Below are 115343 nucleotides of genomic sequence, written 5' to 3'. Positions count from 1 at the left end.
ATGCTTCATAAACTAAACCTGGAGAACATCCTTTTCCTGGATATCGAAACAGTGCCTGAATTCAGGAATTATTCTGAACTGGATGATGTAAAAAAGTCCTTATGGGAAGAAAAATCAAAATATCAACGGAAAGATGAATTCACAGCGGAAGAGTTCTATAACAGGGCTGGTATTTGGAGTGAATTCGGAAAGATCGTTTGCATCTCTGCTGGATTCTTCAGTTTCCGGGATGGAAGCCGACATTTTCGAATTACCAGTTTTAAAGGGGATGAAAAGGAATTACTGAACGATTTCAACAGGCTACTGGATAAATACTTTTTTCAACCATATAACCTTCTTTGCGCACACAATGGAAAGGAATTCGATTTTCCGTATATCGCAAGACGAATGCTTATTCACAATATGAGACTGCCAGCAAAGCTTGATCTTTTTGGGAAGAAACCCTGGGAAGTGCCTCACCTTGATACACTGGAACTTTGGAAATTCGGAGATTACAAGCATTACACTTCCTTGAAACTGCTTACCCACGTGCTTGGGATTCCTTCGCCAAAAGAAGATATTGATGGTTCTATGGTAAGAGATGTTTATTATGACAACGGCGAGTTAGACCGTATTGTCGAATACTGCGAACGCGATGTGGTAGCCATAGCACAAGTGATACTAAGATTAAGACAGGAAGTATTACTGGGCGATTCTGAAATTATCGCAATAGAATAACATTGACAGGAAAAACATACAAGGAAAAATAGTTTCAGCTAACAGATTTCATTTAACATTAAGTCGTTAATTATTAACACTTTATAGAATTGTTTTTAGGTTTTTTTGATTTATGAATGTTACCTTTATGTAGTGATTGAACATTTTTCTAATTAAAAACTCGATATTATGTATTTATATATTGAAATGTGGAACGTTACTACCAAATGGATGAAATTAAGCCGTGAAAAAAGAAAGGAACTCATGGATAATATGCATCAACGTGTAAGTAACATGAAAGCCAGCGGTGTAGAAAACCTTGGTTGGGCCCGTAATGATGAACATACTCCATATCGCAGTGATTACCGCTATATGACAGTTTGGAAAATGCCATCTATAGAAGAGGTCAAGGTTCTTGAAAGCAACCTAGAAAAAGTCGGCTGGTATAACTATTTTTCTCAGGCAAATTCAAGGGGTCAGCTTATAAACCAGGATGAAGCTATAAATTTTCTAATAGATATCCAGGAAAACTCAACTTCAGTAGTATAAAAAAAGCCGGATTTAATCCGGCTTTTTTCTTTTGGCAATTCAAATTTAAAGCTTGATAAACTTCTTAACGATCTCTTTTTGCCCATCGCTAAACCTGATAATATAGGTTCCACTGGTTAATTTAGACACGTTAATGGATTTATTCACTTCACCTGAAGCTACTTCATATCCTACAGAATTGAAGATCTTATAATCCAGTTTTCTATTGTCTGGAATAGCTACGTTCAAACGATTTCCACTTATTACTGGATTTGGGTAAAGGCTGGCATCAAAAATATTTGGCTCATTACCCAGAGCTTTTGAATTTCCAACAGCATTTCCACTAGCAGCAATTGTTGCAGCAGCCTGCCCAACATTTACCGTATAGTCTTCTATCTCTCCATAAGAAAAGGTTTCACATGCAGTTTGTGCCGAATTATACTTCATAGAAACTCTCATTCTGGTTGGACCTGCAGTTGCTGTGCTAGGAACTGTGAAAGATGCAGATAATGTTCCACTGCTGGAAGAGGAACCACTTACCGCTAGTTCTGAAGTTTCAAAAACACCATCTTTATCATAATCTATCCATATCTTCCAGTATTCAGTATAAGCGGTTCCAGAAAAACCGGTGCTTATATAAATAGTGTTGGAACCGTACGGAAGATTTGCACTTAAAGAAGTGAAATCCTGATAACCACCATTATTCCCGGTTGGATTGTTCAAATTATTTAATTGAACCAGGTCTATCCATTCGTAGTTGGAGTCGTTTCCTTTTGAAGAACAATAAGAAACTGAACTACCCAGGGTAGTTACAGAGATCGCATTGGAGCTTGCTGAAATATTTTCGGCCTCATCCTTCGCTTTTACGTAAAAGTCATAGGTGCTTGAAGAAGTAAGGCCGGTAATGTTCGAACTTGTAGAAGTTGTTGAACCTAATAGACTTCCGTCCATATAAACATCATATCCTGTAACTCCAACATTATCTGAAGATGCATTCCAATATAGGGTGGTACTGGTTTCAGTAGTCCCACTAGCCGTAAGGTTGGATGGCGCAGAAGGCGCTTCATTATCAGCAGTACCGGCACCGATCGATACCGTGTAATCCTCTACTTCTCCATAATTGAACGTTTCACAGGCTGTAGGTATTCCATTATATTTCATGGAAACTCTCATCCTGGTCTCTCCACTAGCAGCGCTGGAAGGAACTATAAACGATCCTGAAACCGGTGTGGTCTTGGAAGCGGCCTTGCTCCATACCAATTCTCCAGAATCTCCAAAATCACCATTTTGATTATAATCGATCCAAACAGCATATCCTTCGCTATAAGTGGTTCCTGTCCAGGTTGGAGTGATCGTAATCGTATTCGAATTTCCTTTGGAAAGATTTGTAGAAACAGAAGTAAAATCTGTATACCCGCTACCGGCAGAAGAGGTATTATCTATATCACCTAACTGAACTCTACTAATATATTCGTCTGCAACACTATTTCCTTTAGAAGTACAATAACTTACATCTCCATATTCGGCTCCTACTCCAACGGCATAAAAAGCGTTGGTTACGGCTATCTCCTCTGGAGAACCTGCACCGTAAAGGTCGATTGCAGACTGAATTCCGTAAGTTCTTGCATTAGCAAAAGTTGCGTTGGCAGAAAGATAAACGCTTTCCAGTCTATAGGCTATTCTTGCAGCCTTATCTATGCTAATCCCGTTTACATTGAACGAGTTTCCAATATCATTGGTACCAGATTTACCAACTGCCAGTATATAGAACCAATGGTTTAAAACACCACTATTGGTATGAACCCCGCAATAATCATTTTGATCTGTTGGCGTACAATTCACATTTTTCCAGTAGGTTCCTCCATAAGTATCGGGTTGACCTTCTGAGTTAGGGTCACTCATTGATCTTAAGGCAGCGCTTCCAGTTCGTCTTTCAATATCTTCCCCGATTAACCAGGTAGATTTTGAAGGTGCTGCGTAATATTCAACACAAGCTGCCCAAATATCAGAAAAACCTTCATTCATAGCACCCGATTCCTTTTGATAGGCCAGGTTAGCGGTTTTTTCGCAAACGGCATGACCAATCTCATGAGCAGCAACATCTAATGAAGTAAGTATATCAAAATATGTCCCACTACCATCACCGTAGGTCATCACGCTGCCATTCCAGTAAGCATTGTCATAGGCATTATCGTAATGAACGTAACTACGAATAGTCGCACCCTGGTTGTCGAAACTATTACGGTTATGAACACTGGAAAAATAATCATAGGTTCTTTCTGCTCCCCAATGAGCATCTAAAGCACCATTATCTTTTGCAGCATTATCGTGCTCTGCTGCCGTCCAGTTATTATCATTATCGGTGAAATTAACGGCATTACTGTAGTTGGTGCCGGTATTCATATCATAGGTCTGTATACCGTTTCCTCTGGTAACATCAGAAAGGATGTAAGATGAGCCGCTGATTGAAGTTTGAATACTTTTGGTACCGCTGTACCTGGTTGCAGCCGTTCCGGTAGCGAAAAAATCGTCTTCCAGCATTGACCCTTTTGATACTTTTATATTTCCAGAGCTTGCATGACTGAATTTACCAATATGCTTTATAGTCGCATCATATAATAGTACCTGCCCATTCTTTGCATCTATATAAAGATTCCCTCGGCTTACGGGAGCTGTGGCATAGATATCAAATTTGTAAGCTAGACGAACCTCTTCTTTAAAGCTCTTCTCATTTACGGCTTCAAATTCCATGGTTGGTAATAATATTAGTTCGCCTTCAGGTTTTTCATAACCTATCTTAGCCGCACTGGCTGGATCATCCCACATATAGGATTTTGCACCTATGTGCTGAACTGCCTTTCTAAAAGCTACCTGTGCCGAGATCTTTGGGGTGACCTCAACATCTTCTATATTGTAATATTCGCCGCTCATAGACTGGAGATCTTCACCTGCAGAATGAATAGTATAAGTAGCGAATTCTACCTTTATATCCTTATAGAACATCTGAAATTTGTCGTGCTTAAAACCTGAATTATCTCTTTCAGATTTTATCTTTTCAAATCTAGATAGCTCGTTCAATTTTAACTGCTCCTTGAACAGTTTTCGATCATCACTGGATTTATAACTGGAATTCTCTTTGAATACGATGAGGGTAGGTTTCCCTCTTTCGTCATTGATCCGTTTTTTTACATCCTTGTCGGAATCCTGAGCATTCGCCTGGAATGTAAATAGGGTTAATCCCGCCAATAATGCGGAATTAAGGAGTAATTTTTTTTTCACGTTAATAGGGTTTTGTTTGGTTTTTACTGCCCTAATGTAGGAGATTATAACATATTAATAAAGTTTTAACTCCTTTTAACGATTTATTCTGCATTTCATCGATGATAGAAAACCTTGTTAGCCCAGACTATAAAAGGATGTAGTAGATGATGTTAAAGTTTTGAGTATCATTCAAAACCGTCATCTAGCACATCCTTTTTGGATATAAAAAATTTTTCTTCTAGTTCAGGACCATTTCAGGGATGTCACCTTCTACTACTAGTTTTCCCTCTGTAGCTTTTTGAATTTCCTCTACGCTAACACCTGGTGCTCTTTCCAGTAGTTTAAAGCCCTCATCAGTCACCTCGATAACAGCAAGATTTGTTACGATCTTAGTTACACAACCTACTCCGGTTAGGGGTAAAGAACATTTTTTAAGCAATTTAGAATCACCGGCTTTATTGGTATGCATCATGGCAACAATGATATTTTCTGCAGAGGCTACAAGATCCATAGCGCCGCCCATACCTTTAACCATTTTACCGGGAATCTTCCAGTTAGCAATATCTCCGTTTTCAGCGACTTCCATTGCGCCTAGAATGGTAAGATCTACATGTTGACCTCGTATCATTCCAAAGCTCGTGGCAGAATCAAAAAAACTTGCTCCTGGTAAGGCCGTTATTGTTTGTTTACCTGCGTTGATAAGATCTGCGTCTTCCTCGCCATCAAAAGGAAAAGGTCCCATACCAAGGATGCCGTTCTCACTCTGAAATTCTACCTGTATATCGTCTCTTACAAAATTCGCCACCAGAGTTGGAATCCCTATTCCGAGGTTTACATAATACCCATCTTTCACCTCTTTGGCTATTCTTTGTGCTATTCCGTTTTTATCAAGTGCCATAATTATGCTTTTTGTCTTACCGTGCGTTGCTCAATTCTTTTCTCATAGTTCTTACCTTCAAAGATCCTTTGTACAAAGATTCCGGGTATATGAATTTGATTAGGATCAAGTTCACCCGGCTCCACAAGCTCTTCCACCTCTGCTACGGTGATCGTAGCCGATCCGCACATTACAGGATTGAAATTTCTTGCTGTCCCCTTGAAAATAAGATTCCCGGCCTTGTCGCCTTTCCAGGCTTTTACAAAAGCGAAGTCTGCTTTAAACGCTTTTTCCAGCACATACATTTTGCCATCGAATTCACGTGTTTCCTTTCCCTGGGCAACTTCGGTTCCGTAGCCAGCCGGAGTATAAACGGCGGGAAATCCCTGTTGTGCAGCCTGGCATCTGGCCGCTAGAGTTCCCTGCGGAATTAATTCCACCTCAAGTTCTCCACTAAGCATTTGTTTTTCGAAGATCGCATTCTCCCCAACGTAGGAAGAAACCATTTTATCGATCTGTTTTTTATGAAGCAATTGTCCCAGACCAAAGTCATCGACTCCGGCATTATTTGAGATACAGGTAAGATTTTGCACATTTAAGCGAACAAGCTCAGAAATGGCATTTTCGGGAATTCCGCATAGTCCGAAACCTCCCAGCATAAACGTCATTCCGTCCTTTACACCTTTCACGGCCTCCTGCACGTTATCAACAGTTTTTATGATCATTTTTTCAGTATTTTAACCGAAAATACAAAAATAAAAATGTGGTTACAACGCTAAATAGCGACTTCCTTGATTTATATGGAAATAATCGTAGATATTTTTGAGAAAATTCTAAAAATCAAGCTCATCTGGAACCGAATTATCAGTTTTTCGTGCTGCACCGTAATTATCACAGTTCACTTCAATACTTAAATTCTCAGGTTTTTCAAAAGCTTCTTTTGAAACGTCCAATTCTGGATCTGCATATACATCTTTCATATACATTCCCCAAATTGGAAGCGCCATTGCCGCACCCTGACCATAAGTGATCGAAGGGAAATGTACCGCCCTGTCTTCTGCTCCTACCCATACACCGGTAGCAAGGTTTGGCACCATTCCAATAAACCATCCATCACTCTGGTTCTGGGTGGTTCCGGTTTTACCCGCAATTGGATTAGTGAAATCGTAAGGATAACCAGTCATGGCGCGCTTATAATCTATTCTGTTAGTTCCCCAGGATCCCCTTAACCTGGTACCAGAACCAGATTGGGTAACTCCTTCCAGTAAGTTAACGGTTACATACGCAGCTTCTTTACTCAAAACATCTCTGGTCTCAGGAACGTGCTGATATAATACGGTTCCGTTCTTATCTTCAATCCTATTCACCACAACAGGTTTTACGTAAACCCCCTGGTTAGCAAATGTGCTGAAGGCAGAAACCATCTCGAATAGACTAAGATCTGCAACCCCTAAAGCGATAGATGGTACCTTAGGAATATTGGAAACATCTACCCCTAACTTTTCAGCAAGATCTATTACCGGTCCCGGGCCCGTTTTATCTATAAGCCTTGCCGTTACCGTGTTAACTGACTGCGCAAGGGCGTCTTTCAAAGTAAGCATTCCTTCGTAATCACCATTACCCGCGTTCTTAGGAGACCAATCATTCTGGTTTCCGTGCTTACCGGCCTCGATAGTAAATCGAGCTTTTGGCAAGGTATCACAAGGAGAGAATTTTAACTGATCTATCGCGGTAGCATAAACGAAAGGCTTAAATGTAGAACCAACCTGTCTTTTTCCCTGCTTTACGTGATCGTATTTAAAATGCTTGAAATTTGTTCCTCCTACCCAGGCTTTCACTTCCCCGGTCTGTGGTGCCATAGACATCATTCCTGCCTGAAGGAATGATTTATAATACAGGATAGAATCCCTTGGAGTCATTACTGTATCTATAGTTCCTTTCCAGCTGAAAACACGCATCTCTGCATCTTCAGTAAAGGATTTTCGTATTTCTTCTTCAGATTTGTCCTGAGCCTTCATTTTTCTCCAGCGCTCAGATCTTTTCATAGCGCTTTCCACGATGCCATCCACTTCACTTTTATCTATATCCCTGAATGGAGCCGTTGGGTTACTTTCATTTTGACGGTCAAATTCCTGTTGAATATGCGCAATATGTTTTGTTACTGCGTTCTCTGCGTATTCCTGCATTTTTGAGTCGATACTGGTATAAATCTTTAGACCATCTCTGTAAAGACTATATTCACTGCCATCTGGCTTTGGATTTTCTTCGATCCAGTTTTTCATGAATCCTTGAAGATATACCCTGAAATAAGTTGCCATTCCTTCATCATGACCTTCAGGAGTGAACTCAATTTTCATTGGTAACTTCTGAAGAGAATCCATTTCGGTCTCAGAAATAAATCCGTTCCTGTTCATTTGTTCAAAGACCTGGTTTCTTCTGGATTTTACCAGTTCCGGTCTTCTCATTGGATTATATAAAGCTGAGTTCTTCAACATACCAACAAGCACTGCAGATTCTTCAATCTTTAGCTCTCTAGGCTCTTTATCAAAGTAGATCTTTGAAGCAGATCGTATTCCGACTGCCTGGTAAACAAAATCATACTTATTGAAATACATGGTAATAATTTCCTCCTTGGTATATTGTCTTTCAAGCCTTGTGGAGATAACCCATTCTTTCACCTTCTGGAAAACCCTTTGCAGATCATTCTGAGCAACATCTGCGGTGAATAATTGTTTAGCCAGCTGCTGAGTAATAGTACTCGCACCACCCCGTGTACCAAGGAATACCGCCGCACGAACCGTACCTTTGGCATCGATACCTGCATGCTGGTAATATCTTTCATCTTCGGTTGCCACAAGTGCCTGCACTAAATGCTCGGGAAGATCTTCATATTTAATTGGAGTCCTGTTTTCGCTATAATATTTTCCCAGGGTTTTACCATCTGAAGAAAATATTTCGGTGGCAAGATTGGTTTCAGGATTTTCAAGCTCTTCAAAGGTTGGCATTTTTCCAAATGCTCCCCAACCTGCCAGAAGAAAAATAAGAATGGCTGAAAGTATTCCAATTCCGAAAAGCGTCCAGAAGCCAATTATATATTTTCGATTGCTATGAGCAGGTTTTTTAGTTTTTTTAGTTGTGCGGGCCATTATTTATATCACAAAAATTAATTATCGCTGTTTTCGATCCTGAATCCGACATGGGTGATGCCTTCCAGTTCCTGGATTCCATCTACTTCACCATTCTTGCGCATTGCCTGTTGAATGGTCACTTTATACTGTCCGGGTTCATCAAATCTAACATCCTCTTTATACCAGAGCTTACTTTCTTTTACATCACCAAATCCCGTGCCGAGCCATTCACCACTGGGTTTCGTCATTTCGTATTCCAGGGTATCACTGATAACTTTTCCCTGAGGAAATTTGATTTCGGTGATTAAAAAAAGGTTACTGTATTCGTATTCATTGTTATTCCTGATGTTTATGAAAAGGTCATAAACCTTGCTGGAATCTATATTGTTAAGTTCAAAAGTAACTACCGAATCCTTATTCCAGCCACTTAGAGATTTATACTCGTCATACACCCTATTCCGGTCACATGAGGAAAAAGCAACGATCATAAAAGCTAAAAAAGACACAATAAAAGCACTACGCATTCTTAGATCTTGAGGAATTACCTTTACGTTTTTTTCTCTTTTTATTATTGCGCTTTTTGCGCTGTTGTTTAGGCTTATCAAATCGCGTTAAACTGTCTTCTCCAACGGCATTATTAAAGCTCTTGGTTTCGGTTTCTTCCATTTGCAGGTCCAGAGCATATTCTTCCAGGCTGCCTACAGGCTCATCTTTTTTATTCTTGGCAATTATCTTATTCGCCTGTTCTGGCGTTAAAGTATGCCAGTTCATCCATTCCCCTTCATATGCATACCATAAAAGCCCTTTGAATATGTCGATCTTCTGACATACCGCAGTTCCTTTTTTGGTCTTTAATTTAACGTCGGTTTTTGGAAAAGATTTTAATGCTTCCAGATAAGTATCCAGTTCGTAGTTCAAACAGCATTTAAGTTTACCACACTGTCCCGCTAATTTCTGCGGATTCAGGGATAATTGCTGATATCTCGCCGCTGAAGTACTTACAGATCTGAAATCTGTTAACCAGGTAGAACAACAAAGTTCACGACCACAGGAACCAATTCCTCCTAATCGCGCTGCTTCCTGACGCAGACCGATCTGCTTCATTTCTATACGGGTATTGAACTCACGGGCAAACTCCTTGATCAACTGACGGAAATCTACACGATCTTCAGCGGTATAATAAAAAGTACATTTTGAACCGTCTCCCTGGAACTCGATATCACTGATTTTCATGCTCAAATTAAGCCTGATAGCGATCTGCCTGGAACGTTGTTTTATCTTTTCTTCCCGGTCCCGGGCTTCCTGCCATACATCGATATCCTTTTGGGATGCCTTTCTATATATTTTAAGGATCTCGCCAGAATCTGGATCTTCCTTCTTCTTTTTCATCTGAACCCTAACCAGTTCCCCGGTAAGAGTTACAATTCCAACATCATGACCTGGACTTGCCTCTGTAGCCACCACGTCGCCGATACTCAGACTTAATTTTTCGGTATTTTTAAAGAAATGTTTGCGGCCGTTCTTAAAGCGAACTTCAACAAAATCGAACGGTTCTACACCCCCGGGAAGGGACATATTAGAAAGCCAATCGAAAACGGTAAGTTTATTACATCCGTCGGTTCCACAGGTTCCATTGTTCTTACATCCTTTCGGCTGACCGTCTTTGCCGGTCGAGCAACTTGTGCAAGCCATATATTATATATATTGAGGAAGTTACTTTAAGGCGTTTCGATTTATTCATCATTCTGTCCTACCATTCAGGTAATTATCGCAGAATCTCCTTCATCTTCAACAGGCTAAATTTTAGCCAAACACGCTATATAAAGCACCTCCTTGAGGTTCATAAAAATTTTCAACAGTAAATATACCAATATTAATTGGCACCACCATTTTAGAAAACAACCCTATTGCTTAAATCGCAAAACTTCAGATCTTCCTTTTTTAAAGATCTTATTACTGGCTCCCTTACCTTTTCGCAAAGCTTTTTGCTCTTCGTATGGCAGCGAAGCTATCTCCTTACAATCGTCTGAACAGCAATTGTTCATTTTTTCAGCGCATTCTTCACACTGAATAAATAGTAAATGACAGGCTTCATTAGCGCAATTTACATGAGTATCACAAGGTTTTCCGCATTGATGACACTGTGCAATTACATCTTCTGAAATTCGCTCGGCACGTCTGTGATCAAAAACGAAGTTCTTACCAATGAATTTATTTTCAAGCTTCTGCTGCTCAACCTGACGGGTGTATTCAATAATACCACCTTCAAGCTGATAAACATTCTTGAATCCGCGATGTTTATAATATGCACTGGCTTTTTCACAACGAATACCACCGGTACAATACATCACCAGGTTTTTATCTTCCTTGTAATCTTTAAGGTCTTCTTCTATGATAGGCAATGAATCCCTGAAAGTATCCACATCTGGAGTGATAGCTCCCTGAAAATGACCAATTTCACTTTCGTAATGGTTTCTCATATCCACCAGAACCGTATTAGGATCGCTAATAAGTTCATTGAACTTAGCAGCATCAACATGTACTCCTTTATTGGTGACATCAAAAGTATCGTCATTCAATCCATCGGCCACGATCTTGGTTCTAACCTTTACTTTTAATTTAAGGAAAGATTTGATGTCGTGTTCAATAGCAATATTCAAACGAACATTTTCCAGGAAATAGATATCATCTATAAAGGCCTTGAATTCTCCAAAGCGTTTCGCAGGAACTGAAAGCTGGGCATTAATACCTTCATGGGCCACGTAAATTCTACCAAGAACATCCATCTGGTCCCAGGCAATGAATAAATGATTTCTGAACAGTTCGGGATTTCCGATCTTTGCGTAAGCATAGAAAGAGAGCGTAAGCCTGTCTTCTCCGGCTTCTTCTAAAAGGGCTTCTCTTTCTTTAGCGCTCAATTTATTGTACAGTTGCATGCTATACTAATATTTTAAGTGTTAAAGAAAATTTTTGCAAAGATACATTTTTCCCTTAATAAGCCATAGCCGAATGTTCGCATTACAACTTGTCCAAATTTTTGGAATAATTCCATAAATCATGAATAATAAATATTGTATTGCAGCAAAACTTATCTTATTTTAGCAGACCTTATTTCAAATTCATAAAACACATAAATGAGCAACGATAAAGAAAAAGACGCGAAATTAAAGGCACTAAAGCTTACCCTTGATAAAATGGATAAAACCTACGGGAAAGGGACCGTGATGAAGATGAGCGACCAGGTCGTAGTAGATGTAGATGCGATCTCTACAGGTTCTTTAGGTCTTGATCTTGCCTTAGGCGTTGGAGGATATCCAAGAGGAAGAGTGATCGAAATTTACGGACCTGAATCTTCAGGTAAAACCACACTTACTCTACACGCCATTGCTGAAGCCCAGAAAAAAGGTGGAATTGCAGCCTTTATTGATGCGGAACACGCTTTTGACAGATTTTATGCTGAAAAACTGGATGTAGATATTGATAACCTTATCATTTCTCAACCAGATAACGGGGAACAGGCCCTTGAAATTACCGATAACCTGATTCGTTCTGGTGCGATAGATATTATTGTGATCGACTCGGTTGCCGCCCTTACTCCAAAAAGTGAGATCGAAGGTGAAATGGGAGATTCTAAGATGGGGCTTCACGCGAGATTAATGTCTCAGGCCCTTAGAAAACTTACTTCATCTATCAGCAAAACCAACTGTACGGTTATCTTCATTAACCAGTTAAGAGAGAAGATCGGGGTAATGTTCGGGAATCCTGAAACAACTACCGGTGGTAATGCCCTTAAATTCTATGCTTCGGTTAGACTGGACATTAGAAGGTCTACCCAAATAAAAGACAGCGCCAATAACGTGATGGGTAACAAGACCCGCGTGAAAGTTGTTAAGAACAAAGTAGCTCCACCATTTAAAACTGCAGAATTCGACATCATGTATGGCGAGGGAGTTTCCAAGATAGGTGAGATCATAGATATTGGCGTGGATTATGAAATCATAAAGAAAAGCGGATCGTGGTTCAGCTATGAAGATACTAAATTAGGTCAGGGACGTGATGCAGTAAAAACACTGCTAAAAGACAATCCAGACCTTATGGAGGAACTTGAAGAGAAGATCAAAAATGCGATCAAGATCGCTAAAGAATAAATTAAAGTCCCCGAAAGGGGATTTTTTTTGCTTTACACGCAACCTTTTTACTTTCATTTCATCTATAACATAGAAATAATGAATAGTAAATATGAAAAAGTTAATGTTATTTATCCTCCTGGGGATATTTGTTTCAAGTTGTTCAACCGATGATGACGTTCCGAACATTGAGTATGGATTAGCATCCATCACAAATTCAGAATTTCCTGGATACTTTGAAGCTGGTAAGAGTTATGATATTAAATTAACTTACAAGCTGCCTTCCTCCTGCCACACTTTTCTTGGCTTTGACGGAGGAAGAGAAGATGACAGTACGCAGGAATTCTTTATTTATGCGCTCACTTCCCGCAATCTCGATCTCACAGATTGTAACACAGACGATGCTAGTCTTACAAAACAAGGTACCATTCGAAATTTTATGATTAGTGAAAATGTTTCTGATGATGAAGTTTTTATTTTTAAACTTTGGACGGGGAACGATAGTGAAGACAATCCAATCTATGAAACTATAGAAGTTCCTGTTGGAGAACCGGATATTGAGCCGGCAAGCTAAAGTTTGATATAATCAAAATAAAATATTGGTTAAGATTAAGAATCTCATCCTAAACTGCAAAAAACAGGATAGAAAGGCACAGGAACAGCTTTATCGCATCTATGCGGGAAAGCTGTTCGGTGTTTGCCTTAAATATTCCGATAACTATCAGCAGGCTGAAGATAATCTTCAGGATGGGTTCATCACCATTTTTGAAAAAATATCACAGTACAAGGATCAGGGATCTTTTGAAGGATGGATGAAAAGGATCCTAATCAATACAGCGCTTCAGAAACATCGCCAGCAAAAGGTATACGAAATTAGAAATGAAGAGCATCTGGAACAGGAAGAGGTCGAGATCGAAACTGAAGATCTTTCGGTAGATTTTCTTCTGGAGTGTGTACAAAGTTTGCCAGACAGGTACAGACAGGTATTTAACCTTTATGTTATGGATGGCTTTTCGCATAAAGAAATTGCAGAGTTCCTAAATATTTCAGAAGGAACCTCTAAGTCTAACCTTGCCAGGGCAAGGAAGTCTTTAAAAGATAAGATTGAAAAAAATCAGAATATTCAAAATTCGGCTCAATCGATATGAAGGAAAAAAAGAACATAGACCGGATTTATCAAGAGAAATTCAAGGATTTCGAGAGAGAACCCAGCGATAAGGTATGGGAAAATATCTCTGACAGACTTGATAAGAAGGATAAGAAAAGGCCTTTTATCATCCCACTTTGGATGAAAATAGGCAGTGTAGCTGCGGTATTAGCTCTTATCGTGACCAGCCTTATTTTTGTGGACAACGAAAATCAGGTAAGCAGAGAACCTGAAGTCGTTTTTGAGAATCCTGATGAAACAACCGAAGGCGAGACTGACATTAACACTGAAGTTTCTGAATCCAACAACAATTCAAACGATTCTTCCGAAGAAATAACTTTCGATAATAACACCAACAAAGAAGAAGGTAAAGAAAATGGAAGTTCTAATAACCGGTCATCCTCTACAGGATCTTCAGCAATTTCTTCAGTTGCAGATACTAATATAGCACAGGAAAAAGAAAAAACGAATTCCTCCATTTCTAAAAAAGAAAATAAGAATAATAGCTCTCAGGAAAAAAGTAAAGCAATAGCAAATTCAGAAGCTGATCCTTCTAAACCGATTTATGAAAAGGAAAAGAGTGCAATTCAACCGGAAGCAGATGTAAATAAAGCTTCCGGTAACATTGCGCAGGTAGAGGAAACGCAGATCGACACCACAAAATCTATCCTGGAAGAAAATGCACTCGCAGAGGTAGAGAAGGAAAAACAAGCCAGGGAGGAAGAGGAAAAAGCATTAGCAGAAAATTCTAAAAAAATGCGACTCTCTACTTTTGCCGCTCCCATTTTTTACAATAATGTTGGTAGTGGGAATGAATTATCCAATCAATTTTCAGAGAACGCGTCCTCTTCAGAGGTTACATTGTCTTACGGCGTGAAAGTTGCCTATCAGGTATCCAAAAAACTGAGCATCAGGACAGGAATAAGCAAGGTAAACATCAGCAATAATATTCAGAACATTAGCTATTCTCCTGCGGCCAGATCGATAGGTTTTGAAAATATTAGTCCGGTGGAAGATAACCTGGAAATTATGGGGAATCAACCTGCTGGAAATGGCCTGCCAATTTTTAGCGGAGATTTCAGCAATTCGGTTTCAGCAATGTCTGCTACGCCGGGTGAAATAAACCAGCAATTTGGATATATCGAAGTGCCTTTAGAACTGGAGTTTGCTCTGATCGATAGAAAGTTTGGCCTTAATATAATTGGAGGTGCCAGCAGTTTATTTTTAGATAACAATAAGGTTGATCTAATCTCTGCAAATAACAAAACTAACCTGGGAGAAGCCACAAATATCAATAACACCAGTTTCAGTACTAACATTGGTCTGGGTATGGATTATGATCTCAGTGATAAGTTCAGTATCAGTGTTGAGCCCATTTTCAAATATCAGCTAAATGCGTTCAATAGTGTGAACGATGTTCAGCCAACTAACTTCGGAATTTATTCAGGACTTAACTTCAAGTTCTAGTTTAAACTGGGATTTTTAAGTTCTTCCAGAATGATCTTATGAGTCCTTTCTTTGAGATCTTTCCTGCAGGTGAGGTTAAGCTTCTTGGTATCTATGAAATTATGGATCTTTACTCTTAATTTGCCAGGTTCACCGGTAACGGTATTATAGGAAAACCGCTTTTTATTATCGTGGAAGGTAATGGGTACAATAGGGATTTGATGTTCTATAGCCAGCCTGAAAGCACCATCTTTAAATTGGTCCAGAATGATTGATTGATCATCTGGTACACCACCTTCAGGAAAGATACATACACTGTTCTTTTGTTTCAGTCTTCGTTGAGCCTGTTCAAATGCTTCCATTCCACTTCTCTGGTTACTTCTGTCAACCAGTATACAGGTACGCCGGTAAAAGAAGCCGAAAACCGGTATTCTGCCCAATTCCATTTTCCCGATAAAAACAAATGGCTGTTTTATCACGCTTAGCATTAACATAATATCCAGCATAGAAGCATGATTTGCTACCAGCATATAGCTTTTATTCTTTTCCGGTATCTCGTCGGCTTCAACTTTTATACTGAAACCCATCCCAAAAATGATCACTTTCGCCCATATACGTGCACATATGAAGAACTGCGGATAAAACTTTTCAGAAGAAGTGAAAATTATTAAAAAAGGTAGCATGATAACAATCGGGACGATCATCAGAATATAGAACCAGATTCGCCATAACAGGATTGCCGCCGATTTAATAAAACTCATAGTCTCCAAAAGTAGTAAAATGAACCGAGTGAATTCTATAAAAAAATTACCTTTGCAACAAAATTCAAGAAGTCAATGTCCAGAATACTTACAGGAGTACAAAGTACAGGAACCCCTCATTTAGGGAATCTTTTAGGAGCGATCATGCCGGCGATAGAAATGGCCAACCAGCCAGATAATGATTCTTTTATTTTTATCGCAGACCTGCATTCTCTTACTCAGATCAAAGATGCCAAAACTCTTAGGCAGAACACCTATTCTGTAGCTGCAACCTGGCTTGCCTGTGGACTGGACATTGAAAGAAGTGTTTTTTACCGCCAGAGTGATATCCCTCAGGTTACTGAACTATCCTGGTATTTAAGCTGCTTTTTTCCATATCAGCGACTAACTCTTGCCCATTCTTTTAAAGATAAAGCAGACAGGTTGGAAGATGTAAACAGCGGACTTTTTAGTTATCCTATGCTGATGGCAGCAGATATACTTTTATATGATGCTGAAATTGTACCTGTAGGGAAAGATCAGTTACAGCATTTGGAAATGACGCGAGACGTTGCCTCCAGATTTCATGCTAAAATGGGAGAAGTATTTGTTATACCTGAAGCAAACGTTCAAAAAGACACTATGTATGTTCCGGGAACCGATGGTGAAAAGATGAGCAAATCTAAAGGCAATACCATCAATATTTTCCAGACAGATAAAAAACTCAGGAAACAGATCATGGGTATAGAGACTGATAGTACTCCGCTGGAGGAACCTAAGGATCCCGACACCTGTAATGTTTTTGCCCTTTACAAACTTATGGCTACCGAAGATCAAACGGCTGAAATGCGCAGGAATTATGAAGGAGGAAATTACGGTTACGGTCATGCCAAGCAGGCGCTTTTTGAACTTGTGAAGGATAAATTCGAACAGCCTCGTGAGAAGTATGAATACTATATCAATAATCTAGAAGAGGTTGATAAGGCCTTGGAAAAAGGAGCCGAGAAAGCCAGACTGGTGGCTAATAAAGTTCTTAAAAAAGTGAGAACCAAATCAGGGTATTAGATAACCTCGAACATTTTTCCGGGAAGGGGTCTTATCGCCCCTTTCAATTCCATATTCAATAATAGGGAAGCAGCTTTAAAAGTAGGAACCTTGCAATTAAGGGCGAGAAGGTCCAGTTCGGTTTTACCACTGGATTTCAGGAATTCGTAAAGTACCTGTTCCTCTTCCTCCAGGTCTATGAATAATTGTTTCTGAACCGGTTCTTGTCTACTTTCTATTTCCCAATTGAGAATATAGGCCAGGTCTGCAGCAGAGGTCAGAACGTGTGCTTTTTGAGCCTTGATCAGGTTATTACAACCTAAACTGTATTTATCTGAAGGTCTGCCCGGAACTGCAAATACTTCCCGGTCATATGAATTTGCGATATCTGCAGTTACTAACGCCCCACCCTTTTCAGCACTTTCTATGACAATGGTAGCTTCACTGATTCCTGCGATGATACGGTTTCGCTTCAAAAAATTGTTCCTGTCAAACTTATCTGTGCTCCAGAAATCAGTAAAGAAGCCTCCGTTCTCTTCGATTTCTTTCATATACTTTTTATGGGATTTCGGGTAGATCTGATTTAAACCATGAGCCAGACATCCTATGGTTTGCAGGCCATTTTTCACCGCAGCTTTCTGGGCGATGATATCAACGCCATAGGCAAATCCTGAAACTATCACGGGATCCAGAATCGCCAAATTTTCAATTAATTCTTCACAAAAAGAGGTCCCGTGAGAAGTGACTCTACGCGTTCCAACAACACTAATTACCCGTTTACGGGAAAGATCTATATTCCCTCTGGAGAATAAAATTATTGGGCCATCCAGGCAATGCTTTAATTTTTCAGGGTAATCACTGTCTTGAAAATAATGAACCTTGATTTTATTAGATTCGATAAAATTCAATTCTTCTTCGGCGGCCTTTAAATGAATAGAGTTATTTAATTCCTGTATCCTTATCTGTCCAACGCCCCCAATTTTTAGAAGATTTGATCTTTTTTCTTGGAAGATGTTTTTCGCATTCCCGAACTTACTCAATAATTTTTTGGCCGTTGTATCTCCCAGATTTGGAATATGTTGCAGAGCTAAAGCAAATAATAAGTCATCAGAATTCATCCAGGCCAATTTGAATAAATTTACAGAAAAAAACATTTGTTAATAAAAATTCTTTGGGTAACTTTAACCCACTACCAATAACCTATATTTTTGCGACCAATGAATATTTCCAGCCACATCCAGGATTTGCTTTACAGATACGAATGCGTAGTCTTGCCCGGTTTCGGTGCGTTTCTTTCGCAAAAGCAGTCAGCATATATAGACGAGAATTCCAACGAATTTTATCCACCTAATAAAGTGATCTCTTTCAACAGGCAGTTGATCAAGAATGATGGTTTATTAGCGAACTATATCGCCGAGGTGGAATCTGTGAAATATAATTCTGCAAACAACATGATCCAGGAATTCGTTTACGACCTGGAAAATTCCCTGCAGAACGACGCAAAGGCAGAATTGGCAAATATTGGAAAGTTCTACCTGGATGCTGAAGACAAACTACAGTTTGAGCCTTTCAGCGACATCAATTTCCTTACACAATCTTTCGGGCTTGCTTCTTATAAAGCATTACCTGTACAAAGAGAAGTGTACAAGAAACAGGTTGAAGAACTGGAAGAAAAAACTCCGCTATTATTCACTCCGGAAAGAAGAAGATCTTCTATACTTAAATATGCCGCAATTGGCCTTATCGCCCTTGGGGTTTCAAGTTTCGCCGGACTCAATATTTACAGCAGCCAGGTTTCCAAGCACAATATCGCGGAACAACAGGAAGCTGAAAGTCAGTTGCAGGAACAGATTCAGCAGGCAACTTTTGTTATTGACAATCCTTTACCGGCAGTTACTTTTGAAGTAGAAAAACAATCCGGGAATTACCATATCGTGGCTGGAGCCTTTAGAGTAGAAGAAAATGCCCATACGAAAGTTGATGAACTAAGAGATGCCGGTTTTAAAGCCAGGTATATTGGCGCTAACAAATATGGTCTACATCAAGTAGTATATTCAAGTCACCAGTCAAGAAGAGAAGCCATTAATAAGTTATACGAAGTAAAAAGAACTAACGAGGCCGCCTGGTTACTCGTTCAGGACCTTTAATTTAATACTTTGTTAACGGCTAAACCTCCTAAATCCTCCTTACTTTTGCAAAAAAATTATATATGGAGGCTAAAGGACCTAGTGAATCACGTACTACATTAACAGACCTTGTATTACCAAGCGAAACTAATCCCTTAAATAATCTTTTTGGAGGTGAATTACTTGCACGTATGGATCGTGCTGCGAGTATCGCCGCAAGAAGACATAGCCGAAGAATTGTAGTTACCGCTTCTGTAAACCACGTTGCCTTTAATAAAGCGATTCCGTTAGGAAGCGTAGTAACCGTAGAGGCTGCCGTTTCCAGAGCTTTTAAGAGCTCCATGGAGATCTTTATTGACGTTTGGGTGGAAGACAGAGAAAGTGGCCGCAGAACCAAAGCAAATGAAGCTATCTACACTTTTGTGGCAGTAGACGAAACCGGTGCTCCAATCCAGGTACCCGCATTAGAACCAGAAACCAAGATCGAAAAAGAGCGTTTTGAAGCTGCCTTAAGAAGGAAACAGCTTAGCCTTGTGCTTGCCGGAAAAATGAAGCCGAACGAAGCCACAGAACTAAAAGCTCTATTTGAACAATAATTATCCTCCGGGATTCTGAAAATTTATTCTGATACCTGCTCCAACCGTGAATAGAAAGTTACGGTTGAAGTAATTATCCTTTTCAGAAGAAGTTTCAATAGTATTAAAATCATAATCCAGCCCAGCCTTTAGGAAGAATCCGAAAGTGCGGTCTAATCTCTTGGCAACCTCAGCAGAGAGCCAGACTTTACCGCCGTCTTCACTGAATGTGTCTTCTTTGGCCTTATAGACATTACTGGTAAGCCCGATTCCCGCTTTATAATGCAGGTTCCAGTCCTTTTCCAGCGGAAAATAATATCCCAGATCTGCACCAAAAAGATGAAAGGTGCTGCGGGTTAGATTCCCGGTTTTCGAAATATCCTCCGGGTATCCCCGGTGAACGGCAAATCTGGCACCTAGTGTAAATTCAGGTCTAAAGAACCAGTTGAAATCTATGGCATAACCAGGATCAAATTTATAATCTGAATAAGTTGAATTTCCAAGGCTTACCGGATAGTACAATTCAAAATTAAAAAATACAGTTTCCGGATCTTCAGAATATTGATTAGGAAGCATCTCCTGTTCCTGGGCCTTAATAAAACCCGTAAATAACAGAGCAATAAAAAATAGCCTAGTATTCAAAATCATAGGAAGTATTTTCTGTATTTATGGGAATAGCAACCTGTTGCAGCGGATCATCGCCAAGGCTATAAGAGAAAATAAGCTCTGTAGCCCCCATAATAGGGAAATTAAGAGTTAAAGCTTCACTTTCCGGCAAATGGCGCCTGATTGAAATAAAGTTGTCGTTATCTGGCTGCTCTGTAAAATTTCCATTTTCATAAATGAATCTTCTAACCGGTTTTTGATAATCCAGAACATAGCGCAAAGTATCCTGAGACTGGGAAGTTCTTTCAATATTTAAATTAAACTCTACCTTTTTTGCCAATTGAAGGTCCCCGAGGTCATACATTTGGGCATGCTCTCCCCTGGGATCGAAAAAATAAAGTGAGGAATATTCCGCATTATGATCAATTCCTTCAGGATTTACGGCAAAAAGCAGATCATGAGAATAAGTGTCCAGGGAAATAAAATCGAAACTGCCATTTTCCGCGGAAACAGTTCTGCCAAGAATTTTGTCTGTATTAGGGCCAAGTGTATTTTCAAAAGTTCCGGCCGAAAAAATATGGATCCCGGAAACGGAAGAGTTCTGAGGGGAACTTAAAGTCCCTTTAACCTGGATACGACTGTTTTCTTCAATAAGCACCTCTTCACAACTTACAAGTGAAAAAAGAAACGCAAGAAGAATCAGTTTTTTCATATTTATTGAATCACATTTATTAGATGCTAAAATACAATAAAGGTTGCGTTGCCATCTTACATCCTATAGATCCAGGCAGCAGGATCCATTTTCTGGTCATTCTTATAAAGAAGAAAGTGTAGAGTTGTCTTCCCGGTAGCCCTGCTAGTCGCAACTTCTCCAATTTCCTGTTCAGTAACAACCTTATCCCCTCTCTTTACATATACTTTTTGCAGGTTGTTATAGATCGTAATATAATCACCATGTCTTACCATTACAGCCTGATTAGCTCCTTTCACCGCCTGAACTTCACTAACGGTTCCGTTAAAAACTGCGCGTGCTTTTCCACCTTTGTCGGTATCTATTCTAACCCCATTGTTATTTACCATTACAGATTTAACCACTGGATGTGGTTGCTGTCCAAATCTCATGGTCACCACTCCAGATTCTACCGGCCAGGGTAATTTCCCCTTGTTATTATTAAAGTCGGCAGCCAGTGCTTTCGCCGCCGGAGTAAGATTATAAGTACTTCTTGAGGTTGAACCGCTTTCTTTATTGGCCTTGGCAATAGACTCACGTATCATTTTATCTATCGCGCGGTCTATCTCATCGATTTCATTCTGCTTTTTCTTGATCTGTGAAGCAAACTGCCCCTCCTTCTGCCTGATCGTGGCCATAAGTGTTTGTTGCGACTTACGGTTCTTTTCTAATTCTGCCCTGGTTTTCCTGTTTTCAGCGATAAGTTTTTCCTTCTCCTCCTTTTGTCTTACCAGCCTCGCATTAAGTTCCTGTAATTCCTGTGTATTGGCCTTAATTTCCTCTCCCTGCTCCTTTCTGTAGTTTGTATACTGTTTCATATACTGAAGCCGCTTATAAGCCTGTAAAAAGCTCTTGGAAGACAACAGGAACATCACCCTGCTCTGCTGGGATTTGCTTTTATAGGATTTCTCGATCATCCTCGCGTAATCTTCCTTAAGCTTCTCCAGCTCCTTTCTTAACTGACCAATTTTATTGGTATTGGTATTGATCTCCCGGGTTAAAAGGTTTGCCTGCTGATTGGTAAGCTTAATAAGATCTTCTGTACTTTTTATTTGCTGATTAAGATCTTCAACCTGAACCAATACCGATCGCTGTTTCTTCTGATTAGAGATCCTAAGCTCATTGATCCTGGTGATCTCATTGCGCAGCTCGATACGCCTTTTTTCAAGCTCTTCCCGATCGGTCTGAGCATTAGTAACGTTCAGGCCAAAAATTAGTAATAGTAAACAGAGTAGGGTTTTTGGGGACTTTAATCCAATCATTTTAAACTGATTTCTTCATAACCTGAGGGAATATCGAATGGGAAACTTACCTGCTCATTAAATGTAAGAGACCTGTAGGTAAGATCTATATTCGTACTCGAACCGCCTTCGTTTGCAATGATCCTTATATTTTCTGGAAATACAAGACCATTTATACTCTGATATTCATCATAAGTGACCGTTAATCCGCGATTGTCTTTATCCTGGATCAACTGCTGCGCTTCTGCCTTAAAACTTGAAGGATTAAGCAGGAACATCTTTTTCATGAGCATGGCATCATCTTTCACGAACTGGAAACCTCTTGGAGATTGTACAAAATCATATTCCTCGGTACGCAGATCATAAATCGCCTGGCCTATCAATAAGTTCTGAAGTTTTTGAAAATCCAGGGGAGTTCCCAGAAATTCGCTTACCAGACTAAAATCACCTTCGAAATAAGTTTGTGATACTTTTTCATAATAGCTCACACTGGTTGGAGTAATATAGGCCTTTGCTACAGGGAACCCCAATATACTTGCGCTCATCCAGATCGCTTTATCCTTTTCCATCCTGAAACTAAGGTTCACAGACTGCGTCTTTTCTTCATCCTGATAAACAGCACGTAATTTTCCCGAAACCGTATTAAACTTTGTTTCGCTAGAATAATGTTTCTTAATAACCGAAACAGCTTCAGCATTCTTCGTTGCTATCTTTCCGGTCGATTTTCTGCTACCACAGGATACAACAAAGGTGGTTAGCAAAATCAGGGCAAATATTTTCTTTAACATCAGTTAATTTCTTTTTTTAAATTTTCCGCCATATGGCGATACTCTTCAGCTTTAGTAGCATTATTCATACCATTGTAGCTTAGGGCGAGCTGAGAATAAAAATCATACTCCATCCTTTTGTCATCTATTAGATAATCCAGCCCTTCCATCAGAGATTCTTCAGCTGCTTCAAAATCGTTAAGATTATTCAGCGCAACAGCCTTAAACAAATAAAGCATGGGTTGTGATGGAAAACTTTCCAGAGCCAGATCGCTAAGATCTCTGGCAGATTCAAATTTCTGGTACTCCAGTTGTAGCAATAAAGTGTTCCTGATAAGTTCAAAATTCCCGGGATCTTCGTTCAAACCTAATTCAAAGAATTTAAGTGCATCCTCCCGGTTATTCTTTTTGAGATAATATTTACCAAGCTGTTCAAAAAGTCTTGGAGCATTTTCCCATTCCGTCAGTTTTCCGGCAACTTCGATAAGCTCATCTTCATAATCTGGATTATCCTGAACAAAACTCAAAAAATCATTGAGGACTTTAAATTTTGATTCAGCATCTATTTCCTCGCTTTCAAAAACAATTTTCATAGAAGCCACTGCAGCGTCTGTATCGTTCTTGTCGAGGTAAAACTTATACAGCGCAAGGTGAGCCAGGGAAGAGCCGGGATTCGTCTCTAAAAGCTTCCGGGCGACGCGAAAAGCTTCCTCATCTTCCCCCTGCTCGCTATAAATGTATATTAGATTAAGGTAATTTTGTTCTACCTCGGGATTTGCAGAAATGCTTTCCTGAAGATTATTTATCTGTGCTCCTGTATTATTGGTGCGTGCAAAAACCTGTCTCCTCAGCGAATTCCTGTAAGTAGTGGCTCCCTGTTCCTCGTCGAGCTCATCCAATAATTTAAGGGCCTCATCGTAGTTTTCATTCAGGAAATACAAATTCGCAAGATCTTCTTTATAAGCCTCATCCAATGGGATTAGTTGCTTTACCGTAGCTATAGCTCCTTCATAATCCTTGGTCATTCCATAGGTCTGGAATAAATACACCAGTATAGCTTCTTCCTTAGGCGCCAGTTCCTGGGCTTTTTTAAGATTTACTATGGAATTTTCGAACTGTTCAAGTTCGCGGTAATTTCTTCCTAATTCAAAATAAACCACCGCCTTTTCGGCTTCCAGTTCAAGACATTTTTCTAAAGCGGTAATGGCTTTTTCATAATTCTCGATGCCCTTCTGTTTTAAAGCTTCAAAGAAATACTCCTGAAATTCATCGCTTACATTCCCAAGATCATCCTGATTAACATCCAGAAAAAGGCGTGGTAATTCCTGGCTTTTAGCCGGAATCACCAAAAACACCGCGATCAGGATGATAATCAGGTTTTTCATATAAAATGTTTATTCCAGAACAGAGAAATCTCCTATGCTTATTTGAGTGAAGTCCCCATCAAATTTAACATGATTCCCGATCATAGCATTATCCAAATTTGCATTTTTTATTTCTGCAAAAGTTTGAATAAGGCTATTTTTTATAGTTGAATTTACAACTTTAGTTCCGTCGCCAATAGAAACGTTTGGTCCTATTTTGGCATTTATTAATTCTACGTTTTCACCGATATAACAAGGCTCTGTAATTTCAGAATCCTTGATCTTTACTGAATCTGAAATTAGCTTTTCTCCATCACTATGAAGGAAATTCAGCATTCTTCCATTCGTTTCTACGGTCACATTCTTATTTCCGCAATCCATCCATTCGTCAACCTTGCCCGGAACAAATCTTAATCCGCTTTTACGCATCGCTTCGATCCCGTCATTGATCTGATATTCACCACCGCGAGTAAGTTTCGCATCAAGCACGTTCTGAAGTTCGTTCTTTAATACTTCCACATCTTTGAAATAATAGATTCCAATAACCGCAAGATCTGAAACGAATTCCTCTGGCTTCTCAACAAGATCTGTGATCTCATTGTTCTCATTTAGCTTTACCACTCCATAAGCGGATGGATTTTCTACTTTCTTTACCCACATCACGGCATCTGCAGATTTATCCAGGTTAAAATCTGCTTTAAAAAGCGTATCTGCATAAGCCACCACCGCTGGCCCTGTTAGGGATTCCTTGGCACACATGATCGCGTGACCAGTCCCAAGAGGTTTATCCTGGTAATAGATAGTTCCTTTAGCTCCAAGGCTATTGGCGATCTTCATAAGATCCTGTTCTACCTGCTCCCCAAAATCCTCACCTATGATAAAGGCAACTTCATCAATTTTCTCGTCCAGAACCTTTGCAATATCTTCTACCAGACGATGAACAATAGGTTTTCCAGCTATAGGAATTAACGGTTTTGGTACGGTTAAAGTATGTGGACGAAGTCGTGAACCACGACCTGCCATTGGTACAATAATTTTCATTCTAAGTATTTAAATTAATTTTTATTCGTGTCCTGTACTTCCGAATCCTCCAACTCCACGGGAAGTTTCACCAAGGATATCTACCTCTTTCCAGGAAATATGTTCGTGTTTTGCAATGACCATTTGGGCTATGCGTTCTCCGTTGTTCACCACAAAATTTTCATTGGACAAATTTACAAGTATCACGCCTATTTCACCGCGATAATCGGCATCAATTGTGCCAGGAGAATTAAGAACGGTAATGCCTTTTTTTGCGGCTAGCCCACTTCTGGGTCTAACCTGGGCTTCAAATCCCAAAGGAAGCTCCATGAAAAGTCCTGTTTTCACAATAGCTCTTTCTAATGGCTTTAAGGTAATTGGTTCATCTATATTGGCCCGAAGGTCCATTCCCGCTGAAAAATCTGTTTCGTAATGCGGCAATTTATGAGCCGACTTGTTTATAATTTTTACATCCATAAATTAAGATTGTATGATTTTTAGAATTTGATCCTTTTCAGAAAAATAGACTATCCCGATAAATAGTAATAATAACGGTATTCCAACGAAATAATTTCCCGGGAATACATAAAATGAGATCGCGCCAATTAAGACTGAAAGTGATATATAACCAGTGATTTTTTTAATGTCGTAAGGCACTGGATAGTATTTCTTTCCTAGGAAATAGGAAACCAGCATCATGCTACCATAAGCGAAAAGTGTAGCCCAGGCAGCGGCGATAAACCCCAGTACCGGGATCAGAGCCAGGTTTAGTACAATAGTGATAATAGCACCGAGGATAGAAATATACATTCCTGTTCTGGTCCTGTCGGTAAGTTTGTACCAGACAGACAGGTTATGATAGATCCCCAGAAAAAGATTGGCCAGCAAAATGATGGGAACTATACTTATGGCCATCCAGTATTCAGGATCACGAATTACCAGTGCTTTGAAAAAATCGATAAAACAAACCAGCACTAGAAAAATTATGCTCCCAGAAATCACGAAATATTTTAATATATCGGCATAAGTTTCCTTTGCGTTGTCTTTATCTGCATGATTGAAGAAAAAAGGTTCTGCTCCCATTTTAAAAGCCTGGACAAAAATGGTCATGAAAACCGCCAATTTATAACAACCTGAATAGGCACCCATGATCTCATCTGAGATCATATCCTTGATTAGCAATTTATCCAGATTTTCGTTGATCACAAAGGCGATCCCGGCAACCATAATAGGCCAGCCGTATTTCCACATCTGTTTGAAAACAGCGGTATCAAAACTGATCTTAGTCCTGAAAAAATAAGGTAAAAGCAAAAGAAAGGTCACCGCACTGGCAGCAAGGTTGGCAATGAAAATATAGCCTACAATATCTGTAGGACCGTAATTATCTAAAACCCACTGCGGAGCGAATTGGGGATAATCCCTAACGAACCACAAGAAATAAAAGTTCAGGATGACCACCACCAGAATATTCAGGACTTTGATACTCGCAAACTTCAAAGATCTGCCTGTGGCCCTTAAATAAGCAAATGGAACTACCACTAGCGTGTCCAGGACAAGCACACTAAAAAGCAACCTGAAATAAAAAGGATCCAGGTCCATTAAGGCTATAAGTTCTTCCTGAAAAATAAACACCCCGGTGGCAAATAAAACCGTAGTAATCGTGAGTGCTATAAAGGCCGTAGAAAAAACACTGGAACTTTCTTTTGCCCGGCTAAAAAACCTGAAAAAAGAGGTTTCCATCCCATAGGTAAGCAAAACATTAAAAAATGCCGCCCAGACATAAAAAACAGTATTAACCGAGTATTCCTCTGCAGGTAAAACATCAGTATGCAACGGTACCAGGACAAAATTCATTAGTCTCGGGAATACCGTTGCAAAACCGTAAATAAGAGTGTCTTGGAAAAATCTTTTTAAAGTACTCAACAGGAGCGGGTTGGTTTACTACAAATATCTGAATAAATCAGGATTATAAAAGCTTTCGCCTTTATTCCTTTTCCACAATTCCCGTTAGTTTATAATATTTAATTTTATCTTCCTGAGTAAACACCAGGATAGCCTCATCGTCATCTATAGAAAACGGGCTTTCTTCTGGCAATTGAGGTGGTTTATTCCCATACTCTTTAGCGGGATCTTCGTCCATTACCATTTCACCAGTCCCCATGCGGAAATTTGCAACATATAGATTAGGCTGGTCATCGCTCTTTTTAAGATCAGACTTCATTCCGTGAAAATAAACGGCATCAAGACTCACCAGTTCATCCTGGATAGAAATTACAGGAATATTTAGTTCTATTCCATTGGAGTTGTAGGTGTAGTAAACCTCATTGAATTGAGCGGGTGCTCTTTCCTGAAGGTCTTTATTGCTTCCGCAGGAAGCAAAGAGTACTACCATTAATACTCCGGCCATAAAGAATAATATTTTAGTCATAACTACTGGTTTTAGAAGTTGAAGTTATTAAAACAAAACATGTACCAAATAAAAAAAGCCCTCTAAATTGAGGGCTTTTAAATTATTCGTCGAACTGTATTATCCGTTAAGAGCTTCTGCTCCACCAACGATCTCAAGTATCTCGTTAGTAATAGAAGCCTGTCGTGCTTTGTTATAAGAAAGTTTAAGATCATCCCGAAGCTCTGTGGCATTCTCAGTCGCCTTGTGCATAGCCGTCATACGTGCGCCATGTTCTGAGGCAAAAGAATCTCGTAGCGCCTTAAATAATTGCATTTTTAGCGACTTAGGAATAAGATCTTTAACGATCTCAAGTTTAGAAGGTTCAAAAATATAATCCAACTGTTTGTTCTCCTCAGAATCAAATCGCTCAATAGGCAAAAATTGTTCATGTTGGACAATTTGTGTAGCTGCATTTTTAAATTGATTGTATACAAGAACGATCTTATCATACTTCTCGTCAAGGAAAAGTTGCATCAATTCCTCAGCTATCGCTGAAGAATTTTCAAAGCTTAAATCGTCGTAGATCTCGTTATTGTTCTTATATACATCATACTCCTTCTTCAGAATATCGTTGGCCTTTTTTCCAAGGGTATAGACATCTACATTTTTGGCATTGTAATCATTCTTGGCCTTATACTTCACCGCTTTAATAATATTGGTGTTAAAAGCGCCGGCCAGTCCCTTATTAGATGAAATAGCAACGATTAAAACATTTTTCACTTCGCGTTCCTCGGCATATTTACTTCCCGCATCATCATTTAATGTAGCACTTAAATCCTGTAGCAACTGAGTCAGTTTTTCAGAATAGGGACGCATTTGAGTAATTGCATCCTGGGCCTTGTTCAATTTTGCAGCCGATACCATTTTCATGGCTTTGGTAATCTGCATCGTTGAGGAAACCGAAGTGATCCTGCTACGTAATTCTTTTAAGTTTGCCATTTTTATTTAGTATTGAGTATTGAGCAATTAAATATTAATTACTCAATACCTTTATAATTTTCAAATTAAATACTGCAATCTGAGATCTAATATCTCAAATCCCTGTACTCAATACTAGCTTTTATATTTAGATGAAATTTCTTTAGCAGTCTGAGTTAAAGTATCGATAACTTCATCAGTTAATTTTCCTGCTTTAAGAGTATCTAAAGTATCTCTATGCTTAGCATCAAGATATTCCAGATAGTCTCTTTCAAACTCTTTTACCTTATCTACCGGTACATCCCTTAATAAGTTCTTAGAACCTGCGTAAATGATCGCAATCTGGTTTTCTACTGGGTAAGGATCATTTTGTCCCTGCTTAAGGATTTCCACGTTTCGCTTACCTTTAGAGATAACGTTCATTGTAGCGGCATCAAGGTCTGATCCAAACTTAGCAAATGCTTCAAGTTCACGATACTGAGCCTGGTCAAGTTTTAAAGTACCAGCAACTTTTTTCATAGACTTGATCTGAGCGTTACCACCCACACGAGATACAGAGATACCTACGTCGATCGCAGGACGAACCCCTGAGTTAAATAAGTCTGAAGTTAAGAATATCTGTCCATCTGTAATCGAAATTACGTTGGTTGGGATATATGCTGATACGTCACCTGCCTGAGTTTCGATAATTGGAAGAGCGGTAAGTGATCCGCCTCCTTTTACCTTGTCCTTAAGAACATCTGGAAGGTCATTCATTTGTTTTGCAATATCATCATCGGCAATAACCTTCGCAGCACGCTCAAGAAGTCTTGAGTGAAGGAAAAATACATCCCCTGGATATGCCTCACGTCCTGGTGGACGACGAAGTAAAAGAGATACCTCACGATAAGCAACCGCCTGCTTGGAAAGATCATCATAAACGATCAATGCAGGACGACCAGTATCTCTAAAGTACTCACCAATTGCAGCACCTGCAAATGGAGCATACACCTGCATTGGAGCAGGATCTGATGCGTTTGCAGCAACAATTGTAGTATAAGCTAAAGCTCCCTTGTCTTCAAGAACCTTTGCGATCCCTGCTACAGTAGAGGCTTTCTGCCCAATAGCTACATATATACAGAATACCGGCTCACCGGCATCATAAAATTCTTTCTGGTTAAGGATGGTATCGATACAAACAGTAGTCTTACCTGTTTGACGGTCACCAATTACAAGCTCACGCTGTCCTCTTCCTACCGGTACCATAGCATCGATAGATTTAATACCAGTTTGTAACGGCTCGGTTACGGGCTCACGGTAAATTACCCCAGGAGCTTTACGCTCAAGTGGCATTTCATAAGTTTCACCTTCAATAGGTCCTTTACCATCGATTGGATTCCCCAGAGTATCAACCACACGGCCAACAATTCCTTCTCCTACTTTGATAGAAGCGATACGCTGAGTTCTTTTTACAGTAGAACCTTCTTTGATCTCTTTTGCAGGACCTAAAAGTACTACCCCAACGTTGTCTTCTTCAAGGTTAAGAACAATCCCTTCCAGACCGCTTTCAAACTGTACTAATTCTCCATACTGAGCATTAGCCAATCCATAAACGTTAGCAATACCGTCACCTACGGTTAGAACGGTACCTACTTCATCTAAAGAGGCCTTGGATTCAAAACCTGATAATTGTTGTTTTAATATTGCTGATACTTCAGCAGGATTTACTTCTGCCATAATTATTCAAGATAAAATGGAACGCCATAGGCGTACCGGTTTTAATTAAATTTTTGAAACGTATGTATTGTTTTTCAATTCTCTTTTTAGCCTGGTCAGGTTACGAGAGACACTTGCATCATACTGCAAATCTCCTACTCTCAACACAAAACCACCAATGATGCTTTCATCAACGATGCTTTTAAGACTGGCTTCAGAACCTGTTAATTCCTTAACCTTAGCAAGGATCACAGCTTCAAGTTCTTTATCTAAAGGTACCGCAGTAGTAACAATCGCCTGCCGTACGTTATTCATTTCATTAAACTGAATGAAATATTGCTTGGCAACAAGATGAAGAATATTAATTCTTCCGTTTTCCAGCAATATATCTATAGCACCTTTGGTTACTGCATTAAGATCCTTGAAAATTTCAAGCAAGGCGCTCCTCTTAATACTATCTTTTACTACAGGACTGGTAAGCATATTCTCAAGATCCCTGCTGTTAAGAACAGTTTTGGAAATAGTGAGCATATCCTTATTTACAGCTTCCGCCGAATTTTTATCCTTTGCTAAAGAAAGGATCGCCTTTGCATATCGTTGTGCGGCTCTGGTTCCTCTCATAACTTAGTTTAGCTTAGCATCACCAATCATCTTCTCGATCATCTGATGTTGTTCATTTTTTCCTGAAAGTTCTTTACGAACGATCTTTTCAGCAATCTCTACTGAAAGTTCGGCTACTTGATTTTTCAATTCAGCCATTGCAGATTGCTTTTCAAGCTCAATGCTTCTTTTAGCGTCTGCAACAATTTTATCAGCTTTTACTTTAGCTTCATCTGAAGCATCTGCAATCACCTTTTCTTTTAACTCACGGGCTTCTCTAAGGATAGCATCTCTTTCAGCACGAGCTTCTTTCATTAACTGCTCATTGTCTGATCTAAGATTCTGCATTTCCTTACGTGCATTTTCAGCTGAAGCCAACGCATCATTGATAGACTGTTCTCTATTTCTTACTGAATTAAGAATAGGTTTCCAGGCGAATTTCGCCATAAGGAAAAGTAGTACTAAGAAAACGATGGTTTGCCAGAAGAACAAGCCAATTTCGGGAGTTATTAAATCCATAGTTTTAAATAATAATAGTTAAAAACATCATTTAAAGAAGTCCTTTCGCAACCAACCGTTGCGAAGGGACTCTTTGAAATTAATTATCTTAATACACCTAGTAAAGAGGCAACCACTCCAAAAAGAGCAACACCTTCTACAAGTGCAGCAGCGATAATCATAGCTGTCTGGATTTTTCCAGAAGCTTCTGGCTGACGTGCGATAGCATCCATGGCAGAACCACCGATTTTACCAACACCTACTCCGGCTCCAAGAACCGCTAGTCCAGCTCCTAAAGCTGCAAGACCTACATACAATAATTCCATAGTTGAAAAAATTAAAAATTAAAATTAATGATGTTCATGTTCCTCAACTGCCATCCCGATAAACAGGGCAGACAGAATCGTAAAAATAAACGCTTGAAGGAATGCTACTAACAATTCCAATACTGTTATAAATAAGGCAAACGGAACCGAAACTCCGGCTATACCCGCATTTTCTAAAATAAAGATCAACCCGATCAAACTCAGGATGATAATGTGACCTGCTGTGATGTTCGCAAATAAACGAATCATAAGTGCAGCAGGCTTAATAAGCAACCCAAGTCCCTCAACAACTGCAAGAATTGGCTTTACCCATGTTGGAATACCTGGCATCCAGAAGGTATGCTTATAAAAATCTTTGTTCCCGTTAAAGATCATGATCAACATTGTGAAAAGACCTAAAGAAACTGTTACCGCTATATTTCCGGTCACGTTAGCCGCCCCTGGAAGTAATCCCATTAAATTGGTGATCCAGATAAAGAAGAATACCGTTAACAGGAAAGGCATGAATTTCATATACTTCTTCTCACCGATCTGTGGAATTGCGATATCATCTCTAACGAACAATACTAATGTTTCAAGAGCATTGTTAAATCCTTTTGGCGCATGAGTATTCTTCTTGTGGTGTCTGGCTAGACTGGTAAAGAATAATAGCATTAAAATCACCGTAAGAAACATTGCAGCAACGTTCTTCGTGATAGAAAGATCCCATGGTTTAGAAGCGTTCACAGGATGATGATCTGCATCAAACTCAACAGTCTCAGCTCCTGCATCTAACCTATAAATATCTTCATGAAGATTAACGAAACGCATTCCATCTTTCTCTACCACATGATGTCCTTCTGTATCATGATGAAATTCACTGGACATGAAAGTAACCAATCCGTTATCTGTATAGAGGATCACAGGTAAAGGCAGCGTAACAGCGCTATCACCTTCTCCAAAGAAGTGCCAGCCATGAGCATCACCAATATGGTGCATGATCATTTCTGTAGCGTTAAACTCTTCTTCAGCCTCCTGAAGTGACTTATGCTCCTGCTCGTGCTCCTGAGCGAAGGTAAACAAAGGGAAAATGGCAAATGCTAATGCAAAGTACAAGCTAATCACTAAAGATTTCTGTGCTGTCATAGTACCTGTTCTACTTAAAATTATGGGCTCTAAATTTCCGTGCAAAGGTATACTTTTAATTTTTATCTGAAAGTCCGCCGTATAATTTTTTAGCAGTTTCGGAAATTTTAACGATTTTACTGAAATACAGTCAGTTATTTAGTATTGATAAGCCTTACCGCGTAAATAGTTTCGAAAATCAGAAATAAAAAATAAGGGATAAAAAAGGCAACGATATCCTGAAATGGATTAGGAGTATCATTGAGCATTACCGGTAAAAGGAATAGAACTGCAGCTAACATCTTCAAAAGACTGCAAGCCATAAAGGCAAATCCTGTCTTATCGCTAAAGGTCTTGTTTACAAAGACCAGGAAAAGGAAGATCAAAAATGTAGCTATAAAATGAAAAGCATATATCGCCAGCGTGGAATAATACAGTTCAATTTTCAATAAATATTTGACCAGTGCAAACTGTATTAAGAACAAAAGGACCGAAAAGGGAATAAATAATTTTAGAAAGGAAAAAAGTCTTGTTTGCATTTATTCGTCTTCGTTAAGATCTTTAACTGCTCGAAATACCTGGTAAAGGGCTATAAAAACTCCTAAAAGTGACAAGGAGATGGTATAAGCTGAGTATTTATTAGGGAATTTCCCGTCAAGCCAGATTCCGGCAAAAACACCTGCAGCAATGATAATGCCCATCTGAAGGGCGATATTTACAAAAGCAAGATATTTATTACGCGGATCTTTTTTCATTTTCTTTTTTTAGAGGCTTCACTCCTCCATTCATTTCGCAGGTCGCATTAAATACTGCACCAGGCTCAACCGCCAGTTTTCCGGCTATTACCTCACCTTCAATATTGGCAGGACTTCTTAGGGTTAAAACTCCTTTTACAAGAAGCTTTCCTTTAAATTTCCCTTCAATGTCTGCATTATCACACTCCAGTGTTCCATTGATCAATCCTCCTTCACTGATCACAACCTTACCCGGCGTCTTTAAACTGCCTTCGAGGGTGCCTTCGATCCTGAAACAACCTTTTCCTGAGATCTCTCCGGTAATAAGTGTCCCGGCTGCTATTCTATTTTGTTCATTCTGATTACTTGCAGGTTTGGTCTTTTTTGCTTCTGAAAACATGATAGGGCGGTTTTAGTAATTGTCCAGATAACTTCTTAAAGTTTTCTTAATTTGTACAATTCTATAATTTTCCGCCGACATAACAAAAGCCTGTCTGGCTATTTTGTAGTTTTTATTTTCTTTCAATAACTCCTGAAAGCCCAGAGATCTGGATTTTTCACTTAATCCATGAACTACCACAAATGTCTGGTCAACATCATAAACATCTATAGAAACAGATAATTTGTTGTAGTCCAATTCTGACAAAGCCTTTTCTATAGTATTCTTCAATTCTTCAGCTTCTTCCTTCGCAGGATTGTCCAAGGGGAAGATAAGTTTATAGCTGGAAGGTATGCTATCATTGCTAAATTCCAATCCTTTTAATTCCGGGATCGTCGTATTGATTATGTCCTGAGCCTTTTTGCCTTCGCTGGTTTGCGGATAGGTGACTGCCACATAATTTAAAGCCTGCTCATAGGCATCGATTCCCATTAACCTTGCCGCAGCACGTGCTTTCAGCAATTCAAATTTTGGCACAATTGGATCTCCGGTAAACTGTGAAACATAATCGTTTGCCTTTTCTATCACCTCTTGATATTCCTGATTCTCATATTGCCTGAATAGTTTATTGTAAAGCAGATCAGGGCTGTTCTCATCTTGCTGCATACTTTTTGGGTCTCTAATAAATGCAGCATATCTGGAATCTGAATAGTTCTGAAGAATATCATTCTTTAACCTTTCCTGGTCCTCAAGCCTGCCCTGGGCACCGTAGATATTATAAAGATTATATTTTGCCGGTAGGATCAAACGTTCTTGGGGATTATTTTCCAAAAGAAACTCAAGCCTTTCCGCAGCAAGGTCATATTCCCTATAATTCTCGTTATAGATCACTCCTAGCTGGAAATATGCCAAATTTCTCTGGGTAGCAAGGCTATCGAGTACAGATTGTTCACCGGGAATCTGACTCACATAAGCCATAGGATCGTATAAAGGATCATTGTCCAGATTTATATCCATAAGTCTTTCCTGGGCATTCACCGAACTCTGATTCATCGCAGTAGAACCCCATCGCCAGTTATCTTTAAGTTCTCTGGTTCCCCAGGTTCTAAGAAATTCCTGTGCACCCCGCGAAACCCGCAAAGGATTATAAAAATAGAAAGTATTTCCCTCCCCTGCCGGTGGTACACTGGCCGAAGGAAAATTATTTTGTGGTCCTATGCTCGCCGTGTAGACAGGCAATTCCCCTGCCTCCATTTCTTTAACGGCTTTTTCCTTTAGATCATCTGTATACTGCTTAAAAAATGCCAGTCTCTCATCCTCAGATAATCCGGCTAATCTTAAAATACTATCGGTCTCTTCAGCAATTCTCTCATACTTAATAACATCATCAAGATTGGTCCTTTTCTTCTTAATGGTCCTGAATTCAAGTAATTGAGGAGACATATTTATCAGCGTGCTATCATAATATTTCCCGGCATCCTGATAATTCGCCCTGTCGAAATTGATATTAGCAAGAATCTCGTAATTGACAGATTTCAGGTAGATATCACTGGACCTGGACCTTAAGGATTTATTATAATATTCAATCGCTTTTTCTGTTGAATCCAGCCTGGTGTAATATTCACCTAATTGAAAATAAATCTTATCAAGATACGGCCGGTTCTCCCTGTCTTCTTCAAGTTCGGTAAGAATGTCCAGTAAAAACTGCTCATCACGGGCATCAAAATCAAAATTCCTGGCTTTTTCAACAAATGCATTTACGTAATAGATTCTTGGAGATTTTCTATGCAGTTCAATCACCTCATCAAAAGCGGCATTTGCAGCAGCAGTTTCTCCCAACCTATCGTGCAATTGCCCCAGGATAAAATAAAAGCGTCCTTTTTCAGCATTGATCTCTGTAAACTCCGCCGCATTCTGAAGCGGCACCACAGCCGAATCTATCTGGTTTAGATTAATATAGGCCTGAGCAAGGCTTGAGCTGGCATCTGCCAGATCCTGATCTTCCAATCTTTCTGATTCCAGGATCTTCTTGAGGTTTTTAATGGCCAGTTTCTCATTTCCGATCCTAACATTGGTCTTTTCTCGCCAGATGCGGGCATGATTTATATTATTACTGGCAGGATATCGGTAAAGTATATAGTTAAAGGCATCCAATGCCGGGATGAATCTTTGATCGAAATACCTTGCTTTTCCAAGTAGAAGATAAGCCTCATCCATTTCAGGATTTCGCTCTTTCCCACCTATTTGCATGGAATGCTTCTGAATTGCTTTTACAGCTTTCTCCTCTGCCCTCCCAAAATTCTGATTTCTAACACTGTCTGGAAGAAGGATCTTGTCGTCTACATCCAGCCTTTCAACTGGAAGAATATCCCAATAATTATCGGCATAATTCTGATTGATCTCCTCTCTTCCCTGCTCAAAAGCCATTTCCCCGTTAAAAAGGGTGTTATATTCGGCAGTAATGGCGTGGTAATTCCTGTTTATAAAAGTATCTTTCTTTCGAGAACAGCTAAAAATGGCTGTCGAAAGCAATAGAAAAAGAGTAAGACGGGTAAACGTATTCAAAATGAACCTTTTGTGGTATCATGAATAACTTTGATACAACTTATTTAGTATGTAAAAGTAAACTTCTTTTTCTAAAGTCCAATAGGTGCTGCCTACTCACTCCCGGCGATCTCAGCTGAAAAATAGGCCTCTAGTTCATTGAGGGTAGCTTCAGACGTTTCCATATCCCGTACAATAACTCCTTTATCCAGAACCACGATACGTTCACAAACTTCTGTCACATGAATTAGATCATGACTGGAAATCAGGACCGTAGTCCCGGAGATCTGGGAAAGTTCTTTCAGCAATTTTTTTAGTCTTATCTGGGTGGTTGGATCGAGGTTAGCAAATGGTTCATCCAGGATCACCACTTCAGGATCACCGATCAAAGCGGCCACAATTCCTACTTTTTTCTGGTTTCCTTTAGAAAGATCTCTTAAATATTTCTTTCGGCCAATGATCTCTCCGTTGAAAAAATCCTCAAACTGCGTTAGGAAGCTATCAATATCTGCCTTATTCCGGTTTCTAAGATCACCTATGAAATAAAAATATTCTTCAGGAGTGAGATACCCAATAAGGAAACTTTCATCTATAAAAGAAGACGTGAAGGGCTTCCAATCCTCACTTTCGCTCACGGTTATATCTTTATTGAATATATTTCCCGTGGTAGGCTGTATAAGATCCAGAAGCAGACTGAAAAATGTAGTCTTCCCTGCACCATTGTTTCCAACAAGGCCAAAATTTTGTCCTGAAGGAATATCCAAATGTTCTATATCTAGCACTTTCGTGCCATTATACATTTTTGAAAGATTGGTTGCTGTAATCATAATTTAAATTTTATTCTCCTTTTTGTTTGAATCCCTGTATCATCACATATTTTCTACTTCGGTATCGATGAGTTAAAAAGGTTAGCAGGTTAGGTCTTAAGATAAGCCCAATGACTCCAAGAACTGCAAGTATTACAATCGCAGCATCGTAGTTAATATATTTATTAGTGATCCAGAAAAGAAATATTGGAATAAAGATAAGCGGTATACCTACAAGCCATTGTGAGGCACCGGTTCCCTGATAATTCATAAACGGGCTCTTATCCAGGTCTATTCTTTTTTTATTGAAAGATCCCGCATATAACAAGATTGGAACGTTCACCCCGATATTATATAGCGCGCAGGCTAAATTCAGAAATAAGATATTCCAGCCAAAATAAACGTAAGGTGTAGACAAAATGGCCAGGGCGATAACGCTAAAGGTTATTAATCCCATTTTGGAGGCCAGGTATTGCCTCATGGGTATATTCTGAGCCATGATCATCTGGTAATAAGATGCATCCCATGAAGGAACAAATTGGCCGAAATTGATCATGAAGATCCCTGTTATAAAAATCCCTGCAAATACGAAGAATGTAGGCATTCCCTGGTAGGTTTCATTCGGATAAAAAATAAGCCCATAAGCCAAAAACATCAGGGATAAATAGATCGTGGTCTTTGGTCTTTTATTCCTCCAAATTAATTTTAGATCCTGCTGAAGAAAAGGCGCTAGACTTCCAAATTTCCTGGTCCAGCCAAATTCCTGAGTACTGGCCGACTTATTTTTACCTTTAAGATCTGCATCCAGATAAAATTTATCTCTAAGATTTTGAAAGTTCCACCAGTATAAAGCAATAACGAACATTACCGGGACCAAAGCCAGATATGGTTTTAAAACCAAATAATCCAGTAATTTTCCAAAGTAGGCGGTAATATCAAATATTCCCAGATAATCAAGCAAAGCGATTATAACTCCTGCTCCTACAATTGGGATAAGAGCCTTAAGATTATCTGTGAATCTTTTCTTTATAATAAAATTGAGGAAATTCATACACAGGGTTACCGCATACATCCCAATGATCCAGCCCCACATTCCCGAAGAACTATAATTTTCTTTAACCAGGCAATACAATCCGAACGGAACGATCCATAAGATTGGAAGGAAATTATAAAAGGAGTACAGCGATTTAAACAGTACAAAATTCACCACTTTCTTCCTTTTAATGGGTAGGACCATCAATGGCTTTATATCCATCACCGGCAAGGTTTGCAGCATGAACCTGAAGATAAGTTCAAAAGTGAAATAGGCCAGAGCAAAGCTGTTTACCACTTTTAAGGGATCCTCTTCTGGATAGATATTATTTATTAACGGGAATAATGAAATTCCTAAAAGAAGGAACATTCCAGAAAAATATAACGCCAGGAATGCCATAAGGATCTTTAGCCCTAAACTCTTTCCAAAACTGGCAGATCTCAGAAAAGATTTCCATTCCAGCCAGGCAAATTTTTTGAACATAAACACCGTATTTGATTAATTGGTATTGAAATTTAAACTTTTGTTACATTTCTAAAACCGGCATACTTTGTATTTTTGCGCACAAATAAAAAATAATGAGCAAGTTCTATCCGCTAAAAATAAAGGAAATAATTCGCGAAACGTCACAGGCGGTAAGTTTATCTTTTGAGATCCCAGAAAACTTAAAAGAGGAATTCAGTTTCTCTGCTGGACAGTATATTACTATAAGAACCAAAGCTGATGGGGAGGAGATCCGCCGGGCTTATTCACTTTGTTCTGCGCCAAATTCAGATGAATTCAAAGTTACGGTTAAGGAAGTAAAAGGCGGTCGTTTTTCTGTAATTGCCAATAATAAACTTGTTGCCGGTGATATCTTAGAAGTTCATCCTCCAGAAGGAAAGTTTGTTTTTGAACCTGGTGACAAAAGACAAAATTACGCAGCTTTTGCTGCCGGAAGTGGGATAACTCCTGTACTTTCAATTATTAAATCTGTTCTTAGAGATGAAGCACATAGTAAATTTGTGCTTACCTACGGAAATAAATCTATAGACGATACGATCTTCTTTAAAGAGCTGCTTGAGCTCCAGGCTGAATTCCCACATAGATTATTCGTAGAGTTCATTTACAGCAGAACCAGAGAAGATGATGCTCATTTTGGAAGGATCGAGACCAGTACAGTAAACTATGTCTTAAAGAACAAGTTCAAAGACCATCCATTTGATAAATTTTACCTGTGTGGACCAGAAGCTATGATCAACCACGTATCTGAGGTTCTTCTAAATAATGGAGTAAAAAAGGAACAGATCCTGTTCGAGCTTTTCACCACTACAGACGAGGAAAAAGAAATTCAAGGAGATACAGATGGAGCGACCGCAGTAACTATCACGGTTGATGACGAAGAATTTACTTTTTCTATGGATAGAAAATCTGTGGTTCTTGATGTGGCTCTTGAAAATGACATCGATGTTCCTTATTCCTGCCAGGGTGGGATTTGCAGTAGTTGTATGGCCAGAATTACTGAAGGTAAGGCCGAAATGAGTAAAAACCAGATCTTAACAGATGAGGAGATCGAAGAAGGTTTTGTTCTAACCTGCCAGGCACATCCAACCACACCTACGCTGAAGGTGGATTTTGATGATGTATAAATTATAGATTCTCTAAAACTGTTTGAATAACTTTCTCCGGAGGTATACTACGCATCACATCCTCGTAGCCCTCCGGAACTTTATTTCCATATACTGAAGTCGGGATCTTGGGATATTTTTCCAGGTCGGGAAGAATACAGTTCTCTATGGGCTGATTAAATGCCTTAAAACCGATGAAAGGATGGGTTACTCCCCAGATACTTACTACAGGAATTCCAAAAATAGCCGCCAGGTGAGCATTTCCACTATCCATGGATAGCATCGCATCAAGATTGGATATCAGACTTAATTCTTCAGCAAAACTAAGTTTCCCAACCACACTGGTACAATTTTCGAATTTCTGCTCCCATTCCTCCAATTGTGCTTTTTCGGTATCACCGCCACCAAACATGATAAGTTTGATATTTCCTTTAGAAGATAGCTCAGCGATCACTTCTTCCATAAGGTCTTTAGGGTAACACTTTGAATCATGCTGGGCGAAAGGGGCAATCCCAAGCCATTTTTTGGATCGCTTTCCTATAAGATCATAAACCTTCGGTAATAATTCTCTTTTTGGAGGAGGGCTATATTCTGAAAGGTCTATTGTAAAACCAAGCTCTGCAAATACATCTGCATATCTTTGATGGGTAGATTTAAGTTGCCTGAAATCCTTTTTATTACTGGAAAGCGCGTTCTTTTCTGAACGTCCTTTATCAATCTGCTTAAAAGGTATTCCATAGAAATAAAACAGGGACCTTAAAACATTAGTTCTAAGCACATCATGAAGATCTGCAACCGCATCTATCTCCTCTTCCCGTAACTCCCTGGCCAGCGTCCCCAGTCCCAGCACTCCGTCATGAACACCTTTAAGATCAGCTTCATAAATCCTTACATTGGGTAAATGACTAAAAAGAGGAGCAAAGAATTGTCTGGTAAGAACAGTGATAGTAAGTTCCGGGTATTTTTTAACCAGAACACTCAGAACAGGTACAATCATAGCAATATCGCCCATCGCAGAGAAGCGAATTACCAGAATATGCATGCTCTTTCCCTTTTTTGCCGACAGAGAATTGCGGTCTTGGTCCATAAATTACTTATTGCCTCGTAGAACCGGGTTTAACTCATCATCATTATACATCTTCATTTGCTTGTAAACCTTCATGTATTTCTCGCCTTTGGCGATATCTTCAAGCAATTGATTGATCGCAGTAGAAAGGTCTACTCTTTGCTCTAAAAGCACGTCCAGTTTGGCCTTACATTTCATTTGATGCTCCTGTGAAGCATCTTCACGATTCGCCTCTTCATTCATATGATAAATCTTCAAAGCCAGAATAGAAAGTCTGTCTATGGCCCAGGCCGGGCTTTCTGAATTTATCGTCGCATCGGTATTAGGCTGTACGTCCTTATATTTTTCGAGGAAGTAACTGTCTATATACTCAACAGTATCTGTACGGTCCTGGTTTGAGGCATCAATTTTTCTCTTTAACTCCAGTGCTTCTACCGGATCTATGTTCTGATCCCTAATAATATCTTCATAATGCCACTGAACGGTATCTATCCAACATTTTCTATAAAGGAGGTGTTCTATCAGGTTATTTTCAGCATCATAAGGGTTTTTGAACTCCTGGTCCACGCTGTCTATTTCGTGATATTTTTTGATTACTTCCCTAAAAATCGTGTTGGCCTTATCTGAAAACATAATGTTTAATTTCTTCTTGTTCTATTTTAATTCTAAGCTGCTTTGTTCAATATTAAAAGCATTTGCAAAGATATTATTTTTAAAAAGAGTAGGGCTTACAGAGCGCTTAAACATTCAGGTCTAAACGAAAAAAGCTACTATGAAAGGCACCAACAAAAGCGTGACGAGAATGATCTCTTTAAATATCTTATCTTTTTTATCATCGAAGTAATTTGAAGCTATAATACTTAATGGCACAAAAAAGAAGATAAGCTCACTCCCATTTTTGGTTGGAGAAAATATCGCGACTGCAGCTGAAGTCGCTAGACTAAACAAGATCATGCTCAATACCGGCCTTCTGGTAATACTGGCCTTTTGGATGGCAGCAAAATATTGAAATAAGGTCCAGATGAGCAATCCCAGGAAAATACTCAGAGGAATAAGCATTTTCAGTTCTCCATACTTTGAAAAGTCGAATTTAGTTGGCTGGAACCAGTCGGCAAATAAATAAAACTCATCGTAGGCCAGCAGATGAAAGCAAATAGTAAGCGAAGCAACAGCTAGAAATGCTACAAAAGGTATTAACCAGTTCTTGAATGAAGACGCGAAATTAAGAATCGCAAAAAATACCACCGCGATAAAAAGTATAGACCAGAAATGATAAAGTGAGGCTATACTTATCCAGAATGTAGCGTCAAATATCTTTTTCTGAACCGAAATATGAGATTTCAGACTAATGATTCTCCTTAATGCAAATAGTACGCATAGATTTGAAATGATTATGGATTCATTGCGTAAAAGGCTAAAAAAAGAAATAGAGAATATTGCGAAAAGCAAGGTCTTATAGGCACTACGTTTGGTAAGCTCATTTTTTTTCGCGATAAAATTCAGTACCAGAAGGCTTAATACCAAAAGCAGCAGCACTCCAATTTTTTCAAAAAATTCCAGCCAGTTAAAACCATTGTCCCAGTCAGTGAAACTAGCACCTATGTAAAAAAGACCCATCAATAGAATGATGACAGCGAGGTTAAATGGCTTGGATTTGCTAAAAAAGCTTGTTAGCATTAGGGTTTTTTATATTTTTGTAATCTCAATTAAAGTTCAGAAAATGAAAGATTTTTTTTACGGGATACAGTGGGTTTTTGAAAATATACTTTTTTATCCTCTTGATTTACTTAGAGAGCTTGAGCTTGATTCTTGGTTTCTTGCGAACATCCTTAACTGGATCTTTGTGATCGTTGGTTTTGTTGCCTTCCTTTACTGGATGAAGCAATTAAAGAAATTCAACGATAGAAATGAAGAAAACAGAGAATCTACTTCTCACTCGTTCTTAGGATAGATCAAAACCAATATCCTTTCTAAAATACATCTTATCAAATTGCAGCATTCCTGCACTTTGGTAAGATTTTTTTAGTGCCTTTTTGTAATCTTCTCCAAAGGAAGTTAAAGCGATCACACGACCTCCACTAGTTAAGATCTCCCCTTCCTCATTTGTTGTTCCTGCATGGAAAACGATCGAATCTTTTATTTCGTCTAAACCACTAATAACTTTTCCTTTTTGATAAGATTCTGGATAACCTCCGGAAACCAGCATTACTGTTGTTGCTGATCTTTCATCAATTTCGAGGTCTATTTTGTCAAGATCTCCGCTCCAGGTCTTTTCCAGTAATTCAACCAGGTCTGTTTTAATTCTTGGTAAAACAACTTCTGTCTCGGGATCTCCCATCCTCACATTATATTCGATCACATAAGGCTCATTATCTACTTTAATAAGACCAATGAATATAAATCCTTTATAATCTATTTCTTCTTCCTGAAGCCCGCTTACTGTAGGTTTTACAATACGTTCTTCAATTTTATTCATCAGTGTCTCATCGACAAACGGAACCGGGGAAACTGCTCCCATACCTCCTGTATTCAAACCAGTATCTCCTTCACCGATTCTTTTATAATCTTTTGCCGTAGGCAGGATCTTATAATTTTTCCCATCGGTAAGCACAAATACACTTAACTCTATACCGTCCAGAAATTCTTCGATCACCACTTTTTCACTGGCAGCACCAAATTTTCCAGATAACATATTCTCGAGTTCTTTTTTTGCCTCTTCAAGGTCATCTATGATCAAGACACCTTTCCCGGCGGCCAGTCCATCTGCTTTTAAAACGTATGGCGGCTTTAGGGTTTCAAGGAAATTCTTACCCGCTCCAAGGCTTTCAAAACTGAAACTTTCATAAGCAGCGGTTGGAATTTTATGCATCGCCATAAATTCCTTCGCTCTTTCCTTACTTCCTTCCAGCAAGGCACCACGGCCTGAAGGTCCTATGATCTGAATATTCTTAAGCTGGTCGTCATTTGCAAAGAAATCAACGATTCCCTTGACTAAGGGATCTTCCGGTCCAACCACGATCATATCGATATCCTTTTCTAGGGCAGTATTTGCTACCGCGGCGAAATCTATAGGATTAAGCTGTAGATTCTCGGCAATCTGCGCTGTTCCTGCATTTCCAGGGGCAACATATAATTTGCTGCATTTGCTGCTTTGTGAAATCTTATAGGCAAAAGTATGTTCACGGCCACCAGAGCCAAGGATAAGAATATTCATTAGTTGTGGTTTTAAATATTGCTTCAAAAATAATTGTTTGTAAATTGAAGCACGAATAAAATCGTTAAAAAAGCTTCTCTGCCCTTGGATTGGTTTAAACTTTCGTTACAGCTTAATAAATTCCCGATCAAAAGGGCGCAAAGTACTCTGGAAAAGATTCAAAATATTCCAGAGGAACATTATGCTGAATTCCAGAGAAAACGACGCAATTCTATTATCGATTATCATATACAGCATAATAATTTTTACCGGGAATTCTTTAAATGGGAGGGATTTGATGACTGGGAACAAGTGCCCATCATGAAAAAAGCCGATCTCCAGCAACCTTTAAAGGAAAGACTGAGTTCGACTTATAATACCAAAACGGCCTATATCGGGAAAACTTCAGGCAGCAGTGGTCATCCTTTCATATTTGCCAAGAACAGGTTTGCACATGCTCTTAGCTGGGCAGGATTTCAGGACAGGTATAACTGGTATGACATAGACCTCAACAAATCTCTACAAGCCCGATTCTATGGTATCCCGTTGGATTTTTATGGTAATATACAGGAGCGCCTAAAAGACAGGATAAGTCTTAGGCGTCGTTTTAATATTTTTGACCTCAGCGAGCAGAAAATGGAGATTTTCCTGGAGCGTTTTAAAAAATCAGATTTTAATTATCTTAATGGATATACCAGCGCCATTGTTCTCTTCGCCCGGTTTCTGAAGGATAAGGGCATTGTTCTGAAAGAATTATGTCCCAGCCTAAATATCTGCATAGTTACTTCTGAAAGACTTTTTGAAAAAGACAAACAACTCATTGAAAAAGCTTTGGGAGTCCCTGTCATTAATGAATATGGTGCCAGCGAGGTAGGACTCATCGCTTTTGAAGATTCAGAAAATCAATGGATAGTTAATTCTGAAGATCTTTATATAGAGATTTTGGACGAAAACGACAACGTTCTGCCATATGGCGAGGAAGGCCGGGTGGTGATCACTTCGCTTTATAATAAAGCTCATCCCATGATCCGCTATGATATTGGAGATATTGGTAGCCTTTCAAAAAAAAGCACTCTAAAAAAACCTATTCTTGAAAAGCTTATTGGTAGAACTAATGATATTGCAAGACTTCCAGATGGGAAAGTAGTTCCCGGACTTACATTTTATTATGTTACTAAAACCATTATTGAAGATAATGGGAATATCAAAGAGTTCGTCATCATTCAAACCGAAATTGATGAATTTAAGATAGAATACGTAAGTGAGCAGGAACTTTCACAGGAGCAAAAAAGTAAGATCCTTGACTCGGTAGGCATTTACGTTGGAAAGAATTTGAAGATAGGTTTTGAAAGAAAAGAAATCCTTAAACGCAGCCAAAGTGGCAAATTGAAGCAATTTACTTCTCAGTTATCATAGTTTTTGTTTGCCTTGACTTCACGAAGAACTGTTCGTTTAAAAACACAAACATTTTAGAAAGACTGCTGAAATAGCTATATCCAAGGACTTCGTGATAGACCTTGAAATTGTACTTCAGCATCTCCAGTTTATTTCTGGAAATCGAATTTTTACGCACCCGGTAAATGGCCAGCGATTCCTCTATTCCTTTCATGGGACCTCCTTTCTCTATCACTTTTAGCCATAAAGCCCAGTCCTGCCTTTTGGAAATTTCAGGGCAATAGATCTTCCCGATCTTTTGTGCATCGTAAATCCCAGTAAGGTTACCCACGTAATTTGCTTTCAATAATTTCTCATAGGAAAGTATCGGCAGGGCTTCGATCTTTTTATTCAAAGGCTCTCCATTTTCTGAAATGAGTTCGTAGCTGGAAAAACATGCGGCGACATTTCCCTTCTGAAGGATTTTTACCTGTGTATAAAGCTTGCTAGGCTTCCATTGGTCATCTGCGTCCAGAAAAGCTATAAGATGGCCCTGAGCGGCTTTAATTCCCCTATTCCGGCTATGATGGGTTCCCAGGTTAGAATCATTTTCGAGAAGTTTGATCCTTTTATCTTTTTCAGAAAATCCTTTTACTATTTCCTTCATATTATCTGTAGATGCATCGTCGATCACCAGAAGTTCCCAGTTTGGGTAGGTTTGAGCTATGACCGACTGGATGGAATCAGCAATAAAAGCCTCAGCATTGTAGGCGGGCATGATAACTGAAACCATTCTGTTAAGCTCCATGATTATCTCCTGATGTGTTCTGAAAAATCTTTATGTTCTCTTTTCTGCAATTCTTCCTGGCTCAGGCTTTTGAAATAATCATAAGTTATCTTCATACCTTCTTCCCTGCTCACTTTTGGTTCCCAGCCAAGAATCTCCCTGGCCCTGGTGATATCGGGCTTTCTTTGTAATGGATCGTCTTGCGGAAGTTCCTTATAAACGATCTTTTGATCTGTACCCGTAAGCTTAATGATCTCATCTGCGAAATCAAGAATGCTAATTTCATTAGGGTTTCCAATATTTACAGGTTCAGAATAATCACTTAAAAGCAACCTGTAAATACCTTCCACCTGGTCATCTACATAGCAGAAAGACCTTGTCTGTGACCCATCTCCAAAAACTGTAAGGTCCTCCCCCCTTAGCGCCTGACCAATAAAAGCCGGAATTACACGACCATCATTAAGTCGCATTCGAGGTCCATAAGTATTAAATATCCTGGCAATCCTTGTTTCCAATCCATGAAACCTGTGATAAGCCATAGTAATTGATTCCTGGAAACGCTTGGCTTCATCGTATACTCCACGAGGGCCTATGGCGTTCACATTGCCGTAATATTCTTCATTCTGCGGATGAACCAGGGGATCTCCATAAACTTCAGAAGTAGAAGCAATAAGAATTCTGGCATTTTTCTCCTTTGCCAACCCAAGGCAATGCATTGTCCCAATAGAACCCACCTTCAGCGTTTGAATAGGAATTTTAAGATAATCTATAGGGCTGGCCGGGGAAGCAAAATGTAGTATATAATTCAGATCGCCTGGAACATGAACGAACTTGGTGATATCGTGATGATGAAATTCAAAATTCTTGTTTCCCATCAAATGCTCGATATTCCTGAGATCTCCGGTTATAAGATTATCCATCCCAATTACTTCGAAACCCTCTTTAATAAATCGGTCGCAAAGGTGAGAACCCAAAAATCCAGCTGCACCGGTGATCAATATTCTTTTTGCCATAATTGTATACTTGGTCAAAAATTAGTCAATTTTCATCAATTAGCTGATGAAGACTTATTTTCCAGTCCTTGATTGGTCCAAAATTCTTTATTGCCTTTTCCTTTGAAAGTACGCTATATTCAGGTCTTTCCGCCAAAGTTTTAAAAAAACCGGTCTTGTTTAAAGTAACCTCATCCATTTTATTAGAGTAATTGAGGATCTCCTTTGCAAAATCATACCAGGTGGCCTCCCCTTCGTTACTAAAATGATAGATACCATATTTCTTAGAGCCTGCCGCAATGATACAAAGAACATAATCTGCCAGATCATTTGCATTGGTAGGAGTACCCAGCTGCGTGGTGGTAATATTCAGTTCTGCTTTTTCATCAGCTTTTCTGAGAATAGTTCTGAAAAAATTATGCCCGAATTCTGAATACAACCAGGAAGTTCTGAATATGAAATATTCCTGCATCAATTCTTTGATTATCTCCTCCCCTTTTAGCTTGGAAGCACCGTATATATTGATAGGATCAACCTCATCTGATTCTTTATATGGTACTCGAGATTGGCCATTGAATACATAATCTGTCGAAAAATGGAATAAAGTAACGCCAAATTCATTACACAGTTCAGCTATATTCTTTGCTCCTTCGGCATTGACCAGAAAGGCTTTTTCATGCTCATTTTCAGCTTGCTCAACATTGGTATATGCCGCACAATTGATGCAGTAATCAAAATTGTGCTTTTTAAACAGCGCTCTCAAAGACTCCTTTGAGGTAATATCAAGTTCAGCCGAAGAGCAAAAAAGAAAATTAAAATTTGTAAATTTTTTACTCTGTTTTTGAAAACATTGTCCTAACTGACCAGTAGCACCTGTTACTAAAATAGTTTTCATCCAAATACCTCCTTAAAAGTTGGAAGGTCCCTATCTTTATCTGATAGGACCATTTCTTTGAAAGGAAAATCCCAGTCGATATTAAGATCTGGATCGTTAAAGATAATACCTCCTTCAGAACCCGGAGTATAATAATTATCGCATTTGTATCCGAAAACAGATTTAGTTGAAAGGGTTAAAAATCCATGACCAAAACCTTTAGGAACATATAACTGGTGAAGGTTCTGATCGTCGAGAATGGCAGAATAGGTCTGTTTAAAAGTGGGCGAATCTGGTCTTAGATCCACTACCACATCCAATACTTTACCATAGACCACTCTTACTATTTTGGTTTGGGCGAACTCACCCTTTTGGAAATGCATTCCCCGAAGTACACCGTAAGAAGATACCGATTGGTTATCCTGAACAAACTCGGTATCTATCCCGGTAAGTTCAGCAAAACGCTTTCTGTGGTAGGTCTCCAGGAAGATACCACGATGATCTTTAAATATATTCGGTTTTACAAGAAAACAGTCTTTTAAGGGTGTCTCTTCTACCTGCATTCTGTTTGGTTATGAATTAAAAATTTGTTCAAGAATCTTTTCTGTGATCAGGTACGTTGGTTTAACTCCTGATGTTCCCAATCCTCCTGAGGCCAGCGTACTTCCTGTTTCTAAAGGATTATCTGATGCGTAATAAGCATATCTTACCTTAACGTCTTCAGAAATACTTCTTCTAAGTCTCGAAGCGGCCTGAATTGCTTTTTGATAGTGTGCTCCTTCCATCTCCAGTCCGCAAACGTTCCATGTTGAATCATGGAAAAACCTTAAAATATCCTTGTTCTGAAGGGAGGTTCCCAATACCGTGATCATCGCTCCATCAACCACATTGATTCCATGGCCTTCAAGATCGGATTTTCTTAGCTGATTTTCAAACGGATAATTATCTGCTGTTCCTTCGAAAAGGTGAGCATCCGGTATCATAATATCTCCTTTTCCTCCTTCAAGAATCCCCGCTTTCCCCATGATAGAGATAGATTTCACGTTCATTTTTAACTCTTCATCCTTCAGATTATATGGCTTAAGCAGCTCATCCATAGTTTCATAAGCCTGCTCTCCAAAGGCATAATCCATCACTATGATGACCGGCTTTTCTTCAGGTTTTAGGTTTTCAAGTTTCTTTCCATTAAAACCATCCTCAAGTTTAGCGGTATCAAAGATCTGAACATCGATGTTGGTCCCGCTCTTATCCTCAAGAAAAAACATTCCCTTATCTAAAGCAGCTTTATTCACCTTATTTCTAAGAGAACCATTCCCGCTATCACTTAATTCCTCATAAATATCGAGGGTCTTTTTCTTCTTCAGCTCGGTTTTTAGCGCATAGGGAGTATACAGCGTATTCATTACACTATGCATATTGGCACTAATGATATGCAAAGGACGTTTCATCAGCCCATTTTCCATAAGGCAATGCTTAATGTCATTAGCCCAGATCTCTCCATGAATGTGATGGCCAAGGCGTTCTCTAAGCACAGGACTAAAAGTAATGATCCTTTTTTCGTTCTTAACCCCTTCTCTTATGGCCATATTACCAAGAGACCAGATAAGCCTAAGAAAACGATCAGGATTGCCTGGAACTGAAAATTTAGGGTATAAACTCGAAATTTCATGGAAGGTCCTGCCCAGAATACTTGCGGTATGTGTCAAAGCAACCTCCCGTTGCGCCTGAGTTAAATCTCCCTGTTGCTTTACGGCAAATTCAAGCTTTTCCCAGTCACGGTTCACACTTCCGTCTTCATCAATAAGTACTCTTTTCATGATCTTATGAGATTCAATAAAAAGAAAAGTCAGGTGAGTTAGAATATCATAGATCTCAGATCTTCCCCTGGTGATCTCGATATTCATTTGTTCATCATCTATACGATAACAATTCCTTCTTCTTTTAGGAGGAACTATTGGTTTAAAATGTGAATTTCCATAACCCTCATCACTGGTGAGGTTGATAAAGCGACATTCTTCTATTCCGTGCGGAAGACGGTCTATAACATATAAAAGTCCTTCCAGCTCTGCCTTATCATTGGCAATGGAGCCGTAGATCTCTGGTCTGAGCGTGAAAAGTGATTCTCTCAGGGTATCACCCGAAACTCCCATTGGCTTATAGAAACCTCTGTTAAAAAGGTGTCTCATGGTGATATACATACGTTCTATAGCTCCCGAACTCTCTTGTGCTCTCGTGCGTCCCTGTAATTTTAATATCGACATAGTAGTTTTTTAAATAATATCTTTGAGTTTATCTGCGATCTGGCGATCGTTAGATAATCTTGGAAGCTTGTTCTGCCCTCCAAGTTTCCCGATAGATCTCATATAATCCTGAAATCCGTTTCTGGGTATTTTTGTGATCTTAAGTCGCTGCAAAATATTTCCCTTGATAAGGTCCAGATAGTAGGAATTCTGCCGCTGTAAAGATTTATCAATAATATTGGCAAATCTATTTAAATCTTCCGGTTCCTGCTCAAATTCTATAAACCATTCATGATAGGGAAGTTCATCATCATCAGGGTTTATCTGCGGAGCCACTGTAAATTCACTGATTTCTGCCCCGGTTTCGGCCACTGCATCCTGCATGGCTTCTTCAACTTCTTTAGCAATAACATGCTCTCCAAAAGCTGAAATAAAATGCTTTATCCGGCCAGAAACGATCACCCTGTATGGTTTTAAAGAGGTAAACTGAATAGTGTCCCCTATATTATATGCCCACAATCCGGCAGTAGAAGAAATTATCATCACATAATTCACACCTTCCTCAACATCTTTTAGAAGCAGTCGTTCCGGATTCTTTGAATAGAACTCATCTGCTTTTATGAATTCATAGAACATTCCTGAATCCAGTTGAAGCAACATTCCCTTTACATCCTGCTTATCCTGAAAGGCGAAAAACCCTTCTGAAGCAGGATAAAGTTCAATACTATCTACTTTTCTTCCTATAAGGGTTTCAAATTTGGTGCGATATGGCTCGTAATTTACCCCTCCATAGATGAATAGTTCGAAATTAGGGAAAATATCACCTACCTTATTTCCGGTTTTTTCTATAAGCCTTTCAAAATACATCTGTACCCAGGAAGGAATTCCGCTAATGATAGACATATCTTCAGGTAAGGTTTCTTCTACAATAGCATCTACCTTTTTCTCCCAGTCATCTATGCAATTAGTTTCCCAGCTTGGCATTCGGTTCTTCTGTAAATATCCCGGTACATAATGCGCCACAATTCCTGAAAGCCTTCCCAGTTTCACGCCATTTTTCTCGTCGAGTTCCGGACTTCCCTGCAGAAATATCATTTTCCCATCTACAAATTTAGACTTCCCAGTATCGGCGATGTAGCATAGAATAGCATTCCTGGCCGCATTTATATGCGTGGGCATCGACTCCTTGGTAAGCGGTATATATTTTGCGCCACTGGTAGTTCCAGAGGTTTTTGCATAATATAGCGGCTTTCCCGGCCAGAGAATATCTTCCCTGCCTTCAACCATCAAATCGACATAACTCTTAAGTTCCTCATAATCTCTTACCGGAACATTTTTTACAAAATCTGAATGGGAATTTATATTGCTGAAATCATGATCCTGCCCAAATTTAGTATTTCTGGCTTTCCGAATTAATTCCTCAAAAATTTTTTGCTGAGTTTCATGGGGATTCGCGGCCCATTTATCGATCTTTTTCCTTATTCGTGCGGCAAAAATTTTAGCTGTAAATGACTTTATAGACATATTTTAATTGAAATCAATATATTCTGAAGGGTCTACCGGGTTACCTTCATTCCATAGCTCAAAGTGTACGTGCGGTCCGGTAGTTAATTCGCCGGTATTTCCGGCTGTTGCAATAACCTCTCCTGCCCTTACCATATCACCTTGGGATTTAGATATGGAAGCATTATGCTTATAGGCCGAAATTAGGCCATAACTGTGTTTTATGATAATAACATAACCCGTCTCTGCAGTCCATTCCGCAAAGATAACCCTGCCGTCTGCAATAGATTTGATTGGTGCATTACGAGATGTGACCACATCCACGGCATAATGTTTATTCTCCAGGCTGTAAGGATCTGATATTGTTCCTTTCACCGGTGGGAATAGAGAGAAGTTTATATCATCTGTCGCCGTAGGCAGAATATTATATTTATCCTCCTGGGCAACTTCTTCTCTAAGCAGAGAATCTGCCTTGATCCGGTTAATTTCTTCATATTCAGCGTCTGTAATCGGCTGACTTAATATAGAATCCCGATTTAATTTTTCGGTATCAAAATCACCTGTTAATGCGTTCTTTATGGAATTAAGGTATTGGTCGTTAAGTCTTATCACATTTTGAAGTGAATCTGAAACATAAGCCAGGTTAGCTGCTTCTTCCTTTAGTTTCGCGGAAGAATATCCAGGTATATATTCCCGTAGGGGAGTAAAAGCAATTAGAATTGTGGTTATGGCCACTAGAAAAATTGCAGATAGACCAACGGTTACAAATACATTTAGCCGGGTAAGTCTGAAGGAAAAACGCTCTTCAAAGGTATCCTCATTAAGCACGACCATGCGATACTTGTGAAGCAATTTCTTCGCAAACTTCTTTTTTGTTTTTTTATTTTGAGCCATAGCCTTAATTAGGTTATACAAAGATAAATTAAATAAATTCCTCTTTAATATTGCCGGTTGGGTAATTATAGGAGATAGGTATGAGAATCAATTTATTGACTTCTTAACGTTTAGATTGCTGAATTCTTGTTAAGTTTGTAAAACTAAATTAAAAGACATGAATGCATTTATTTTGCCTTTAGCTATAGGAGCTCCACAAATCATTCTAATTGTGGTAGTAATATTGCTGCTCTTTGGAGGCCGTAAGATTCCTGAATTGATGAGAGGACTGGGTAGTGGAATTAAAGAATTTAAGGACGCTTCTAAGGACGATGAAAAAGGACCAACTTCAGACGAAAATAAGGTTTCTGAAGAGAAAAAGTAAAACCCGCTTTTATATAAAAAATCAAAACCCAACTTTTCAGTTGGGTTTTTTATTTATTCAAATTCTGCAGATTGCAGTATCGCATCCAGCTCGAATATATTATCCCGTTTCCCTCTAGATGGAGAGAATACAAAACCTTCCAGGATAACAAAACGGTTATTCTCTTTGTCCTTCACCGCGTAGTTTACAAAAGGACCAGCCATAAAATCATTGGCTACTTCCCAGGTTCCACGGGTTTCGTAGGCAAATTTACCGTCTATTTCCGTTTCAAAAAGATAAGGAGCATAAGCCTTTTCAGTAATCATATAAGACCCCTTCAAACGGCCCGGAATCTGAGCTTCTCCAATAGAATCTCTCATCTCAATAATATTTGCAATGACACTTGAATCATTCTCGATCTGGTTGATTGGAACTTCATAAACTAGGATCTCCATACTTCCTTTTGGGATCTCTTTACGTATCCAGGAAAAATTTTCAGCCTCCTTAGCATATCTGTAAGCTGAAGGGAATTTTAATGTAAGGCCAAATTTCTCACTTAGCGCTTCATCTTTCTTAAGAGACTTACGGATTCTGCGCTGTTTTTCGGTCAATTCAGTCTTTTTAAGAAGCTTTACGATAGAATCTGACTTTTCATTTATCACTTCTACAAGCTCTTCAGAATTGTCTCCCATTAGAACAACTCCGGTTTGCGGCCGGGCAAATTCATCCTCGAAAAGATTCATCCCCTTAGGAGTAGAATCTTCTATCTTTAAAAAGATACGGCTGTTTCTTACAAAGCCTGAAAAAGTTTCTGGTGGGATCTGGCTTAAACTGAATAAAGGCTCTTCCTGAGGCAAGCCATCTACCGGAGCCGCAAAATTAGTCCTTATTGCCTCTCCTACTTCGCCCTCCCAAAGATCATTTTCTATTACTACGGTTAACTGATTGATATTCCCTGAGGAATCTGAAAGGATTCTACTTTCTTTTTTGGTTTTCCCGTCATTGCAGGAAAAAATTAGAAAAACACTGGCAAGCAGGATTAGGCTACGTTTCATTATATCGGATTTGATTAGTGTCTTAACCTTTGGAAATCTTGATTTTCATGCCCGGTTTAAGACTATTTGAGTTCATATCATTCCATGACCGCAAATTTTGTACCGTAACGCCCGGAAACTTTTTTGAAATGCTCCAGAGGGAGTCACCACTCTTTACTGTATAGAATCTTGGATTTGAACTATTCTTAGTCTCAGAAGGTGTTTTGCTACTAGCAACCTCTACCGGTTTCCTGGGATAGATCGTAAGATATTGGCCTACCCTAATGTTATTGCCCCGCATATTATTCCATCTCCTAATGCTGCTTACACCTACTCCATAACGTTCGGCTATCTTACCAAGATAATCACCCCGTCTAACCTTATACCTAATTCGATCTTCTGTCTCTACATACTTAGGAAGCTCCTTCTTTTCTTCAGCTAACTGAGTTTCAGCAAAATTATAGATAGCACTCTCGTTGCTAACAAATTTTCCAGAGGCAGGTTTAGGAAGTCTTAGACTATACTTTTTATCCTCTACAAATGGAATGATATCCAGCTTATAACTTGGATTTAAAAATTGAAGCATTTCATTTTCAACGCCAGTAACTTTGGAAATCTGATCAAAAGTAAGCAATTGCTTTACCTGAATAGTATCGGTTTCGAAATAGACAACATCAGGATTCTTAGGTTGGAAATTATGCTCATCTGCATATTCAAACAAATACATGGTAGCAAGGAAAGCCGGAACATAACCTGCCGTTTCACGTGGAAGGTATCGCCTTAACTGCCAGTAATCTGTAGATCCACCACTTCTTCTAATGGCTTTAGATACATTTCCTGGACCAGAATTATAAGAAGCCAGTACCAGATCCCAATCACCAAAAACCTTATATAGGCTGGCTAAATATTGCGCAGCAGCTTCGGTAGATCTTTCCGGGTCCATACGTTCATCTACATAAGAACTCACGTCTAAACCATGCATTTTCCCAGTAGTGAACATAAATTGCCATAATCCCGTTGCTCCTACCCTGGATTTAGCCCTGGGATTAAGCGCAGATTCCACGATCGCAAGGTATTTTATCTCTAGAGGAATATCATATTTGTCCAGTTCCTGTTCGAACATCGGGAAATAATAGGAACTTAAAGCCATTAAGCGCTCCATTCCCTGTTTATTCCTCTTTAGATAGGACTTTATAACACTTTCCAGAATTGGATTATATTCAATATTAAAAGGCGTTCTGGCATTTAATTTTGCCAGCCTGGCTTTAAGCGTATCAGTTGGAAGCTCCTTATAGACTACATCTTCATAATCCTGTTCGCGGATGCTTTTTTGCATATCCTCGAAAAGATCTGAATTGGTAAGTTCAAGTTTCCACAAAGAATCTATTGTCTTTGCCTGAGGAAGATCCTCCAATTTTACCTTGGAAGAATCCCTGATTGCGGCAGAAATTGGCAGCTTATCTCTAAATTCAGGATCTGGTTGTGCAAGTTTGATCTCTGTATCATCGCTCTTCTGAAATATCTGAACCCTGAAATTCGCTTTTTCAACTCTTTCCTTGTCCTTCTTTTCCTGTGCCAGGGTAGACATCCCGGCAAGGAGCAATAACATAAAATATTTTCGTTTCAGCATATAATCATTTTACATTAACGAACGGAAAGTAATCAAATTTCGTACCTCTTTACTTTTTAATTGCTTCAATTCCCGGAAGGGATTTTCCTTCAAGCATTTCAAGCATCGCTCCACCACCAGTAGAAACGTAGCTTACCTTATCTTCGAGTCCGAATTTTTTAACAGCTGCAACAGAATCACCTCCTCCAACTAAAGAGAAAGCACCATCTTTAGTAGCTTCAGCAATTGCTTCACCCAACTGGATGGTTCCCTTCGCAAAAGTATCCATTTCGAATACCCCTAAAGGTCCGTTCCATAGAATGATCTTTGATTTACTAATAATATCAGAAAAATTCTGAATGGTTTGAGGACCAACATCCAATCCCATCCAGCCATCTGGAATATTATCCACACTTTCAGTCTGAGTACTTGCCTGTTCAGAAAAACTGTCGGCAATAATTGAATCTACAGGAAGGTGTACCTCAACTCCTTTTTCCTTAGCCTTTTTTAGAATTTCAAGGGCAAGTTCCTGTTTATCATCTTCTACCAGGGAATTTCCAATATGGCCTCCCTGGGCTTTAATGAAGGTATAGGTCATACCACCTCCAATAATAAGGTGATCTATTTTATCAAGTATGTTTTCAATAACAGTGATTTTTGAAGAAACTTTTGCTCCACCAAGAACTGCGGTTACAGGTTTCTCTTTACTGTTTAAAACCTTATCAAGACTTTTTATCTCTTTAGCAAGTAAATAACCAAAACATTTATCTTCAAAGAATTTTGCTACCACTGTTGTGGAGGCATGGGCTCTGTGCGCTGTTCCAAAGGCATCATTCACGTAAATATCGCCTAACTTTGAAAGTTGTTCAGCGAAATGTTCATCTCCTTTTGTTTCCTCTTCATGAAAACGTAGGTTTTCCAGAAGAAGAACTTCTCCAGACTGTAAATTAGCTGCAGCTTTTTCAACTTCTTCCCCTACGCAATCCTCAACGAATTTTACTTTTACACCAAGTACTTCAGAAACCTTCCCGGTTATATGCTGTAAAGAGAATTTACTTTCTTTCCCTTTAGGCCTTCCCAGGTGTGACATTAATACAACACTACCACCATCTTCCAGAATTTTAATAATTGTTGGCTTGGCTGCTTCAATTCGATTTGCATCGGTCACTTCCATCTCTTCATTTAGAGGAACATTGAAATCAACTCTTATAAGTGCCCTTTTATTATTAAAATTGTAATCGTCTATAGTTTTCATAGTATTGCTTTTGCTTTCTTACAAATATAAATTTTTCCGAAGATAATAAAGCCTATATAATTTTATATTTGCCTATGCTTTTTAACGATGTAATTGGTCTTCCGCACATAAAAAATCATCTGACGACCACCGCAGACAGAAACCGAATTCCACATGCCCAACTTTTTACAGGGCAACCGGGAAGTGGCGTTCTGCCTATGGCTATAGCTTATGCACAGTATATTTTGTGTAAGAATACAGATGGAGAAAACAATAATGAAGAGGCTGCTAGCTGCAACTTAAAATTCAGAAATTTATCACATCCAGATCTGCATTTTGCCTTCCCGGTAGCTGCTAACGAAAAAGTGAAAAAGAACCCTGTTTCCTCTCATTTTCTCGAGGAATGGAGAAGTTTTGTAAAGGACAATCCATATGGAAGCCTTTATGACTGGTATCAGAATTTGGGGGTCGAAAATAAACAGGGACAAATTAGTGTTTATGAGGCCCAGGATATCGTGAAGTCTCTTTCTTTAAAGGCTTACGAAGGCGGTTTTAAGGTGATGATCATATGGATGGCTGAAAAAATGAATATTGCCGCCTCCAATAAATTACTTAAACTCATTGAAGAGCCTCCAAAGAATACAGTTTTTATACTAGTGGCAGAAGATGAAGAGAACATTATTCAAACCATACGCTCCCGCTGCCAGAGTCTGCATTTCCCGCCTTTGAGCGAAGCAGATATTTCTAAAGCACTTATGGAGCGTGAAGGCTGTGATGAATCTCTTGCAAAAAAAATCGCTCACCAGGCCAATGGAGATTATACCAAGGCTACTCACATTTTAAAAAAGAATGCCGGTGATGAACAATTTGAAGCCTGGTTCATTAGCTGGATAAGAAGTGCTTTTAAAGCTAAAGGAAATAAATCTACTGTTTTGGAACTGGTGGCCTGGAGTGAAGAAATTGCAGCACTTGGGCGAGAAACCCAAAAAAGTTTTCTTTTATACTGTATGGATTTTTTCCGCCAGTCTCTTCTAATGAATTATAAGGCCAAAACCCTGGTTTACCTTGAACCTACTGCTGAAAAATTCAAATTGGAAAATTTCGCTCCTTTTGTTCATGGGAATAATATTATGGAAATTACAGATGCCCTTGAAAAAGCTATTTATCATATAGAACGGAACGGTAATGCTAAAATAATCCTTACTGATCTTTCTATAAAACTAACTAGATTTTTACATAAAAAAGCCGCTTAAATATGGAAAACATTACCTCAAATTTTACCGAAATCCTCATCCTTCTTTTTATCCTGATCACTTTTCTGCAATCTGGAATAGATAAAGCTACAGACTGGGGTGGAAATACAGGATGGCTAAAAGATCATTTTTCTGGCACCATCCTATCAGGAATAGTTCCCTTGATGGTCGGCATTATTTTAGTCATTGAAGTCATCACGGGTCTAATGGCTATTTTAAGCCTTTACCATATTCTGGCAGGTATTGAGTCCAATGTAGCACTTTACACCTGTGTGCTGTCTTGTATCACTTTATTAATGCTATTATTCGGACAGAGAGTAGCCAAGGATTATGCCGGAGCATTTACTCTTACCGGTTATTTTATTGTTTGTATGTTCGGAGTTTATATTTTGAGTTAATCTCCAATTAAACAGAATAAAAAAAGCTTCAGATGATTCTGAAGCTTTTTTATTTGATATGAAGTTAGATCTAGTCCTCTACTTCTTCCGGAGTTTCAGTCTCTACGGCATCATTACCACCATATTCCTCATTTAGTTTATCCAGGATATCCTGAGTTATATCCAGTCCTTCTTCAGCATACATGATATTTGCGCTCTCGTTAGATCCAAATATATAGGTATAGTTATTTTCTTTACCATAGTCCTTTACATAATCCTTGATCTTGGTTACGATAGAATCCATAACGGCAGAACTTTGCTCTCTAAGTCGGTTGCTCTGCATTTGCTGTTGCTGCTGAAGCATTTGTTGCTTTTGCATTAATTCCTGCTCCTTTTCCTTACGCTGAGCATCAGACATAGAATTCATCTCAGACTGATAAGCCTGAACTTCCTGCTGAAAAACACGAGCTACAGAATCAAGTTGTTGTCTAACTGAATCTGATTTAGATGTGAACTCTGCTTCAACATCTTTCATCTCTTTATATTCCTGAACAATTTTTGTGGTATCTACATAAGCAGTTTTTTGCTCGTTACATGAAACCATCATAATTGCAATTGCTGCAACTCCAATAAATCTTTTGATCATAAGTTTTTGTTTTGAAAGGCAAATGTATAAAAGTATTTTTTCTACCAAAGCCTTATTTTTATTAGTAATAGTAAAATTCTATGGTTATTATATTTAATATAGTATACACTTATAAAAAATGACTCTTTTTTAGGCTTTTTAAGAGGTTATCCGGTTTACAGTTAATAAATGACAAGTTAAAAAGAGTAAAAGCGTCTGAAAACGGCTTAAATTAAGTTTTAGGTGTCTTCTTAAAGAAATAAGCGATAGAAGAATACTCTCCATTCCGCCTGGCTCTCTGGTTAGAGACAAATCCTCGATATAATGCATTTAAAGGATTGGTTGAAGATTTTTTATTTTTTTCACTTAACAGGCTCACATAATAAGAATCGAATTTTAAGGGTTTTTCATCTACCAGCTCAAAATTGAATCCACAAAATTTTTCCGTAAGACCAGCTCTCGAAAAATGCCAGAGGTGTCTAGGCACATCCCAGGCCGCCCAATCCTCTTTATAAAATTCAGCATCATAAGATCTGTGATTGGGAACCGCGATAATCAAAATACCATCCTCATTTAAAAGATCATAAAATTCCAGGATCTTTTTTTCTAGATCTGGCAGATGTTCCAAAACATGCCACAAACTTATAACATCAAATGTCTTAATCCTAAGTTCAGAAAGATCTGGTTTCAAATTCAGGCCTTTTAAGATGGCAAGGTCCCGGGCAGTTTTATTTGGTTCCACACCGTCTACATTCCAGAGGAACTTTTTCATCTTATTTAAAAACTCTCCAGTACCCGCTCCAAAATCTAAAATATCCCCCTGCTTAAAATACCTTCTCACCCAATTCGCTTTTTTAGAAAGCATGTGAGATTTCACAAGTTGATAAACCTTATCCTGTAAACCGCTTTTGGAATCGCTATGAGAAATATAGTTATCACTCTCGTAATATTTACCAAGATCTGAAGGAACAGGTTCTGTTCTTAGAATTCCATTTTCATATTCTGAAATCTGAAATTCTTCTCCCGTTACCAAATGATCTTTGCAAACCATTTTTGGCTCATCCTTGACCTGAGTGTTATATTTTTTTTCTGCTGTAATCAATAATTCAATTGCTATGTTCCACGTGGAACATTGGAAAATTACCTACCCATATAAACCAGTAAGACCGAAATATCATTTGGACTCACCCCGCTGATTCTTGAAGCCTGGGAAATTGTTGTTGGCTGAACTTTTTTCAATTTTTCCCTCGCTTCGTAAGACATGGATTTGATCTTTGAGTAATCAAAATTATTTGGAATTCTGATATCCTCCAAACGGTTAAGTTTATCAGCATTATTTTTTTCCTTTTGGATATATCCAGAATATTTCACCTGAATTTCGGTTTGCTCGATCATCTCTTCATCAAGATCATTTTCAGAAATGAACTCCTCTACCCCACTAAAATTCTTCACATCTTCCATCGTAATCTGTGGCCTGGAAAAAACTTTAAAGACCTTATCACTTTGTTTCATTGGGGAAGATTTTCTTTTCTCCAGAACCGGATTTGCTTCTTCAGGAACCACACTAAGATCTTTCAAAAACTGAACAAATTTAAAAGACTTATCTTTTTTCTGTTCCATTTTGCGCATCCTTTCTTCAGATGCCAGACCTAAATTATAAGACTTTTCGGTTAACCTGAAATCAGCGTTATCCTGTCTTAATAAAGTTCTGTATTCTGCACGTGATGTAAACATTCTATATGGCTCTTCTGTACCTTTAGTAATTAGATCATCTATAAGAACACCTATATAAGCTTCATTACGTTTAAGGATAAACTCATCCCTTTCCTGAACTTTTAAAGCAGCATTTATACCAGCCATCATTCCCTGGCAGGCTGCTTCTTCATAACCTGTCGTTCCGTTGATCTGTCCAGCAAAATATAAACCTTCTACAAGCTTAGTTTCTAAAGTATGCTTTAACTGTGTAGGTGGAAAATAATCATATTCTATAGCATAACCCGGACGGAAGAATTTCACATTTTCGAATCCTTCTACAGAACGTAAAGCTTTAAACTGAACATCCTCTGGCAACGAAGTTGAGAATCCATTTACATATACTTCAACCGTATTCCATCCTTCAGGCTCCACGAAAAGTTGATGCCTGTCCTTATCTGCAAAACGATTTATTTTATCCTCTATAGAAGGACAATATCTTGGTCCCATACTTTTAATTCTACCATTAAACATTGGAGACCTGTCAAATCCTTCCTTTAGAATTTCATGCACCTCATTGGACGTATAGGTCATGTGACAGGAACGTTGTTTAGTAAGTGGTTTGGTCTCGTCTGAGAATGAAAATTTCCCGGGAATATCATCTCCCGGTTGTTCCACCATTTTAGAATAATCCAGTGATCTTCCATCTACTCTTGGTGGGGTTCCTGTTTTCATTCTGCCGGCTTCAAAACCAACATCGATTAGATCTTTCGTGATTCCGGTTGCGGCTCTTTCTCCTGCTCTACCTCCGCCGAATTGTTTGTCTCCAATATGGATCAATCCATTCAAGAAAGTACCGTTGGTACATACTACAGATTTAGCCATTATTTCAAGCCCGAGAGAGGTACGAACTCCAACAACCTTATCATTTTTTATAATTAGACCAGCTACCATTTCCTGATAAAAATCAAGGTTTGGTGTTTGCTCCAGTTTGATCCTCCAGTCCTCAGCGAACCTCATTCGGTCACTTTGCACTCTCGGACTCCACATAGCAGGTCCTTTAGATTTATTAAGCATCTTGAACTGGATAGCACTGGTATCACTCACAATACCACTATAACCTCCCATAGCATCGATCTCTCTAACAATCTGCCCCTTCGCGATACCACCCATTGCAGGGTTGCAACTCATTTGAGCAATGTTTTGAAGATTCATGGTTATAAGAAGGGTTTTGCTACCCATATTTGCGGCTGCAGCAGCTGCCTCACTTCCGGCATGCCCCGCTCCAACAACAATAACATCATATTGCTTATCGAACATATCCTGATCTAATTTTTTATGATTGTTCCACGTGGAACAATTTGATTTTTTCTTCTTCCTTGCGTCGCATCAATTCCTTATCCCTTTCAGATTTATCCTGATATCCGCAAAAATGTAATACGCCGTGAATCACGACCCGCTTTAATTCTTCTAAAAAATCTACATTGAAATTTGAAGCATTTTCTTCTACCCTTTCGGTGCTTATAAAAATGTCTCCGTGTAAAGTATTTCCTATCCCATTATCAAAACTAATAATATCCGTGTAGGTATCATGGTCGAGATATTTTACGTTTATATCGAGTAGGTATTTGTCGTCGCAGAAAATAAAATTTATATCACCAACATATTTATTTTCCGATTCTATGACGCGTTCCACCCAATTTCGAAAATCATTTTCCTGCTCCAGGTTAAAATCATTTTCACTAAAAAAGTTAATCTCTCCCTTTTCCAAAATAGTCCTTTACTTTCTCTTTGTAAATTTGGCGCAAAGGTAAGGTTTGTCTGTTTAAAATTTCAGTAGAATTGAAATATTCTTTAGCCCTATCAATCTGATTGTTAAGACCGTTCTCATACTCTAATCTATTGGTTTCAGATTTTCGTTTATCATCGGTTCCCTGAAGTTTTCGTGCCTTTTCGAATTTAAGCAATTCGTATTGCAGTTGTTGCATCCTCCTTGCAGTCTCAGGATCAAATCCTTTATCCAACAGTTGCTCTTCTATACGTTTCATTTCCTCCACTGTCGCGTCGCCAGATTTCATTCCATTCTCCTGCATTAATTGTTCCATTTGCATACGTAGCATCTGTTGCTCTTTATAGATCTCATATAGCTCCCCACTTTGACCTTCGCCTTCACTCTGTCGCTGACCTTGCTTTTGCTCCTTTTCGCCGTTAGACTTTTCTTTCATCTTTTCTGAAAGCTGCTGCTGTTGTTCTATGATATCCTCAAGTTGAAATTCCTGACCGCCATTACCATTTCCAGATTGAGGATTAGCCATCATCTGTTGCATAGAGCCAAGTATTTGATCTAATAAATTTGCAAGATCATTAGCTCCTGTAACAACATACTGCTGACTGGAAGTTCCCTGTGGAATTTCATTTTCTGAAAGTCTCTCAATGGACTTTTCTATATCAAATTCTATATTAGTTAGCTTATCGGTGATGACCTCATTCACCATGGGATTTCTCATAGCCAGCATATATAGGCTATCGTCAATATGCCTGAAATTTTCCCTTAGATTACTCTGCTCTTTAAGTTTTCCAGCATATTTTGGATTGCTCTGTTGTATAACCTTGAATTCATTTAAAAGATCCTCCTGTTCAAAAGAGAAAACCATAAGGTTATCCAGTATCTGTCTTAAGGTTTCAGCATCTGCTTCAAGTTGCTCCTGTTGTTGCATCATAGAAGATTGCTGCATCCGCTGGCTCATTTGTTTCATCTTCTTGGCAGCATCCTTTTGTTTTGGTTTTGCTTGAGGTTTATTATTCTGTTGCAAACTTTCGGTGGCCTCCTTTTGATCTTTTTTAATACTTTCTTCTTCTACCTCTTCCCTATCCAGTTCCTGAGGTTGTTTTAATTTTTCATTCTCCTTCTCAAGTTCATCCATTTGATCTCTGAACTTTTCAAAATCCTCATTAATTTGCTCTTGCTTCTCGGTATTATTTTCATCTGCTTTTTCTGAAAGTTCTTCCTGTTCATCTGAAAGCTTCTCAAGATCGCGACCCAATTTTTGTTTTTTCTCTTCTACGTAATAGCGTTTGGTCAGTTCTAAAAGTTGTTCTAGATTCCTCTGATTATTTTTGTTTTGTTTTGATAGTTCCTCTAGTTTTTTTCCAAGATCTTCTTTCTGGATCTTTTCAGAATATTCTTCCAGCTCTTTCAACAATTCTTCATTTGCTTCCAATCGCTTTTCATTATTTTCCAACCTCTTTTTTAATTCTTCTTCCATCGGAGAATTTTCCTGATCATCATTTTTCTGAAAACTTTTTTCCAGCTTTTCAGAATAGGTTTTCATCATTTCATTTTGCTGCTTTTGTCGCTTTAAAAACTCCTCCAGCTTTTTTCTTTCGTTATAATTAAGTTCCTCTTTTTCCTTTTCAAGTTTAGAGATCTCCTTTAACTCCTCGTCAGATTTTTCATACTCCTCTAATTTCTCCCCGATATTTTTAATGGCGTCATTCTGCTCTTGCAATTGTTCATTTTCCAATTCTTCCATTGTCTTTTCTCGATAAGAAAATGTAGCCGAACGGGAAGATTTCGCTCCATTGACGGCGTCATTATCAAAAACCCTGAAATAGTAATTATAACTGTTCCCTGGCTTTAATTCAAGATTTCCGGGAAAACTGAAATGAAATTCATCATAACTCTCCTTCGAAACCGGAATTGCCACTCTATTGGGCTTTTCTTCGGTTTCTTCAGTAAAATAGACCAGTTCAAGCCTACTTAACCCATAATCATCCGAAATTTCACCTTTAAAATATTGAATATCAGTATTTAAACTATCCCTTTCTGAAATAACACTAATCTCCGGATATTGATCTTTAATTACTCTGACCGAATAGTCCAGATTTTCAAAATCCTTAACTAGATTATTGGAAGCACTTACCGAATAGTTAAGGTTAGAAACTAATTTTCTTTTCAAATTAGCCTGATTATTTTGTGCTCTAACCTGAATAGCAGAATCTGGAATTTTAAAGTTGATATATTCAGTATTCCTGGTATTAAAATTCCAGTTGATAATAGTGCCTTCAGGAATGGTGATATTTCCTGTTCCTGAAAGTTTTTCATCATTTAAACCTGTATATAAAGGATAATCAAGATCCATTTCAAAATTCAATAATTTGGGAACCTTGATCACTTCAACTTTATACTCTCCTGAAGAAACCTCGTTAGACCTTAGCTGAAATTCTATGTCCTCTGACATTCCCGAAATTGTATATTCGAAAATCCCGGGTGCAGTCTGTTTCATAAAATTTTCATTTCCATCAAGAAGGATTTGCACGCTTTCAGGGTTGTAATCTCCAACAGTTCTCACTTGCAATTTAAAGGGCTCCCCTTCCCTTACTTCCAACTCATTGTTCTGAATTAGAAATTGAAAAGGTGCGGGTTTTAAATAAGTAGTATTATAGTCTGAGATCCTGCTGAAACTTTTGGTGATCACCTCGGCTTTTCCGGCAGCAAACAAACCTAGAATGATCAATAATGGCAGAACCACAAAACGTAGATACTTTTTATTTTCTTTTAGATCTATAGCTCCAGAAAATGGAACGGGAGTAAGTTCCCGGGAACGTTGATCTATACTAGCTAGCAAAAGATCACTTTGTCGCGAATTGTTTTTTAGCTGAAGTAAGTTCGTAAGCTTGTCGTTCACTTCTGGAAAATGCTTTCCAATGATCTTTGAGGCTTTGTATTCATCAATCCCTTTGGAGATCTTAAGAAGTTTGAACAAAGGAATCCCGACGAAATTAAAGAGCAGCAGAACTTCTACCAAGACGAATAACCAGAAGAGAATACTTCTACCCGTTGTTGAAAGCCATAGAAAATACTCCAAACCTATTACCAACAGAAAATAAAGAAGTCCGGTAGCCAAAAACAGTATGCTCCCTTTAAGTATTAGGTTGAGATAATACTTTTTAATAAAAGCTTCCAATTTTTGCTGCACCAGCCCAAAATTCCCCATTTTCAATGCAATGTTTCCTTAAAAATACAATAAAATTAGTACTTATTCAGGATGTATGATTCAGGGTTTAGGATTGGATTAATAAGGTTGTATCTTTGCTCACAAAAATTTAAATAACATGTCTTCTAAAGTAAGAGTAAGATTTGCTCCCAGCCCAACAGGACCATTACATATTGGTGGTGTAAGAACTGCCTTATATAATTATTTGTTCGCCAAAAAACACGGTGGTGATTTTGTATTAAGAATTGAAGATACAGATCAGAACCGGTTTGTAGAAGGAGCAGAAGATTATATCATAGAATCTCTAAACTGGTGTGGAATCCCTTATGATGAAGGCCCGGGAAAGGAAAAAGGATTTGGTCCTTACAGACAAAGTGAGCGAAAAGATAAGTATCGTGAATATGCTGAAAAACTAATAGAATCTGGTAACGCCTATTATGCGTTCGATACCGCAGATGAACTTGACGAGCATAGAAAAGATCATGAAGAAAAAGGGAAAACCTTTATCTATAACTGGCACAATCGCCAGAAATTAAAAAATTCCCTGTCACTTTCTCAAGAAGAGGTGCAGGAAAAACTGGATGCTGAGGAAGCTTATGTGATCCGCTTTAAATCTCCACAGGATGAAACTCTTCAACTAAAAGATGTGATTCGAGGTGATATGGAAATCGATACCAATATCCTCGACGATAAAGTTCTTTTTAAGAGCGACGGGATGCCTACCTATCACCTGGCAAATATCGTAGACGACCATTTAATGGAGATCACGCATGTAATTCGTGGAGAAGAATGGCTGCCATCTTTGGCTTTACACTATATGCTTTACCGTGCATTTGGCTGGGATGCACCAGAATTTGCTCATCTTCCGCTTATTCTCAAACCTCAGGGTAAAGGGAAATTAAGTAAAAGAGATGGTGAAAAAATGGGATTCCCGGTATTTCCTTTAGAATGGAAAGATCCAAAATCTGGAGATATCTCTACTGGTTACCGCGAGGAAGGTTATTTCCCGGAAGCCGTAGTAAATATGCTGGCCTTTTTAGGATGGAACCCAGGAACAGAACAGGAATTCTTTAAACTTGAAGAACTTTGCCAAACCTTTGAACTGGAACGTGTGCATAAAGGAGGCGCTAAATTTGATCCTGAAAAAACTAAATGGTTCCAGCAGCACTATATGCAGCAATCAGATAATGCTTATTTAGCCGATGAATTTGAAAAGGAACTTCATAAAAAAGAGATCAAGGCAGATAAAAAGTATATCGCAGATGTGGTTGCTTTAATTAAAGAACGAACTGTTTTTGTTGAGGATTTCTGGGAACAGGGATATTTTTTCTTCGTCGCCCCTACTTCATTCGATCCGAAGGATTCAAAAAAAGCCTGGAAGGAAGATACCAATGAATTGCTGAATGAACTCCATGAATTCCTAAAAACGGTTAATAATTTTGAAGCAGAAAGCCTCCAAGAAACTGTAAAAGGCTGGATAAAAAGCAAGGAAATTGGCTTTGGTAAGGTTATGATGCCTTTGCGCGTTGCTTTGGTTGGAGCTCTGCAAGGCCCCGACCTTTATAAAATTGCTGAATTCGTAGGAAAAGATGAAACTTTAAGCAGGATAAAAAAAGCTACAGAAACTTTATCCTAGCATAAATAATAATTCTACTAAAATCCGGATTTGGAATCTTCAAATCCGGATTTTTTTATTTTATAAGGTTTCAACCTTTTATTCTTAAATTGAAGCATTCATAATTTAATAATTACACCATGCTTAATTTAATTTTTATACCCATTCTTGTGGTCCTCATGATCCTGGTAATTTTTTCCGGGATCTTTATCGTGAAACAACAAACATCTGCCATTATAGAGCGTTTTGGAAAATTCACAAGCATTAGGAGCTCTGGTTTACAACTTAAAATTCCGTTTATAGATCAGGTAGCGGGAAGAATAAATTTAAAAGTTCAGCAACTGGATGTGATGGTAGAAACAAAGACTAAGGATAACGTTTTTGTGAAACTTAAGATTTCGGTTCAATTTCAGGTTCGGAAAGATAATGTATATGATGCCTTCTACAAGCTCGAAAGTCCTCACGACCAGATAACAGCCTATGTATTCGACGTTGTGCGTGCAGAAGTACCTAAAATGAAGCTGGATGATGTTTTTGAACGTAAAGATGACATCGCTATTGCCGTAAATCGTGAATTGAACGAAGCCATGCAGTCTTACGGATACGATATAATTAAAACTCTGGTGACAGATATAGACCCAGATGTGCAGGTAAAAGCCGCCATGAACCGAATAAATGCTGCGGAAAGAGAAAAAGTTGCTGCAGAATATGATGCCGAGGCTGACCGAATCAAGATCGTGGCTAAAGCCAGGGCAGAAGCAGAAAGCAAGCGTTTACAGGGACAGGGTATTGCAGATCAGAGACGTGAGATTGCGAGAGGACTGGAAGAAAGTGTGGATGTTCTAAATAATGTTGGCATTAATTCCCAGGAAGCTTCCGCCTTGATAGTGGTTACGCAGCATTATGACACACTGCAGGCCATAGGTGAAGAGACAAATTCCAATCTTATTTTATTACCCAATTCTCCCCAGGCGGGTAGCGATATGCTAAATAATATGGTGGCATCCTTTACCGCATCAAATCAAATAGGAGAAGCAATGAAAGAACAGAACCGAAAACAAGCCGGTAAAACCAGAAAAGACAGGAACAGAGATAACGATGAAGCATAAAAAAAGCCCCAATCGGGGCTTTATCAAATTTTTAATATAAAAAGTTATTCCTTAGTTGAAGCAATAACCTTCTTCACTCCTATTATCTTAGAAACCGCTTTTAAAACCAAAGCCTTTTGGATAATAGACCCAATAGTACTTCCAATAAGCGAAACCGGGGATAGACTTTCTTTGGTTTGATCAATACTTAGCTTGATCTCTTCCTTGTCTATTTCGGTCTGAAGCTTCAGGATCTTCAGATCTTTATCAATTTCCTCAAAAGATGAATATACTCTCATTAGTCGTCTTTATCGTTAAATACCGCTTTAGAGAATTTTCTTAAAACTAATTTCTCTATAGGTTCTTTTCCAAAGATGAATATCAATACAAATACAATCAGGTAAAATCCGCCTACAATAAAATAACCGGAACTTGGAACCCCAATCGCTTGGCTAATGACTATAGCCAGGGCAAAAGAAATCATCACCCCTGCAGTACTCAGCAAAAATGCCATTATCAGAAAACGAACAAGAGCTGTTGCTCCCTTCATCCCCTGTTTAAAGGCCTTTAGTTTATAATATTCAGAATTACTATGTAAGAAAGACTGAACATTATTGTTTAAATCGTGAACACTGTTGGATAGTTTTTCAAATGCCATAAAAGATTATACTACTGCTTTATCTGGAGAGCTTCCAGAGGATTTGCCTGTTTTATCTTTTTGCAATTTAGCATTTTGTTTTCTTAATTCCTCAAGTTTATTCTCCATTGCAGCCAATATATCATCTGCTTTATGACTTGCAGAAGATAAGGTCTCTTCTAATCTCTCCTCAAAATCCACTCTAGCTTTCTTAGCCTTTTCGCTTAGATTAGAACTTGTTTCATGATAACGCTTATTAAGGTTATCCTGAGCCTTTTGAGCATCCTTTTTAAGCTTTTTGCGAGTTTTTTCTCCGCTATCTGGAGCATATAATAATCCTACTCCGGCGCCTATCGCAGCTCCTGTAATTAATGCTAAAAGTGTATTTCCTGTATTTGCCATAAGTTTTTGAATTTTAAGTTATTATTCTCTCAAAGGTAACAGTTGCATATGCCATAGGTTGTTAACAACCGGTTAATATGTTAAAAATTCTGTGCTAAATTATTCTTAAAATACAAATAATCTGGCTAATTCTTGATCTTGGCCCAGGAATCACGCAGGCTAACGGTTCTATTAAAAACAGGCTTTGCTGCAGTTGAATCTTTGTCTACACAGAAATAACCAATCCTTTGAAACTGTACTTTGTCCTGTATTTTAGCATCTTTAAGGCTTGGTTCCAGATAACCGGTAACAACTTTCAACGATTCTGGATTCACAAAATCTAGATAATCCTTATCCTTTACTCCATCTGGTGTCTCTTCAGTAAACAACCTGTCATAAAGCCTAACTTCAGCCTCGATCGCGTGTTTTACAGATACCCAGTGCAAAGTACCCTTTACCTTCCTTAAAGATTCTTCAGTACCACTTCCACTTTTACTTTTAGGATCGTAGGTACAATGGATCTCTGTAATATTTCCTTCGGAATCCTTTTCTACATCTTCTCCTTTGATGATATAGGCATTTTTCAACCTTACTTCTTTTCCTAAGGTTAATCTGAAGAATTTTCTATTGGCACTTTCCTTAAAATCTTCCTGCTCTATATACAATTCACGCGAAAAAGGAACTTCTCTGCTTCCTGCAGATTCGTCTTCAGGATTATTTTCAGCCTCAAGCCACTCTTCTTCTCCCTCAGGATAATTAGTGATGACCAGTTTTACAGGATCCAGAACACCCATTACACGGGGAGCAACCTTATTAAGATCTTCCCTGGCACAAAATTCCAGGTGAGAAACATCGATTAAATTCTCTCTTTTTCCGACTCCAATTGAATCGGCGAATTTTCTAATAGAATCTGGTGTATAACCTCTTCTTCTTAAACCAGATATTGTTGGCATTCTTGGATCATCCCAGGAATCCACGATCCCCTTCTCTACCAGTTGCAGAAGTTTTCTCTTACTAACGACAGTGTGGCTAAGATTTCTCCTGGCGAACTCACGTTGTTTAGGTTCAAAATCTCCCGGTTTACTTACTTTCTTGATAAACCAGTTATATAATTCACGGTGCGGAAGGAATTCAAGGGTACAGAAAGAATGTGAAACCTGCTCGATAAAATCACTTTCACCATGCGCCCAGTCATACATTGGATATATCTTCCAGTCTGTCCCGGTACGGTGATGGCTTTTATGCAAACATCTGTACATTACAGGGTCCCTCATCAACATATTTGAAGCTCCCATGCTAATTTTAGCCCTTAAAACATCACCTTTTTCTGGTGTGTCGCCATTCTTCATTTTTTCGAAAAGCTCAAGATTTTCTTCAACTGAACGATTTCTATAAGGACTATCGGTTCCAGGCTGAGTTGGAGTTCCTTTTTGTTCAGCGATCTCTTCAGAAGTCTGGCTGTCTACATAAGCATCACCATTTTGGATCATTTCTACCGCCCAGTCGTATAACTGCTGAAAATAATCTGAAGCGTAGCATTCTTCTGCCCATTTATAACCAAGCCATTCGATATCGGCTTTTATAGCATCTACATATTCCTGCTCTTCTTTGGCCGGATTTGTATCATCAAAACGAAGATTTACCGGGGCATCATACTTTTCTCCAAGTCCAAAATTAAGACAGATTGAAGATGCGTGTCCAATATGTAAATAACCGTTTGGTTCTGGCGGGAACCTGAATTTCAGGTCCTCTTTTTTATAATTATTACTAAGATCCTCTTCTATGATTTGCTCAATGAAATTAAGCGACTTTTTTCCTTCGGCCATAACTGATTTAAAATAAAAGGCAAATTTATCAAAATTTAAGTCGATACCGTCAGGTTAAGCCTATTAGTATCAGTAAAATTCAATAACTTGAAAATATTAACCACTTCCAGGCATGAAGTATATCTTCAAAATCATTTTATTCTCAGCATATTCAGGGTTTACTGTATTCCTTAGAGTGTTTTTTTCAAAATATTTCAGAAGTGAAATCAGAAAAATTAATTCAATAATTGAAAACAACCTCAGAGCCTTTATCTTTGTAAAAAAATAAGTGTGGGAGTAATAAAATTGAACAATATCAAGGTTTTCTCATATCATGGATGTCTTGATGAAGAAAGCAAAATAGGAAGTGATTACCGGGTAGACCTAAAAGTACATGGAGATCTTTCGCATTCTGCAAAAACAGATAAACTTAGTGATACTATAGACTATGTGCATCTAAATAAAATAGTGAAGGAAGAAATGGCGATTCGTTCCAAATTGCTTGAAACAGTTGCCGAAAGGATCCTGAAACGTATTATGGATGAACTCATTATGGTACAAAAGGCTAAAGTAGATGTTTCTAAGATCAACCCCCCTATTGGCGGTAATGTGGCTATGGTTACGGTTAGTAGAACCAAATCCCGGTAGATTTTAGTTTTGAAACTTAAAATTTTTATTACATTTGCCAACCCAATATAGGGCATCGTGGCCGAGTGGCTAGGCAGAGGTCTGCAAAACCTTGTACAGCGGTTCGAATCCGCTCGATGCCTCAAAAAGCTTCCTGTAAACCAGGGAGCTTTTTTTATTTGTGAAGATTTATTGTTCTAAACCTATATTTATCTCCTGTCTTCCGGCTCTACGAAATGCTCCAGTTTACCAATTAGAGAATCATTAGGCGTAATTTCTTCTATCTGATCCTTGATCTCATCTACCTGATTTGGAAATAAACCCTGAAATATAAGTACTCCCCCAAATACTATAAGCAAAACACTTATAGCCTTCTTCATCACATAAATACGATTTGGAGTTAGCTTTCTATTGAGTTTTTTAGCGAGAAGAATTTTTGCGACATCCACTACCAGGTAAGTAATTAATACACTCCCAAGGAAAACAGAGATCCTTTCAGGCTCCATATCCAATTTAGGGCCAAATACGATGATTACTCCCAACCAGAAGCCCAGAACACCAATATTGATAAAATTGAGCAGAAAACCCTTCGCACACAAGTTAAAATAGGCACTTTTACCTAGTTTTCTAATTTCAGGAGTTTCTTCGTCTGTATGAAGTACTTTTTTGGTTTGTATAAAACTCATCAAACCGTAGGTAGCAAGGATCATCCCTCCAAAAATAAACAAGGCGGGATCATCCTTTAATCTTTCCAATAATTTTGTAGTACTAAAATAGGCGATGGTAATAAAGACCAGATCTGCCAGGATAACTCCAATATCTAAAGAGAAAGCAGCCCTAAACCCTTTAATGGCGGCAGTTTCGAGTAATACGAAAAATACCGGCCCAAATAAAAAAGCCAGAAAAATTCCTAGTGGTAGGGCAGCTAAAACGTCCTGTAGCATACAGTAGAGTTGTTATGCAAATGTAAACTTTTTGTTCTTTTAGAAGAACCGAGACCTGTTAAAGCCTAATTTAAAGTAGTTTACCCTCGGTTTGATATCAATTAGCTTCTACTTCCTGTCGGTTGCCCAAAAGGGTGAAATCAAGATGTCGTCTAACTAGATCAGCATTTTTAACCTTTACATATACTTCGTCCCCTAAGGTGTAGGTTTGTCCAGTTCTTTTGCCTGTTACCGCAAATTCATCAGGATTATATTCATAATGATCATCGTTCATATCTCTTAAACGGATCATCCCTTCACATTTGTTCTCAACGATCTCTACAAAGATTCCCCATTCGGTTACACCAGAAATTACTCCAAGGAATTCCTCATTTTCATGATCCTGCATAAATTTCACCTGCATGTATTTGATAGAATCCCTTTCGGCATTGGTAGCCAGGTTTTCCATTTCACTACTATGGTGACATTTAGATTCATATTCTTCCTCGCTGGCAGATTTTGCTCCGTCAAGATAATGCTGAAGCAACCTGTGAACCATTACATCGGGATATCTACGAATTGGTGAGGTAAAATGTGTGTAATAATCGAAGGCTAGACCATAATGCCCAATATTTTCAGTCCCGTAATAGGCCTTACTCATGGTTCTAATAGCTAAAGTATCCACCATGTTCTGCTCTTTCCTGCCTTGAACATCCTCCAATAATTTATTTAAAGAAGAAGTGGTAGTACTACGATCTTTAAGGTTCAGTTTATGTCCAAACCTGCCTACGATAGTTTGTAAAGCAGCTAATTTTTGATCATCAGGTTCATCATGACATCTGTAAACAAAAGTCTTTTTTGGGCTTTGTTTCCCGATGAATTCAGCAACTCTCCTATTGGCCAATAACATGAATTCTTCAATAAGTTTGTTGGCATCTTTGGCGGTTTTAAAGAAAACTCCAACAGGTTCATTTTCTTCATTCAAATTGAACTTGACCTCCACTTTATCAAAAGAAATTGCACCATCGCGCATTCTTCTTGATCGCATTTTTTTGGCCAGCCTGTTTAGAGTTACTACGGCCTCTACCAGGGCGCCACGAACACTGTAGGCATGTTTTCTAATAGAAACATCGTCTGGAATTGTTCCAGTTCCGGTTTCGATAATATGCTGAGCTTCCTCATAAGCAAAACGCTCATCAGAATATGTCACTGTCCTTCCAAACCACTGGTTCTTCACCTGAGCGTTATCATCAATTTCGAAAATTGCAGAAAATGTAAATTTTTCTTCTTTTGGCCTTAATGAACAGGCGTTATTCGATAATATTTCAGGCAACATAGGTACAACCCTATCTACCAGGTATACAGAAGTTGCACGTTCATAAGCTTCTTCATCCAGGATTGTACCCGGTTGAAGGTAATGTGAAACATCTGCTATGTGGATTCCTATCTCGTAATTCCCATTTTCAAGTCTCTGAAAACTTAAGGCATCATCAAAATCTTTTGCATCTTTTGGATCTATGGTAAAGGTCAATACGTCACGCATGTCCCTTCGTTTATTGATCTCTTCCTCGTTTATCGAAGTATCTATCTGATTGGCAAATTCTTCAACTTCTTCAGGAAAATCATGTGGCAAACCATATTGGGCAAGAATTGAGTGAATTTCGGTATGATGTTCTCCAGGAGTTCCAAGAACCCTGGTGATCTTTCCGAATGGAGAATCGGCCTTATCTGGCCATTCTTCAAATTCCACTACCACTTTGTCTCCATTTTGAGCACCATTCAGTTTATTTCCAGATACAAAGAAATCGGTATACATGGATTTGTCATCAATCACTACAAAACCGAAATCTTTTTTCTGTTGAAGAGTGCCAACAAATTCAGTTCTTTTTCTTTTTAAAATCTTGGTAATTTCTCCTTCAGACCTTTTTCTTCTCCTGCGGTTATAAACATAGATCTCTACGGTATCACCATCAAAAGCTGCATTAAGGTCCTTTTGCGCAATAAAAATATCATCGGCAAACTCCTCCACCATTACATAACCATATCCTTTGGTTGTAAGATCAAGTACGCCTGTGTAATAATTCTTATTTCCTTCGATCATGAATTTTCCACGATCTACTTCCTGAATTTCCTTTTTTGCTGCCAATTGTGCCAGTTTTTTAATTATTTGATTTCTGCTACTGGCATCATTTACTCCCAGAATGGAAGCAATTTGTTTGTAGTTATATGTTTTTCCGGAATTGTTTCGAAGTATATCGATGATACTTCTGGAAAGATTGCCCTGTATTTTTGGTTTATTCTTTTTCTGTTTCTTCATTATCAACTAGTATACGATAAAATTACGCCATTATAATCACTCACACAGGATTTCAGTTTAAAGTTTTGTTAACTCACTAGGCTCTAAGATGATAGTTATTAGGGCTAAGATCAATTTTTAGATTTTTTTTAGAATAATTTTGTAATCATTCTTAATTTTTTCTTAATTTTACTTTAACATTCCCCCCGACTACTTGACCCTATATTTGTTTTAATATTATGAAAGTCAGCAAGTCAGCCAAATTCTCAGTTTTATTTTTTCTGATATTTATTTTCGGAATAATCTTCGTTGTGACTTCCATCAACAGATCATTAGACAAGAAAACTGAATTCTTCCAGGATGATAAGCCGGCTACCTCTCCCATTGCATCTACTTATCAGGAATAAAACCTATCTTTAGTTAGGTTAATCCTTTACATATGAAAGATTATATATGCCTGGCTACTTTTACCTATCCATACGAATATTTTGTTCTTAAACTTAAATTCGAAGATGCCGGCCTGCGTTATTATTTCCAGAATGAAACCTTAATTGGTCTTTTACCTCTATCCTCTGTCGCTTTCGGCGGAATAAGACTTATGGTCCACCCGGCAGATAGTTCTAAAGCAAAACAAATAATAGATTCTTTAAATGACAAATCTTCCCATCTAAGGATCGTTTAGTTATAAACATTATATATCATATTTATCTTTTCTTCTTTTTTAAAAAATTAAAATGATGTTATATGATGGCGTGTTAATTTGTAGAACAATTAAAATGAAGTTTGTTTGGTATTTCACTTGTAAGCATTAGCTAACAGTTTATCAACATAGCTGTTAATTCTTAAGTGATTGATATTCTTAGTGTTTTAAGATTTACTTAACAAAAGTTCATAAAATTGATTTAATATTATTTCTTGAAAAGTTAGAAGTTAACAATTGTGAATAACGTGTTTTTAAGTGCTCATAAGTATCTAAAAAATTCCAGAGTTATAATTTGATTTATCCAGTTTAAAGTTGCTATTGTTAAAATTATCTTATAAAACAAATTTCTTTTTCACTAAATCATCATATGTTTTGAACAATTATGTGTCAATATTAAAGCCTTGAAATCTAAGCTATTCGATAAAGTAATTAACAATCAAAAATAGGCTAGTTAACAGCCTCTTTTTTTAACTTTGCCGCAAACAATACAACTATGAAAATATCTATTGGAAACGACCACGCCGGTACCGGTTATAAAGAAATGATCAAGGAAAAACTTGAATCCATGGGTCATACAGTAACTAATTATGGAACAAACTCTGAGGAGAGTGTAGATTACCCAGATTTTGTTCATCCGGTGGCAGAAGATGTAGAAAATAAAAAGGCCGATCTTGGTATCATTATATGTGGTAGTGGTAACGGTGCAAACATGACTGCTAATAAACATCAGGGAGTGCGATCTGCTCTTTGCTGGAATGATGAGATAGCTAAGCTTGCCAGAGAGCATAATGATGCCAATGTATTAAGTATACCAGCAAGATTTGTTTCTGAAGAACTAGCGACAAAGATCACGGAAACTTTTGTAAATACTGAATTTGAAGGAGGTCGCCATCAAAGAAGGGTTGATAAGATCCCTGCAAAAAAATACTGCTCATAATTTATGGCTTTGAACATAGAAGTAAAAAAGTTCAGTGAGTTAAAGCTCACTGAACTTTATGATATTTTACAATTAAGATCTGAGGTTTTTGTAGTTGAACAGGATTGTGTTTACCAGGATATCGATGGAAAGGATTCTGAAGCGCTACATATCATTGGTTTCAAAAAAGGTAAAATTGTGGCCTATACCCGTTGTTTTAAACCTGGATATTATTTTGAAGAAGCAGCTATTGGCCGGGTGGTGGTCAAAGATTCAGAAAGAAAATATGGTTATGGTCATGAGATCATGAAAGCTTCAGATAAAGCCATCAAAGAGCATTACAATACTTCTATGATAAAACTTTCTGCACAGCAATACCTTATCAAATTTTATGAATCTCATGGTTATCAAACAACCGGGGATGGATACCTGGAAGATGGGATTCCTCATATTGCCATGGTTAAAAATTAATTCTTTGTCTTAATAGATTTATTGAAAGGGATCCCTAGCTGATAACCAATTTTATCTGAAGTATTATCTTCTACGATATCGATCCCATACCTGATCCTTGAGGTATCATCATAGATAAAAGTACCGAAGATCCTATCCCAGATACTTAGCATATTCCCATAATTACTATCGGTCCAGGGCAATTGAAAATGGTGATGGAATTTATGCATATTAGGCGTTACTATTATATAGCTTAAAACCTGATCAATTCCTTTTGGTAAGCTAATGTTAGCATGGGTAAAATAGGTGAAGAAAATACTTAAAATGCGATAAAACAGATAATAAGCCACTGGCATACCCATGATAACCACCGCTATTAAGGCAAAAGACTCCCTGATGATAAAATCAAAAGGATGATGCCTGGTACCGGTAGTAGCATCTACGTGGGTATCTGTGTGGTGAATCAAGTGAAGTCTCCACATCCATCTTACTTTATGTAGCAAATAATGCACAAAATATTGTGCTATTAGATCCAGCACCATAATTGCCAGGATGAGTTCTGCCCAAACTGGAAGATTAAATAACTGTAATAATCCAAATTGTGAATTATTCAACCAAAGGAAGATGCCACCGGTTATAATTCCAAAAATAAGATTGATCAGCATTACAAATCCCAACAGAATGAAATTTGTCCTGGCATGTTTCCATTTATTATATCTGAATTTTACCAGGGCGTAATAGCCTTCCAGCAACCAGAAAATTCCAAGAACCAACGCGACCCAAAGCAACTTTTGCCAGGTAGGCATATTTTCAAAAAATAACAGAAAATTTTCCAATTCTCAGGTATTACTTCAGGATCTTAGAATATTCTTCAGGGCTTTTTAAAATGAATTGCGCTTTGGCAATTTCAGGATTATTTTCTGTGTAATATTCATAAAGACCTTCTTTGTAGAAATATCTTTTTATGATCTCATCTGTCAACAGACTAACGATCTCAGGCTTTTTATCATCCAATTCCTGCTGTTTAAAAGAACTGATCTGGGATCGAATCTTTTCTACTTCAGGAGCGATCTTAGATTTTAATTCTTCATCTTCAGCCTTATCCATCATTTCGATCAGTTCTCTTTCTGTAGCAGTTTGATATTCAAAATTAGAAGATTTCAGAAAGTCTTTGAAATCCTTAAAATCTTCGTCGGTAAAACTGAAATTATCAGGTTTTTTGAGGTCATGAGAATAGTAATAATCTGTCGCATAATTAAAGATGGCATCCTGGAATAATAATGACTGGGTGATATCACTAAATTGTGAGGATTCCATTTTTATATCAGGAAGTATGCCTCCACCATCATAAACCTTCCGGCCATTTTTGGTTTTGAACTCATTATAATCTTCAACTTTTGTTCTTATCGCTTTACCATCATCAGTCCTTCTTCGGTAATCCAGTGCCTGTATACACCTGCCGCTTGGTGTGTAATACCTGGAAATGGTAATTTTTAACTGTGTGCCATAAGCAAGTTCCCGAGGTCTTTGCACCAGTCCTTTTCCAAAACTTCTGGCTCCTACGATCACTCCCCTGTCCAGATCCTGCATGGCCCCGGCAACGATCTCACTGGCAGATGCACTTCTACCGTCTACGAGTACCACTAGAGGAATTTTAGTATCTATAGGCTCTTTTTTGGTGAAGTATTCCCGGTTATATTTTTCTATTACAGATTTTGTTGTAACAATAAGTTCGCCTTCCGGAATAAAAATATTGCTCACATTTATAGCTTCGTTCAATAAACCACCTGGATTCCCTCTTAGGTCTAAAATGATCTTATCTGCACCTTGATTTTTTAAATCTTTCAAAGCACGACCAACTTCGGTAGATGCTTTTGCATTGAATCTGGATAGAACAATATATCCCGATTTGTCTTGCAGCAATTTATAGAACGGCACAGCATTCATCTCTACAGAACTTCTTTTAAGCGAGGTTGTTTTGATCTCTCCCTGGCGGCGATAAGTTATTTCAATATTACTATCTGGAGCTCCATTAAGCAGTTCTCCCGCATCTTCTTTGAAATCTACTACATTGATATTCCCGATCTTAATTATCTCATCTCCGGCTTTTAATCCGGCTTTATCGGCAGGATAATCCTTGTAAGCTTCTACTACGGTTATCGCTTCGGGCCCAGTTTTCACCAATGCTCCAATACCGGTATATTCCCCGGCGCTATTGATCCTGGCTGCTTCCACATCCTGTTCGTTCCAGTAATTGGTATAGGGATCAAGATCTGTTAGCATGGATTTTATAGCAGTATCCATCAATGCTGCCGGATTGGTTTCATCTACGTAGTTCATATTGATCTCTTTGAAAAGCGTAGTGAAGATCTCTATCTGCTTGGCGATCTCAAAAAAGTCTGATTTAAAACTTACGGTTCCTATGAAAATTCCGATCAAAACTACCGGAAAGATGATGATTTTGATGATGCGTTTTTTCATCTGTAAAAATTTTTATTATCAATCTGTCAGATGCAATGCGCTAATAATCTCTGCTATAGAAATCGAATGATAGCTCATTACAATATTCAATTATCACTGAATTTCTTCAGAATATTTATCATGCTCTTTTCAAGTTTCTCGTAGGTTATTTCATCTCTGGAAATATAAATGAACATGAAGGCATGGGAAGTAGATAAATCACTCGTAACAAGATACTTATTTTTTCTGAAAACTTCCCTCATCAATCTTTTAATTCTATTTCTTTTTACCGCGGTCTTCACCAGTTTCTTCGGAACAGAAACTCCGGTCTTAAGTTCAGGTGAATCTGAATCTTCTATAGTGGTATATACAAGCTTTAGCGGATAGGATTTTAAACTTTTTCCTTCTACAAATAACTTGTCTATAAGCTTTTTACTCTTTAAACGGTCTTGCTTTCCAAATCGTTGGTCCATCTTGCTGAATATGCGGTAAAAGTAGCAATTCCACAATTAAATAAAATAAATAGAAATTATGCTGTTAAGCAGTTGATAGTAGAGTATAATTATAATCTGCTCTTACCGCAATTAAAAAGCCCTTTCCGCGAAGAAAGGGCTATTAATCAATAAATATTTATTGATATTAGTTGCTGGAATCTGAAGAATTTTCAGATCCATTCCATTTATTGTTAGAACGATCTATATCTGCCATCATCTGTGATTCATCAATTTCGATTACAGAGATTTTATCCTTAGCTACAGGAATTTCTAATTGGTAACCAGGAAATGCCCAGGCCCAGTCTTTTTCTACATTTCTATTTTGACCTTCTACAGCAGGTTTTTCCCAACGCATCATTTGCAACGGGATATAGAATGTTTCTTTGGAACCATCGGTATAGGTAACATTAACATCTACAGGCATTGGCATAAGCCCCTTTCTCTGTAGCACCACGTTGGTGTTTTCTCCTTCTCCTTCTACAGAATTTATAGCATAATCTATAGTATTCGTAGTTTGGGTCCAGTCAGTTAAATACCAGTCTAACTCAGCTCCTGAAACTTTTTCGGCAATTCTTATAAAATCGTTTGGAGTTGGATGTTTAAATTTCCATTCATCATAATATCGATTAAGGGTTTTCGCCAGGTTTTCTTCCCCAATAATGTAGCCTAACTGCGCAAGGAATACAGCACCTTTAGAGTAAGCAGCAGCACCATAAAGTGCATTCATGGCATAACGGTCTGCATGGGTAGTTTGTGGTTGCTCTTTCCCAGAACTGGCAAGATATCCATAGCCTCTGTATGATCCTGTATGCGGATTTTCGGCATTTTTATCAAGAACTATATTTTCAGCTTCAGAGGAAATATAAGAAGTGAAACCTTCATCCATCCATTCATGCTTACTTTCATTGGTAGCAAGCAGATGCTGGAACCAGGCGTGAGCCATTTCATGAGCGGTTACTCCAACAAGACTTTCAAAAGAACGTTCCCCGGTGATAAGAGTTAACATTGCATACTCCATTCCACCATCTCCACCCTGTACCACAGAATATTGATCCCATGGGTAAGGTCCTATATGTTCGTTAAAGAAATAAAGTAATTCAGCAGTTTTTGGCTGAAGATTTTTCCAGTTTTCTTTGATCTCGTCATTGTCCTTGTAAAGGAAATGAAGTACGGTACCGTCTTCGGCTACCAGCTTATCATGAATATAGTCTGGATCTGCAGCCCAGGTAAAATCATGCACTTTAGGAGCTACGAAATGCCAGGTATGTGTATCTCCTTTCGATTTTACTTTTGTACCCTCTTTTTCATAGCCATGACCTATTTCCTGTGGATTCTGGAGATACCCGGTGCTACCAATAGTGTATTCATCGTCAATGGTGATCTTTACATCAAAATCTCCCCAAACTCCATGAAATTCACGGGCTATATAAGGATCTGCATGCCATCCCTGGAAATCATATTCAGCTAATTTAGGGTACCACTGGCTCATTGAAAGAGCTACACCTTCAGAACTATTTCTACCAGATCTTCTGATCTGTTCCGGCACCTGGCCTTCAAAATTCATATTAAAAGTGGTCTTTTCTCCAGGTAAAATAGGCTTGGCCAGCTCAACCTCGAGTACGGTTCCCACTTCTTCATACTGAAGTTCTTTCCCATCCTGGGTAAGTGAATTCACCTTTAGGTATCCTTGTTGTTCAGCAGAAAGGCCGGTAATCCTGCTTACTATCTCAGGATTTTCTTCGGTTCCCTTATTCATGGTCATTCTACTGTCTGGATCTGGAACACTTTCCAGACGTGCATTCATTTCACTATCTGGCTGGAATGCATTGAAGAACAAGTGATAGAAAACCCTGTTAAGAGTATCTGGTGAATTATTGGTGTAAACCAGCTCCTGAGTACCTGAATATTGGAAATTCTCAACATCCATGTCTATTTCCATGGTGTAGTCTACATGTTGCTGCCAGTAAGAGGTATTATTCTGAGCCTGTAAAAGGCCGGTGGTAATTAATAATAAACTGAAAAATATTTTATTCATTTTTAATTGCTTTTTGAGATTTGGTCGGCTAAAATTAATGCGTTGTACAAGTTGGCCATCTTACCTGAAGTAGATAAGCTCTGGAATTTTTTGGTATTATTTCGGTCACCTCCAACAATTACGGTAGCATTGGTAGTAAGACCGCTATCCATAATTACCTGCTTTACCTGAGAAGCGCTAAGTTGAGGATAATAACCTCTAATGATCGCGGCAATACCTGCTACGGCTGGTGAAGCCATTGAAGTTCCCTGTAGGTATTCGTATTCGTTATTTGGAGTAGTAGACCAGATCTTGGTTCCAGGTGCAAAAACATCCACATTGGATTTTCCGAAGTTTGAAAATTCTGCAACCAGGCCAGAACCATATTCATAATTAAGAGCTCCAACGGTAAGGAAATTATTTGCAAACTCTGTAGTGTTAGTTGGATCCTGATCATTTGGATAAACTCTGTTGGAATCCAGATCTATACCTTCATTCCCTGCTGCATTCACGATTAATACATCATTTTCTGCTGCATATTTTATTGCATCTATCACCCATTCTGGGTTTGTTGAAAAATACTTACCAAAACTGGTGTTGATCACTTTTGCACCATTATCCACGGCATATCTTATTCCCAGAGCGATATCTTTATCATATTCATCTCCATCTGGCACTGCTCTAACCACCATTATCCTGGCGTTGCTGGAAACACCTTTAAGCCCAATATCATTGGAACGATCTGCTGCGATAATTCCGGCAACGTGAGTACCATGTTTTACATGCTCTTTATCTGGCTCTGGCCCTGATACTTCATTGTTCCCATAGTCGGTATCTGTAATATCATAAGGATCATCACCTGTAACTGCACGCCCATCAAGCTCCATGTTGAAATGTGTTGAAAGACGGTCATCGTAGTATTCTATGGCTTCATTCAGTTCTTCCAATGCTTCCGGAATATTCTCGTTCACATTATACTGGATCTGAGTCAGGATCGATTTATACTGACTCATTTGCTGAGTTTGAGGCTTATAATCTGCAAGTTGTTGCTTGGTATAATCCTCTGTTCCTAATTCTGCGGAAACAGCATTATGAGCTGCAGTTAACTGCTCTTCGATCTGAAGGTATTGATCACGGGTTTCTATAGACTCGTTATACTCTTTTTCATATTCGGCCTTGGCGGCTTTATATAGATTATATTCTTCTCGATCTGCAGTGCTTATACTGCTTTCAGATTTTCCTTCATATTTAGGTTTCAGTTTCTTATAAATACGGGTATACTCCATATTTTCAGCTACTGCATCTCCTAAAAAGTTCCAACCATGGATATCATCTATGTAACCGTTGTTATCATCATCTTTTCCGTTTCCAGGAATTTCATCTGTATTGGTCCAGATAACACCTTCAAGGTCTTCATGTTCAATATCTACACCACTATCTATAACTCCAACGATAACCGGTGAAGGGCGGTTCTTTTTAATGATTTCAGCATATGCCCTATCAACACTCATTCCTGGAATTGTGTCTGTCATTAGATCTGCATTGGTCCAGTTTTTAAGCTGGGTTTCGCTAAGATCTCTTACTTTCAAAGGAATAGAATCGATATTCTTAACTGGAGTCGAAACTATTTTCGGTGCGGTACTACTACATCCGGTAATTATACCGGCAGCAAGTAGGGATAGAAATGGTTTAAAAAAGGGTATTTTCATATTTTATTTTAGTTAAAGATTTCGTCGAAAGTGTGAGTCTGATCAAGTCTCACTCCTTTCTCGGTATGTTTCAGGGTTATTATTTCATTATGTGCATCGTGCTCCAAGAACAAATAATAGTTTTCATCTGCGGCGGTTTCCAGAAATTTTTTCTTTTCCGGAAGCGTTAACAAGGGTCTTGTATCAAATCCCATTACATAGGGCAATGGAATATGGCCAGCAGTTGGAAGCAGATCAGCCATAAAAACGAGTTTTTTTCCTTTATAGTCGATATGTGGGATCATTTGTTTATCTGTATGTCCATCTACAAATAATACGCCAAACCCGAGCTCTTTATAGTTAGAAAAGCTTTTATCTTCTTCTCTATCAATAAAATGCAATTTTCCACTTTGTTCCATTGGAATGATATTTTCCTTTAGAAAAGAGGCTTTTTCACGATCATTTGGATTAGTAGCCCATTTCCAGTGGTCTTCATTACTCCAGAAACGCGCATTTTTAAAGGCCGGTTCATAGCCGGTCCTGTCTTTATTCCATTGTATACTTCCTCCACAATGATCAAAATGAAGATGAGTCATGAAGACGTCGGTGATATCATCGCGATGAAAACCGTATTTTTTTAAAGATTTATCGATATTATCATCGCCCCAGAGATAATAATAACTAAAGAATTTTTCACTTTGCTTATCCCCCATTCCGGTATCTATAAGCATTAGGCGGTCACCATCCTCAATCAAGAGACATCTGGCTGCAATATCTATCATGTTGTTAGAATCTGCAGGATTGGTCCTGTTCCAGAGGCTTTTAGGTACCACTCCAAACATTGCTCCCCCGTCCAATTTAAAATTTCCAGCTTCAATGGGATATAGTGTCATGGTCTAGTTTTTTACAAATTCCCCGCAAAATAGAAAAAGTTAAAGCCTTTTCGAATTATTTTCACTTCATTTAACAGGATCGAATAATAGAAAGCCTTTATATAATAAGCTTTGAGAGTTAAACATTTTTAATATTTTTAGCTTTTATAAGTAAACTTAGAACGCATGATAGAATTAGCAGGAATAGTGATTTTGGGTATTATGGCTCAATGGTTGGCGTGGAGATTTAAAATTCCGGCTATTCTGCCCTTAATTCTTGTGGGTCTGGCAGTTGGACCTATCTCTACCTTTTTTACCGTAGACGGTTCAAAATTAATTGAACCAATCTGGAATGGAGAATCTGGACTATTTCCAGGAGACAGTTTATTCTATTTTGTTTCGCTGGCTATCGGAATAATCCTTTTTGAAGGTGGTTTAACCTTACGTAAGGGCGAAATACTGAATGTAGGCCCGGTTATCCTTAAATTGATCACCATCGCGGTGATCGTAACCTTTGTTGGTGCAGGTATCGCTGCCCATTTTATCTTTGATCTTAGCTGGCAGATTAGCTTTTTATTCGCTGCTCTTATAATCGTTACCGGTCCAACGGTAATTACCCCGATCCTTCGAAATATACCCTTGAAGAAGGATATTTCAGCCATTTTAAAGTGGGAAGGAATCCTCATAGATCCAATTGGAGCTCTGGTAGCGGTATTGATGTTTGAATTTATAAGTGCAGGAACAGGAACACAATTTACCGAAACTGCTCTTATGGAATTCGGGAAGATCGTTCTGTTCGGATTTACTTTCGGCTTTACCTTTGCCCATGCCCTGGCTTTTGCCATTAAGAAAAATGTAATTCCGCATTATCTTTTAAACGTGCTTACACTGGCCACCGTTTTAGGAGTTTTTGTGTTGGCTGACCTTTTTGCACATGAAAGCGGACTTTTAGCCGTGGTAGTTATGGGAATGGTAATGGGGAATATTAACCTTCCTAATCTTAAGGAACTGCTTTATTTTAAAGAATCACTCAGTGTTTTACTGATCTCTATACTATTCATTTTACTCGCGGCAAATATTAATGTTCAAGACCTGTTACTGGTATATGATATTAAAGCATTGATCCTTTTTGGAGCTGTTGTTTTAGTAATAAGGCCATTGGGAGTATTTGTAAGCAGTATTGGTTCTTCGCTTAAGGTGAATGAAAAATTATTTATTAGCTGGGTTGGACCACGAGGTATAGTTGCCGCTGGTATCGCTTCACTTTTTGGCCTGGAATTAGCAAATCAGGGTGTTGATGGAGCAGAATATATTACTCCACTGGTATTTATGATCGTACTGGGAACCGTATTACTTAATGCCACTACGGCCAGGTTATTCGCTCAATTGGTAGGAGTGTTTTTAAAGAATTCACAAGGAATACTAATCATTGGAGCATCAACGATATCCAGGTTGATAGGTTCTTACCTTAAGAAAAATAAAAGGCACGTGGTTTTGGTAGACAGTAACGGTGCGAATATTAGAAAAGCCCGTGAACTGGGATTAGATGCGATCCAGGAAAATGTCTATTCAGATGACCTTATCAATAATATCGAATTAAGTGATGTAGGCTACTTGATGGCTATGACCGGAAATACAGAGGTTAACCTGAATGCTATTGAAAAGTTCAGAAAGCATTTTGGTGAAAATGGATCTTTTAGAGTGGTTTCTTCAGATGAAATGTATGATCCTGAAAACAATCCTAAGGAAGGTTTATTCTCCCAGACAGATGATTATATAAAACTTACGAATCTTGCCCGTAAATACCCTTCTATTCACGAAATAGACCTTAATTCCAAGGAACATTATGACGGATTGATAGAAATAAGTAAGACAGATCCTGATATCATTCCATTGTTCGTTAAGAACAATGAAGGTGAATTAAGTATAATTCCTTCTAACAGTACCGATGTTGAAATTGAAGAAGGATATATGATGGTCTATCTTGGTAAGCAAATTGAACCGGGTGACAGTGAAGAAAAAGAAAATATTGAAGAAAATATAGAGCAGGATTAAGCCTGCTCTTTTTCCATTTCTTCGATAAGTTCATCTGTAATTTCAAGATTGTGATATACGTTTTGCACGTCATCATCATCTTCGAATTTTTCCACCAGATTAAGGATCTTGATGGCATCATCTACCGGTAATTCCAATGTATTTAGGGGTATTCGCTGTACTTCAGAATTCTTTGGTTCTATGTTAAGCTCCTCTAATTTAGAGGATATACTTCCAAAATCGGTGAAATCTGTATAAACAGTAAGATAATCATCTTCTTTCTCAAATTTTGAAGCACCACCTTCAATTAATTCCAGTTCGAATTCCTCAAGGTCCATTTCTATCTTTTCTTTCTCAATAACGAAAACACCTTTTTTATCGAAAAGGAATTCCAGGGAACCATTGGTTCCAAGACTACCTCCGTTCTTGGAAAAAATAGACCTAACCGAAGCCACGGTACGATTGGTATTATCTGTAGTACATTCCACAAAGATCGCTATACCATTTGGACCGTAACCTTCAAAGGTCACCGTTTCATAATTATCTGCATCTGCACCACTGGCCTTTTTTATCGCTCGCTCAATGGTATCTTTTGGCATATTTACACCCTTGGCGTTTTGAATGGCATTTCTAAGACCTGGATTCGCTTCCGGATCTGGCCCACCACCTTCTTTAACCGCAACGGTAATTTCCTTGATAGCTCTGGTAAATTGCTTCGCTCTTTTCTTGTCCTGTGCTCCTTTTCTGTGCTTTATATTCGCCCATTTACTATGTCCGGCCATATTATTTTTCTTAAAAATTATGTGAGAATTACAAAATTAAGAATTTGATGAACAAAAGAAAACCTCCCTGAATTTGACTTCAGAGAGGTTTGTTTTATAATGGATTCAGATGTTAATCGTTCAGTTTCAGAACTGCCATGAATGCTTCCTGTGGGATCTCTACATTCCCCACCTGGCGCATACGTTTTTTACCCTTTTTCTGTTTTTCCAGCAGTTTTCTTTTACGTGAGATATCACCACCATAACATTTCGCGGTAACATCCTTACGAAGTGCTTTTACAGTTTCCCTGGCGATAACTTTCGCTCCAATAGCAGCCTGAATAGGAATATCGAACTGCTGTCTTGGGATCAATTCTTTTAGTTTCTCACACATTCTTTTACCAATATCATAGGCATTATCTACGTGTAGTAATGCTGAAAGAGCATCTACTTTATTGGCGTTAAGGAGCACATCTACCTTTACCAGTTTAGATTCTCTCATTCCTATTGGTGAGTAGTCAAATGAAGCATATCCACGAGATACGGTTTTCAATCTATCATAGAAATCAAATACGATCTCTGCCAATGGCATGTCAAAAGTAAGTTCTACCCTTTCGGTAGTAAGATATGTTTGGTTGGTGATCTCTCCCCTTTTTTCAATACAAAGCGACATTACGTTACCAACATAATCTGATTTTGTAATGATCGTAGCCTTAATAAATGGCTCTTCTACCCTGTTCAAAGTCGAAGGCTCAGGAAGATCTGATGGGTTATTTACAAGAATGATATCATTCGGATTCTTATTGGTGTACGCGTAATAAGAAACGTTAGGAACCGTAGTAATTACGGTCATATCGAACTCACGCTCCAGTCTTTCCTGGATGATCTCCAGGTGCAGCATTCCAAGGAATCCACAACGGAAACCAAAACCTAGAGCAGCAGAACTTTCAGGAGTGAACACCAGTGAAGCATCATTCAACTGAAGTTTTTCCATAGAAGCTCTCAATTCCTCATAATCTTCGGTATCTACCGGGTATATTCCTGCGAAAACCATCGGTTTTACGTCTTCGAAACCTGCAACCGCTTCGGTAGTTGGGTTTACAGCACTGGTAATAGTGTCCCCTACTTTAACTTCGCGGGCATCCTTAATACCGGTGATCAAATAACCAACATCCCCTGTTTTTATCTCTTTACGCGGAAATTGTTTTAAACGAAGTGTTCCTACTTCATCTGCATCATAAGTCTTATCTGTAGCTACGAATTTGATCTTTTCTCCTTTTTTAATAGATCCGTTGATAACCCTGAAATAGGTTTCAACCCCTCTAAAAGGATTATAGACCGAATCAAATATCAATGCTCTTAATGGAGCATCAACTTTCCCGCTTGGTGCAGGAATACGATTGATGATCGCATCAAGAATTTCTTTAATTCCAAGACCTGTCTTAGCACTTGCCGGTATTACTTCAGAAGGATCGCAACCTAATAGATCCACGATATCGTCTGTAACTTCCTCCGGATTCGCACTTGGAAGGTCTACTTTATTTAAAACTGGTATAATTTCAAGGTCATTTTCAAGAGCCAGATACAGGTTAGAAATCGTTTGTGCCTGTATGCTCTGCGCGGCATCTACCACTAATAATGCCCCTTCACAAGCAGCAATAGACCTGGAAACTTCGTATGAAAAGTCAACGTGACCTGGAGTATCAATCAAATTCAGAACATATTCTTCCCCTTCATGAACATAATCCATTTGGATCGCATGACTTTTTATGGTGATACCGCGTTCACGTTCCAGATCCATACTGTCCAGAAGTTGTTCCTGCTTTTCCCTTTCGGTTACAGCACCGGTAAAGTCAAGCAAACGATCTGCCAGCGTACTTTTTCCGTGATCAATATGTGCTATTATGCAAAAGTTCCGAATGTTCTTCATCTCCTAATTTCATAACTATTTAAGTTTGCAAATATAGTTTATTTGTATGTCATCAGAGAATATTTCTAGATCTACTATATTTTCTAATTAGATTATAAGAATAATTCAGACAAATTAATAACTTTAATAAAAATTTTATAAAAGTATTTGTTTAAAATAAAAAAATATATATACTTTGTTTAAGTCTATTTGTTATTTTTAAAAAGGGCCAGTTATAATTTCCTACCAATAAGTTACGGATGAATAATAAAATATTAGGTGTAGATATAGGTGCTACAAAGATACAGGTTGGGATCGTGGAAGAGGGGAAGCTTGTAAATGAGACAAAGTTTCCTACGCTTTCAGGTTCGTCTAAGGATGATATCATGAAAAACCTTATCGAAGGGATCGAGTCTTTAGGCCCTCATGATTATAAAGGAATAGGAATTGGAGTTCCCGGACTAATTGATGAAGAAAAGGGTATTATCTATGATCTTTTAAATATTTCCTCCTGGAAGGAAGTTCATCTTAAAAAACATCTTGAAGATCATTTTAAGGTTCCGGTGAAGATCACTAATGATGCAAATATTTTTGCCCTGGGTGTAAAGACTTTTGGTGAAGGCAAAGATTTTAGAAACTTTCTTGGAATTACCATGGGTACAGGTTTTGGAACAGGGATAATCGCGAACAGAGAGCTTTATTCCGGAAGTCTTTCCGGCGCAGGTGAATTAGGTAGTATTCCATATCTGGATAAAACTATTGAAGATTATTGTAGTGGAAAATTTTTTAGGGTTGAACACGGCCTTAGGGGTAGTGAAGTTTTCAGTTTAGCCAAAAGAGGAGACCAGAAAGCCTTGGATATTCTTGAAGAATATGGAAAACATCTTGGAGAAGCCATCAAAATAATGCTTTACATACTTTCTCCCGAAGCAATTTTTCTTGGTGGTTCGGTAAGTAATTCGTTCCAATATTTCGAAAAGGCATTACATGAATCTATTAGTGATTTTCCATTTAAGAGAATTCTGGATCAACTTGTAATTAAAACTTCAGATATAGAGAATATTGCTATTTTAGGTGCTGCTGCACTTATTATTTCAGAAAAGAAAAATTTCGTAGAAAAGCACTAAAAATAAATCAAACTTACCTTAAATCCTATTTCTAGCTATTATGGCAAATTCAGTCGCAAAAGAAGGAGTTAAAACTTCAAATATTACCGAAAATACCACCCGATCCATAATTATAATTGGGGCCTTATTTTTCATTTTCGGATTTGTTACCTGGCTAAATTCCCTACTGATCCCATATCTGGAGATCGCCTGTGAACTCACTAAATTCCAGTCCTTTTTTGTAACCTTTGCTTTTTATATTGCTTACGTTGTGATGGCTCCCGTTTCTACAAAAACCCTTAACAGACTGGGCTTTAAGAAGGGAATGTCCGTAGCGCTTGTAATTATGGCTTTTGGAGCATTATTGTTTATTCCAGCCGCGATCACCAGGACTTATTTCCTGTTCCTTACCGGTCTATTTATTATGGGTAGCGGACTTGCGATCCTGCAAACAGCTTCAAACCCATATGTGACGATTGTTGGCCCTGCTGAAAGTGCTGCTAAGCGAATCAGTATCATGGGAATTTGTAATAAACTTGCCGGGGCCATTGCGCCAATCCTTATCGGTTTCTTTTTACAGCTTGAAAAAGCAGATGAATTACAATCTGAAATTGCCAATCTCACTTCAGCCGAAAGGATCAACGAATTAAATGAAATGGCCCTTCGTGTTATTCCGCCTTATATCGGAATTATTGTGGTTTTGCTGCTGTTAGCCTTATGGGTTTATAAATCCAGCCTGCCAGAAGTAGATACAGATGAAGAAGATGAAAGCCTTTCGTCTACAAATGCAGGGAAAAACAGTGTCTTTGATTTCCCTCATGTGATCCTGGGAGTGATCACTTTATTCATATATGTGGGAGTAGAGGTAATAGCTGCAGATAGTATCATAAGTTATGGAGCCTCACAGGGAATCGCCCTGACCACAGCAAAATATTTCGCAACCGGAACCATGGTTTCTATGGTGATTGGATATATTATTGGAATTATCACTATCCCGAAATATATAAAACAGGAAAATGCCCTTCGGGTTTCAGCAGTTTTAGGAGTTATTTTCTCCCTTCTCGCCATTTTTACAAGCGGTTATGTTTCGCTTGCCTTTATAGCATTATTAGGACTTGCCAATGCTTTAATGTGGCCGGCAATCTGGCCTTTAGCCCTGGCAGATGTTGGTAGATTTACCAAGGCAGCTTCTTCATTACTTGTAATGGGAATTGCCGGGGGAGCTATTATACCATTGGTTTATGGAGCTTTGGCCGAGAATTGGAATCCGCAAGACGCATACTGGGTAATGATCCCGTGCTATTTATTCATCTTTTATTTCGCAGTTTCAGGATACAAAATCAGGAAATCATGAGACCATATATCTTATCAGAAAGCAACTGGAAATCTATTAAGGAGGAAAAAACCGAGGTAGCGGTACTTACCTGGGGTGCTACCGAAGCTCATAATTACCATTTGCCTTATGGAACAGATAATTATCAAATTGAAGCGATCGCGGCGGAAGCCGGGAAATTAGCCTGGAATAAAGGCGTGAAGCTTAAAGTTCTACCAAATATTCCTTTTGGGGTTAATACAGGGCAGGCAGATATCACACTGGATATGAATTTGAACCCGAGTACCCAACTTGCCATTCTTTCAGATATTATTGAAGTTTTGAATCGTCAGAATATTTATAAACTGATTTTACTGAATGGCCACGGAGGAAACAATTTCAAACCAATATTGCGTGAATTAGGACTGAAATATCCAAAAATGCTATTGATCGCTACCAATTTTTTCGATGTGGTAGATAAATCCCAATTCTTCGAAGAAAAAGGAGATCATGCAGATGAAATGGAAACCAGCCTGATGCTTCATCTTAAACGTGAACTTGTTTTAGATCTGAAAGAAGCAGGGGATGGGAAAGAAAGAAAATCCAGGATCACCGGAATTCGTGAAGGCTGGGCCTGGTCTGAGAGGCAATGGTCTATGGTAACTGCAGATACCGGTATTGGGGATCCTCGCAAAGCAACCAGTGAAAAAGGAGAAAGATTCATTACTGCGGTCACTCAGAAGCTGGCCAATCTTATTGAAGAGGTTTCAGAAGTTGAAATTGGTAATAGATACGAATAGATAAATAATAGACAGTCATTAAAAATTGTCATATGAATTCAAAAATTATAAAATACCTGCCAGTTTTCAGTATAATGCTAATACTGAATCTATCTTTTGGTATGCAAAACCAACCGGATCCTAAGAATATAGATTCTGAATTCCCTGCGATTATCCCTACACCTCAAAATATTTTTTGGGGTACAGAATTCTATATTCTTCCGGTTAAAAATACTATTTGTTATAATTCTGAAAGTAAAAACTCGATCTATTGGATTGAAAAATTGTTAAATGCAGCGGGTAGTAAAGCAGAATTTACTGAAGCAGAAAATTGCGGAAACTGGAAATTGAATATAGATCCAGAACTGGAAGATGAAGTAGGCGAGGAAGGATATAAGCTTAAGATCGACGATACTGGTATAAACATTCAAAGCGCTACTGAGGCAGGGATGTTCTATGGAATACAAACTTTAAGACAATTCTTTCCTGCTAAGATCGAAACCGGAGAAGTTTCTTCTGAGATCAAACTTAGACATGTAGAGATCACCGATAGACCGGAATATTCCTGGAGAGGCAGTATGCTGGATATCGCCAGGAGTTTTCTAACTAAGGAATATATCAAAAAGCATATTGATAGGATGGCGATGTATAAACTCAACCGACTTCACTTGCATTTGAGTGATGATCAGGGTTGGAGAATTGAGATCAAAGGATATCCGAAACTTACCGAAATAGGAGGGAAGAGCGCGGTTAAAAATGGCAGATCGGGTTATTTAACCCAGAAAGAATACCAGGAATTGCAGGAGTATGCAGCAAAAAGGAATATTGTGATTATCCCTGAGATCGATATGCCTGGCCATGTCTATGCGGCTTTAGTGTCCTATCCAGAGCTTAATTGCGAGAACAATAAAAATATAGAACCTCAGCGTGCCTTGCCACCAGATCTTTATGATGGATATAATGTAGGCTGGACTAGACTCTGCCTTGAGGACGCTTCAACTTATAAGTTCGTGGATGCAGTGGTTAAAGAATTAGCTGAGATCACTACCGGAAACTGGATTCATATTGGTGGTGATGAAATTGAAGATCCTTTATACGAGGAGTTTATTCAAAAAGCCGATTCTATTGTTCGAAAATATGATAAGACGGCCATTGGCTGGGAAGAAAGCGCCAAAGCCGATCTAAGCGATAATTTTATAGTTCAGCGCTGGAATGGTGAAACCAAAATAGCTGAAGGGCAGAAGATCATCGATTCGTTCTGTAAATTTTTCTACCTGGATCATGGTAATATTACCGATCAGGAAAATACTTATAAATGGTGCAGAAAAGAAGGTCTTCCCCTGGAAATAGTTTATAGCTATAGCACCGATGATGAACGGGTGATTGGTATCGAGGCTCCGGTATGGAGTGAACTTGTAATTAGTGACGATCGTGCAGACGATCGTTTATGGCCAAGAAGTATTGCCGTGGCTGAAGTTGGCTGGACCAGATCTTCTAACAGGGATTTTAAGGATTTCACTGAAAGGCTGGCTAAACATGGAGAAAGATTGGAAAACCTGGGAATAGAATATTTTAAAAGTCCGGAAGTGGATTGGGAGACGCCGAGAGAAAAAGGAGTATTTTCTGAAAAGCTTTCGAAAAAATAATAAAATGAGCAAGAAAAGTCCTGATACCGAAAGATCTTCAAATTATGATCATCTGGAAAAGATGAACACATTGGAATTACTTTCGAATATCAATAAAGAAGATCAAACCATCGCTGGAAATGTTAAAAAGGAGATCGTTTCTATCGAAAAACTGGTAGATGTGATCGTGCCTAAGATCGAGTCTGGAGGAAGGTTATTTTACATAGGTGCCGGAACCAGTGGAAGACTGGGAGTGCTGGACGCTTCTGAATGTCCGCCAACTTTTGGGGTAAGTCCGGGCATCGTGATAGGTCTTATTGCCGGTGGAGATACTGCCTTGAGAAATGCTGTGGAAAATGCCGAAGACGATACTAACCAGGCTTGGAAAGATCTGCAGGAATATGATATTACAGATAAAGATGTACTTGTTGGTATCGCTGCATCGGGAACTACTCCTTATGTAATCGGTGGAATTAAAGAAGCGAGGAAGAATGGAATTATCACTGGTTGTGTTACCTGTAGTTCAGGAAGTCCTTTAGCAGAGGCTTCAGAATATCCTATTCAGGTAGTAACGGGTCCCGAATTCGTTACCGGGAGTACCCGAATGAAAGCTGGTACCGCTCAAAAACTAGTTCTTAATATGATCTCTACCGCGGTTATGATAAAACTAGGAAGAGTGAAGGGGAATAAAATGGTGGACATGCAACTTTCCAACGATAAGCTAGTAGGACGCGGAATAAGGATGATCATGGAAGAACTGGAAGTTGGTGAAGAAGAAGCCGGTCGACTGCTCAAAGAATTCGGTAGTGTTCGCGGTGTGCTTTTAAATCATCATAAAGGAAAATGACGCTGGCTAGTTATAGCTAGCTGAGTTCGCATAAACTGTAGCCCAATAATAGCAGCTTAATATGAACAAATGTTTTTTGATTGTCTTCGGATTAATTTTTACAGGATCTGTTCTGTATTCTCAAAATAAACATAGAAGTTATGTGGCTTATCGAACTACTGAAGCCATCAAGGTTGATGGAATTGCTAAAGAATCCTCCTGGAGCAAGGTAGAATTCTCTCAAGATTTTATAGATATAGAAGGAAACAAAACTCCAAAGTATAAGACCAATGTAAAAATGCTTTGGGATGACACATATCTGTATTTTTATGCTAAAATGGAGGAACCTCATATCTGGGCGACCTTAAAACAACGGGATACGGTAATTTTCTATAATAATGACTTCGAAATCTTCATAGATCCGGATGGCGATTCTCATAATTATCTCGAATTCGAAATGAATGCCTTGAATACCGTATGGGATCTTTTTATAGTAAAACCTTACCGTGAACCCTCGCCAATCATAGATAACTGGGATATTAATGGCCTTTTGTCTGCTGTACATATTGAAGGTTCTCTAAATGATCCTTCAGATGAAGATAAATTCTGGAGCGTGGAAGTTGCGATTCCATGGAATGTTCTGGAAGAGGCCAATATTCATGGGAAAGGGCATAAGGATAAATTCTGGCGAATTAATTTTTCACGGGTCAATTGGGATTTTGAGCTCAGTGACCAAACCTATTCCAGGAAAAAAGATGAGAAAGGGAATTTTCTGCCGGAGTATAACTGGGTGTGGTCTCCACAGGGCGTCATAAACATGCATGAGCCAGAACACTGGGGATATGTGTACTTTTCTTCCGAAAGCCCGGAGAATAAAATTGAATTTGAAATTCCGGAAGACGAAAAGATCAGGTGGTGGCTATTTGAACTCTATAGAAATCAAAAGGCATATAAAAGTGAAAATGGAGAATGGGCCAGAGACCTGGAACAGGTCAAGGCAAATGATTTAATGATGCAGGGAGAAGTTGTTGAAGCTAAATTGCAAAATCACCTTTATGGGTGGAATATTTCAGTAAAGAGTCCGGTTACCGGAAAGTCTTATATCATAACCGAAGACGGTAATTTTTTAGAAATCTAAACTCCACAATATGAAACTTTCGCAACTACTACTACTAGTTTTTCCCCTGTTGCTTATTTCTTGCGCAGATGATCCTGAAAAGAATAAAGAAAACCCAGACCTGGCTTTAAATACAGAACCAGAGAAAACCGATTTTAAATATTGGGTGTGGACCGGCGCAAATAATGAAAGAGCAGATTCCTCTTATACAGCAGAGTATAAAAAATATAGTGAGAATGGCATCGACGCTGTTTTAATAAACACAAATACAGATCCTGAATTGCTGGCCCGGGTAGCTCCTTTAGCCAGGAAAGAAGGTCTGGAAGTTCATGCCTGGATCATGGCAATGAACCGTCCCGGCGATAGCGTAGCCTTACAACATCCAGATTGGTATGCTGTAAGCAGGGATGGGAAATCTACCTTCGATAACAGGCCATATGTAGATTATTATCAGTGGTTATGTCCTACCCGCGAGGAATCCCGAAATCATGTTTTAGGACTGGTTGAAGGACTTTCAAAGGTAGAAGGTGTAGCCAGCGTACATCTGGATTACATAAGGTTACCTGATATTTTTCTTCCAATCGGTCTTTTACCTAAATATGATCTTGAGCAGGAAGAAGAGCTACCACAATTCGATTTTTGTTATTGCGATGTATGCGTTTCAGAATTTGAAAAGATTCATCATAAAGATCCAAGAGAAATGGAAAACCCCGCTCTGGATATAGAATGGAAGCAATTCCGTTTAAATAAAATTAAAGAAGTAGTTGATGATTCTTACAAAATAGTACATGATAATGGTAAAATCTTGACCGCGGCCGTTTTCCCATATCCAGAAATGGCTGACCATATGGTGAGGCAACGCTGGGATAAATGGAAAATAGATGCTGTTTTGCCTATGATCTATCATAATTTCTATAACGAAGAACTTGATTGGATAGGTTTTGCAACGAGGCAGGGGATTAGTGACCTCGAAAATAAAAACACTGAACTTCATACGGGGGTTTTCGTCCCGGCAATGACTGGAGCAGAACTAAAGGAATCCATTAAACAGGCCAAAGAGAATGACGCCAAGGGAGTTTCATTCTTTGATGGAGGAGCTCTTAAACCTGAACATCTCCAGGTTATCAAAAACTCAAAGTGATCTATTCAGATCAACTTTTTTCGATTTAAATCAATATGTTAAAATGTCTTAAACTATTATAGAATCTGTAGTTCTAAAGTTTAGACATGCTCTATACTTAAATAATATATTTTTATTTATCTAATATAAGTTTAGTAAAAAATTTAAAAAAGTATGTTTGAATCAATAGAATTTTTTACATTTACTTAGGTATTTTATATTTTAGGTACTTATTAAGTATTTTAATCATAAAATATTAGCTTTAACTATTAACAAAATTTAACTATCTGTTTAAACTTTTAGAGCGGAAGTAGATCGCTCAGATTTAATCACTAAAACTAAAACCAATGGTCAAAAAATTACCTTGCATGTTGGCTGCGATGTTTTTATTTTTTCAAAGCATTGTTGCCCAGGAACAGGTCGTAACCGGAAACGTTATTGACGGGGAAACAGGTTTGCCCCTTATGGGTGTAACTATTGTTGAACAAGGAACCAACAATGGTACAACTACAGATTTTGATGGTAACTATACTATTGAAGCTTCTCCAAATGCGATTTTAACTTTTTCTATGATAGGTTATGGAAAGCAGGAGATTCCTCTAGAAGGAAAAACTACTTTAGATGTAGTTATGTCTGTTGATGCAGAAGCCCTCGATGAGGTGGTTGTTACCTCCCTTGGATTAACAAGAGAGAAAAAATCACTGGGTTACGCCGTTACAGAGCTGCAATCTGAAGAGGTTAATGAGGTAAAGGATTATAACGTTGCTAATTCCCTTGTAGGTAAAGTACCGGGATTAGTGGTGAACCAGTCCAGCGGAGTTGGTTCCGGTTCCAGGATTACTATCCGTGGTAACAATACTCTTACCGGTAATAACCAGGCTTTAATAGTGGTTGACGGTATCCCGATCGATGCATCAGGTAATGAAACCGGTGGAAGTATTTTTAACAGTACTGTATCTGGAGGAGGGATCACAGATATTAACCCTTCAGATATTGAATCCATTTCTGTACTAAAAGGACCAAACGCAGCCGCGCTTTATGGTTCTCGTGCCGCTAGTGGGGTTATCCTTATTACTACCAAAAAAGGTAAAATGGGCAGAGGCCTTGGTATTTCTTTCAATTCGAACGTTACTTTCGAAAATCCAATGTTCCTGCCAGATTTCCAGAATGAATATGGTCAGGGAAATAACGGTTCATATTATGCCGATCTGGAAAATTTCGGTGGTTCTTCCTGGGGTCCAAGATTTGATGGGTCTAGCCAGTTATACTACACCGGAGAAGAAAGGCCTTATACTGCACAACCTGATAACGTAGAAGATTTCTTCGAAACCGGTTTGCAGGCGATCAATACTTTCGCCATAGATAAAGGTGGCGAAAATTTCAGCACTCGTTTTTCTTATACCAATAACACTACGAGCGCAGTCCTTCCAAATTCAGACCTGGAAAGTCACAACTTTAACCTGAGAGCACTAATAGATCTTTCAGATAAACTTCATCTGGATAGTAAGGCTACCTATTTTACGCAAGACATCGATAACAGGGTAAACCTTGGAACAGAAGGTGTTCTGGCCTTTGTATATAGAATGCCTAGAAATGTTAGAATAGATGACCTTAAAAAATACAGGCCTTCTTTGTGGAGCGATCCTTCAATGTTTGGAGATGAGTATGCAGCAATTAGTTATGCGGGACAGAATAAAAGTATTGGTAACCCATACTGGATGTTGAATGAAGATATGAATGATGAAAGAAGAGACAGATTTCTTGGATTCACTAAACTTACTTACGAATTTAATGACTGGTTATCTCTATTTGCCAGAGTAGGGGGAGATGTAACCAATTCAAGAACAGAATACGTTCAAAATTATGGACATCACTTCTTCTACACAGGTAGACTTAATTATGGAACTTTTAAAAATACAGAGCTGAATGGAGATTTCCTTTTCACTGCCAATAAGGATCTATCAGAAAAACTAAACCTGGTAGCGAATGTGGGGGGAAGTTTATCAAAAAGAACTTCTGAAGGTGTTATCGTAAGAGGTCAGGATTTCCGTTTACCATCCCGTGTGTTCTTAAGTAATACTAATATCCAGACGAGTTCGCACAATCCGCTTCAGATAAAGAAAGTAAATTCTCTTTACGGGCAGTTGAGCTTTTCATATGATGATTTCGTATATCTGGACCTAACCGGTAGAAATGACTGGTCTTCTACTTTAGCTGAAGATAACCGTTCTTATTTCTATCCATCGGCGAGTTTATCTTTATTAGTAGATCGTTTTATAGATCCAGACAAAGACTTCCTGAACATGTTGAAATTAAGAGGAAGTTGGGCTGATGTTGGTAACGATACAGATCCATACCAGTTATACCAGACGTTTAGCGTACCTACTCAAGGATACCTTGGTTTAACTGTACTAAATGGACCAGAAGTGAGATTGAATCCAGATCTTAAACCAGAAAGCGTACAATCTTCTGAATTTGGTATTGAATTCAATATGTTCGATAACAGGTTCTTCGGAGACTTTTCAGTTTATTCTATAAGAACAACAGATATGATCTATAATGTACCTGTTCCTCCAGGTACTGGTTTCAGCTTTTTCAAGGAAAATGTTGGAGAGGTTAAGAATAATGGATTTGAAGCTGTTATTGGAGGTACTCCATTCAGAACAGAAAGTTTCAAATGGGAAACTTCTGTGAACTTCTCTAAAAACGAAAATGAGCTTGTAGCGCTTATTGAAGGTTTGGAATCCTTACCACTGAATTCACTAGGAAGTTTTTCTGTAAGAGCTAGTGTGGGTGGTGGAATTGGTGATCTATACGGTACAACCTGGAAAACTAATGAAAATGGTGAAAGACTGGTTAATGCAGAAGGTATCCCTCTTGCAGGTGAGGTTGAAAAACTTGGAAATGCCCAGCCAGACTGGATCGGTGGTTTCTCTAACACCTTTACGTATAACAACTGGAGTCTTAGATTCCTTATTGATGGAAGATTTGGTGGTGAAATATATTCAGCAACATCTTCATATCTCGATGGTGCCGGAGTTTCAGAAAGAACACTTCAGTACAGAGATGGTGGAGTTGTGGTAGACGCAATTAACGAAGAAACAGGAGAGCAAAACACAGCCGAGATCACAGGTCAGGAGTATTGGGGTGGTTATTCAGGAATAACCTCAAACTATATTTATGATCAAACAAATGTTAGATTAAGAGAATTTGCCTTAAATTATAGGTTGCCTTCAAAAGTGACAGAAGGAATAGGATTAAACCAGGCTTCTATAGGTTTAATAGGGAGAAATTTATTTTTCTTCTATAAAGATGCAGAAGATATAGATCCTGATTCTTCTATCGGGACTGGCCTTTCTGGACAGGGGATTTCCCTGAATAATGCGCCAACTCTTAGAAGTTTTGGAGTGAATGTGAATATTAAATTTTAAAAAAGGATTATGAAAGGAATATTAAAAATTGTCAGCCGAAGCCTGCTACTTTTGGTCTTTTGTATGTCAGGTTGTTCAGACTTCGAAGAAATAAATACCAAACCGGATGCCTTTACTTCAGATGAGGTAAGTGCTAAATATTTTCTAACCGGTTTACAGATAGAACTCTATGCTCCCAATAGATTTCCTTACTGGAGAGCACAATTGATCCATGCAGATCGTTTTGCAGGTCAGTTTACTTTTGGTTTTAACGGATGCTGGTGGACCGATGGATTAGCTTACGACTATAACGTTGGTTATACAGATGCAGCATACGATTGGATTTCAGGATATTTAGGTAAGTTCAGTACTTATCAGAATTTTGTGAGACCTGGAGGAGAACTGGAGAATGATAAATTCTATGCGATTGGTCTTATCATGAAAGGACTTTATTACCAGATGTATACAGATACTTTTGGAATGGTTCCTTATTCAGAAGCTTCAAATCCAGATATCATTACTCCAAAGTTCGATACCCAGGTTGAGATCTACCAGGGTGTGATCACACAACTTGACGAGGCAATGGATATCATTGGAGATGCAACTGTTACTGGTGATGGTCTGGAGCTACTGGCTGAAAACGACCTGTTCTTCAATGGTGATCTTCAAAAATGGAAAAAACTGGCCAATACTCTTAAACTTCGTATGGCTCTAAGGGCCCAGGGAGCATCTGGAGCAGATTTTGCTTCTTCAGCAATTTCTGAAGCTTTACAGAATCCGTTACTTTCCATGGCAGAGGACAACGCTTTGATGGAAAAAGATACTGAAATTGACCAGTTTGGAAATGCGGCCTATGGAGATGTTTGGCATAACTTCGGTGGATTAGGATCTAAATGGAAAGTTGGTAAAACTTTAGTTGATTATTTGCGTGATAACAACGATCCAAGATTACCTCATTATGCCGAGCCAATTATTGGTGGAGATGTAACTTTTACACGTCCTACTGAAGGTAATGGCGTGGCATTGTTTGATAAGTATGTAGAATTCATCCTTGGAGAGCTTGATAATGCGGGTGTAGAATATACTCAAAGTGGCTCTGGAGATGAGATCACAATTTCTGTGGCGGAAGGCACTTACTATGTAGGACAGCCAACCAGATTGAATGGCGATATCTATCCGCATGTGAAGTATGAATTATTCTCTGCACCTGCAGACTGGGTTGTAAACCCTAAGAATAGCGGTGCTCCAATTGCTCCTGAAGTAGTAATGACTGCTGCAGAAGGAAACTTTTTACAGGCTGAAGCTGCTGTAAAAGGACTTGGTTCTGGAGACGCACAGGCGCTTTATCAGGAAGGTATAAGACAGTCTATGCTTCAATGGAATGTAGATGAAGGAGCTATTTCAGAGTTCCTTACCAACGAGCCAATGGCGCAATTAGACGGAAGTATGGAAGAGAATATTGAAAAGATCGCCATCCAGAGATGGTTAGCAGCCTACACTGATGGATTCGAGGCCTGGGCTATTGTGCGTGATACAGGTTATCCAGCTGAACTGGCAAATGGAGTTTCAGATTATGATATCTATGCTGCAGGTACCTTAAATGGTGAATATCCACAAAGAATGAGATATGGTAACATTGAGTATAATACCAATGGAGCCAACCTTGAAGCGGCTGTACAGGTTCAGGGTCCAGACGAGCAGGGAACTGAGCTTTGGTGGTCTGCCGGTAATTAATTTAGATTAGGATTAGCAAGAAAGATCGTCAAATATGTTTTTGGCGATCTTTTTTTATTTAGGATTCTATAAAATCAGAAAAGATGAGAAAACTTTTAATTCTGCTGACTGGCATAAGTATTTTATCTGCTTCCTGTGTTAACAGTGTATCGGGTGATAGCAAGAATGAGCTGCAAAAACAAGTACAGAAAAAAGACTTGGAAGTAATTGCTTACTGGACGGGTTCAGATTCCATATCGAACAAAAAAATTAAGCAACTGGATCAGATCATCTATAGTTTTCTTCATTTGGAAGAAAACCGGCTAAAAGTAAATGAAAGAGATTCTATAAGGCTCATTTATTTAAAAGAACAAAAGCAGATTAATCCTGAACTTAAGGTACTAATTTCGCTAGGAGGATGGGGCGGCTGTGAAACCTGTTCAGATGTTTTTTCTACTGAAAAGGGAATAGAGGATTTTGCTTCTTCGGTTAAGGATATTTTGATAGAATATAATGCAGATGGTATAGACCTGGATTGGGAATATCCTGCAATATCTGGTTATCAGGGACATACTTTTAAGCCTGAAGATAAACAGAACTTTACATTACTGGTGGAAGAGTTGAGGAATATTCTGGGTCCCGATAAGGTGATAAGTTTCGCCGCCGGTGGATTCAGGAATTATCTCGACAATTCTATCGAATGGAAAAAGGTGATGCCTATGGTAGATCATGTTAATTTGATGAGCTATGACATGGTTGGCGGAGGTAGCACAAGTACAGGTCATCATACTTCTCTGCTATCAACAAAAGATCAAAACAGGTCTGCAGATGAAGCGATAAAATATCTTGATTCAGTGGGTATCCCTTCTGAAAAGATCGTTCTTGGTGCAGCGTTTTATGCACGTGTTTTCGAAAATGTTCAGGATTCTTTAAACGGACTTCATCAACCGGGAAAATTCAAGGAAGCCATTCTTTACAAGGATATAGATGCCTATATAAAAAGTTCTCCGGGATTTGAATATTTATGGGATTCTGAAGCTCAGGCTCCATATATTTACAACGCCGAAAAAGGCGAGTTCATCACATATGACGATTCACTTTCTGTTTCTAAAAAAACAAAATATGCTTTAGAAAATAATTTGAAAGGGATCATGTTCTGGCGATTATCCGGTGACAAGCCTGAGGGTTTGCTGGAAGTTATAAATGATGAAAGAAAAAAATTCAAAAATAAATAGTTGCCCTAAATGATTAAAAGATCTGGAATCCTGCTGATATTACTAGCCTTTTTAGTTTATGGTTGTAAGTCTAAGCAACCCACCGTACCCTCCAAACCTCAAACGCCAGAGGTGGTTGAAAATAAACCTGAACAGGAAATAGAAACTCCTGAAGAGATTCCTTCTGAAAAACCGGAGGAAACCCCAAGGGAAGAAGTTGTTATTTCTAAAAAAGAGAAAAAACAAACACCGTTGAATATCGAGGAATTCAGGGCGGCCTGGATTGCGACCGTAGCAAACATTAACTGGCCCAGCAAAGGTGGGCTTTCTACCTATCAACAGCAACAGGAGGCTGTAAAGCTTCTGGATTTTCTACAATCTCATAATTTCAACGCTGTGATTTTCCAGGTAAGACCACAGGCAGATGCTTTATATGAAAGCGAGCTAGAGCCATGGTCTTATTTTCTAAGCGGAAAACAAGGGAAGGCTCCAGATCCTTATTACGATCCTTTAGAATTCTGGATAACTGAAGCACACAAAAGAGGACTGGAACTGCATGTCTGGTTGAATCCATATCGTGCTCATCATACCACGGGAGGTGAGATCACGGAAACCTCTATAATTAAAAAAAGACCTGAACTGGCTATAGAACTAGCCAATGGAATGTGGTGGCTGGATCCGGCAAAAAAGGAAACACAGGACCATTCCGCAGCAGTAGTAATGGACATAGTGAAACGCTATGATATAGATGGGGTTCATTTTGATGATTACTTCTATCCATATGATTCTTATAATGACGGCAAGGATTTCCCTGATGATAAAACCTTTTTGGCCTATCAGAACTCTAACGGGAAACTTTCCAGGGCAGACTGGAGAAGGGATAATGTAAACAAATTCATTAAGCGTATCTACGATAAGATCAAAGCTGAAAAACCTTTTGTAAAGTTCGGTTTAAGTCCATTCGGGATATGGAGACCGGGATATCCTCAATCTGTTGTTGGATATGATCAATATGATAAGCTTTATGCTGATGCTAAACTGTGGCTCAATGAAGGCTGGATAGATTATTTTACTCCGCAGTTATATTGGCAGATCAACCAATACGGCCAGAGCTTCCCTGAATTATTAGGATGGTGGGAATCTGAAAATACCAAGGACAGGCATCTTTGGCCTGGAATAAATGTAGGTATGGGAGGAGATGAGAAGAATGTTGATGAAACCATCAACCAGATCATGATCACCAGGGGAATGCTTCCAGAGAGTAAAGGAACCGTGCATTGGAGCATCGGCCCTCTTATGAAATCTGAAATGCTTGCTAAAGGTTTACTGGAAGGTCCTTATCGCAAAAAAGCTCTCGTTCCTCCAAGTCCGTGGCTTGATAATAACGCGCCGGAAGTTCCACAATTTAACGCTTCCATAGAAAAAGACCGGCTTCTTATGAATTGGGAAGTTAATAATCCCGCTGATATCTCTAAATATGTGTTATGGTTCAAATATGAACAGGGGAATTGGGATTATAAAATATTGGATGGAAATACCACAGCTTTCAGTCTTCAGAATATTGTTGGAGAGAAGAAGAGATCTATGGAAAAGATTGGAATAACCGCAGTGGACCGTTTAGGTAATCAAAGCGATTTTAAAGAAATAGTATTAAAAAATTAAGTAGATGACCCCATTACTTGTCTTCGGCGTTATTGCCGTTTATTTCATCGTGTTGCTGGGGATAAGTCATTTCACCTCCAGAAAAGCAGATAACGATACCTTTTTTACTGCAAACAGGCAATCGCCATGGTTCCTGGTCGCGTACGGAATGGTGGGGGCATCCCTTTCAGGGGTAACTTTTATTTCTGTTCCCGGCGAGGTTGGGAATTCAAACTGGACCTATTTACAGTTCGTGATGGGGAATATGGTGGGCTATGCAGTCATAGCCTTTATTCTCATTCCACTTTTTTACAAGCTAAGATTGGTCTCTATCTACGAATATTTAAGAGATAGATTTGGACAAAGGTCCTATTATACCGGTTCCGTTTTCTTCCTCATTTCACAAACTATCGGCGCATCTTTCAGGTTATTCCTGGCTGCCGTAGTTCTTCAGATCGCCTTTTTCGACGCTTTTGGAATTCCGTTTTTCGTCACCGTTCTGGTCACTATTCTTCTAATATGGCTGTATACTTTCCGTGGTGGAATTAAAACGATCGTATGGACAGATACTTTACAAACCACCTTTTTACTGCTCGCTGTGGTTATAAGTATCGTGATGATCTCAGACCAGATGAACCTTGGTTTTTCTGAATTGATCACTACGGTTTCTGAAAGTAAGATGTCTACGATTTTCGATTGGGACTGGCGCTCAGACAGGAATTTCTATAAGACCTTTCTGGCTGGTATTTTCATTACGATCGCTATGAACGGGCTCGATCAAAACGTGATGCAGAAAAATCTAACCTGTAAGAATCAAAAGGATGCGCAGAAGAATATCTTCTGGTTTTCTATCACTTTTTTTGTTTCTACCACCTTATTCCTTGCGCTAGGAGTCCTGCTATATAAATTTGCGATAGATCAACAGATACCAATTCCTGAAAGAAGCGATGATCTATATCCTTTACTGGCTTTGAATCATTTCGGTATCCTGGCCGGTATCGTGTTCCTTCTGGGTATCATTGCGGCGGCATTTTCCAGTGCAGATTCTGCCTTAACTGCATTAACAACTTCCTTTTGCGTGGACATTCTGGATCTTTCGAATAAAAAGACCCACCAAAAACGAACCCGTTTATGGGTGCATATAGGCTTTACGTTCTTAATGTTCCTGGTGATCATCATTTTTAATAGTCTTAATGATTCCAGTGTAGTAAGCGCGGTATTCAAAGTTGCAGGTTTTACATATGGACCTTTATTGGGGCTGTTTGCCTTTGGTCTTATGACCAAACGCCCCGTTAAGGATAAACTGGTTCCCCTGGTTTGTGTGTTAGCACCGATCATTTCGGTGATTCTGGATTTTAATTCTGAACAATGGTTCAATGGTTATCAGTTCGGTTTTGAGATCTTACTGGTAAATGCTGCGATCACATTTCTGGGTTTATGGCTTCTGTATAACAAAAAGCCTGTTTATATTTAAAACACTGATCAAGGATCACTGTTTTAACAAGCATTTTTCAGGCTAATAGAATAATTTCAGATGGAAATAGAATATAAATCATTTGATCTTGAACTGAAAAACACCTTCACCATAAGTCATGGTTCGCGTGATTTTCAGCCTACGCTTATTGTTAAGATATCAGATTCCGGTTACACTGGATATGGAGAAGCTGCGGCTACGGTCTACTATGGCGTAACTGTCGAGAAAATGATTGCTTCTATAAGATCTGTTGAGCCGATCCTTAAAGAAAATATTCATCATTCTCCCGAGGAGATCTGGGAGCTTACATTTCCGCATTTAAATGGTAATCCTTTTGCGCAATGCGCTTTGGATATGGCAATCCATGATCTTCATGGAAAACGCAATGAAAAGCCCCTTTATGAATTATGGGGCCTAAACCAGAACAATATTCCGCTTACTAATTATACCATTGGTATAGATTCCGTGGAAAATATGGTTCGCAAAATGCAGGAATTTCCCTGGCCGTTATATAAGATCAAACTGGGAACTAATGAAGATGTAAAGATCATTAAAGAACTTCGGAAACATAGCGATGCGGTTTTCAGGGTTGACGCCAATGCCGGATGGGATGTGGATCAGGCTTTAGAAAACATAAATGCTTTTAAGGATCTAAATGTTGAATTTATTGAGCAGCCACTGCATCCTGAAGATCTTTCGGGAATGGAAGTACTTTATAAAAAATCCCGGTTACCTCTAATTGCAGATGAAAGTTGTATTATTGAAAGCGATGTGGAAAAATGTAAGCCTTATTTCCATGGGGTAAACATCAAACTCACTAAATGTGCAGGTATTACTCCCGGAAAGAGGATGATCTATAAAGCAAGAGAACTTGGCATGAAGGTGATGGTTGGTTGTATGACCGAGTCTACTATCGGAATTTCTGCGATCGCCCAGCTTGCTCCACTTTTAGATTATGTGGATATGGACGGACCTATGTTGCTGAAAAATGATATCGCAGACGGAGTAAAGATCTACGATGAAAAGGTGCATTTTCCAGATCGGAATGGTACCGGAGCTCAATTATTGAACTAGTTATGACAAATATGAATATAGAAATGAAATTGAAAGCATTTTTAGCAATCACGGTTTTTGCGCTGGTAAGCTGTAATGATAAACCAGATGAAAAGGAAGAGATCAATGAATCTGAAATGATCATAGCTGAGGTTCGTGAGGAATATGCTCCAGATAAGCGTGTCGCTCTTTTTGATGTTGAAGCCATAAAAAAGGATGATTCTTATGTTCTTAGAGGAGAATCAAACCTTCCTGATGCAGTGAATGATCTTAAACAAAAGTTGAAAGCTGAGAATCTCGAATTTACAGATAGTATCAGGATGTTGCCAGATAACGAAGGATTGGAAGGTAAGACTATGGGAGTGGTTAAGATATCGGTGGCAAATTTGAGGGATGAACCTAAACACTCCGCACAGTTGGTCACTCAGGCTACTTTAGGAATGCCTTTAAAAGTTTACAAAAAAGATGGGGGCTGGTTTTATGTACAAACTCCTGATGGTTATCTTGGCTGGGTTGATTACGGTGGACTTTCAAGTAAAACTCCGCAAGAATTTTCTCAATGGAAGTCGGCTGAAAAACTTATTTACCTCGAACCTTTCGGTAATTCTTATGAAAATGCAGATAGCGATGCTCAGAGTGTATCAGATCTCGTAGCAGGCGACATTTTAGAGCTTTTAAGCGAAGAAAATGGATTTTATAAGGTCAAGTATCCCGATGGGAGAGAAGCTTTTATAGAGAAGTCTGAAGCAAGGCCCTATTTGGATTGGCTTTCTTCTCTTGATATGGAAAAGGAAGACCTGGTAGAAACTTCTAAGAGATTAATGGGACTGCCATATTTATGGGGAGGAACTTCTCCAAAAGGAGTAGATTGCAGCGGATTCACCAAAACGGTATTTTTCCTTAACGGAATGGTGATCCCTCGTGATGCTTCCCAGCAGGTGCACACTGGTATACAGGTAGACAGCACCAGGAATTTTGAAAATTTGATACCGGGAGATCTTTTGTTCTTTGGAAGACCGGCGACAGATTCTACTTCAGAACGAGTGATCCACGTAGGAATGTGGATAGGGGATAATAAGTTCATTCATTCTATGGGCGATGTTCACATTAGCAACATGGATACTGAGGCTGAAGATTTCGATGAATACAATTACAACCGCTATTTGAGGACAAAACGAGTGTTGAACCAGGAGGATAATGGCCTTATCTATTTAAAAGAGAAGGATATTTTTATCGATGAGGATGCTTCTGAGGAATTAAAAGGCTGATAGTTTCTAAGCTATAAATTTATTCCGCGTCATCCTGAGATCAATTAAGGATCTCAAAAAAAAGATGAGGTTAAAAAATACCTATTTAATTGCTTAAAGGTATTTCTGATACAAATTATAAAGCACTTTCAGTTGATATTCATCAAGAATAGGATCTTCATAATCTTCCTGTATAAAATGCAGTTTAAAAGCTTTTACAGCAGAGGCCAGATCTGAAACATCATAACCTATAACTTTCAAAGCCATGGCATGATCAAATCCTGCGGGTACTACCTGCGGGAAAATGTATTTATCAAGGAATGGCAATGTGTTATGATTTGGTTCCATCTCAAATCCTTCAGGAAATTCTTGAAAAAATTCACTTGCCAGCTTTAAGCTGTCCACAGCTTCTTCGTCATACCATAAGCCGTATCCTTCTTCAGCCAGCCTTTTCCAGGGGAAGTTCTTATTAGGATCTACTTTTCTGCTGGGAGCGATATCTGAATGGCCTATAAAGTTCTTCGCAGGAATATTATATTTTTTCTTCAGCTCTTCTAATACGTCTAAAAGACTTTGAATTTGTGGCTCGGTAAAAGTATCTGCTCCGTTATTGTCCAGTTCAATACCAATCGAGCTTGAATTAAGGTCGGTATTACTACCCCACATTCCAACTCCTCCATGCCAGGCGCGATAGTAGTCATTCAGCATATGGTAAATTTCACCATCTTTCGAAATAACATAGTGTGAACTTACCTGAGCCCTGGGAATAGTAAAAGTATTTAAGGTTTGCCTTACCGAGTCCTGAGCGGTATGGTGAATAACCACGTAATTAGGTTTTCTCAGGTTGAAATTAGTGGTTCCTACGGCATATTCCCCGTAATTCAAGGTATCTGTTGCCTTATCTTTTTCAGGAGTAAATTCTTTAAGTTGTTTGGAGTATTCCTTCGCCTGTTTTTTATAGACCTTATTTGTTTTCTTATATGGGTTGGAACTACAGGAAATAAGAATCCCGGCGGTAATTATAAAAATACCTCGCTTTAATTCATTCATCATTTTCAGGTTACATTTATTAAAACTTCCAGCGCACAAAAGCTTCCATAGCTTCGTAATTGGCAAGACCCAATTGATGGTAATTTACAGCTGTTTCACGATTTCGTTCTTCAGCTCTTACCCAGAATTCTCTCTCGTCATCACCAGGGAAAACGGGGCGGTCTTTTTGGGATTGATGCTGAAAAATAGCATGTCTTTTACGCTGAACTTCTTGTGGAGACAAAGGAACCGCCATTTCGATCTCGTGTACCTGGAATTCCTCCCAGGCACCGCGATACAGCCATAGCCAACAGTCCTTAACCCAATCTTCGGTTTTCTTTAAACGCTGTAAGGCTTCAAGTATTATTCTGAAGCACACAATATGAGTTCCATGTGGATCTGCAAAATCTCCGGCGGCAAATACCTGATGAGGCTGGATCTTCTGAAGCAATTCCATGGTAAGTTTTACATCATTCTCGGTTACCGGGTTTTTAACTTTTTTCCCGGTTTCATAAAATGGCAGCGCCATAAAGTGTACCTGGTCATCATTTAATCCTGCATATCTTGCACCAGCGATGGCTTCGGTCTTTCTGATAAAACCTTTCACTTCCTGGATTTCATGCAGATCGATATCGTTGGGCTGCTTCGTTTTTAGGAACTCCCGCATTTTTTCGTAGATATTCTTGAGCTTTTCTGTGTCTTCCCCAATACTTTCGTTAAAGTCAATGGCGAATTCTACATATCTAAGGACATCAGTATCCCAAACCGCCGTATTCCCTGAAGTTTGATAGGCAACATGCACCTCATGACCCTGGTCTACCAGCCTGATAAAAGTTCCTCCCATGGAAATCACATCATCATCTGGATGCGGACTAAATATAAGAGATCGTTTATGAGAAGGCTCTTTACGCTCTGGTCGCTGAGAGTCATCGGCATTCGGTTTTCCACCGGGCCAACCGGTTATACTATGCTGTAATTGGTTGAATACGTCTATATTGATATCATAAGCCGGCCCCTGTTCGGTAGCAAGCTGGGCCATGCCGTTCGAATTATAATCTTCTTCGGTTAATTTCAGGATAGGTTTATTGACCGTTCTGGATAACCAGATAACCGCCTTTTTAATTAGCTGAGGTGTCCAGTTACAATCCTTAACCAGCCAAGGTGTATCAAACCTGGTTAATTCAGACGCGGCATCTTCATCCAGGATAAATTCTACATTATCTGATAATTGTAAGAAAGTCGCCGGAACATTGGAAGAGATCTCACCTTCCACCGCTTTTCTGATTATTGGAGCTTTCTTCTTGCTCCAGGCCATCAGGATGATCTCTTTAGCCTTGAAAATAGTGCCAATTCCCATGGTGATGGCTTTGGTAGGCACATTTTCCTTTCCTCCAAAATCTCGCGAAGCATCACGGCGTGTAAGATCATCTAGCGTTACCAGCCTGGTACCTGAATTTGGGGCTGATCCCGGTTCGTTAAAACCTATGTGACCGGTCCTACCAATACCAAGTATTTGCAGATCTAATCCGCCTACTTCGGTGATCTTCTTTTCATATTCGAGGCAATAATTGGCAATATCTTCTTTTTTAAGTGTTCCATCCGGGATATGAATGTTTTCCCGCGGAATATCGATGTGATCAAAAAGCTGCTCGTCCATGAATCGAACATAACTTTGTTTAGCCATGGGATTCATAGGGTAATATTCGTCAAGGTTAAAGGTGATCACATTTTTAAAACTTAGACCTTCTTCCTTATGCAATCTGGCAAGTTCACCATAAACCTCAACCGGAGTAGCTCCGGTAGCTAATCCCAGAACCGCATTTTCTCCTTTTTTCTGCTTGGAGAGAATGATGTCTGCAATCCTTCGAGCAACCTTCTTAGATGCAATATGCTCATCCTGAAAAACGCTAACCGCTAATTTTTCAAATCTGGTTTCTTCCAATAGGTTTAATCTTGCCATAATTATATGCTGTTTTTTATTTTTTCATTCTAATTAAGATCTGATTTTAGCATGGCAACCTGGTTTTTAAATATTTCATCCATCACAGCGATGGTCCCTCCAAACAAACAGGAATTAGGACCAAGGTTAGACAATTCTATGCGTGTCTTCTCCTTTAGTTGCATCATGCAATAGGTATTCGTGGATTGCTGGATCGGGGTAGTAATGAATTGTTTGGCTTTGGCAATTTCGCTTTCGAGAATGATAAGTTCCGGATTAAAGATCTGTATAAGGACGGCAATACCTTTCCCTAGACTGATCCCTATTTCGGAAAGCAGATTAATTGCAAACTGGTCTCCTTTATTAGCAGCCTGAATGATCACACTAGGGTCCATTTTCTCAAAATCTTCACCTTTCAACTGATTTAAGACTGAAGTTTGTCCCAGTTTTAATCCTTCTTTAGCTTTTCTCACCAATGCCAGACCAGAAGCTTCTGTTTCCAGGCAACCCCTTTTTCCGCAGTGGCATAATAAGCCATCTTCAACCATGGGAATATGGCCAAATTCACCTGCAAATCCGGAATGTCCCGTATGCATTTTACCGCCCATGATGATTCCCAGTCCAATACCCCAGTCCATAGAAATAACGAGGACATTTTCCTTATTCTTACCAATACCAAATCTGTATTCGGCCAGGCATGCACTTTTAGTGTCATTCAATATAACTACCGGTTTATTGAACTTCTTCTCAAATTTATCCCGAAGTGATTCCGGTTCCTGCTCGGTGAGGTAATAGGTGAAGTTCTTACCTTCTGTAGTTGAAACCAGGCCGGGCATACTAATAGCTACACCCAGTAGTTTTTCTGTATCAATACCTGCGCTTTTAATCACTTCTTGTGATTTCTCGTGCAGCAGTTCCACAATGTTCGAATTAGGAGAGATCTCGGTTGTGATCTCATCTTCGAATATAATGGAGTGATTGTTATCTGTGATGGCGATCTTTATCTTAAATCGCTTAATATGTATGGTCAGCACAAAAAAGGAATGTTCTTTTAGACCATATAGATCTGGCTTTCTGCCGCCTTCAGATTTTCCCTGTCCAGATTTTACTACGATACCACTTTCCATTAACTGGTTTATAAGGGCCATGGAAGTAGGGAGGCTTATGTCAAATTTTGAGCAAATTTCAGCATTAGAAGTGCTACCATTCAAAAAGAGATATTTGATGATCTTGATCTTCTGGAGAAACTTTTTTCTTTCGATATTACTAATGTCGGTCAAAGCCTCTTTAGTGATAAGGAAATCCTGTAAATTTTTAGTCATATATTGAATTGAAAATTTTAAAAACAGCTCAAAATAAGCTAATTATTTAAGTTTCCTAAAGCTGAAATTAAAATTATAAAAAAAATCCCTGTTTGAAAACAATTAAATAAAAATTTTAATTAAGATTTATTAATTAATAAAAATTTATACTTTTATATCTAATACTTTAGGATTTATAAGGGAAGTGAGGCACTAAAAGGACAATTACACTGAAGAATGAAAGAATCTACGCACAAAGCAACATCAGTTCATAAGCAACGATATTTTGCGTTGGATGTGCTTAGAGGGTTAACCATCGCCCTAATGATATTGGTAAATACTCCCGGTAGCTGGTCTACTATTTATGGGCCATTCAAACATGCAGCCTGGCACGGCTTTACAATTACAGATCTTGTTTTTCCCACTTTCCTGTTCGTGATTGGAAATGCTGCAAGTTTTAGCCTCAGAAAATATGAAAAACAATCTGAACAGGTTTTTCTAAAAAAAGTTTTTAAAAGGAGTCTCCTTATTTTTATAATTGGTTTGCTGCTAAATGCTTTCCCATTCGTATTAAGGGAAGGGGATGAGTTCTTTATAAAGGATTTTACTGAAATAAGGATCATGGGGGTTTTGCAACGAATCGCTTTATGCTATTTATTTGGTTCACTCATACTTCATTATCTCAAATTAAAGCAGGTCCTTGTATTCAGCTCAATCCTCTTATTATCCTATTGGTTCATCATGTGGTATTTTGGAACACACCCAGAGCCTTATAGCCTGGACCATAATGCCGCCTTAAAATTTGATCTCCTTATTTTTTCTCCGGAAAATCTTTATAGCGGATTCGGGATAGCATTTGATCCTGAAGGCTTGCTAAGTACCATTCCTGCTATCGTGAACGTTCTCGCGGGATATGTAGCCGGTAAATTTATTCAGAAGCACGGGAATAATGGTTCTACCGTTTTAAAATTAGCAATCGCCGGACTGGTAATTCTAGGCATCGCTTTATTCTGGGCACAATATTTTCCTATTAATAAAGCTATCTGGACCAGCACTTTTGTACTTTACAGTACCGGATGGGACCTGGTTATTTTAGGTGTGCTTATCCTGATCATTGAGGTGTTTGGATTTAAGAAATGGACCTACTTTTTTGAAGCATTCGGTAAAAATCCCTTGTTTGTTTTTATAATGTCTGGGGTCGTGATAAAACTGATGGCCTTGATTTTTATTGAAGGTCAACCAATGAAACCCTGGATCTACAATAATTTTTACCTAAGCTGGTTAAGTGATTACAATGCTTCTCTGGTTTTTGCGATTACTTATATGCTGCTTATGTGGTTAATAGGATATATACTGGATAGAAAAAATATTTATATAAAAGTTTAAAGAGTAAAATAGAAATGCGATCACATAAAACCTTATTGTTATTAGCCGTCATATTGATTTTCAGTATTCCCCTGAAGGCCCAGGAATCTGAATCTGAAAGCCCTGAGTTTCTTAAATACGAGAATAGTAAATGGGTTGATTCCATAATGGCAGAATTATCACCTGATGAAAGGAT

105 protein-coding genes and 1 tRNA gene (2 of these 106 running past the window's edge) are annotated in these 115343 nt (G+C 38.6%); 40 read left to right on the top strand and 66 right to left on the bottom strand.

What is annotated here, in order from left to right:
- Positions 1-11: the final stretch of a serine hydrolase gene (locus G3I01_RS05275; RefSeq protein WP_219551765.1), read on the top strand. It extends 1138 nt beyond the left edge of the window; the window shows 11 of its 1149 coding nt (coding positions 1139-1149); its start codon lies off the left edge, out of view; the stop codon is at positions 9-11.
- Positions 1-717 (top strand): 3'-5' exonuclease, encoded by a 717-nt coding sequence (locus G3I01_RS05270; RefSeq protein ID WP_219551763.1) that lies wholly within the window; start codon positions 1-3, stop codon positions 715-717. Before G3I01_RS05275 ends, G3I01_RS05270 begins: the two co-directional genes overlap by 11 nt.
- Positions 718-885: 168 nt before the next feature.
- Positions 886-1245: a DUF6616 family protein gene (locus G3I01_RS05265; RefSeq protein WP_219551761.1), complete on the top strand. Its 360-nt coding sequence runs from the start codon at positions 886-888 to the stop codon at positions 1243-1245.
- 45 nt (positions 1246-1290) lie between these two features.
- Here the strand turns inward: G3I01_RS05265 and G3I01_RS05260 are convergent, their stop codons facing one another.
- The 7 genes from G3I01_RS05260 to G3I01_RS05230 all read right to left on the bottom strand — a co-directional run bounded on the left by G3I01_RS05260 (position 1291) and on the right by G3I01_RS05230 (position 11426).
- A complete protein-coding gene (locus G3I01_RS05260) occupies positions 1291-4503 on the bottom strand; it encodes a M4 family metallopeptidase (protein WP_219551759.1) in 3213 nt (1070 codons plus the stop codon).
- 220 nt (positions 4504-4723) lie between these two features.
- Positions 4724-5383: a CoA transferase subunit B gene (locus G3I01_RS05255; RefSeq protein WP_219551757.1), complete on the bottom strand. Its 660-nt coding sequence runs from the start codon at positions 5381-5383 to the stop codon at positions 4724-4726.
- Between the two features lie 2 nt (positions 5384-5385).
- Positions 5386-6087 (bottom strand): CoA transferase subunit A, encoded by a 702-nt coding sequence (locus tag G3I01_RS05250; protein WP_219551755.1) that lies wholly within the window; start codon positions 6085-6087, stop codon positions 5386-5388.
- A 108-nt stretch (positions 6088-6195) separates the two neighbouring features.
- Entirely contained in the window at positions 6196-8508 is a 2313-nt protein-coding gene (locus tag G3I01_RS05245) for a transglycosylase domain-containing protein (protein ID WP_219551752.1), read from the bottom strand.
- 17 nt (positions 8509-8525) lie between these two features.
- A complete protein-coding gene (locus tag G3I01_RS05240; RefSeq protein WP_219551750.1) occupies positions 8526-9014 on the bottom strand; it encodes a gliding motility lipoprotein GldH in 489 nt (162 codons plus the stop codon).
- A complete protein-coding gene (gene ricT, locus G3I01_RS05235; RefSeq protein WP_219551748.1) occupies positions 9007-10182 on the bottom strand; it encodes a regulatory iron-sulfur-containing complex subunit RicT in 1176 nt (391 codons plus the stop codon). The genes G3I01_RS05240 and ricT overlap by 8 nt, the downstream gene beginning before the upstream one ends.
- 212 nt (positions 10183-10394) lie before the next feature.
- The gene (locus G3I01_RS05230) at positions 10395-11426 is read right to left on the bottom strand and encodes a rhodanese-related sulfurtransferase (RefSeq protein WP_219551746.1); all 1032 of its coding nucleotides are present in this window, start codon (positions 11424-11426) and stop codon (positions 10395-10397) included.
- A 198-nt stretch (positions 11427-11624) separates the two neighbouring features.
- Between G3I01_RS05230 and recA the strand changes: the two genes are divergently transcribed.
- From recA to G3I01_RS05210, 4 genes are all read left to right on the top strand, one after another.
- The gene (gene recA / locus G3I01_RS05225) at positions 11625-12638 is read left to right on the top strand and encodes a recombinase RecA (RefSeq protein ID WP_143410105.1); all 1014 of its coding nucleotides are present in this window, start codon (positions 11625-11627) and stop codon (positions 12636-12638) included.
- Positions 12639-12729: 91 nt separating this feature from the next.
- On the top strand, positions 12730-13191 hold the full coding sequence (locus G3I01_RS05220) for a hypothetical protein (protein WP_219551744.1): 462 nt from the start codon (positions 12730-12732) through the stop codon (positions 13189-13191).
- A gap of 25 nt (positions 13192-13216) precedes the next feature.
- Positions 13217-13765: an RNA polymerase sigma factor gene (locus tag G3I01_RS05215; RefSeq protein WP_219551742.1), complete on the top strand. Its 549-nt coding sequence runs from the start codon at positions 13217-13219 to the stop codon at positions 13763-13765.
- Complete coding sequence (locus G3I01_RS05210) at positions 13762-15231, top strand: porin family protein (RefSeq protein WP_219551740.1); 1470 nt, start codon at positions 13762-13764, stop codon at positions 15229-15231. The genes G3I01_RS05215 and G3I01_RS05210 overlap by 4 nt, the downstream gene beginning before the upstream one ends.
- On the opposite strand, the gene G3I01_RS05205 is transcribed toward G3I01_RS05210, so the two are convergent.
- On the bottom strand, positions 15228-15971 hold the full coding sequence (locus tag G3I01_RS05205; protein ID WP_219551738.1) for a lysophospholipid acyltransferase family protein: 744 nt from the start codon (positions 15969-15971) through the stop codon (positions 15228-15230). The two genes, G3I01_RS05210 and G3I01_RS05205, sit on opposite strands and share 4 nt — an antisense overlap.
- A 75-nt stretch (positions 15972-16046) precedes the next feature.
- Here G3I01_RS05205 and trpS point away from each other — a divergent pair, with 75 nt between their 5' ends.
- The gene (trpS, locus tag G3I01_RS05200; protein ID WP_219551736.1) at positions 16047-17015 is read left to right on the top strand and encodes a tryptophan--tRNA ligase; all 969 of its coding nucleotides are present in this window, start codon (positions 16047-16049) and stop codon (positions 17013-17015) included.
- On the opposite strand, the gene dprA is transcribed toward trpS, so the two are convergent.
- Positions 17012-18112: a DNA-processing protein DprA gene (gene dprA / locus G3I01_RS05195; RefSeq protein WP_219551734.1), complete on the bottom strand. Its 1101-nt coding sequence runs from the start codon at positions 18110-18112 to the stop codon at positions 17012-17014. The genes trpS and dprA overlap by 4 nt on opposite strands.
- Positions 18113-18211: 99 nt before the next feature.
- Here dprA and G3I01_RS05190 point away from each other — a divergent pair, with 99 nt between their 5' ends.
- A complete protein-coding gene (locus G3I01_RS05190) occupies positions 18212-19141 on the top strand; it encodes an SPOR domain-containing protein (RefSeq protein ID WP_219551732.1) in 930 nt (309 codons plus the stop codon).
- A 62-nt stretch (positions 19142-19203) separates the two neighbouring features.
- Positions 19204-19716: an acyl-CoA thioesterase gene (locus G3I01_RS05185; protein ID WP_219551730.1), complete on the top strand. Its 513-nt coding sequence runs from the start codon at positions 19204-19206 to the stop codon at positions 19714-19716.
- Here the strand turns inward: G3I01_RS05185 and G3I01_RS05180 are convergent, their stop codons facing one another.
- From G3I01_RS05180 to G3I01_RS05080, 21 genes are all read right to left on the bottom strand, one after another.
- The gene (locus tag G3I01_RS05180) at positions 19717-20343 is read right to left on the bottom strand and encodes a porin family protein (RefSeq protein WP_219551728.1); all 627 of its coding nucleotides are present in this window, start codon (positions 20341-20343) and stop codon (positions 19717-19719) included. It abuts the gene before it with no gap.
- The gene (locus G3I01_RS05175; protein WP_219551726.1) at positions 20327-21013 is read right to left on the bottom strand and encodes a hypothetical protein; all 687 of its coding nucleotides are present in this window, start codon (positions 21011-21013) and stop codon (positions 20327-20329) included. The genes G3I01_RS05180 and G3I01_RS05175 overlap by 17 nt, the downstream gene beginning before the upstream one ends.
- A 56-nt stretch (positions 21014-21069) precedes the next feature.
- On the bottom strand, positions 21070-22293 hold the full coding sequence (locus G3I01_RS05170; protein WP_219551724.1) for a peptidoglycan DD-metalloendopeptidase family protein: 1224 nt from the start codon (positions 22291-22293) through the stop codon (positions 21070-21072).
- On the bottom strand, positions 22290-23060 hold the full coding sequence (locus G3I01_RS05165) for a DUF4292 domain-containing protein (RefSeq protein ID WP_219551722.1): 771 nt from the start codon (positions 23058-23060) through the stop codon (positions 22290-22292). Before G3I01_RS05165 ends, G3I01_RS05170 begins: the two co-directional genes overlap by 4 nt.
- Positions 23060-24424 (bottom strand): hypothetical protein, encoded by a 1365-nt coding sequence (locus tag G3I01_RS05160; RefSeq protein WP_219551720.1) that lies wholly within the window; start codon positions 24422-24424, stop codon positions 23060-23062. Before G3I01_RS05160 ends, G3I01_RS05165 begins: the two co-directional genes overlap by 1 nt.
- A 9-nt stretch (positions 24425-24433) precedes the next feature.
- Positions 24434-25444: a sugar phosphate nucleotidyltransferase gene (locus G3I01_RS05155; protein WP_219551718.1), complete on the bottom strand. Its 1011-nt coding sequence runs from the start codon at positions 25442-25444 to the stop codon at positions 24434-24436.
- A 21-nt stretch (positions 25445-25465) separates the two neighbouring features.
- Positions 25466-25900 carry a dUTP diphosphatase gene (gene dut, locus G3I01_RS05150; protein WP_219551716.1) on the bottom strand — a complete coding sequence of 145 codons (435 nt, stop codon included), beginning with the start codon at positions 25898-25900 and terminating at the stop codon, positions 25466-25468.
- A 3-nt stretch (positions 25901-25903) separates the two neighbouring features.
- Positions 25904-27346: an oligosaccharide flippase family protein gene (locus G3I01_RS05145; RefSeq protein WP_219551714.1), complete on the bottom strand. Its 1443-nt coding sequence runs from the start codon at positions 27344-27346 to the stop codon at positions 25904-25906.
- 61 nt (positions 27347-27407) lie between these two features.
- A complete protein-coding gene (locus G3I01_RS05140; RefSeq protein WP_219551712.1) occupies positions 27408-27851 on the bottom strand; it encodes a hypothetical protein in 444 nt (147 codons plus the stop codon).
- Positions 27852-27950: 99 nt separating this feature from the next.
- Positions 27951-28811, bottom strand: a complete 861-nt coding sequence (atpG, locus tag G3I01_RS05135) for an ATP synthase F1 subunit gamma (protein WP_219551709.1) — start codon at positions 28809-28811, stop codon at positions 27951-27953.
- Positions 28812-28925: 114 nt separating this feature from the next.
- On the bottom strand, positions 28926-30506 hold the full coding sequence (atpA, locus tag G3I01_RS05130; RefSeq protein WP_219551707.1) for a F0F1 ATP synthase subunit alpha: 1581 nt from the start codon (positions 30504-30506) through the stop codon (positions 28926-28928).
- Positions 30507-30551: 45 nt separating this feature from the next.
- Positions 30552-31106, bottom strand: a complete 555-nt coding sequence (atpH, locus tag G3I01_RS05125; RefSeq protein ID WP_219551705.1) for an ATP synthase F1 subunit delta — start codon at positions 31104-31106, stop codon at positions 30552-30554.
- 3 nt (positions 31107-31109) lie between these two features.
- Positions 31110-31604, bottom strand: coding sequence for a F0F1 ATP synthase subunit B (locus G3I01_RS05120; RefSeq protein ID WP_219551703.1), 495 nt, complete (start codon positions 31602-31604; stop codon positions 31110-31112).
- Between the two features lie 83 nt (positions 31605-31687).
- The gene (gene atpE / locus G3I01_RS05115) at positions 31688-31909 is read right to left on the bottom strand and encodes an ATP synthase F0 subunit C (RefSeq protein WP_011711113.1); all 222 of its coding nucleotides are present in this window, start codon (positions 31907-31909) and stop codon (positions 31688-31690) included.
- A gap of 24 nt (positions 31910-31933) precedes the next feature.
- A complete protein-coding gene (atpB, locus tag G3I01_RS05110) occupies positions 31934-33034 on the bottom strand; it encodes a F0F1 ATP synthase subunit A (RefSeq protein ID WP_219551701.1) in 1101 nt (366 codons plus the stop codon).
- Positions 33035-33168: 134 nt separating this feature from the next.
- Positions 33169-33462, bottom strand: coding sequence for a hypothetical protein (locus G3I01_RS05105; RefSeq protein ID WP_257710777.1), 294 nt, complete (start codon positions 33460-33462; stop codon positions 33169-33171).
- 90 nt (positions 33463-33552) lie between these two features.
- Positions 33553-33768: an AtpZ/AtpI family protein gene (locus G3I01_RS05100; protein WP_219551698.1), complete on the bottom strand. Its 216-nt coding sequence runs from the start codon at positions 33766-33768 to the stop codon at positions 33553-33555.
- Positions 33749-34147 carry a polymer-forming cytoskeletal protein gene (locus G3I01_RS05095; protein WP_219551696.1) on the bottom strand — a complete coding sequence of 133 codons (399 nt, stop codon included), beginning with the start codon at positions 34145-34147 and terminating at the stop codon, positions 33749-33751. The genes G3I01_RS05100 and G3I01_RS05095 overlap by 20 nt, the downstream gene beginning before the upstream one ends.
- A 12-nt stretch (positions 34148-34159) precedes the next feature.
- Positions 34160-36691, bottom strand: coding sequence for a hypothetical protein (locus tag G3I01_RS05090; protein WP_219551694.1), 2532 nt, complete (start codon positions 36689-36691; stop codon positions 34160-34162).
- Positions 36692-36783: 92 nt separating this feature from the next.
- Positions 36784-37497, bottom strand: a complete 714-nt coding sequence (locus G3I01_RS05085) for an ABC transporter ATP-binding protein (RefSeq protein ID WP_219551692.1) — start codon at positions 37495-37497, stop codon at positions 36784-36786.
- Between the two features lie 10 nt (positions 37498-37507).
- The gene (locus G3I01_RS05080) at positions 37508-38992 is read right to left on the bottom strand and encodes a DUF5687 family protein (protein WP_219551690.1); all 1485 of its coding nucleotides are present in this window, start codon (positions 38990-38992) and stop codon (positions 37508-37510) included.
- A gap of 95 nt (positions 38993-39087) precedes the next feature.
- Here G3I01_RS05080 and G3I01_RS05075 point away from each other — a divergent pair, with 95 nt between their 5' ends.
- Positions 39088-40137 (top strand): ferredoxin--NADP reductase, encoded by a 1050-nt coding sequence (locus tag G3I01_RS05075; RefSeq protein ID WP_219551688.1) that lies wholly within the window; start codon positions 39088-39090, stop codon positions 40135-40137.
- A 1-nt stretch (position 40138) separates the two neighbouring features.
- Here G3I01_RS05075 and G3I01_RS05070 read toward each other — a convergent pair whose 3' ends face one another.
- From G3I01_RS05070 to G3I01_RS05060, 3 genes are all read right to left on the bottom strand, one after another.
- The gene (locus tag G3I01_RS05070; protein WP_219551686.1) at positions 40139-41203 is read right to left on the bottom strand and encodes a glycosyltransferase family 9 protein; all 1065 of its coding nucleotides are present in this window, start codon (positions 41201-41203) and stop codon (positions 40139-40141) included.
- A gap of 3 nt (positions 41204-41206) precedes the next feature.
- Complete coding sequence (locus G3I01_RS05065; RefSeq protein ID WP_219551684.1) at positions 41207-41815, bottom strand: DUF4254 domain-containing protein; 609 nt, start codon at positions 41813-41815, stop codon at positions 41207-41209.
- Positions 41816-41935: 120 nt separating this feature from the next.
- Positions 41936-42859 (bottom strand): DUF6427 family protein, encoded by a 924-nt coding sequence (locus G3I01_RS05060; protein ID WP_219551682.1) that lies wholly within the window; start codon positions 42857-42859, stop codon positions 41936-41938.
- Between the two features lie 43 nt (positions 42860-42902).
- Here G3I01_RS05060 and G3I01_RS05055 point away from each other — a divergent pair, with 43 nt between their 5' ends.
- On the top strand, positions 42903-43133 hold the full coding sequence (locus G3I01_RS05055) for a uracil phosphoribosyltransferase (RefSeq protein WP_219551680.1): 231 nt from the start codon (positions 42903-42905) through the stop codon (positions 43131-43133).
- Here the strand turns inward: G3I01_RS05055 and purD are convergent.
- Positions 43125-44396, bottom strand: a complete 1272-nt coding sequence (gene purD / locus G3I01_RS05050) for a phosphoribosylamine--glycine ligase (RefSeq protein WP_219551678.1) — start codon at positions 44394-44396, stop codon at positions 43125-43127. The genes G3I01_RS05055 and purD overlap by 9 nt on opposite strands.
- 84 nt (positions 44397-44480) lie before the next feature.
- Between purD and G3I01_RS05045 the strand changes: the two genes are divergently transcribed.
- A complete protein-coding gene (locus G3I01_RS05045) occupies positions 44481-45791 on the top strand; it encodes a phenylacetate--CoA ligase family protein (protein ID WP_219551676.1) in 1311 nt (436 codons plus the stop codon).
- On the opposite strand, the gene G3I01_RS05040 is transcribed toward G3I01_RS05045, so the two are convergent.
- From G3I01_RS05040 to G3I01_RS05010, 7 genes are read right to left on the bottom strand one after another with little or no spacing between them, the layout of a single operon-like run.
- Complete coding sequence (locus G3I01_RS05040) at positions 45772-46557, bottom strand: glycosyltransferase family 2 protein (RefSeq protein ID WP_219551674.1); 786 nt, start codon at positions 46555-46557, stop codon at positions 45772-45774. The two genes, G3I01_RS05045 and G3I01_RS05040, sit on opposite strands and share 20 nt — an antisense overlap.
- A 2-nt stretch (positions 46558-46559) precedes the next feature.
- On the bottom strand, positions 46560-47549 hold the full coding sequence (locus G3I01_RS05035) for a UDP-glucuronic acid decarboxylase family protein (RefSeq protein ID WP_219551672.1): 990 nt from the start codon (positions 47547-47549) through the stop codon (positions 46560-46562).
- A 25-nt stretch (positions 47550-47574) separates the two neighbouring features.
- Entirely contained in the window at positions 47575-48423 is an 849-nt protein-coding gene (gene rfbD / locus G3I01_RS05030) for a dTDP-4-dehydrorhamnose reductase (RefSeq protein ID WP_219551670.1), read from the bottom strand.
- Entirely contained in the window at positions 48420-48965 is a 546-nt protein-coding gene (rfbC, locus tag G3I01_RS05025; protein WP_219551668.1) for a dTDP-4-dehydrorhamnose 3,5-epimerase, read from the bottom strand. The genes rfbD and rfbC overlap by 4 nt, the downstream gene beginning before the upstream one ends.
- 9 nt (positions 48966-48974) lie before the next feature.
- On the bottom strand, positions 48975-50663 hold the full coding sequence (locus tag G3I01_RS05020; protein ID WP_219551666.1) for a hypothetical protein: 1689 nt from the start codon (positions 50661-50663) through the stop codon (positions 48975-48977).
- 9 nt (positions 50664-50672) lie between these two features.
- Positions 50673-52166: a GH3 auxin-responsive promoter family protein gene (locus tag G3I01_RS05015; protein ID WP_219551664.1), complete on the bottom strand. Its 1494-nt coding sequence runs from the start codon at positions 52164-52166 to the stop codon at positions 50673-50675.
- Positions 52167-52169: 3 nt separating this feature from the next.
- The gene (locus G3I01_RS05010; protein WP_219551662.1) at positions 52170-53039 is read right to left on the bottom strand and encodes a M23 family metallopeptidase; all 870 of its coding nucleotides are present in this window, start codon (positions 53037-53039) and stop codon (positions 52170-52172) included.
- 157 nt (positions 53040-53196) lie between these two features.
- Here G3I01_RS05010 and tatA point away from each other — a divergent pair, with 157 nt between their 5' ends.
- Positions 53197-53403, top strand: a complete 207-nt coding sequence (gene tatA, locus G3I01_RS05005; RefSeq protein ID WP_219551660.1) for a twin-arginine translocase TatA/TatE family subunit — start codon at positions 53197-53199, stop codon at positions 53401-53403.
- Between the two features lie 53 nt (positions 53404-53456).
- On the opposite strand, the gene G3I01_RS05000 is transcribed toward tatA, so the two are convergent.
- Genes G3I01_RS05000 through G3I01_RS04990 form a run of 3 tightly spaced genes read right to left on the bottom strand, consistent with a single transcriptional unit; the run spans position 53457 to position 57280 of the window.
- A complete protein-coding gene (locus tag G3I01_RS05000) occupies positions 53457-54437 on the bottom strand; it encodes a DUF4837 family protein (protein ID WP_219551658.1) in 981 nt (326 codons plus the stop codon).
- Positions 54438-54459: 22 nt separating this feature from the next.
- Positions 54460-56046, bottom strand: coding sequence for a lytic transglycosylase domain-containing protein (locus tag G3I01_RS04995; RefSeq protein WP_219551656.1), 1587 nt, complete (start codon positions 56044-56046; stop codon positions 54460-54462).
- A gap of 49 nt (positions 56047-56095) precedes the next feature.
- On the bottom strand, positions 56096-57280 hold the full coding sequence (locus G3I01_RS04990) for a phosphoglycerate kinase (protein ID WP_219551654.1): 1185 nt from the start codon (positions 57278-57280) through the stop codon (positions 56096-56098).
- Between the two features lie 74 nt (positions 57281-57354).
- On the opposite strand from G3I01_RS04990, the gene G3I01_RS04985 reads away from it, so the two are divergent.
- Positions 57355-58512, top strand: a complete 1158-nt coding sequence (locus G3I01_RS04985) for a DNA polymerase III subunit delta' (protein WP_219551652.1) — start codon at positions 57355-57357, stop codon at positions 58510-58512.
- 2 nt (positions 58513-58514) lie between these two features.
- Positions 58515-58910: a DoxX family protein gene (locus G3I01_RS04980; RefSeq protein ID WP_219551650.1), complete on the top strand. Its 396-nt coding sequence runs from the start codon at positions 58515-58517 to the stop codon at positions 58908-58910.
- A 70-nt stretch (positions 58911-58980) separates the two neighbouring features.
- On the opposite strand, the gene G3I01_RS04975 is transcribed toward G3I01_RS04980, so the two are convergent.
- The 5 genes from G3I01_RS04975 to G3I01_RS04955 form a co-directional block, all read right to left on the bottom strand.
- Entirely contained in the window at positions 58981-59535 is a 555-nt protein-coding gene (locus G3I01_RS04975; protein WP_219551648.1) for an OmpH family outer membrane protein, read from the bottom strand.
- A 211-nt stretch (positions 59536-59746) separates the two neighbouring features.
- Positions 59747-60616, bottom strand: coding sequence for a class I SAM-dependent methyltransferase (locus tag G3I01_RS04970; protein WP_257710773.1), 870 nt, complete (start codon positions 60614-60616; stop codon positions 59747-59749).
- 38 nt (positions 60617-60654) lie between these two features.
- Positions 60655-62526, bottom strand: a complete 1872-nt coding sequence (mnmG, locus tag G3I01_RS04965; protein ID WP_219551646.1) for a tRNA uridine-5-carboxymethylaminomethyl(34) synthesis enzyme MnmG — start codon at positions 62524-62526, stop codon at positions 60655-60657.
- A gap of 16 nt (positions 62527-62542) precedes the next feature.
- Positions 62543-62977, bottom strand: a complete 435-nt coding sequence (gene ybeY / locus G3I01_RS04960) for an rRNA maturation RNase YbeY (protein WP_219551644.1) — start codon at positions 62975-62977, stop codon at positions 62543-62545.
- Positions 62958-66203, bottom strand: coding sequence for a DUF4175 family protein (locus G3I01_RS04955; RefSeq protein WP_219551642.1), 3246 nt, complete (start codon positions 66201-66203; stop codon positions 62958-62960). The genes ybeY and G3I01_RS04955 overlap by 20 nt, the downstream gene beginning before the upstream one ends.
- A gap of 118 nt (positions 66204-66321) precedes the next feature.
- Here G3I01_RS04955 and gltX point away from each other — a divergent pair, with 118 nt between their 5' ends.
- A complete protein-coding gene (gene gltX / locus G3I01_RS04950) occupies positions 66322-67839 on the top strand; it encodes a glutamate--tRNA ligase (protein WP_219551640.1) in 1518 nt (505 codons plus the stop codon).
- 119 nt (positions 67840-67958) lie between these two features.
- Positions 67959-68927 carry an SPFH domain-containing protein gene (locus G3I01_RS04945; protein WP_219551638.1) on the top strand — a complete coding sequence of 323 codons (969 nt, stop codon included), beginning with the start codon at positions 67959-67961 and terminating at the stop codon, positions 68925-68927.
- Positions 68928-68971: 44 nt separating this feature from the next.
- Here the strand turns inward: G3I01_RS04945 and G3I01_RS04940 are convergent, their stop codons facing one another.
- From G3I01_RS04940 to G3I01_RS04925, 4 genes are all read right to left on the bottom strand, one after another.
- A complete protein-coding gene (locus G3I01_RS04940) occupies positions 68972-69205 on the bottom strand; it encodes a DUF6327 family protein (RefSeq protein ID WP_219551636.1) in 234 nt (77 codons plus the stop codon).
- A complete protein-coding gene (locus G3I01_RS04935; protein WP_219551634.1) occupies positions 69205-69564 on the bottom strand; it encodes a phage holin family protein in 360 nt (119 codons plus the stop codon). The genes G3I01_RS04940 and G3I01_RS04935 overlap by 1 nt, the downstream gene beginning before the upstream one ends.
- Before the next feature lie 6 nt (positions 69565-69570).
- Entirely contained in the window at positions 69571-69945 is a 375-nt protein-coding gene (locus G3I01_RS04930) for a YtxH domain-containing protein (protein WP_219551632.1), read from the bottom strand.
- Between the two features lie 125 nt (positions 69946-70070).
- Positions 70071-71750, bottom strand: coding sequence for a glutamine--tRNA ligase/YqeY domain fusion protein (locus G3I01_RS04925; RefSeq protein ID WP_219551630.1), 1680 nt, complete (start codon positions 71748-71750; stop codon positions 70071-70073).
- 270 nt (positions 71751-72020) lie between these two features.
- Here G3I01_RS04925 and folB point away from each other — a divergent pair, with 270 nt between their 5' ends.
- Together folB and G3I01_RS04915 are read left to right on the top strand one after the other, a co-directional pair.
- The gene (gene folB, locus G3I01_RS04920) at positions 72021-72377 is read left to right on the top strand and encodes a dihydroneopterin aldolase (RefSeq protein WP_219551628.1); all 357 of its coding nucleotides are present in this window, start codon (positions 72021-72023) and stop codon (positions 72375-72377) included.
- Between the two features lie 51 nt (positions 72378-72428).
- Positions 72429-72499, top strand: a tRNA-Cys gene (locus G3I01_RS04915).
- 66 nt (positions 72500-72565) lie between these two features.
- Here G3I01_RS04915 and G3I01_RS04910 read toward each other — a convergent pair.
- Positions 72566-73300, bottom strand: coding sequence for a LysE family transporter (locus G3I01_RS04910; RefSeq protein ID WP_219551626.1), 735 nt, complete (start codon positions 73298-73300; stop codon positions 72566-72568).
- A 97-nt stretch (positions 73301-73397) separates the two neighbouring features.
- The gene (rnr, locus tag G3I01_RS04905; protein WP_219551624.1) at positions 73398-75596 is read right to left on the bottom strand and encodes a ribonuclease R; all 2199 of its coding nucleotides are present in this window, start codon (positions 75594-75596) and stop codon (positions 73398-73400) included.
- A gap of 418 nt (positions 75597-76014) precedes the next feature.
- On the opposite strand from rnr, the gene G3I01_RS04900 reads away from it, so the two are divergent.
- From G3I01_RS04900 to G3I01_RS04890, 3 genes are all read left to right on the top strand, one after another.
- Positions 76015-76257, top strand: coding sequence for a DUF2007 domain-containing protein (locus G3I01_RS04900; protein ID WP_219551622.1), 243 nt, complete (start codon positions 76015-76017; stop codon positions 76255-76257).
- Between the two features lie 514 nt (positions 76258-76771).
- The gene (rpiB, locus tag G3I01_RS04895; protein ID WP_219551620.1) at positions 76772-77215 is read left to right on the top strand and encodes a ribose 5-phosphate isomerase B; all 444 of its coding nucleotides are present in this window, start codon (positions 76772-76774) and stop codon (positions 77213-77215) included.
- A 3-nt stretch (positions 77216-77218) separates the two neighbouring features.
- Positions 77219-77665, top strand: a complete 447-nt coding sequence (locus G3I01_RS04890; RefSeq protein WP_219551618.1) for a GNAT family N-acetyltransferase — start codon at positions 77219-77221, stop codon at positions 77663-77665.
- Here G3I01_RS04890 and G3I01_RS04885 read toward each other — a convergent pair.
- From G3I01_RS04885 to G3I01_RS04860, 6 genes are all read right to left on the bottom strand, one after another.
- Positions 77662-78480, bottom strand: coding sequence for a sterol desaturase family protein (locus tag G3I01_RS04885; protein ID WP_219551616.1), 819 nt, complete (start codon positions 78478-78480; stop codon positions 77662-77664). The two genes, G3I01_RS04890 and G3I01_RS04885, sit on opposite strands and share 4 nt — an antisense overlap.
- A gap of 10 nt (positions 78481-78490) precedes the next feature.
- Positions 78491-80125: a S41 family peptidase gene (locus G3I01_RS04880; protein ID WP_219551614.1), complete on the bottom strand. Its 1635-nt coding sequence runs from the start codon at positions 80123-80125 to the stop codon at positions 78491-78493.
- A gap of 86 nt (positions 80126-80211) precedes the next feature.
- A complete protein-coding gene (rnpA, locus tag G3I01_RS04875; RefSeq protein WP_219551612.1) occupies positions 80212-80577 on the bottom strand; it encodes a ribonuclease P protein component in 366 nt (121 codons plus the stop codon).
- A gap of 166 nt (positions 80578-80743) precedes the next feature.
- The gene (locus G3I01_RS04870) at positions 80744-82633 is read right to left on the bottom strand and encodes a M1 family metallopeptidase (RefSeq protein ID WP_219551610.1); all 1890 of its coding nucleotides are present in this window, start codon (positions 82631-82633) and stop codon (positions 80744-80746) included.
- 2 nt (positions 82634-82635) lie between these two features.
- Positions 82636-84321, bottom strand: a complete 1686-nt coding sequence (locus G3I01_RS04865) for a S8 family peptidase (protein ID WP_219551608.1) — start codon at positions 84319-84321, stop codon at positions 82636-82638.
- A gap of 8 nt (positions 84322-84329) precedes the next feature.
- Complete coding sequence (locus G3I01_RS04860; protein ID WP_219551606.1) at positions 84330-85193, bottom strand: MBL fold metallo-hydrolase; 864 nt, start codon at positions 85191-85193, stop codon at positions 84330-84332.
- A gap of 165 nt (positions 85194-85358) precedes the next feature.
- On the opposite strand from G3I01_RS04860, the gene G3I01_RS04855 reads away from it, so the two are divergent.
- Complete coding sequence (locus tag G3I01_RS04855; RefSeq protein WP_219551604.1) at positions 85359-87227, top strand: sodium:proton antiporter; 1869 nt, start codon at positions 85359-85361, stop codon at positions 87225-87227.
- Here G3I01_RS04855 and G3I01_RS04850 read toward each other — a convergent pair.
- Positions 87224-87988, bottom strand: a complete 765-nt coding sequence (locus G3I01_RS04850; RefSeq protein ID WP_219551602.1) for a YebC/PmpR family DNA-binding transcriptional regulator — start codon at positions 87986-87988, stop codon at positions 87224-87226. The genes G3I01_RS04855 and G3I01_RS04850 overlap by 4 nt on opposite strands.
- 112 nt (positions 87989-88100) lie before the next feature.
- Positions 88101-89897 (bottom strand): translation elongation factor 4, encoded by a 1797-nt coding sequence (lepA, locus tag G3I01_RS04845; RefSeq protein ID WP_219551600.1) that lies wholly within the window; start codon positions 89895-89897, stop codon positions 88101-88103.
- Between the two features lie 239 nt (positions 89898-90136).
- Between lepA and G3I01_RS04840 the strand changes: the two genes are divergently transcribed.
- The 14 genes from G3I01_RS04840 (at position 90137) to G3I01_RS04775 (ending at position 109534) form a co-directional block, all read left to right on the top strand.
- A complete protein-coding gene (locus tag G3I01_RS04840) occupies positions 90137-91003 on the top strand; it encodes an ROK family protein (protein WP_219551598.1) in 867 nt (288 codons plus the stop codon).
- 40 nt (positions 91004-91043) lie between these two features.
- Positions 91044-92336 carry a sugar MFS transporter gene (locus G3I01_RS04835; RefSeq protein ID WP_219551596.1) on the top strand — a complete coding sequence of 431 codons (1293 nt, stop codon included), beginning with the start codon at positions 91044-91046 and terminating at the stop codon, positions 92334-92336.
- Positions 92333-93094, top strand: a complete 762-nt coding sequence (locus tag G3I01_RS04830) for a creatininase family protein (RefSeq protein WP_219551594.1) — start codon at positions 92333-92335, stop codon at positions 93092-93094. Before G3I01_RS04835 ends, G3I01_RS04830 begins: the two co-directional genes overlap by 4 nt.
- 32 nt (positions 93095-93126) lie before the next feature.
- Positions 93127-94719, top strand: a complete 1593-nt coding sequence (locus G3I01_RS04825) for a family 20 glycosylhydrolase (RefSeq protein WP_219551592.1) — start codon at positions 93127-93129, stop codon at positions 94717-94719.
- Positions 94720-94723: 4 nt separating this feature from the next.
- On the top strand, positions 94724-95545 hold the full coding sequence (murQ, locus tag G3I01_RS04820; protein WP_219551590.1) for an N-acetylmuramic acid 6-phosphate etherase: 822 nt from the start codon (positions 94724-94726) through the stop codon (positions 95543-95545).
- A gap of 61 nt (positions 95546-95606) precedes the next feature.
- Positions 95607-96662, top strand: a complete 1056-nt coding sequence (locus G3I01_RS04815; RefSeq protein WP_219551588.1) for a carbohydrate-binding family 9-like protein — start codon at positions 95607-95609, stop codon at positions 96660-96662.
- A gap of 10 nt (positions 96663-96672) precedes the next feature.
- On the top strand, positions 96673-97782 hold the full coding sequence (locus tag G3I01_RS04810; protein ID WP_219551586.1) for a putative glycoside hydrolase: 1110 nt from the start codon (positions 96673-96675) through the stop codon (positions 97780-97782).
- A gap of 326 nt (positions 97783-98108) precedes the next feature.
- The gene (locus G3I01_RS04805; RefSeq protein WP_219551584.1) at positions 98109-101192 is read left to right on the top strand and encodes a SusC/RagA family TonB-linked outer membrane protein; all 3084 of its coding nucleotides are present in this window, start codon (positions 98109-98111) and stop codon (positions 101190-101192) included.
- Positions 101193-101201: 9 nt separating this feature from the next.
- Positions 101202-102905: a SusD/RagB family nutrient-binding outer membrane lipoprotein gene (locus tag G3I01_RS04800; RefSeq protein ID WP_219551582.1), complete on the top strand. Its 1704-nt coding sequence runs from the start codon at positions 101202-101204 to the stop codon at positions 102903-102905.
- A gap of 83 nt (positions 102906-102988) precedes the next feature.
- On the top strand, positions 102989-104119 hold the full coding sequence (locus G3I01_RS04795) for a glycoside hydrolase family 18 protein (RefSeq protein WP_219551580.1): 1131 nt from the start codon (positions 102989-102991) through the stop codon (positions 104117-104119).
- 9 nt (positions 104120-104128) lie between these two features.
- Positions 104129-105760 carry a family 10 glycosylhydrolase gene (locus G3I01_RS04790; protein WP_219551578.1) on the top strand — a complete coding sequence of 544 codons (1632 nt, stop codon included), beginning with the start codon at positions 104129-104131 and terminating at the stop codon, positions 105758-105760.
- 4 nt (positions 105761-105764) lie between these two features.
- A complete protein-coding gene (locus G3I01_RS04785) occupies positions 105765-107213 on the top strand; it encodes a sodium:solute symporter (RefSeq protein WP_219551576.1) in 1449 nt (482 codons plus the stop codon).
- A 60-nt stretch (positions 107214-107273) separates the two neighbouring features.
- Complete coding sequence (locus G3I01_RS04780) at positions 107274-108287, top strand: dipeptide epimerase (protein WP_219551574.1); 1014 nt, start codon at positions 107274-107276, stop codon at positions 108285-108287.
- Positions 108288-108310: 23 nt separating this feature from the next.
- Positions 108311-109534 carry an SH3 domain-containing protein gene (locus tag G3I01_RS04775; RefSeq protein ID WP_219551572.1) on the top strand — a complete coding sequence of 408 codons (1224 nt, stop codon included), beginning with the start codon at positions 108311-108313 and terminating at the stop codon, positions 109532-109534.
- A 93-nt stretch (positions 109535-109627) separates the two neighbouring features.
- Here the strand turns inward: G3I01_RS04775 and G3I01_RS04770 are convergent, their stop codons facing one another.
- Genes G3I01_RS04770 through G3I01_RS04760 form a run of 3 tightly spaced genes read right to left on the bottom strand, consistent with a single transcriptional unit; the run spans position 109628 to position 113803 of the window.
- Positions 109628-110566 carry an N-acetylmuramoyl-L-alanine amidase gene (locus G3I01_RS04770; protein ID WP_257710765.1) on the bottom strand — a complete coding sequence of 313 codons (939 nt, stop codon included), beginning with the start codon at positions 110564-110566 and terminating at the stop codon, positions 109628-109630.
- Between the two features lie 16 nt (positions 110567-110582).
- Complete coding sequence (gene nagB, locus G3I01_RS04765; protein ID WP_347709009.1) at positions 110583-112505, bottom strand: glucosamine-6-phosphate deaminase; 1923 nt, start codon at positions 112503-112505, stop codon at positions 110583-110585.
- 26 nt (positions 112506-112531) lie between these two features.
- On the bottom strand, positions 112532-113803 hold the full coding sequence (locus tag G3I01_RS04760) for an ROK family transcriptional regulator (RefSeq protein WP_219551568.1): 1272 nt from the start codon (positions 113801-113803) through the stop codon (positions 112532-112534).
- Positions 113804-114019: 216 nt separating this feature from the next.
- Here G3I01_RS04760 and G3I01_RS04755 point away from each other — a divergent pair, with 216 nt between their 5' ends.
- Both G3I01_RS04755 and G3I01_RS04750 read left to right on the top strand, forming a co-directional pair.
- The gene (locus G3I01_RS04755) at positions 114020-115168 is read left to right on the top strand and encodes a DUF5009 domain-containing protein (RefSeq protein ID WP_219551567.1); all 1149 of its coding nucleotides are present in this window, start codon (positions 114020-114022) and stop codon (positions 115166-115168) included.
- A gap of 14 nt (positions 115169-115182) precedes the next feature.
- Positions 115183-115343, top strand: partial view of a glycoside hydrolase family 3 N-terminal domain-containing protein gene (locus G3I01_RS04750; RefSeq protein ID WP_219551565.1) — the 5' end (the start) only. 2788 nt of this gene lie beyond the right edge of the window; the window shows 161 of its 2949 coding nt (coding positions 1-161); its start codon is at positions 115183-115185; the stop codon falls past the right edge of the window.

This window comes from Gramella sp. MT6 (genome assembly GCF_019357415.1).
Classification (GTDB): domain Bacteria; phylum Bacteroidota; class Bacteroidia; order Flavobacteriales; family Flavobacteriaceae; genus Christiangramia.
Note: the sequence above shows the minus strand (reverse complement) of the source record. Positions and strands in the feature narration are given on the sequence as shown.

Excerpts from the sequence above, each read along its gene's own strand:
- atpA (WP_219551707.1), bottom strand. The coding sequence starts at position 30,506 with ATGGCAGAAGTAAATCCTGCTGAAGTATCAGCAATATTAAAACAACAA.
- atpH (WP_219551705.1), bottom strand. The coding sequence starts at position 31,106 with ATGAGAGGAACCAGAGCCGCACAACGATATGCAAAGGCGATCCTTTCT.
- G3I01_RS05155 (WP_219551718.1), bottom strand. The coding sequence starts at position 25,444 with ATGAAAATTATTGTACCAATGGCAGGTCGTGGTTCACGACTTCGTCCA.
- G3I01_RS05250 (WP_219551755.1), bottom strand. The coding sequence starts at position 6,087 with ATGATCATAAAAACTGTTGATAACGTGCAGGAGGCCGTGAAAGGTGTA.
- trpS (WP_219551736.1), top strand. The coding sequence starts at position 16,047 with ATGTCCAGAATACTTACAGGAGTACAAAGTACAGGAACCCCTCATTTA.
- G3I01_RS04810 (WP_219551586.1), top strand. The coding sequence starts at position 96,673 with ATGAAACTTTCGCAACTACTACTACTAGTTTTTCCCCTGTTGCTTATT.
- G3I01_RS04855 (WP_219551604.1), top strand. The coding sequence starts at position 85,359 with ATGATAGAATTAGCAGGAATAGTGATTTTGGGTATTATGGCTCAATGG.
- G3I01_RS05190 (WP_219551732.1), top strand. The coding sequence starts at position 18,212 with ATGAATATTTCCAGCCACATCCAGGATTTGCTTTACAGATACGAATGC.
- gltX (WP_219551640.1), top strand. The coding sequence starts at position 66,322 with ATGTCTTCTAAAGTAAGAGTAAGATTTGCTCCCAGCCCAACAGGACCA.
- atpE (WP_011711113.1), bottom strand. The coding sequence starts at position 31,909 with ATGGAATTATTGTATGTAGGTCTTGCAGCTTTAGGAGCTGGACTAGCG.
- G3I01_RS05035 (WP_219551672.1), bottom strand. The coding sequence starts at position 47,549 with ATGGCAAAAAGAATATTGATCACCGGTGCAGCTGGATTTTTGGGTTCT.
- G3I01_RS04900 (WP_219551622.1), top strand. The coding sequence starts at position 76,015 with ATGAAAGATTATATATGCCTGGCTACTTTTACCTATCCATACGAATAT.
- G3I01_RS05015 (WP_219551664.1), bottom strand. The coding sequence starts at position 52,166 with ATGTCTATAAAGTCATTTACAGCTAAAATTTTTGCCGCACGAATAAGG.
- tatA (WP_219551660.1), top strand. The coding sequence starts at position 53,197 with ATGAATGCATTTATTTTGCCTTTAGCTATAGGAGCTCCACAAATCATT.
- G3I01_RS05065 (WP_219551684.1), bottom strand. The coding sequence starts at position 41,815 with ATGTTTTCAGATAAGGCCAACACGATTTTTAGGGAAGTAATCAAAAAA.
- G3I01_RS04890 (WP_219551618.1), top strand. The coding sequence starts at position 77,219 with ATGGCTTTGAACATAGAAGTAAAAAAGTTCAGTGAGTTAAAGCTCACT.
- rpiB (WP_219551620.1), top strand. The coding sequence starts at position 76,772 with ATGAAAATATCTATTGGAAACGACCACGCCGGTACCGGTTATAAAGAA.
- G3I01_RS04770 (WP_257710765.1), bottom strand. The coding sequence starts at position 110,566 with ATGATGAATGAATTAAAGCGAGGTATTTTTATAATTACCGCCGGGATT.
- G3I01_RS05085 (WP_219551692.1), bottom strand. The coding sequence starts at position 37,497 with ATGATTACAGCAACCAATCTTTCAAAAATGTATAATGGCACGAAAGTG.
- G3I01_RS04785 (WP_219551576.1), top strand. The coding sequence starts at position 105,765 with ATGACCCCATTACTTGTCTTCGGCGTTATTGCCGTTTATTTCATCGTG.
- G3I01_RS05160 (WP_219551720.1), bottom strand. The coding sequence starts at position 24,424 with ATGAAAAACCTGATTATCATCCTGATCGCGGTGTTTTTGGTGATTCCG.
- rnpA (WP_219551612.1), bottom strand. The coding sequence starts at position 80,577 with ATGGACCAACGATTTGGAAAGCAAGACCGTTTAAAGAGTAAAAAGCTT.
- G3I01_RS04865 (WP_219551608.1), bottom strand. The coding sequence starts at position 84,321 with ATGAAAATACCCTTTTTTAAACCATTTCTATCCCTACTTGCTGCCGGT.
- G3I01_RS04930 (WP_219551632.1), bottom strand. The coding sequence starts at position 69,945 with ATGGCAAATACAGGAAATACACTTTTAGCATTAATTACAGGAGCTGCG.
- murQ (WP_219551590.1), top strand. The coding sequence starts at position 94,724 with ATGAGCAAGAAAAGTCCTGATACCGAAAGATCTTCAAATTATGATCAT.
- G3I01_RS05170 (WP_219551724.1), bottom strand. The coding sequence starts at position 22,293 with ATGATTGGATTAAAGTCCCCAAAAACCCTACTCTGTTTACTATTACTA.
- rfbD (WP_219551670.1), bottom strand. The coding sequence starts at position 48,423 with ATGAAAACTATTTTAGTAACAGGTGCTACTGGTCAGTTAGGACAATGT.
- G3I01_RS04815 (WP_219551588.1), top strand. The coding sequence starts at position 95,607 with ATGAACAAATGTTTTTTGATTGTCTTCGGATTAATTTTTACAGGATCT.
- G3I01_RS05140 (WP_219551712.1), bottom strand. The coding sequence starts at position 27,851 with ATGACTAAAATATTATTCTTTATGGCCGGAGTATTAATGGTAGTACTC.
- G3I01_RS05010 (WP_219551662.1), bottom strand. The coding sequence starts at position 53,039 with ATGGCTCAAAATAAAAAAACAAAAAAGAAGTTTGCGAAGAAATTGCTT.
- G3I01_RS04830 (WP_219551594.1), top strand. The coding sequence starts at position 92,333 with ATGAGACCATATATCTTATCAGAAAGCAACTGGAAATCTATTAAGGAG.
- G3I01_RS04925 (WP_219551630.1), bottom strand. The coding sequence starts at position 71,750 with ATGGCCGAAGGAAAAAAGTCGCTTAATTTCATTGAGCAAATCATAGAA.
- G3I01_RS04910 (WP_219551626.1), bottom strand. The coding sequence starts at position 73,300 with ATGCTACAGGACGTTTTAGCTGCCCTACCACTAGGAATTTTTCTGGCT.
- G3I01_RS04935 (WP_219551634.1), bottom strand. The coding sequence starts at position 69,564 with ATGGCATTTGAAAAACTATCCAACAGTGTTCACGATTTAAACAATAAT.
- G3I01_RS05055 (WP_219551680.1), top strand. The coding sequence starts at position 42,903 with ATGAAAGATTTTTTTTACGGGATACAGTGGGTTTTTGAAAATATACTT.
- G3I01_RS04990 (WP_219551654.1), bottom strand. The coding sequence starts at position 57,280 with ATGAAAACTATAGACGATTACAATTTTAATAATAAAAGGGCACTTATA.
- G3I01_RS04790 (WP_219551578.1), top strand. The coding sequence starts at position 104,129 with ATGATTAAAAGATCTGGAATCCTGCTGATATTACTAGCCTTTTTAGTT.
- G3I01_RS05075 (WP_219551688.1), top strand. The coding sequence starts at position 39,088 with ATGAGCAAGTTCTATCCGCTAAAAATAAAGGAAATAATTCGCGAAACG.
- G3I01_RS04940 (WP_219551636.1), bottom strand. The coding sequence starts at position 69,205 with ATGAGAGTATATTCATCTTTTGAGGAAATTGATAAAGATCTGAAGATC.
- G3I01_RS04825 (WP_219551592.1), top strand. The coding sequence starts at position 93,127 with ATGAATTCAAAAATTATAAAATACCTGCCAGTTTTCAGTATAATGCTA.
- G3I01_RS05020 (WP_219551666.1), bottom strand. The coding sequence starts at position 50,663 with ATGTCGATATTAAAATTACAGGGACGCACGAGAGCACAAGAGAGTTCG.
- G3I01_RS04955 (WP_219551642.1), bottom strand. The coding sequence starts at position 66,203 with ATGGGGAATTTTGGGCTGGTGCAGCAAAAATTGGAAGCTTTTATTAAA.
- G3I01_RS04800 (WP_219551582.1), top strand. The coding sequence starts at position 101,202 with ATGAAAGGAATATTAAAAATTGTCAGCCGAAGCCTGCTACTTTTGGTC.
- G3I01_RS04985 (WP_219551652.1), top strand. The coding sequence starts at position 57,355 with ATGCTTTTTAACGATGTAATTGGTCTTCCGCACATAAAAAATCATCTG.
- mnmG (WP_219551646.1), bottom strand. The coding sequence starts at position 62,526 with ATGTTCGATAAGCAATATGATGTTATTGTTGTTGGAGCGGGGCATGCC.
- G3I01_RS05240 (WP_219551750.1), bottom strand. The coding sequence starts at position 9,014 with ATGCGTAGTGCTTTTATTGTGTCTTTTTTAGCTTTTATGATCGTTGCT.
- G3I01_RS04840 (WP_219551598.1), top strand. The coding sequence starts at position 90,137 with ATGAATAATAAAATATTAGGTGTAGATATAGGTGCTACAAAGATACAG.
- G3I01_RS05040 (WP_219551674.1), bottom strand. The coding sequence starts at position 46,557 with ATGGAGCTTAACAGAATGGTTTCAGTTATCATGCCCGCCTACAATGCT.
- G3I01_RS04760 (WP_219551568.1), bottom strand. The coding sequence starts at position 113,803 with ATGACTAAAAATTTACAGGATTTCCTTATCACTAAAGAGGCTTTGACC.
- G3I01_RS05080 (WP_219551690.1), bottom strand. The coding sequence starts at position 38,992 with ATGTTCAAAAAATTTGCCTGGCTGGAATGGAAATCTTTTCTGAGATCT.
- G3I01_RS05205 (WP_219551738.1), bottom strand. The coding sequence starts at position 15,971 with ATGAGTTTTATTAAATCGGCGGCAATCCTGTTATGGCGAATCTGGTTC.
- G3I01_RS04995 (WP_219551656.1), bottom strand. The coding sequence starts at position 56,046 with ATGCTGAAACGAAAATATTTTATGTTATTGCTCCTTGCCGGGATGTCT.
- G3I01_RS04980 (WP_219551650.1), top strand. The coding sequence starts at position 58,515 with ATGGAAAACATTACCTCAAATTTTACCGAAATCCTCATCCTTCTTTTT.
- rnr (WP_219551624.1), bottom strand. The coding sequence starts at position 75,596 with ATGAAGAAACAGAAAAAGAATAAACCAAAAATACAGGGCAATCTTTCC.
- G3I01_RS05095 (WP_219551696.1), bottom strand. The coding sequence starts at position 34,147 with ATGTTTTCAGAAGCAAAAAAGACCAAACCTGCAAGTAATCAGAATGAA.
- G3I01_RS05120 (WP_219551703.1), bottom strand. The coding sequence starts at position 31,604 with ATGGATTTAATAACTCCCGAAATTGGCTTGTTCTTCTGGCAAACCATC.
- G3I01_RS05255 (WP_219551757.1), bottom strand. The coding sequence starts at position 5,383 with ATGGCACTTGATAAAAACGGAATAGCACAAAGAATAGCCAAAGAGGTG.
- G3I01_RS05270 (WP_219551763.1), top strand. The coding sequence starts at position 1 with ATGCTTCATAAACTAAACCTGGAGAACATCCTTTTCCTGGATATCGAA.
- G3I01_RS05245 (WP_219551752.1), bottom strand. The coding sequence starts at position 8,508 with ATGGCCCGCACAACTAAAAAAACTAAAAAACCTGCTCATAGCAATCGA.
- G3I01_RS04880 (WP_219551614.1), bottom strand. The coding sequence starts at position 80,125 with ATGAAAAAACGCATCATCAAAATCATCATCTTTCCGGTAGTTTTGATC.
- G3I01_RS05070 (WP_219551686.1), bottom strand. The coding sequence starts at position 41,203 with ATGGACCAAGACCGCAATTCTCTGTCGGCAAAAAAGGGAAAGAGCATG.
- recA (WP_143410105.1), top strand. The coding sequence starts at position 11,625 with ATGAGCAACGATAAAGAAAAAGACGCGAAATTAAAGGCACTAAAGCTT.
- G3I01_RS05230 (WP_219551746.1), bottom strand. The coding sequence starts at position 11,426 with ATGCAACTGTACAATAAATTGAGCGCTAAAGAAAGAGAAGCCCTTTTA.
- G3I01_RS05175 (WP_219551726.1), bottom strand. The coding sequence starts at position 21,013 with ATGAAAAAACTGATTCTTCTTGCGTTTCTTTTTTCACTTGTAAGTTGT.
- G3I01_RS04850 (WP_219551602.1), bottom strand. The coding sequence starts at position 87,988 with ATGGCCGGACATAGTAAATGGGCGAATATAAAGCACAGAAAAGGAGCA.
- G3I01_RS04860 (WP_219551606.1), bottom strand. The coding sequence starts at position 85,193 with ATGACACTATATCCCATTGAAGCTGGAAATTTTAAATTGGACGGGGGA.
- G3I01_RS04975 (WP_219551648.1), bottom strand. The coding sequence starts at position 59,535 with ATGATCAAAAGATTTATTGGAGTTGCAGCAATTGCAATTATGATGGTT.
- G3I01_RS05210 (WP_219551740.1), top strand. The coding sequence starts at position 13,762 with ATGAAGGAAAAAAAGAACATAGACCGGATTTATCAAGAGAAATTCAAG.
- G3I01_RS05060 (WP_219551682.1), bottom strand. The coding sequence starts at position 42,859 with ATGCTAACAAGCTTTTTTAGCAAATCCAAGCCATTTAACCTCGCTGTC.
- G3I01_RS05220 (WP_219551744.1), top strand. The coding sequence starts at position 12,730 with ATGAAAAAGTTAATGTTATTTATCCTCCTGGGGATATTTGTTTCAAGT.
- G3I01_RS04805 (WP_219551584.1), top strand. The coding sequence starts at position 98,109 with ATGGTCAAAAAATTACCTTGCATGTTGGCTGCGATGTTTTTATTTTTT.
- G3I01_RS05185 (WP_219551730.1), top strand. The coding sequence starts at position 19,204 with ATGGAGGCTAAAGGACCTAGTGAATCACGTACTACATTAACAGACCTT.
- dut (WP_219551716.1), bottom strand. The coding sequence starts at position 25,900 with ATGGATGTAAAAATTATAAACAAGTCGGCTCATAAATTGCCGCATTAC.
- ricT (WP_219551748.1), bottom strand. The coding sequence starts at position 10,182 with ATGGCTTGCACAAGTTGCTCGACCGGCAAAGACGGTCAGCCGAAAGGA.
- purD (WP_219551678.1), bottom strand. The coding sequence starts at position 44,396 with ATGAATATTCTTATCCTTGGCTCTGGTGGCCGTGAACATACTTTTGCC.
- G3I01_RS04795 (WP_219551580.1), top strand. The coding sequence starts at position 102,989 with ATGAGAAAACTTTTAATTCTGCTGACTGGCATAAGTATTTTATCTGCT.
- G3I01_RS05100 (WP_219551698.1), bottom strand. The coding sequence starts at position 33,768 with ATGAAAAAAGATCCGCGTAATAAATATCTTGCTTTTGTAAATATCGCC.
- G3I01_RS04780 (WP_219551574.1), top strand. The coding sequence starts at position 107,274 with ATGGAAATAGAATATAAATCATTTGATCTTGAACTGAAAAACACCTTC.
- G3I01_RS05265 (WP_219551761.1), top strand. The coding sequence starts at position 886 with ATGTATTTATATATTGAAATGTGGAACGTTACTACCAAATGGATGAAA.
- atpG (WP_219551709.1), bottom strand. The coding sequence starts at position 28,811 with ATGGCAAACTTAAAAGAATTACGTAGCAGGATCACTTCGGTTTCCTCA.
- G3I01_RS04870 (WP_219551610.1), bottom strand. The coding sequence starts at position 82,633 with ATGAATAAAATATTTTTCAGTTTATTATTAATTACCACCGGCCTTTTA.
- G3I01_RS04945 (WP_219551638.1), top strand. The coding sequence starts at position 67,959 with ATGCTTAATTTAATTTTTATACCCATTCTTGTGGTCCTCATGATCCTG.
- G3I01_RS04755 (WP_219551567.1), top strand. The coding sequence starts at position 114,020 with ATGAAAGAATCTACGCACAAAGCAACATCAGTTCATAAGCAACGATAT.
- G3I01_RS04835 (WP_219551596.1), top strand. The coding sequence starts at position 91,044 with ATGGCAAATTCAGTCGCAAAAGAAGGAGTTAAAACTTCAAATATTACC.
- G3I01_RS05180 (WP_219551728.1), bottom strand. The coding sequence starts at position 20,343 with ATGATTTTGAATACTAGGCTATTTTTTATTGCTCTGTTATTTACGGGT.
- G3I01_RS04775 (WP_219551572.1), top strand. The coding sequence starts at position 108,311 with ATGAAATTGAAAGCATTTTTAGCAATCACGGTTTTTGCGCTGGTAAGC.
- G3I01_RS05165 (WP_219551722.1), bottom strand. The coding sequence starts at position 23,060 with ATGTTAAAGAAAATATTTGCCCTGATTTTGCTAACCACCTTTGTTGTA.
- G3I01_RS05000 (WP_219551658.1), bottom strand. The coding sequence starts at position 54,437 with ATGAAACGTAGCCTAATCCTGCTTGCCAGTGTTTTTCTAATTTTTTCC.
- atpB (WP_219551701.1), bottom strand. The coding sequence starts at position 33,034 with ATGACAGCACAGAAATCTTTAGTGATTAGCTTGTACTTTGCATTAGCA.
- dprA (WP_219551734.1), bottom strand. The coding sequence starts at position 18,112 with ATGAATTCTGATGACTTATTATTTGCTTTAGCTCTGCAACATATTCCA.
- lepA (WP_219551600.1), bottom strand. The coding sequence starts at position 89,897 with ATGAAGAACATTCGGAACTTTTGCATAATAGCACATATTGATCACGGA.
- rfbC (WP_219551668.1), bottom strand. The coding sequence starts at position 48,965 with ATGCAGGTAGAAGAGACACCCTTAAAAGACTGTTTTCTTGTAAAACCG.